We start from the raw sequence: 93509 nt of genomic DNA, 5'->3' as shown, positions 1-93509 counted from the left end.
GAGCTGATACCGGGTCGCAGTTTCCGCTAGCGGGCCCAACCGGAAACTGCGACCCGTTTTTCGACCAGGTAACGGGATGCGCTTTCCGAAAGCCCACTCAATTGCTCAATAATTCGAGTCACCTTTAGCTAACATATGCACAGCCCACCAGCCTCACCAGTGCGTTTCTTAGTAAGCCGTGGCATACTCGGCGAATGGTATGAAGATGCCGGCCAGAGGGTATTGCAAACGGTCGCTCACGTGGTATGTTTTTGCCCGAATCAAACCGGCGCGCATCGCCTGTAGCGTCGGTCAACAGAGAGGAAACTACCATGGCTCATCCCGTAATTGATGCCGACGAGTGCATCGCTTGTGGCGTTTGCGTCGACTCCTGCCCCGCTGGCGTTCTGGAGCTCCAGGACGTCGCTACCGTTGCTGACGAGGACTCCTGCGTCGCCTGTGGCGCTTGCCAGGACGCTTGCCCCGCCGGCGCGATCACCGAGATCGTCGAGGAGTAACAACTCCCCCACTTGCACACTCACAAGTACACCGTGCACAAAAAAGGAGGCCTCCGCATCGCCGCAGAGGCCTCTTTTTTGCGGATAGCTAATTTGGCACCGTCGCAGGTTGAGCATAAGTCAGCGAAAACGCCCCTAAGCGAGCAAGGTGACGTGAAAGAGGAGGGAAGCGTACTTTTGTACGCGACCGACGATTGAACGTCAGATTGCCGCTTAGGGGCGTTTGCAGCATCGGCTACGATAGATCGTCTTCGTAGGGCATCAGGTCTGCCAGATAGCCCTTCTCCTTGAGCATAGCCTCGATCTCGTCGAGGGTTTGCTCATCCTCTGCCGCGATGCGATGGAAGTGATAGCCGCTCGTCACCGTTAGTAGTGGAAAGCTTTTGCCGCTCTCGATATCGTGCAGGTAGCGCTCAACATCGCGACGATTGCGGATGTCCAGGTCGGCCGTGATCTTACCGTACACGCGGTGATTGACGATCACGTTGAGCACGGCGCCTCCGGCGTCGACGATACTCGTGAGCTCATCGCCTGCCTGCTCCATGCTATGGCGAACCTTGACCAGGCGCGTGGGCACGGCGGGGCTGCTGGGGGCCTCCTGCAGCACGTAGCCGCGATTGGTCGCCACGATATCGTGCCCATCGGCGCGCAGCAGGGCGATGTCTTGCACGACAACCTGGCGGCTCACACCCACCTCGCGAGCAAGCGTACTGCCGGAGACGGGGTCTTTGACTCGCTCGAGCACGCCCATGATGGCACGGCGACGCTCGCGGGCGTCCATTATTTACCGTCCAGCAGACGCAGGTGCTTAAGCGAGAGGTCGAGAATCGGCGCAGAGTGCGTCAACGCTCCCGAGCTAATAAAGTCAACGCCCAGGTCGGCAAGCGCACGGATATTGCTGGCATCCACGTTGCCCGAACACTCGGTCTTGGCGCGACCGGCAATAAGCTCAATCGCGGCAGCCATGTCATCGTGGGTCATGTTGTCGAGCATGATGATGTCGGCGCCGGCCTCCACGGCCTCTCGCACCATGTCCAGGTTCTCGCACTCAATCTCGACCGTCGCGGTAAACGATGCATGGGCGCGCGCCATCTCGATCGCACGCGTCACGCCGCCGGCGGCGTCGATGTGGTTGTCCTTGAGCATGACGGCCGTCGACAGATTGTAGCGGTGGTTGCTGCCGCCGCCGATCTCGACCGCGGCCTTCTCGAAGACGCGCATACCCGGCGTGGTCTTGCGCGTGTCGACGAGCACGGTCTTGGTGCCCTCGAGCGCCGCAGCCATCTGGTGCGTATAGGTAGCGATACCGCTCATGCGCTGCAGGTAGTTGAGCGCCACGCGCTCGCCCGAAAGCAGCACGCGCGCATCGCCGCGTACCTGGCCCACATGGTCGCCGGCGTGCACCTCGTCGCCATCGGCAACATCAAACAGCACCGAGCTCTGCGAATCCAGCAGCTCAAAGGTGCGAGCGAACACATCCAGGCCCGCGATGATGCCATCGGCCTTGGCGATGAGCTCCACCGTGGCGGGACGCGCCGTGGGGCACACGCTCGCCGTGCTCACGTCCTCAAACGTAATGTCCTCGCGCAGAGCCTGCAGAATCAGATCATCGACGACGAGCTTCATGGTAATGGGGTTCATGGTCTACTCCTCCACGGCCTGCGTGCCGGCGGCACGGGCCAAATCATCGATTGCCAGGGTGTCGGCGCTCAGGGCGCGATGACGGCCATCGAGCGCGGGCTCGCCCGCCTGCTCCACGGCGAGCGACTCGCCGGTACGCATGTGCCACGCGGCGCGACGACCCCAGACCAGCGCCTCGAGCAGGCTGTTTGATGCAAGGCGGTTCTTGCCGTGAACGCCGTTGCAGGCCGTCTCGCCGGCGGCGTAGAGCTCGGGCATCGAGGTGCGGCCGTCCTTGTCGACCCACACGCCGCCCATAAAGTAGTGCTGCGTGGGTGTGACGGGGATGGGCTCGTCCAAGATGTCGCGGCCGTCCTCCAGGCAGCGTGCGCGAATGTTGGCAAAGTGTCCGGTCACCACGTCGCGCTCAACGGGGGCAAAGCTCAGCCACTCGTGCTCGGTACCATCCTGCTTCATCTGCTCGCGAATAGCGGCGGCGACCACATCGCGCGGCTGCAACTCGTCGGTAAAACGCTCGCCGGCGGCGTTGAGCAAAATCGCGCCCTCGCCGCGGCAGCTCTCGCTGATCAGGAAGGTGCGGCCCGGCTGCGGCGAGAACAGTCCCGTGGGGTGAATCTGCACGTAGTCCAGGTGCTCCATCTTAATGCCGTGCTCCTGGGCGATGTAGCAGGCATCGCCGGTGAGCTGCGGGTAGTTGGTCGAGTGGTCGTATACGCCGCCGATACCGCCTGTCGCCCACAGCGTGTGGCGGGCATGGATCTTAAACGGCTCGCCGGCATGCACGCCCTCGGCGGCATTTGCCAGCTCGTCGGCGGGGCGAACCGAGTTGTCCTCGTCCACGGGAACGGCGACGACGCCGAGGCACGCCGTGGCGCCATCACGCTCGCCCGTCAGAATGTCGGTCATGGCCACGTGCTCCAAAATCTGCACGTTATCCAGCTTGCGAACGGCCTGGAGGAGCTTGGTCGTGATTTCCTTGCCCGTAATGTCGGCATGGAAGGCGATGCGCGGGCGGCTGTGCGCACCCTCGCGGGTAAAGTCGAGGCTGCCGTCGGCCTTGCGCTCAAAGTCCACGCCCATGGCCAGCAGGTCGTTGATGACCGAGCGGCTCGAGCGGATCATGATGTCGACGCTCTCGCGGCGGTTATCGTAGTGGCCGGCGTGCATGGTGTCCTCAAAGAAGGCGTCGTAGTCAGAGCCTTCGGGAAGCACGCAGATACCGCCCTGCGCGAGCATCGAATCGCACTCGTCGACAGCGCCCTTGGAGAGCATGATCACGCGCGTGCTCGTCGGCAGATTGAGGGCCGCGTATAGGCCCGCCACGCCGCAACCGGCAATGACGACGTCGCACTCCATGTCGGGGCATTGTTTGGTTTCCACAGGAATCCTCTCCCTTGTAATGTGCCATAAGGGATGGTCCCTCATGTCACATCGTTCTAGCGAGCCGCGTATTCGAGCATGCGGTCGAGCGTGAGCTTGGCCTGGTCGGCGGCCTCATCCGACACGCCAATCTGCACCTCGCCCTCGCCCGTCTCCAGGCAGCGCACGAGCTTTTCGAGCGTGATGAGATCCATGTTGACGCAGGTGGGCTGCACCGCGGGGAAGTAGAACTTTTTGCCGGTGCCCTGGCAGCGCCGCTCGAGCTCGTAGAGCACGCCGCGGACCGTCACGATGATAAACTCGCTCGCGTCCGACTCCTCGGCATACTTGATAATGCCGGCAGTGGAGCCGATGTAGTCGGCCTCGGCCAGGACGTCGGCCTTGCACTCGGGGTGCGCCAGCACGAGCGCATCGGGGTGCGCCTCCTGTGCGTCGACGATCTGCTCGACGGTGATGATGTGATGGCGCGGGCAGTAGCCGTTGTTGAGGATGACGTGCTTTTGGGGCACCTGCTCGGCCACAAAGCGGCCCAGGTTCTGGTCGGGAATGAACAAGATGTGCTGCTGCGGCAGCTCGGAGACGATCTTGACGGCGTTAGAGCTGGTAACGCACACGTCACTCCAGCTCTTGATCTCGACCGTCGAGTTGACGTAACACACCACGGCCAGGTCGTCGCCATATTCGGCGCGCGCCGCGTCGACCGTCTCGTGCTTGACCATGTGCGCCATGGGACAGTCCGCGCCCGGCTCGGGCAGCAGGACGGTCTTGGTGGGATTGAGTAGCTTGGCGCTCTCGCCCATAAACTCCACGCCGCACAGCACGATAGTCTGCTGCGGCAGGCTCTTGGCAAGCTTTGCCAGGTAGAAGCTGTCGCCGACGTAATCGGCCACAGCTTGAACCTCGGGCGCCACATAATAGTGCGCCAGGATCACTGCGTCACGTTGGGTTTTTAGCTGATGAATGGCCTCGACGAGCTCTGCGGGCACCAGTGCCGCGCGCTCCGTTGCCGTCGTTGCCGATGCCAGGCCGGCCGCGATATCGCGTGCAAGCTCCGATGCATCCATGTTCGCGCTCTGTGCCATCAAGGCCCCTCTCTTTTGGCGAATCTTGGGGCTTTAGTATGACACCTGGCTTTACAGCTGACAAGACAGCTGTAAAGCCAGGTGTAAAGTTGGAATAAGGATTCAATCTTGGGACGGGTCCATTTTCGAACTGGCAAGCTGAGGACAGTCGAAAATGGATCTGCCACACGGTTCGAGCGGCCCGTTTTATCTTGGTCCGAGAGGCGGTGGGCATAAAAGCGGGTCCGGATCGCTCGATCCGGACCCGCTGGGAGCTGGTGCGCGGTTAAGCGCGGCGCTTCATGATGGCCCACGCCAGCAGCAGGACTACCACACCGGCAGCGAGTACGGCACCCGCAATGACATAAGTGCTGTCGCCGGACTCAGGCAACGCCTCCTTGCTAGCCCTCTTCTTAGGCTTGGAAGTCGTAGTCGTGGTGGTCTGGCCAGGAGCGGGCTTGGCGGATTCGGCAACGGTAAAGGTCGTCTCGGCCGTGCCCGTGGTCGAAACCACGCTCAGCTTGTGCTCGCCCACGCCGAGCGTATTCAGGAAGCTCGTCTTGAGCGTCACGATCGTGGAACCCTCGGTGAGCACGTAGTTCTCGGCGGCGACCTCCTTTTCGTCGACCAGCACCTTCTGGAAGTATCTGAGCGGCGCGCTCGAGCGGAAGCTCAGGTCCTTGGCGGCGTCGATCGCCATCGTCTGGCCCTTGCCGTCGATGATCTCGGGTGCCAGAATCGCCTCGGTCTTGCCCTTCTCGCCGCAGGCAGTGCACTCCTGGTGCCACTCGCCCTTGGCCTCGATGGTCGCCGGCTTATCGACGACCCACTCAAAGGTATGCTCGGCCTTGTCGAGAACTTCGCCGCAGCGGCAGATATGCCAGTGGTTCTTGACGTCGTGTGCCCAGCCGGAGCCGTCGGGCTCGTGCTTGAGGATACCCTCGACCGTCACATTCACGTCGCCCTCGACATCCTTGAGCTCATAGGTGCCCTTGGCGGAAAGCTTAACGGACGTGCCGTTGACCTTGACGGCGTAGTCCTTACCCGCAAAATACGCGCTGTCGATGCCCATGGTGAGCGTTGCAGTCCCGTGCCAATCGAGCTCGGTTGCCGTCGAGCTGAGCGCGTAGCCCACCTGATTGCTCGGCAGCGTCACGACCAGCTTGGGACCGGCCGCCACGGTAACCTCGGTGGCGGAAGAAGCGTCGTAGTTGGCCTTGGCCTGGTAGCGCACCTCATACGTGCCGGCGGCAAGACCCGTAAGCTCGGCCGTGCCCTCGTCCACCGCCTGATACTCGTCAGCACCCTTGGCACGCCACTCCATCGTCGCGTCGACGCCCGTGATCTTGCCGTCACGCTTGCCGCTCACGGTCTCGGCCGCAACCTGGACCACCGGCGCGCCCTGCTCGGCGTTCTTGATGGAGAAGTCGCACGTCAGGCCCTCAGTCGGAAGCACGTAGTTGCCCGCGGCCTTGCCCGTCAGTGCGGTGAGGTTCGCCGTGTAAGAAGCGCCGGCCTCGATCTGGGAGCCTTCGACGGTCGCGCCAAGGTCATCCTTGCCGATGACGTTGCCGAGCGTCGCCTCGGGGCAGTGCTCCTTGCCGTCATAGGTGAACTTGGTGGTGCCCCATGCCACAGTGAGCAGACGCTGGTTGATGGTGAACACGCCGTCGACAAACGTGATGTTGTAGTTGGGGTTTGCACCCTCAGGTTGCGTCAGCTGCAGAGCATAGCCGCCATCACGCACGTTGTCGCTATCTTCGCGCTTGATCTCGAGGCCCTGAAGCGTTTCGCCCGCGACGAGTTTGCCAGCAGTGACATCCCACGTAAACACGGGATCAGCCTCGCCGTAGGTCTTGGAGGCGTCCTGCGCCGCGACCGTTATCGCACGCGGTTTGACCTCAAGCGTCACCTTGCCGTCGACCGCCGCGCCGTCGATCGTGACGCGATAGTCGACCGTCACACTGCCGGAATCCTTGATGCTGGGCGCAACGCTCGTCCAACCGCCGTCAGCAGCCTTGTATTCAACGACGGAACCTTCGGGCAGCGCCGAGGCGTCGACAGAGTGGTCCTTGCCGTCATATTTGCCCGAATAGCCCTTAACAGCCAGGGCCGGAATCTCTACCGCACCCGACTCATGGCCGCACACGGAGCACGTTCCATGTTTGGAGCCGGTCTCGGTAACCGTCGGCTGCTTGTCGATCGTCCATTCGTACGCATGTTCGGCGTACATCTTAATTGTGATGGTCTCTTTATTGCCGGCAGTGTCCGTAGCCACGATTACATGCTCAGCACCGGCATCACCTTCAGCGGCCTTAGCCGTGTACTTTCCGTCCTTGCCAGCCGTGAGCTCCTTGCCGTTATCGGTAACCGCCACCGTCTCGTCGCGGTCATCGAACACGTCAAACGAGACGCTCTCGCAGTAGGCCTTATCTACCCAGAGGTCATAAATGGTGGGGGCGTAAGTATCCACGTAGGTATAACGTTCTTCATCCCACCTGCCGTTGCAAACCCTGCAGACCTTTTGACGAACACCATCGGCCTCAGGCGTGGCGGGCGTAACGATCTCATATTTCCACCTGCAGGGCTGGCGCTCCTGAGCCTTCTTGCAATACTCGCAGACCTTAACGTGGCTACCTTCGCCATTCGGCTTCCAAGCTGCATTGTCAGCAACGGCATGAGGACCCTGCTCGATCTTGACCTCGGCATCGGGCGACGCATTGTGGTTGTTATCCTCGGCATAGCGAACGTAGTACGTTCCCGACTTCGCAAGACCGGTCAGTTTATCGTCAGACGTTATCTTCTGGTAGTCTTTGCTGAATTCGTGGCGGTATTCCATTTTCTTGGTCACGCCCGAGATGGAGCCGTCCTCGCTGCTGCACGTGGTCCAATTATTACCCACGAGCCCAGTCGGCGCGTCCTGACCGGCCTTGGAAATATTCACGGTCGCGCTGCCCTTGACGGTCAGGTAGTCAGAAGCCGTCACACGGTAATAGGTCGTGTACTCGGCCGCAGTGCAATAGGTCGGCTTGTCCGTCGTCCAATCACCGCCGTCTTCACGGTACTCAATTTTCATATCCGCCGGAACGGGGTCATTCTTAACGTTGACCGTAATGCCGTGCTCTTTGCCGTCATAGTCGCCCTCAAAGCCAGTAACCTCAAGGTCAAAGCGCGAAACATCAACGATCTCCCACTTGAGCGTCAGAACACTTGTGGTGCCGCCATCGGTCGTGAAGTTGCCCTTACCGATGACAATGCACTCGTATTGCCCTGGCTCGGTCTGCTTCAGTCCGGATTCACTTCGAGCGTTGAGCTCGTAATCCTTGCCCTCAACGAGATCGACCCACTCACCGGCACCGTTTTTGAACTTTGCACTTTCGACGACAGGCTGATGCTCCTTGCCGTCATAGGCATACTTGCCCGCGCCCTTGCCGCCGTCTTTAAGGGTGAACTGGTAGGATTGACCCCTAACCAGGCGACGCGGCGAAATCTCAAAGGCCTTCTTGCCCTCGAGCGTCTGACCAGAGGCAGTCTTAAAGCTCGTGACGACATAGTAGTAGCCAGCGTCCGCCGGAGCATCCTTGAGCTTGGTGCCGTTTTTATATGCCTCGGCGTCCGCCTGGGACTTGCACTGATACCACGTGAATTCATCGCTGGCCGTCACGCCCATCTGCTCTAGATTCCACGCGCCGTCCTTATTCAAAGCAATCTTTACCGGGCAACCGTCATAGACAAGTTCGGTGCCCTGAGAGCTCGTTGCCTTGGACATGGAGAGCTTGTACGTGGCCGTCAGGTACTTTTTGACCTCACCGTTCTCGTCCTTGCCATATTCGCACTCGCTGTTGCGGAACGGGCCCACGCACGATGCACGAACGCCCAAACCATCAGCTTCAACCTTCCACTTGTGCTGGTGGATGGTCTCGCGGAAGGTGAGGTCGCCCTTAAGGTTCACGATCTCGTACTTGTCGGAGTTGTCGTCGTTCTCGGACGAGCCGTCTGGCACAACGCCTTCGATCTCGTTGGATTCGCAGGTGCCAAGGACACGCGACTTTACGCCATTACTGTCCGCGGTCTCCTCAATCGAGATCCAAACATTGTCTCCAAAGCCTCCGCGTACGGAGAAGTCAGACGCGATATGCAGCGCCGGGACGTTGGCATCGACACTCTTTTTCTTCGGGACATACAGGCTCTTGGCGGTTCCCGTAGCTTTATCAGCTTCAGTGTACTTGTCACCATAATTAGTATCGTCGGCGTGGCTGTTCTTCCAGTAGCTCGCGATTTCCGGCGATCCATTGAGGGTAAGGGTCCCGGCGGCGTAAACCACGCACGTATTGCCGCGCGCGCCATAGCGAGAAATTTCGCCACCGTTTATGTTGCAGCGAGCGCTTCGTGCAACATTAAGGGCATCAACCGTCAAAGTATTGTCAGCGGAGCTCGAACGCGTGCTGTGGAAGTTGCTCATCGTGCAGCTGTTGAGGTTGACCGTAGCGTTGGTGACGCCCATCACGCCGGCGACAGCATAAGTATTAAGAATAGAGGAGTTAGCAAAATAACGAGACGCTTCGACCGACTCATAGCTATTGTTCGTCTGCCTGACACCCAGGTTCTCCCCATTGCTGCCACTGAAGCTGCAATTGTTGAACGTCGCTGTCAACTTTGCGACAGCGCTTCCGTCTTTGGGCATCTTGAAGCTGCTGTTGCCATCGACGGAAACAGCACCATTAAAGTCTCCGGACGTATCGTAGAACTCGCAGTCGGCAAAAGTCGCCGTGAAGGGATTGATGTTGCCACCAGTCGTATCCCTGCCCTCACGGAAGAGATGCGCAGGGACGGCATACTCTTGAGCGTTGCCCGCCACTGCGCCCGACCTACCAACATAGCCTTGGATCTTCAGCTTTTCGAACTTGGCGGTCAGCTCGCCCTCGGTGCTTCCCAACGAAATCGCAGGCACCTTTTGGTTGACCCTGCTGCTGTACGAGAGGAAAAAGTTCTGAGAACCATCGCCGAGCTTTAGGCTAACCGAGATGTCACCCGAAGCATTTTTGTAGCCACCGTCGTAATATCGGTCGGTCAAAAACCCGCTTACAGACTGGCTCCCTCCATTCTGATCATGAAAGCTGACGCACGGGTTGTTGATACCGATGAACTCGATATTGCTGCCCTGTTTAATGTTGAACAGCCATCGATTTTGACCTACCGACGAGTTCGTATAGCTGTTCACGTAGACCGTGCCATCAATGTAAATCGTCACGGGGTTATACGAAGTCGAGTTCGGAACGTCGATGACGTAGCCCGAGGAGGGCGTGGTCTGATTCTCGCTTGTCCTGAGCACATAGCAACCAGGCTCGGTGATTTTAACGGGCTCTTTGCCGGCCTGTCCAAGCGACAGCACTTGTGTATTAGCAGGCACCTGCGTCTCGGCGTTTGCCACGGCCGGCGTTGCCACGAGCGCGCATGCCACGGTTGCGATACCCAGCAGACGCGTCAGCGCGGCGCGCATCCCCATCTTCTTCCCCCTCATCACAGCTCCCCTTACCTCTATGCTTTCGCAATGTTCGCTATCGCTTGGCGCCGGCGGTCGGCCTGACTCCCCGTCCGACCGCCGGCATCGATTGACATGTGTATCCATGAAGTATTGTGCGGCCGTCAAAACTGACGCCCCGCCGCTCGGCGCGAGTTGCGCACCGTGGGGCGCAAACGGGGTGTTCCTCCGCGGGCGGCGCGCACCCAATGTGGCAAAATCGAACTACTAAGGGGGCCCGAATGCTCAAGATCATCGCCTGCGACGACGACGTCGCTTTTCTAGATAGACTGCACCGGATGATCGACCGCTGGTCGACCGAGACGGGCACGGCGGTCGACGTTGCACTCGTCACGCGCGGCGAGGACCTGCTGGCCCGCCATGCCGCATCGCGCGCCGACATCATTCTGCTCGACATGATCATGCCGCTCGTCAACGGCATGGACACCGCGCGGGAGTTGCGCCAATCCGATACAGCCGTGCGACTGGTGTTCCTCACCTCATCGCCCGAGTTCGCGCTGGAGTCCTATGAGGTCCGCGCCTTCGACTACCTGCTCAAGCCCGTAACGTACGAACGTCTGGCGCAACTGCTCGACGAGCTTTCGAGCATGCGACCTGACGCGACCGATGAGCTCGTGACCAAAACGTCCTTTGGATACCATGCCCTGCGCCTGTCCGATATCGAATACGCCGAGGCCCGCAACAAGCACGTGGTATTCCACCTGCGCGACGGGCGCGACATCGAAGCGCTCGAGCCGTTCCGCAACATCGAGGACCAGCTGGCCAAAAACGCGAACTTCTTTAAATGTCACCGTAGCTACCAGGTCAACCTGCGCAATATCGACCACTTCAACCGCACGGATATCGTCATGCGCTCGGGCGCTTGCATCCCGCTGGCGCGCAGTTGCAAGCAGGGTTTCCAGGATGCCTACTTTGCGGCACGGTTCGAGAGCGGGAGGCGCTAATGCTCCCCGCGGCCGAGATGGTACTTTGGGCAATCCATCACGCAACGACCCTGCTTTTTGGCGTTTTTGCCTCGGCGGCGCTCTGCGGTATCGAGATCAACCGGCGTCATGCGCTTGAGCTGGTGATGGTCGGCGCCGTAACCGGATGCGCATTCGGCCTCGCCAATGCCGTCGGCGGCGAGCTTTTCGCCCGTCAGGTATATCCGCTCGTCGTGCATCTGCCGCTCGTCATCTACCTGTGCGCGCGCTATCGCCTGAGCCCGCTGCTCGTTATGCTGGGCGTCACCAGTGCTTATCTGAGCTGCCAGTTCAGCAACTGGATGGGCATCGCCGCGCTCGCCGCCACCGACTCGCAAATCGCGTACTACGCGGCACGCATTATCACCACGGCCGTCGTCTTTGCAATCCTGCTGCATTGGGCCAGCGACATCGGTCCGCGCCTGGCGGTTAAAACCCCCACCGAGCTCGAGATTCTGCTCATCCTGCCGCTCGTCTATTACATCTTTGACTACGCCACCAACGTCTACACCACGCTCTTCCACTCGGGCTCCGTGGTGACGGTTGAGTTTTTGGCGTTTGCGCTTTGCGCGTTCTACCTCATGTTTCTTACTGTGTATCTGCGCGAATACGAGGCAAAGGAAATCGCCGAGCGCGAGCGCTGGATGCTCGCGACCCGCGATAGCGCAGCCATCAAGGAGCTCGAGGCCTGGCGCCAATCTGGACGGGAGCTTTCGGTTCTCCGCCACGACATGCGGCACTTCCTGCGCGGCCTTGCAGCTTTGATCGAGGAGGGCCGCATCGACGAGGCGCTCGAGCGCATCGACGAGCTCTGCGAGACAAACGACCGCACCGCTGTGCGCCGCTACTGCGCCAACGACACGGTCAATATCGTGCTTTCGTCATTTAGCTCCGATATCAACCGAAACGGCATCAGCGCCGATTTGCGCGCCGCCGTGCCCGAGAGCGTCCATGTAGCCGACGTCGATCTGTTTAGCGTACTCTCAAACGCCCTGGACAACGCCATCGTCGCCGCAAGCGCCGCTCCCCAGGGCAAGCGATTTATCGATCTGGACCTGCGTTGCGAGGACGGACAACTGCTACTTTTGGTCTCCAACACGTTTGGGCGCCCGCCGCGCATGGTCGACGGCATGCCCGTGGCCGAGCACACCGGACACGGCTTTGGAACCAGGAGCATTAAGCTTGCCGTCGAGCGCATGAACGGCAACTGCCAGTTTCGCATTCACGGCGATCGATTTGAGTTTCGCGCAGTGATGTAAGGGCGCGACAAGTCGGCGCCGCGCTCGACCCATCAGGACCGCCTTGCCGGCGCCAGTCCGCTACAGCGGCGCGGCGGCCGGGGTCAGCTGCTTGATGTAGGCCCACATGCGCTGCTTGGCGGCCTTGTCGGTCAGCGCGGCCTCAAAGCCGTCGAGCGCGAGTACGCGACGACCCTGCACGTGGGCGACCAAGCCGGGCTTGAGCATGGCGGTATCAAAGTCGTCGATCGCCACGAGCATGTCTGCGTAGGTCTCGCGCATGGTATCGGCCGCGCGATCGTCCAACAGCAGGACCGCCTCGGGGTCCAAGGCCTCGAGCGCCTCGCGGAACAGCTCGCACGGCAGGTCCTCGCCTGCCGCAACCGCCCCGTCGCCCGCGCCGGCAACACTTGCCAGCACGCAGAAATCCTCGGGCGCGTAACCGATGGCGCCGAGCGCCTTACGCAACGCGGCGCCGTCTGGACCGGCAGCCAGCTCGCCACCCGCACGCTCGGCATCGTCTAAATCACCTTTTACCAGCACAATCGGCGAGCACGCGTTACCCGCGATACGCACGCCGCGACCCGCGAGCGATGCGAGCTCCTGCTCGGCCGCCTGGGCGATGGCTTCTTTTTTCTGGCTTTGTGACGTGGGCATGCGCTCTCCAATCGTTTGCATGCCCACCATTATATAAAAGAGCCGCCCGCGAGTGGTTGCATTGCGGGCCGTTGGGTATAAGCACGGTCGTACTGAGTTTTACGCGGCCGAGCCGCGTCGCACTATGGAGGTCACTATGGCTGACATTAAGCAGATTACCCCCGAGAATTTCGATTCCGTCGTTAACGGCAGCCTTCCCGTGCTGGTTGATTTTTGGGCACCGTGGTGCGGTCCCTGCCGTTCGCTCTCGCCCATTGTTGACGAAGTGGCCGACGAGCTGGCCGGCAAGATTACCGTCGCCAAATGCAACGTCGACGACAATCAGGACCTGGCCATGAAGTTTGGCGTTATGAGCATCCCCACGCTGGTTGTCTTTAAGAACGGTGAGGAAATCGACCGCTCCGTCGGTGCGCTGCCTAAGGCCAGGCTGCAGGCGCTGCTTGAGAAGCACCTGTAATACGCCGGTCATGTGTTGCCGTCCATGAGTGGTTTTGCGCCGCTCGCCGGAGAGCCGGGTGTTGCGCCCGCGACCACGGATAGTATGGTAATCACAAACAGCCCCCAGTGAACGGGTGCGGGTCAGACGGACTCGCACCCGTTTTCTTATGCGGCGATGCGTAAAGCGGGCGTAGTAGAATCTGAACCACTGGATTGTCCCGAACATAAGGAGATTCCCATGCATGACGTCGGAATGAACATGAGCCAGCTTGCCATGAGCGTCAAGCAGGTCGACGACACCATTGAGCTCGCTCACGAGTGGAGCCATCAGCTGCTGCATGCGACCGAGAACTTTGACATGGAGCGCATTGGCGCCAAGCTCGAGGCCGCCATGGCGGCGCTCCACGAGGCGCACGACGCACTCGAGGGCTACGAGGAGGCCATCGAGGCCGACCATAACTCCGTTGGCTCCGTAAAGCTGGTGTAGCGTGGCCGAGCACGAGCACGCCTGCGAGCACGAGCATCCGCACGGGCCGACCGGCGACGTGGGCTGCCGCCTCAGCGGCTCCGCCTCCGAGCTGGTCCGTTTTTCGGTCACCGCTCCCGACGACCTGTTGCGCCGCTTTGACGAGCAAATCGCGCGCCGCGGCGACGTTGCCAACCGCTCCGAGGCCATGCGGGACCTGATTCGCGCCTCCATTGCCAAGGAGCAGATGCGAACGCCCGACGAGCAGGTCATCGGGTCGCTCACCATGATCTATGACCACCATACCGGCGATCTGACGCGCCGTCTGGACGAGGTGCAGCACGACTACACCGACGAGATTGTCTCGACCATGCACGTGCATCTGGACCACCACAACTGCCTGGAAATTCTGGCGCTCAAGGGTCGCGGCGAGCGTGTCTACGAGCTGGCTGACCGTCTGCTGGGCCTGCGCGGCGTTAAACACGGCGAGCTCACCTGCGCCGCCACCGAGCAGAGCCTGGGGCTGTAGCGGGTCTTTGCGCGGCGCACCTGCCAAAAAGGGACAGGTTTGTTTTGGCAGGTTTAACGTTTTACCTACCAAAATAAACCTGTCCCTTTTTGGCAGGTCTCGATGAAGGAGGGTCGCATGCGACATGCGCATATCCATGTAACGGGCATTGTGCAGGGCGTCGGCATGCGACCGTTTGTGTATCGCGAGGCCATGGCGCACGGCATTTGCGGCTGGGTGCTTAACGCGGGCGATGGCGTGCATATCGAGGCGCACGCTCTAAGCGAGGCGCTCGACGAATTTGTCGCCGCGCTTTCCGAGCATACGCCTGCGGCAGCTCGTGTGGAGCATGTCGAGGTTATGGACCTAGCGCCCGGCGACTGGGACGCCGCCAACGAGCGGGGCTTTCGCATTGTGGCATCGCAGGATCAAACCGCCCACACGACGCTCGTCTCGCCCGACCTCGCCACGTGCGACGACTGCCTGCACGAGCTGTTCGACCCCGCCGACCGACGCTTTCACTATCCCTTTATCAACTGCACCAACTGCGGACCGCGCTTTACCATCATCCGGTCGCTGCCCTATGACCGAGCGGCCACCTCGATGGATTGCTTTCCCATGTGCCCCACCTGTGCCGCAGAGTATGGCGACCCGCTTGACCGGCGGTTTCACGCGCAGCCCGATGCCTGCTTTGATTGCGGGCCGCACATTACGTGGCGCGAGGCCGGCGAAGCCGCCGCGTCGCTGACCGTCGGCACCACGCACGAGGCCAGCGACGCCATTATCGACCGCTGTGTTGAGCTGCTGGCCAACGGCGGTATCGTCGCCATCAAGGGTCTGGGCGGATTTCACTTGGTATGCGACGCCTCCAACGAGAAGACGGTAGCCGAGCTTCGCCGCCGCAAACGCCGCAGCAACAAACCGCTTGCCGTTATGGTGCGCGGCCTTGCCGATACTGAACGCCTGTGCCATGTCAACGACGTTGAGCGCGGCCTGCTGGCCGGCAGCATTCGCCCCATCGTGCTGCTGCGCCGACGTGCCGTTTGCGAGAGCGGCGGCTCCCCCAACGCGCTCGCACCGTCCGTCGCGCACAACCTTCCTGAGCTTGGCGTTATGCTCCCCTATACACCGCTTCAGCATCTGTTGCTTGCCGCGGCAGAAGCCCGCGGTATGCACGCACTCGTCATGACCAGCGGAAACCTGAGCGAAGAACCCATCGAGACCGATGACAACCTTGCATGGGAGCACCTTGTTGCCGCCGGCATCGCTGACGCGCTACTTGGCAACGACCGTGCGATTCTCTCGCGCTACGATGATTCCGTGGTGCGCGTGGTCGGTGGGGTCGCCATGCCCGTTCGCCGCGCTCGCGGATATGCACCCCAGCCGCTGCCGTTGCCGGCGCTCGACGGCGCTCCGTCCTGCGTGCTCGCCTGCGGGCCACAACAAAAGGCCACGATTGCGCTCACGCGTGAAGGGACGAACGGCGAGGCAACCTGTTTTGTGTCGCAGTATATCGGCGATGTTGAAAACGGCGGGGCCTTCGATGCCTGGAACGCCGCGCGCACGCGCTTGGAAGATCTCTTTGACTTGGCGCCCGCCGCCTTGGCCTGCGATCTACACCCCAGCTATCTATCGAGCCAGTGGGCGCGCGAGCAGGCGCGAAAATGCAATCTGCCGCTCGTCGAGGTGCAGCACCATCATGCGCACATCGCGAGCGTAATGGCAGAGGCGATTGCCGCGGGCCAGCTTACAACCGACGCGCGCGTCCTTGGCATCGCCTTTGACGGCACCGGCGCCGGCACCGATGGGACCATTTGGGGCGGCGAGTTTCTTGTTGCCAGCCTTGGCGGCTTTGAGCGCGCCGCGCATTTGCGCACCTGGACGCTCCCCGGCGGGGCGGCCTCCGTGTGCGACGCCCGCCGCAACGCCTTTGCCCTGCTCAGTGAGCTCGGCCTGCTTGAACATCCGGGGGCCGAGCGGCTCTTGGACGGCCTAGACGAGCAAACACGCAGCGTGACGGCAACGATGATCGAGCGGAACATCAACAGCCCACGCACGAGCAGTATGGGGCGTCTCTTTGACGCCGCCGCTGCAGTTTTGGGCATTTGCGGGCAGGCAACCTACGAAGGCGAGCCCGCCATCGAACTCGAAGCCGCCGCCTGGCGCGCGCTCGGCAGCAAAATTACCCATGTTCCCGGCGATAAAGACGGCTGTTCCGCATCTGACCCATTGCGACTGGACAGTTTGTTCAGCTTTGTATTAAAAACGGACCCTCTAACCAACGGTTTTGGCTCAGATTACCCCGAAGAGGGCTCTCCAGGCACCTCATTTGCGGTTAATTCACCCGCCGGATACCCCAAATCAACCCATTCGGGGCCCTCGCAGACGATCTATACCACCCATTACCACTCTAAAAAGTACAAATCTGAACTAACTGTCCAAGCTACCTCGAGCAGGTCTCTCGTCCTGAGCCCCAGCTCACTTTTTGCGGCGCTTTTGGAGGGAACCAGAGCCAGTGTGCCCGCCGACAGGCTCGCACTCGACTTCCATGTCGCCGTCGCGCGCTCCTCGGCACGCATCGCCAGCGAGATCTGCGCGTGCGAGGGCATCGACACCGTCGCGCTCTCGGGCGGCGTGTTCATGAACCGACTTCTGCTCCAGCTCCTCACCCGCGAGCTCAAAAGCGCAGGTCTTACTGTCCTTATCCCCCATACCGTGCCCGTCAATGACGGCTGCATCGCCTACGGTCAGGCGGCGGTCGCAAGCGCTCGTCTTGCGCAGATCGCATCGCAGTAGCTCGCTCTCGCACACCGCTGTGCCCAGCCGTCTCACAGGCGTAACGCGTTTGCCCGCGAACCCCGCGAGCGCTACCATCAACTGATGGATTATCGAGCGCCTATCCAGCGCAAAGCGTCTAAAAGGGGAACAATATGTGCCTTGCCGTCCCCGGTAAAGTAGTCAAACGCGACGACGGCCTCAAGGCTACCGTCGACATGATGGGCATCGAGCGCCCCGTGTCGCTGCGACTCGTGCCAACGGCGCAGGTTGGCGACTATATTCTCGTGCACGCCGGCTTTGGCATCCAGATCGTCGACGAGCAGGAAGCACAAGAAACGCTCGAGCTCGTTAACGCCATGACCGAACTGGCCGAAGAAGACCAACTGGCCAGCAACCCGGCCGAGGCATACTAGTGGCGGCCGAACAGCCGGTGCGCTCCGGTATCGACTTTTCGGCATTTCGCGACCCCAAGCTGGCTCGCGAGCTCATCGAACGCATTCGCGGTCTTGTCGGCGACCGTACCATCAACCTTATGGAAGTCTGCGGCACACACACCGTGAGCATCGGCCGCTATGGCTTTCGCTCCATTATGCCGGCCGGGCTCAAGCTGCTGAGCGGCCCGGGCTGCCCCGTCTGCGTTACCGCCAACCGTGACATCGACCACGCGATCGCGCTCGCCAACATAGACGGCGCCATCATCACCACCTTTGGCGACATGATGCGCGTGCCCGGATCGTCCACCTCGCTCGCTGCGCAAAAGGCGGCAGGGCGCGATATCCGCATCGTCTACTCCCCGCTCGATGCACTCGACATTGCCGAGCAAAACCCCGATCGTCCGGTCATTTTTATGGGCGTGGGCTTTGAGACTACGACGCCCACCATCGCCGCTGCCATCTTGGAGGCCGAGGCGCGCGGGCTTTTGAACTTTTCGGTCTATTGCGCCCACAAGACCACGCTGCCGGCGTTGCGCGCCATCGCCAACGATCCCGAGACCGCCATCGACGGCTTTATCTTGCCGGGCCACGTCGCCACTATCACGGGCTTGGCGCCCTTTAGCTTTTTGGTCGACGAGTTCGATACCCCGGGCGTGGTCACGGGATTTGAACCGGTCGATATCCTGCAAGGCATCTGCATGCTGGTCCAGATGGCTGTCGAGGGCAGGCCCGCGATCGACAACGCCTACCGCCGTGGCGTCAACGCAGACGGCAACCCCGTGGCGCGACAGCTGGTCGAGCAGGTGTTTGAGCCATGCGACACCACATGGCGCGGGCTGGGGCCGATTGCCAACTCGGGCCTTTCCATCCGCCCCGAGTTCTCGCGCTTTGATGCCCGTACCCGCTTTGACGTGCCCGTTGAGGCGACGGTCGAGCCGCGTGGGTGCCGCTGCGGCGACGTGCTGCGCGGGGCCATTACGCCGAGCGGCTGCCCGCTCTTTGGCCGCACCTGCACGCCCGAGCACCCCGTCGGCCCGTGCATGGTGAGCTCCGAAGGCAGCTGCGCGGCGTACTACCGCTACCGCGACTATTAGGTTCCGCCGTTCTAACGAGCGGCGGACTGGTCGACGCTGCGCCTCACCCATATAATTCCACCCACGATTGGAGTTTTGGATATGTCCCATAGCATCACCGATAGCACCGTCCTTTTGGGCCATGGCTCCGGCGGTCAGATGATGAAACGCATCATCGATGAGGTCTTTTTGGATGCCTTTGGGACGCCCGAGTTGCTCGAAGGCAACGACGCCGGCGTCGCCGCGCTGCCCCCGAGCGGGCGCATCGCCATGTCGACCGACAGCTTTGTAGTCTCGCCGCAGTTCTTCCCCGGTGGCAACATCGGCCGTCTCGCCGTGTGCGGAACCGTCAACGATGTCGCGACCTCGGGCGCCAACGTGCGCTACCTATCGTGCGGTTTTATCCTCGAAGAGGGCTATCCCATGGATAAGCTCCGCCAGATTGTGCAGACGATGGCCGAGACGGCGCGCGAGGCGGGCGTAGCGATCATCACCGGCGACACCAAAGTTGTTGAGCGCGGCGGGGCCGACGGCGTCTACATCAATACCGCCGGCGTGGGCGAGGTCCCCACGGGCGTGGCGCTCAGCGGCGCCAACTGCCGCCCCGGCGACGTTATCCTGGTGTCAGGCACACTGGGCGACCACGGGATCGCCATCATGAGCCAACGCGAGGGCCTGGCGTTTTCGAGCACGATCGAAAGCGATGCCGCGCCGCTCAACCACCTGATTGCCGCCGTTTTGGCCGCCGCGCCCGGCACGCGCTGTTTCCGCGACCCCACGCGCGGCGGCCTGGCATCCACACTCAACGAGTTTGCCCAGGCCAGCGGTGTTGCCATGGAGATCGACGAGGATGCCGCGCCCGTGCGCCCCGACGTGCAGGCGGCATGTGAGATGCTCGGCTACGATGTGCTGCAGGTGGCAAACGAGGGCAAGATGGTTGCCGTCGTGCCGGCCGAGCAGGCCGATGCGGCTCTAGCCGCCATGCGCGCCGCCCGCTACGGCGAGAATGCCGCGATCATCGGCCGCGTGCTGCCACTTGCCGAGGGCTCCCGTCCCGCCGTGCGCGTGCGCACCGGCTGGGGCTCGACCCGCATCCTCGACATGCTCGTGGGAGAGCAGCTGCCGAGAATTTGCTAGGGCGGAATCGCACGGTCGGCGTGATGTCACCTGATATCCCTGGAGATGTTCAGATTCCAAGCACACCCAACGCGTAAGCCCAGTATTATGGGGTGCGTTTTGAAACCCAATGACGGGAGCTTTCATGGCAGCAGCTTTTTCCCATGTGATCTTCGATCTGGACGGCACCATCCTCAACACGCTCGAGGACCTGGCAGCCGCCGGCAACCATACCTGCGAGGCGCACGGCTGGCCCACATTTGCCGTTGACGAGTATCGCTACAAGGTGGGAAACGGCATGCTCAAGCTGGTTGAGCGCTTTATGCCCGCCGAGTACGCGGGCGACGGCCGTATGTTTGAGCAGACGCTTGCCGAGTTTAGGGCTTATTACGGCGAGCACAAGGAGGACCACACCGCCCCCTATGCCGGCACGATCGAGATGCTCGACCGCTTGCGTGCCGCGGGTGTGCAGCTTGCCGTGCTCACTAACAAGGACCACGTCTCGGCGGCCCCGCTTATCGAGAAGTATTTTGGTTCCGAGCGCTTTGCGCTGGTACAGGGCCGTGTCGATGCGTTTCCGCCCAAGCCTGAGGCACCCGTCACGCTGCATGTGATGGAAGAGCTGGGCGCCGACCCGGCGACCACGCTCTATGTGGGCGATTCCAATGTCGATATCCTGACCGGCCACAACGCCGGCCTTAAGAGCGCAGGCGTCAGCTGGGGCTTCCGCGGCCGCGCAGAGCTGGAAGCCGCCGGCGCCGACTACGTGGTGGACAGCCAGGCAGAGCTCGCGGCGCTGGTGCTGGGCGAGTAGCGAGCGGGCACCAGAGCGAACAAATTGGCATGAAAAGAGGACGGCATAGACCTTCTGGTCATGCCGTCCTCTTTGAATGACAAGTTGTCGCTCTGGTGCCCACGCAGCGTCGAGCAGTTGCGGCGTTTGGTAAAACGCCGCAACGAACTAGTTCATCATCGCATTCATCATCTCGGTGGTTGCGGAATCGTCGGCAGACCACTCGTTATCCTCGTTGGCGGAATACTTAAAGGTGACCTTGGTGTCCTTGGTCTCAGCGGCCTTGGTCACGTCGACCATCACCTGGCCGGCCATCTTGTACAGCTCGTCCTCGGAAGGCATCGTATCGAGTGCGGCGATTTTCTCCTGATACTGGGTGGCGAAATCTTCGACGATCTTGTTCATGGACTTGCAGGTGATGGTGACCTCGGCGGTCGCGGTGCCCTTGTCCTCATCGACCGTCACATCACCGATCTTGTAATCAAAACCCTCGAGATAGCTCTTGGCATACTCCTTGGGATCGATGCCCAGCTGCTCAAACTCGTCGCCCGAAGCCTCTTCCAGGCCGGAGAGGAAATCATCGCCGCCGTTCTTGATCTCGTCAAACTGACTCGTAAGGTCGTTGGTGATGAGCTCCTCCACCGAAGGCCCTCCGCAGCCGGAAAGCAAAACCACGCACGCGACCAGGGCAGCCATCAGGGGCGCAAGCAGCAGCTTCTTTTTCATGACATTCCTCCAAACAAGCGGCGCTGCGTTTCCCGCGCAGCGCACGTCGTAACAGTAGGTCCATATTAGCGGCTCCGTTCAACCCCCTACGTCGCAAAAGCGTGGGCGGCTCAATTTGACGAGTGAATGGTCCATAAAGCAAGCCCCCTGCAATAAAATGCGCCTACTCGGCCTATTAAAAAAGGGTGGCCGGATAACCCGACCACCCTTGTGCATCTTCTGGATGCCGCAGACTACTTGCGGACGACCTTAACGATGGCGTCACCGGCGGCGACGGCAGACTCGGCCTCGACGGCGAGCTCGACATCGGCAAACTCGGCGGTGTTGGACACGGCCACGACGACGCAGTCCTTGTAACCGGCGGCAGCGATCTTGGTACGGTCGATCTTGAGCAAGGGCTGGCCGGCCTTCACGACGTCGTCGGCCTTGACGAAGCCCTCGAAGCCGTCGCCATTCATGTTGACGGTATCGACGCCAACGTGCACCAGAACCTCGATGCCGCTATCGGACTGCAGGCCCACGGCGTGACCCATGGTGACGGTCACCTTGCCGTCGCAGGGAGCGTAGACCAGGTCGTCCTCGGGCCACACGGCGCAGCCCTTGCCCAAAACCTCGCCAGCAAAGACGGGGTCGGGCACGTCGGCCATCTTGATGACCTTGCCCTTGACGGGCGAACACAGCACGTCGGCGCCGGCAGAAGCAGAAATGGAGGCCGGAGCAGCGGCAGCCACGGGCTCAGCCTTCTTCTTGAACATATCAAACAGACCCATACGTTTTCTCCTCTTGATTAAGCGCAACGTTATGCGCATACCTATGGTGATTATAGTGCCAAATGGCCAAAATGCTAAGGCGAGGGCCCGAATCACAAGCCCTTCCAAGCCCTTCCAAAACCCTTTCCCCAGTGGCACTCATATTGTCGATTAAGCCTCGATAAGCCCCAGGTGAACAAAAGCGTTCCAGATGCCGTCGTCATCGACGTCGGTGGCCACGTAGTCGGCGGCCGGTCCGGCGTTCGGCGGAACGCCGGAGCTCAATTATTCCAAGCCCTCGGTGCCGTTGGACTTGATGATCTTCTGGTATGCGAAGAAGCTGTCCTTGCGGCGGCGCTCGTAGGTACCGGTACCGTCGTCGTACTTATCGACGTGGATGAAGCCGTAGCGCTTGCGCATCTCGCCAGTGCCGGCGGAAACCAGGTCGATGGGACCCCACCAGGTGTAGGCTATCAGGTCAACGCCATCGGCAATGGCCTCGCCCATGGCCTTGATGTGGCTCTGCAGGTAGGCGATGCGATACGGGTCATGGATGGAGCCGTCCTCCTCGACCTCGTCGTAGGCGCCCATGCCGTTCTCGACCACCATCAGCGGAATCTCGTAGCGGGCGTAAATCTCGTTGAGGGCGATACGCAGGCCCAGCGGATCGATCTGCCAGCCCCAGTCGGTGGACTCCAGATAGGGATTCTTACCGCCAAAGGTCATGTTGCCCTCGGTCATCTCGTGATCCTTGTGGGTGCCCACGGTGCCGGACATGTAGTAGCTAAAGGTGTAGAAATCAACCTTGCCGTCGGCGATATCCTGCAGGTCGCCATCCTCCATCACGAGCTCGACATCGTTCTCGGCCCAGAAGCGCTTGGCATAGAACGGGTACTTGCCGCGCACCTGCACGTCGGAGCAGTACCAGTTCATGGTATTCATCTCCTGCTGCGTGGCGAACACGTCGGCCGGATCGCACGTGGCGGCATAGGAAAGGATGAAGCAGTCCATGTTGCCCATCTTAAACTGCGGGTAATGCTCATGGGCATAGCGCACGACGCGGCCGCTGGCGACAAACTGGTGATGCAGCGCCTGCATACGAGCCTGCGGCGTGGTGTGGACCGCCGACGCCGGACCCTCAAAGCCCTGAATCATGCTGGTCTCAAAGAGGTTGCCCATGTCCTGAGTACCGCAGTTGATCTCGTTGAAGGTGAGCCAGAACTTGACCTTGTCCTGATAGCGGTCGAAGACGGTCTGGCAGTACTTCTCAAAGAAGCCGATGAGCTCGCGGCTCGCCCAGCCGTTGTATTTCTCGACCAGGTGATAGGGCATCTCGTAGTGCGAGAGGGTCACGAGCGGCTCGATATTGTGGGCGCGCAGGCAGTCGAAGACGCGGTCGTAGAAGGCGAGGCCGGCCTCGTTGGGCTCAGCGTCGTCGCCGTTGGGGAAGATACGGCTCCAAGAGATGGACATGCGGAACATATTGAAGCCCATCTCGGCGAACAGCGCGATATCCTCCTCGTAGTGGTGGTAGAAATCGATACCGTCATGATTGGGGTAGAAGCGGTTGGGGTCGATGTCGGTCGTAATCTGACGCGGCTCCTTGTAGCTGCCGCCCAAGAAATGGTCGTCGACGGAAGGACCGCGGCCGTCCACGTTCCAAGCGCCCTCAAACTGGTTGGCGGCGGTGGCGCCACCCCAATAGAAACCCTCGGGGAACTTGATGTTTGCCATGAGCATCTCCTTTGCATCGCGGATCGATGAGCTGAGTATCGCCCACGCGCGGGACGGGCAGAAGCGGTCGCACCAAACCCGATACTTCTTTTCGCCCTTGCGCCCCGTCACCGCCCCGCCCCTGACACTTCCTGACACCTGCCAAAAAGGGACAGGTTTATTTTGGCAGGTTTTATCTGGGCAAACGCCGGCGGTAGACGGCCGGCGTGCAGCCATAGCGCTCGGCAAACTTTTTGTAGAAGAAGCTCATGTTGGCGTAGCCTGCCTCGCGCGCCGCGGTTTCGGCAGTGGCGCCGGCGTCGAGCAATGTTGCCGCGCGTGCCAGGCGGCTCTCCTGCACGAGCTGCATAAACGTGCGGCCCGTCTGCCGTTTGAGCAGCGCGCTTGCGTAGTTGGGACTCAGATGCAGGTGGCGAGCTACGTCCTCGAGCGTACAATCGCAGGCATGGCGCTCGATGTAGCTCACGGCGGCCGCGACCTGCGCCGAAGGCAGCGTGGGCATGTCCGCCTGCAGCAGCGATGTCTCATAGCTTTGCATAAGTTCGACCAGCAGCAACTCAAACAGCCTCGACACGATCTGGGGACTCGCCGCCGTCGGCTCCAGAAGTTCGCACAGCATCTCCTGCATATATCGGCGCACGCGGCGGCTGTTGCCCGTGCGGAAATGCACATGACCGCGGTGGTCGGTTTCGTCATTGAGGGCATTAATAAGGAACTGCGAGACGGCGCTTGACGGCGACAGGCTCTGCTCTAGGCTGCGGTGCAACATCACCCGCGAGATGACGATGCTCAGCATAATGTCATGCTCGCCGAGCTCGCCTACGGCATGCGGACAGGCCGCGTCGAGCAAGAGCACCTCGTTTTGGGCAAGCGTGAGCCGTGCGCCGTTGACGACCTGCGGCGCATGCCCTCGATAGACATAGCTGATTTCGACATAATTGTGCACATGCTCCGGCACGGGGTTAAAGCGCGAGTTGCGCACGATTGACAGGCCCTCAGGCATGCCTTCTTGGTGCAGGGCTCGCGTCGGGTCACCGATTTCATGGATATGTTTTTCACCGATATTCTGCTGATGACCCGAGCTGAACGCATCGTTCCAGTCATAGCGGGTGCCTGCGCAGTAAGCGCGCTCGCTGTCGGTCAGCTTGAGCAAAAGATTGTCCAAACGCGCGATATCCATAGCGCCACCATCATTGATTTGGTCATATTCTGCCGTGGTTTTGATATTAGCAGGAGTGTGCGCGCGACGTACTCTGACTTCAATCGATTTAAAAGGTTTGTTTTAGAGGAGTGGATATGGCGGCATACGACAACCATGTGCTTCCGTTCTTGTGGCTCAAGGGCGAGGCGCGCGAGACGATTACCGAATACTTAGAGCAGATTGCCGGGGCGGACATCCACGAGGTCTGCCTCGAATCGCGCACGCATCCCGAGTTTTGTCGCGACGGCTGGTGGTCCGACCTGCGTTTTATCATTGGCGAGTGCAAGCGCCTGGACTTGAAGATCTGGCTGCTCGATGATGCCCACTTTCCCACGGGCTACGCCAACGGCGCGCTTGCAGGCGAGGATGTAGACCCCGCGCTCAAAAAGACCGTGCTTAAGCATCACACGGTAACGGTCGTCGGTCCCCAGCCGTCCACGACCATTAAGCTCGGCAATCTTATGGATCCCACGGAGCGCTTTGTGGGCACGGCGACTTTCGACGCCGCCGGTGCACCGCTCGACCTTGAGCTCGCCGTTGAACAGACCGAGGACGGCACTCCCGTCCGCCTGCGCTTTGACGCTCCTGCCGGCATCACCACCCTCGAGCTCTATGTCACCAGCCAAAAGACCGGCTTTCGCGATGAGTACATCAACATGGTCGACGCCGATTCGTGCCGTATGCTCATCAACGCCGTCTACGAACCCACGTTTGAACATCTGGGCGACGAGTTCGGCAAGACCATTCTGGGCTTCTTTACCGATGAACCGGGCTTTATGAACGAGAAGGGTGCGACCCTCGAAGACGCTTCCACCAGCAGCTTTATTGGACGCGGCGATATGTCACTGCCCTGGTCGGATGAACTTGCCCGCCGCTTGCACGAGGAGTTGAGCGCGAGCTGGCTTGCCGAGCTCCGCGGCCTTTGGACGCGCGACCCCGCCGGCGCTCGGGTCCGCCACACCTACATGGACATCGCCACGCAACTCTACCGCGCGTGCTTTGACGAGCAGATTGGTGACTGGTGCCGCAAGCGCGGCGTCATGCACATCGGACATGTGATTGAGGACAAGAGTTGCCACACGCGCCTGGGCCAGGGCGCCGGACACTACTTCCGCGCGGTCGCCGGGCAGGATATGGCGGGCATCGACGTTGTCATCAACCAGCTTGCCCCCAGCGTCGACCACGGACGTTACAGCTACTTCCACGGCGCGTGGAACATGGAGTTCTTTACCTACGCGCTCGCCAAGTTGGGCTCTTCGGCCGCACGCCTCGACCCCAAAAAGCAGGGGCGCTGCATGGCCGAGGTCTTTGGCGCCTTCGGCTGGCACGAGGGCTTGCGCGAGATGAAATGGATCGCCGACCACATGCTCGTCCGCGGTATTAACTGGTTTACGCCGCACGCGTTTAGCATGGCGCCCTTCCCCGATTGGGACTGCCCGCCGCACTTTTACGCACACGGCAACAATCCGCAATGGCCGCACTTTGGCCAGCTCATGAGCTATATGAACCGTACGGCAACGCTGCTTTCAGGAGGCTATGCCATGCGCCCCGTTGCCATCCTGTACCATGCCGATGCCGAATGGGCCGGCAACGCCATGCCTATCGAGCGCGTGGCGGCAGAGCTCACGCGCGCGCAGATCGACTTTGATTTTGTGCCCGCCGAGGCTTTTGAGGATGAGGACCGTTACGAGGTTTCGATTGCCGACGGATTACTTACCGTAAACGATTGTCGTTACCAGGCGTTTGTTATGCCAGGAGCTTCATTTATTGGCGCTGCGACGGCGGAGGCAGTGAGACGCATGGCGGATGCAGGCGTTATGGTGCTTGCCGTCGACGAGGTGCCCGGCACATTCTACGATACCGATGGCGCGGTCGAGCTGGGAGGGCTCGTCGCAACGCCGCTGGCCGATGTCGCCCGCGCGCTTGCAAGCGCGGGACTGCAGACCGTTGTGCCTGACACACCGCAGCCTTGGCTACGCGCACTTCGCTACGAGCGGGTGGGCGAGACCTACGTTATGCTCGTCAACGAACACCCACGCGAGCGTATCGACTGCACGGTTGCACTTGCGACAGGCGAGCGCCTTTGCGGCACGCGGCTCGACCTGCTAAACGGCGCCGGGCCCGTTGCGTTTGACGGTGCGTTGGAGCTCGCACCCTTCGAGAGCTGCATCGTTGTTTTGGAAACGAGCAGCAAGAATGCGCCTGGAGACGGCGCAATCGACGCTGACACGTCGCTCGGCCTGCGCATCGAAGGCCCATGGACCGTCGCCCTCTCTCCTGCCGGCAGCAATGGCGCCTTTGGTGAATCACAAAAGCTCAAGCACCTGTGCGACCTTACAGCCGATCTGTTCACCGGCACCTGCGGTACCTACCGATATCATGCGTCGTTTGAGCTGGCCAACGATTGCACCGACGCCACAATCGACCTGGGAGACGTCTACGAAACCGCGACGCTCACGCTCGATGGACGCCCGCTCGGCACACGCATCTGCCCGCCCTATCGTTTTGCCGCCGGCGCACTTTCCGCCGGTGCGCATGAGCTCACGATCGACGTCATCAACACGCTCGACCATGCGATCCCCGACATTTTCGCCCTCACCGAGCCCGTCGCCCCCAGCGGCATCCTCGGCCCCGTTACCCTTTGCGGGCAAAACCTGCCAAAATAAACCTGTCCCTTTTTGGCAGGTTTGGCGAGTGTGGGAGTTCGCATGGATATCAAACGCAAGATCACCGAGGCGCAGGGCCTCACCCCCACCGAGCAACAGCTCGGCATTGCAGCCCTTGCCATCGGTCAGGACATCCGCGGACTTTCTATTAAGGAATTTGCCGCGCGCACCAACGTTTCGGTCGCGAGCGTGCATCGTTTTTGCAAAAAGCTCGGCCTCGAGGGCTTCAAGGATCTCAAGGTCGAGCTTATTCGCTTGGCAACCGAGGCGGGAAACCGCCGCGACGTGGACATCAACTTTCCCTTTGATGCTACGTCCAGCCCCGCGCAGGTCATGGAGCGCATGGAGGGGCTCTACCAGACCACGCTGGCCGAAACGCAGGAGCTGCTCGACCCCACGCAGCTCGACCACGCCGCCAAGCTCATCGCGAACGCCCGACAGGTCGACATCTACACGGGCTCGCACAACCTCTATCCAGCGGGAATGTTCCGCGACCGCCTGCTCTCTGCCGGTAAAAGCGCGACGTGCCACAACGGTGTCGAGGCCCAGGTGCGAACGGCGCTCGCCTCGGATCCCGACCATGCGGCAATCGTCATCTCCTACAGCGGCCTTGCCCCCAACCTCAAGGACATCTTGCCGATCCTCAGCAGTCGGCATGTCCCGGTCATCGTCATCGGCACGCCTTATTGCGCTCGCATTCACCCCGGCTTTGCCGCCTACCTTACGGTGAGTGACCACGAGAGCATGACGCATCGCATCACGCAGTTCGCCAGCCACATCGCCGTGCAATACGTGCTCGATTCGCTCTACAGCAGCTACTTCGCCAAAGACTACGCCCGCTGCTCCGAATTCCTGGAGCGTTCGTTCCCCTATACTCGCCTGCCCGGGCTTAAGTAGTCGTTTAAGAACGTCCCCAATGACTACTCTGGCAACGGCAGCGAGCGGGCCGCATCCGGAGCAAGACAGCGCCGCAAGTAGAGGACGGACAGCGAGCGACGTCCAGGGCGAACAAGTTGGCATGAAAAAGGCGAGGCATTGACCTTCTGGTCATGCCTCGCCTTTTGAATGACAAATTGTCGCTCTGGGCAGCGCGCAGCGTCGGTGGGTCCGCCGTTCGGCAGAACGGCGGAACCGATAGGGTTGGTAAACCCACGTAACTACCTACTCCCGAGCTCCGTACTGCTCGTAGTAGGCGTCGATGGCGGTCTTAAGTTCGTCATCGATGACGACCTTGCCATCGATCTCGTGGTTGTAGAGGGTCTCGACGACCTCGGCCATGGAGACGATGCTCGCGACGGGGAAACCGTACTTTGCCTCGATCTCCTTCTGAGCGGTGGTCACGCCACCCTTGCCGACCTCCATGCGGTTGAGAGACACGATCAGGCCCTTGATTTCGACGTCGGCGGCAGCCTTAACCTTGGGATAGGTCTCGTCGATGGACTTGCCGCTGGTGGTAACGTCCTCGACCATGACCACACGGTCGCCGTCCTGGGGCTCATAACCCAGCAGGTTGCCCTTATCGGCACCGTGATCCTTGGCCTCCTTGCGGTCGCAGCAGTACTTGACCTCCTTGCCGTACAGCTCGTGGTAGGCAATTGCGGTCACGACGGCCAGCGGAATACCCTTGTAGGCCGGTCCAAACAGCACATCAAAGTCGTCGCCAAAGTTATCGTGGATGGCCTGGGCGTAATACTCGCCCAGCTTCTTGAGCTGATAGCCTGTCACGTAAGCGCCGGCGTTCATAAAAAACGGGGACTGACGGCCGCTCTTGAGCGTAAAGCTGCCGAACTTAAGAACGTCGGACTCAACCATAAACTTGATGAACTCTTGCTTGTAAGCCTCCATGCGGGCTCCTCTCGTAATCGCGTACGTGCCCTCCAGTTTAGCGCAGGCGAAGCGTCGATGCGGGTGCGCTTTGGAGCCACATCCCCCCGTTAGAGTAAGGAACTGGGCGGCGCCTCATACGCTAGTCCTTGGGTGCCCAGGACCAGAAGAAGTTGATCAGGGCCACACGCGAGGCGGTACCGGTCTTTTTGTTGATCGAGGAAATGTGACGATAGAGCGTGGAGCGCGAAAGGAAAAGCGTTGCGGCAATGTCCTGAACGCTCTGGTCCGAAACGACCAGGGCCTCAAGAATATCGCGCTCGCGCTCTGTAAGCCCAAAGGTGGCGACGAAGGCGTCGAGGCGCTCATCAGGCGTGAGCTCCGCTGCCTCCACGAGCGCGGGGTCGGAACATGCGGGCGCAAGATCTCCACCAAGATTGTCGGCAGCAAGCGCCAGCCCGTCCTGCATCACGGCATCATCGGTTCGTTGCCCCAACTGTCCCAGCAGCGTAATCGCAATACCCACAAACATCACGAGTGCCGCGCCGACTGCAGCCAGCACGTTTTGACTCGAGATAATCGCCACCGCCGGCGCCGTCACGAGCATCGAGCACACGTTATTGACGACGCGACCCATGCACGGCCAAAAATATGACCAGCGCGCATAGAGCGAGATAGCGGCGAATTTTGTGGTAAAGAACACCACAAAGAAGCCCGAGCCCAGATAAAAGATGATCGTGGCAGCAAGCTCGTTACCGCCATTGCCATCGATGATGAGCACAAAGAACGAAAGCGTGGACAGCATGGCGACACATGTCATGCCGATATTCATATACGAACGGCCATGCAGGTCAAATAGGGCGCCGGCAGCCAACGAGCTCGCAACAAGCAGCAGGCGCGGCCAATCGCCCAAATCAACGGCTCCGGTAGCATGCAAGGTCGTGAGGCCCGCGTTAAGAGCGGCGAATACGCCGGAAAGATACGCCGTCGCCACGGTCAGGCGAACTACGGCGCGGCGGAATGCCGCCTTTGCCTCGGGATCGTCATGCCACTTGGCGCCATATTCCAAAGCATCTACCGAAAGCCCGGCAGCACTGGGTTCAAAGTTTGGATCGGACTCGTCGCGCAGCTTGGCGCGTCGGACCCCATGAAGTAACGCCACCTGCGCGATCGCACAAACAACCAGAACAGCCTGCTGAGGAATGCCGACAGGCATCACCATGTGGTTGAGAACCTGCACCAGAACGCCCATGGCGTAAGAAAGTGCGGCGGCGCGCGCCAAGCAGGGCGTCCGCGCAAAGCGCCGCGCAAAGTTTGCATGGGCAGTCGATCCGCAGTAGCCCAGCGCGCAGCACGCCACCAAACCGCCGGCGATTACCACCTCAGTCCGAACCGCCATAATCAACAGCAGGAATGCCGCCACCAGCAAAACACCCGTAACGTCACTCGTTGCATCGATGGCATGGGGACGGCGATAGTACAGAACGGGACGTACAAGAAAGCCAATCACACTCGCGCCGAGGACAAGGCTCTCATAAATAACGACCTCGTTCGGAGACACGAACTCGGCCATGCGCACATCAAAGAGATACTCGCACGCCAAAAACGTGAAGAAGAACAGAGCCAGGCATATAATCTCCTGAATGCCCCGACGCAGACATGCGGTTGTGTCTCCCGTGCCTCTCATGGTTAACCCCCAGCCGCTCAATTGTCTGGAAATCTATTTTAATGCAGAACCAGTCTCAATATCGAAGCCAGGCTCGAAATGCCGCTCATTTCGAGCCCACCGTCCACATCACGCCGCGATTTTGAGCCGCATGGACCAGAAGGGACACGCGAGACCTCTAGCTCGGCTAGGAGCGTCTCCAACTACCACTCATTTAAGTACGTCCCCAATGAGTGCGACGGAATGGCTCCCTTGGCAGCTTAAAGCTGTCATGCACGAACCATTCCGTCGCAACCTCATGAAAGGGACTGGATTGTAAATGTTGGAGAAGAGCCGTTAGCGCCCGGGAGCCAAGATCACCAGTGCGTCGTGCTCAAAGGGATGCTGAGCCACGCGCACGGTACCGTCACCGTTGTCGCGAACGGGCAGCTTGGCGATGCGCTTGTCCTCCATGTCAAGGACCGTCGCCGTCCAGCCGCACGCGCCGTCGAGCTTAAACTTGAGCGCCGTAGTGCGCGGCAGGTACGTGACGACGTGATCGCCAACGCGCGCCACACGAATGGCCTCGCGCGCGTCATCGAGCAGCTCCTGCGCCGGAACCACGGCAAGTGCGTCGTCGCCAGCCGTAGCGCCCAGACCGGCAAGCACATGCTCGATCGCGCCAAAGTCCCAAACGCCCGCAAACTGCAGGCACTCCTGCCAGCGGAACGGCATGTCGAAGCCCTCGCCCAGCACCGAGCCCTGGCTCTTGCTGGTCTGCCAGTTCCAAACGCCGTGCGCGCCATAGGTCACACCCGCGCTCGCACCGGCAAGGATCGACGACCACACGCTCGCGCGGCAGTCCTGCGCGGTGAAGCGCCAGTACACGTTGCGTGACGCGCCCATCTGCTCGTAACAGGGCTCGGAGTTGACCATCGGCTTTTTGGGGTAGTTGGCGATAAAGTCCTGCGGCAAGCGCCAGGCCTCGGGCTGGCCCTCGTAGTTGTGGCCGGGCTGGAACATGTAAAAGTCCAGACGGTCCAGGTACTGTGCCGGAATGGTGCGGTTGCCGCGGTTGATATGCATAGTGCGCAACGCCTCGGGCGCGCGTTTGACGACTTCGTCGAGAGCATCCTCGTAGTAGGCGATCGCCTCGTCGCTGGTAAAGTCGGTATCGCCCGTCACCACGTAGACGGGGTCGAACTCGCCCAGGTTCTCGACGACGCGGGCAACGTGGGCACGGACCTCCTCGCGCGGCATAACCTCGGCACCGCAACGCTCGGCGATCTTAGCGCCCCAGGTACCGGGCACGTAGTTGCACCACATGAGCACGAGCGCCGGACGAATGCCGTGCTCGACGGCAGCGCGGCACATGGCGGCGGCGCGATCCCAATACGCCTGGTTGGGTTGAGACCAATCAAAGCGCACGCCATCCTCGCTGGCATAGGGCCAAATGCCCAGATCGGGGCAGCAGCGATCCCACTGCGGCAGCGTGTTAATCTGCAGCACGTTCATGCCCTGCTCGGCGCGGCGGGTCAGATAGTAGTCCCAGTCGGCCTCGGGGATGCTGGTAAACGCACTCCAGCACGTATCGGCAAACCAAAAGAACGGCTTGCCCTCGCACAAAAAACCGTCCTGACGACCGTTGACGGTCAGTTTTCCCAAACTCATCTGCATGTCCTTTCGCTCGATAAAGGAATTGCGAACCGGCAGAAGCTTTCGCGGTAACCCCTGATGCGAAAGCCCCCGCCGTTTAACAAACCCCTGCGGGCGGACACCACTTGCCCACTCCAGTCTACCTTGCAAGAAGGGCCCCGCCGGGCTTGCGCCTGACGGGGCCCTGTCGTGTAGGTAAGGTCGTATGCGACCGAATGGCTTGGCCTTAGGCCTCCATCTCGGCGAGCTCCTCCTTGGAGAAGCCGGCGACGAAGACGACGGCAGCGGCGATGACAAAGGAGATTGCCATACCGACGATAGCCCAGACGGTGTTCATCTGGCCACCCTGCAGGTAGTTGGTGAAGACCAGGAAGTTGGAGGCACCGCCAGCGAGGTAATAGGTAACGCCCATGAGGCCGGAGAACACAGCGCCGATGGCACCGCCGATGAACATACCGAACATGGTGCGACGGAAGCGCATGAGGATACCGAAGAGTGCGGGCTCGGTGACGCCGCCGGCGATGGCGGAGATGACGTAGCCCAGGGCAAGACCCTTCTCGTCGGGGTTCTTCATCTTGAGGAAGGCACCGAAGGCGCAGCCCCAGACAGCGGCCATAGCGCAGTTGGTGGAAACGAAGACGAAGGGATCGTAGCCGGCAGCGATGATCTGAACCTGAGCGAGCAGGATGACGGGCATGTGCATACCGCAGACCACGAAGAGCTGCCAGAAGGCGCCGAGGACGGCCATGACGAGCAGGATACCGATGCCACCCATGTCAGCGAGACCGAAGAGGGCGTTAGCGATGAGGCTGCCGATCTCGTTGCCGAGCGGGGCGAGGACGATGAAGGCGATGGGGATGGTAACGATCATGGTGCAGAACGGCGTGAAGACCGTGGAGAGCACGTCGGGCATGACCTTCTTAAAGAACTTCTCGACGAAGTAGAGGACAGGCACCGAAAGGATAATCGGCAGGACGGACTGCTGATAGTTGGCAGCGGCGATCTGAATGCCGTAGACGGAGATGATTCCGCCGCCATCCTGGGTCGCGACACTCACGACGGACGGGGCCATGAGGGCGCCGCCGAGGAGCATGCCCAGAACCGGGGAGGCGCCGAGCTTCTTAGCGGCGGCATAGCCCAGGTAGATGGGGATAAAGGTGAACGTGGCCTCGTACAGGGTGGTGTAGAGGAACGTGTAGGTCGGATCGGTGTCAGAGAGAACGCCGAGCATGGTGGGACCGAGGACCGCAGCGATGGTGCGGAACAGACCGCCGGCCATGAGCAGCGGGATCAGCTGGGTCATGGAGCCCGACAGATAGTCGAGGATGATGTTCGGCAGGTTCTTGAGCTCGAACTTCTCCTTGGGAGCATCGAGGTTCTCGTCGACCGCGGCACCCTGCTTGACGCCGGACATGGCAACGAACTCGGCGAGCACCTTGGGCACGTTCTGGCCGATGATGACCTGGAGCTGGCTGCCGGCGAACTGGCAACCCAGAACACCCTTGACCTTCTTGATCTTCTCCACGTCGGCCTTGTTGTTGTCCTTGAGCGTCAGACGCAGACGCGTCATGCAGTTGGTGGCGACGGAAACATTCTCCGCACCGCCCACGAGCTCGAGGACATCGGTGGCAATCTGCTTGTTATCTACTGCCATGGGACCCCTCCCCATATCATCGTGTGCCTACTCGTTTGGGCGTAGGCACGCCTTTGGCTCGGCGACTATAACCCCTTACGGCCACCGAACCCTTGGATACGCTGTCGTAAACAATGTGTTTACTGAACGTTTACGGGCTTTAGTTTACACGGAACGTCTAATTTGTGGCAATTTTGCCGTCTGTAGTCCGGTGAACGGTAGGAAATCGGGGGTGAACGTACTTGAACGGTAAGGGATTGTCTATTTGACGCTCTGCTGCTAAATGCCTATTTACGTGGTCTTTTAATTTGGTAAACACCTCTATTCTTTGTTGACCCATCAACAAAAGCCCTGCTAAATGGTGATAAACGAATGTTTAGTAATTTGTTGAGTGTTCATTTTGACCGTTTACCGAGTTCATCTGCCTGTTCTGTAGCTCTGCATTAAACTAAACATGTTTAAGTTGTATTGCCGCTGATGTTTACCACTCGCGGCGCAGAGGAGGCAGCTCATGGAACTCAAATCGTGCACCTACGCAACCGTCACCACGCTGGGAGACTTTGGCCCCTGGATCAGCAAAGTCGTGCTCGACCTGCCGTGCACCGTTCGCGCCAACGATATCAATGCGCGCACCTTCCATATATATGTAGAGCGCCATGAACGCACGGGCGAGATCCTGATGCGCAAAGAGCGCGGCGCCGACCACGCCGCACCTTCCGTAGGCTATGTCGACGTCCTCGCCGCCTATCCGTGCGATGAGTGCGGACGCAAGCTCGCCTTTGGCACCCATGTGGCGCTCGAGATCGCCGAGCAGCGCCTGACCAAGAAGATCGAGGGCAGCGTGATGGGCTCGCGCTTGCTCGACGACCAGCTGCGCATCACGCAGCTCGCGGCCCTTCCCGGCAATGACGGTGACGATCCAACCTGCGGCCTGGTCTTTGACACCTGCCGCGGCGACATCTGTCCCGCGCTCAAGGGCTGGAGCAATGCCACGCAAAAGACCGCCGTCAACGGCATCGCGCTCGAGTACGGCTTCTTTGAGCCCAGCTTTAAGGCCGAGGACTCCGCCTGCTTCAACCCCTTCGCGCCCGAAACGATAGTCGTGCCCCAGAAGGCCCCGCTCGTGGTGTACCTGCACGGCGCTGGCGAGGGCAAGGGCGCTACGCAAGGCGAGGGCGCCACGCGCGCTTATATCGGCAACCGCGTGACGGCCATCAGCCAGGCGCAGATCCAACGCTACTTTGGCGGCTTTGCCTGGGTTCTCGTGCCGCAGTCGCCCACGTTTTGGATGGACAACGGCACTGAGCAGCTCGGCCACTCCAACCAGAGCATCTACTCCCCCGTCATTAAGGCGCTCATCGACGAGTTTGTCGCCGAGCATGCCGACCGCATCGACACCGACCGCATCGTGGTCGCTGGCCTTTCCAACGGCGGCTTTATGACGCTGCGCCTGTGCGCCGACTACCCCGATTTCTTCGCCGCCGGCCTTCCCTGCTGTGCCCCGTGGTACAACGCCACGGACGAGGACGTAGCCGCGCTCGCCAAGACGCCGCTGTGGTTTACGCACTCCAAGGGCGACGAGCTCGTGTCGCCGCAGCAGACCGTGCTGCCGCTCACGGCACGCCTGCGTGACGCCGGAGCCAACGTGCACCTTACCTACTTTAGCCATGTCGAGGACCTGACCGGTCGCTATCGCGAGGCCGACGGCTCGCCCAAGAAGACGTTCAACCACGGCGTGTGGATCCACCAATTCAACGACCTGTGTTATCAAGACTTCGACGGGGGCAGCGTACTCATCGACGGCGAGCCGGTGGGCTGCTGGGAGTGGTCGGCCAGGGTCAAACGGTAATCCGTCCCGGCGCGGGGACCGGGTCCCGTCTTGCCTTGCGCGTAACTGGCTGAATTGATTTTGATTGGAGCTGCTCCTATGTCCCAAGAGTTAACTCGGGTGATTGTTACTACCGATATGGAAGTCGACGATATGAACTCGCTCGTTCATTTGGCTCTGTATCTTAATGTGCTTGATGTTCAGGCTGTGGTGTATACGGCTTCGCAGTATCACTTTCTTGGGGATGGGGTTCATACGCTGGGCGAGGTGAATTCGCATTGGCGGACCAAAGGGCGTCGCTCTTATGAGTGGGATGTTGTGCCTCATGAACCCGATCCGCTGGCCGGCGAGCTTCGTGAGTATCGTCCGTTTCCCGATCATTGGATTGAGAGTCTCTGGAGTAATGAATACGCCCAGGCTTGGCCGCAGTTGCAGGCGAATGCGGGCGCTGCCGGTGAGCCGCCGTTTCCCACGCCCGCCCAGATGATCGAGCGCACCTTTGTGGGAAATGTTGCCTTTGAGGGTGATGTGACTGAGGAAACTGAGGGATCTCGCGTAATTGCGCAGGCAATCTTGGATGATGATCCGCGTACGTTATGGTTGCTCAGCTGGGGTGGCATGAACACCATCGTTCGCGCCCTCATGAGTATTGCCGAGCGTTATCGCGCCACGCCCGAATGGCCTGCCGTGCAGCAGCGGGTCTATCAGAAGGTGCGCGTGATGGGCGTTGCCGATGGCGTGGGGCAGGACAACTCATGGCTCGACCATGGACGCGAGCTCTTTCCCGAGCTCATCTTTTGGTGTGTGCCCTATATGTATGGCGGCTATGTCGATGCCAAGATGGCTCAACCCGATACGCTGCCGCTGTTTAAGGCACCTTGGCCTGAGCAGAATCTCACGCAGGGCAACGGCCCCCTCATGGCACGCTACATGCTCTATGGCGACGGCAAGGTCTACGAAAATGAGCCCGAGCGCTTTCAGTTTGGCAAGCATGCCCGTCTGGATTGGGGTCTAGAAGGCATGCCCGCGATGCAGTTTGAGCGCGGCGACTTTATGGCCGAAGGCGACAGCATGACCTATATTCCGCTGCTGCCGTTTGGCCTGCGCGGTATCGACGACCGCGGCTTCGACACACTGCTCGGCCGCATGTTTCTTGATGGACATCCCGATACGGACGCACCCGCCGGTTTTGCCGCCATCGGCACGCCCGTAGACGGCAACCCCAATCCCTACCTGCGCGCCTATCAGGAAGACTTTGCCGCCCGCGCGCAATGGTGCGCCCATGATCCGGCAGCCTGCTCGCATCCGGCATATGTTGTCGAGGTCACGGCCGACCGCAGCGCTACAGCCGGCGAGCGCGTCACCCTTGCAGCGACCGTCGTCGACCCCGACGGCAAGGGCTTTGATGCACATTGGGATGTCGCCGTGGACCCGTCGAGCTATGCAGGCACGCAGGATCTTTCGCTGTGGCAGGAATGCACGGTGAGCACCGCTTTTATCGTGCCCGCCGACGCGCAGCCCGGCGACCGCTTCGTGCTCACCCTTACCGTGCAGACGCGCGCCGAGCGCCCCTGCAGCCGCTACGCCCAAGTTGCCGTGACCGTGGCATAGCAGGGACGGCGCCCATATTCGTCAGCCGCCACATTCGGCATGGACTGTCCCCAGCTGCCACTCATTTAAGTACGTCCCCAATGAGTGGCCGAAAATGGGCCATGTGTCCCAGTTGTGGAGACTCCTTGAGCCGTCTGGGTATCGTGAAAGATCGCGCGCTCACCCATCATCAAAAGTGACACACGCTACCTGTTGATGGGAGGCAGCCATGGGCTTCTTTGACAAGATGTTCGAGAAAAAAGAGTGCGCGATTTGCGGTACCGAACTGGGGCTTTTGGGAAAGACCAAAATCAACGAAGGCTACCTGTGCAAAGAGTGCGCAGGCAAGCTCTCCCCCTTCTTTAGTGGTTGGCGCTCCAGCACCGCGGACGATATCCGCGAGCAACTCGCCTACCGCGAGGCCAACGCCGAGCGCCTGGCCTCGTTCAACCCCACGCGCACGCTCTCTGCCGGGCGCACCAACATCATGCTCGATGAGGACGCGGGCCTGCTGATCATCACTTCGCAGAGCCGCTGGCGCGACGCCAATCCCGACATCATCGAGTTCTCACAGGTACTCGGCTGCGATATGGATATCGACGAGCATCGCACCGAGATCTATCGCGAGACCAAGGACGGCGAGCGCAAGAGCTACAACCCGCCGCGCTACGACCTTGATTACGACTTTAACCTGACCATTCACGTCAACACGCCGTACTTTACCGAGATCAACCTGCGCGTGAACGACTCCACCATCGATCAGCGCGGGTCCATCGAGTACCGCGAGGCCAAGCGCCAGGCAACCGAGGTCCGCGATGCACTGGTGCAGCTTCGTCAGGAAACGCGCGACAGCGTCGTGGCCGCCAAGGCCCCCAAGACCGCGGTCACCTGCCCCTTCTGCGGTGCAACCACCATTCCCGATGCCAGTGGACGCTGCGAATACTGCGGCGGCGCCATCGGCGCATAGCCTCCGGCACGGAAAGGACCGATCATGGCCTTCGAGAGTGTCAACTATCAGTGCCCCGCGTGTGGCGGCCCCCTTCACTTTGCCAGTGCCGAACAAAAGCTTGTCTGCGACTACTGCGATTCGCGTTTTGAAGTCGAAGAAGTCGAGGCCCTCTATCGCGAGCGCCAGGACAAGGCAGATGCCAAAGCCGATGCCGCAGCCGCGGCTCGCAAACCTGCTGTCGACGATGCCGTGCAGGATCTGGCCCAAAACGCCGGCTACATCTGCTCGTCGTGCGGCGCCGAGCTGGTCTCGGACGGCACCGTCGCCGTTACCACCTGCCCATACTGCGGCAACTCCGCCGTGGCGCCCGGCCAGCTCTCGGGCGACTTCTCACCCGACCTGGTGATTCCGTTTAAGCTCGGGCGCGATGATGTTATGGCAGCACTCAAAGAGCACTACAAGGGCAAAATCCTGCTGCCCAAGAGCTTTGTCACCGGCAACCACATCGACGAGGTCCAAGGCGTTTACGTGCCGTTTTGGCTCTACGGCGCCCGCGTGGACGGCGAAGTGCACTTTGATGCGACCAACGAGACCGTGACCGAGGAATCCGACCGCACCGTCACGACCACCGACCACTACGACGCCTACCGTAAGGGCAAAATCTCGTTTGAGCGCGTGCCCGTCGACGGATCGTCCAAGATGCCCGACGGCCATATGGACGCCATCGAGCCGTTTGACTACGACGCGCTGCGCCCGTTCTCGGTCGCGTATATGCCCGGCTACATCGCCAACCGCTACGATGAGGATTGCGAGACCTGCAAGGCGCGCGCCGAGCGTCGTATGGAAGAAAGTACGATTTCGGCCCTGCGCGAGACCGTCGTCGACGAATATGACGATGCCACGGTCGAAAGCAAGCAGCTCGACTACACCTGGGAAGACAGCAACTACGCTCTGTTCCCCGTGTGGATGCTTTCCACCTCGTGGAACGGCAAGAGCTACCTGTTTGCCATGAACGGCCAAACCGGCCGCATGGTCGGCGAGCTTCCCTGCTCCAAGCCCAAGCTCGCCATCGCCTCGGTGCTGTTCTTTGTGATCGGGTTTGTCCTCTCCCAGATTCTCTTTATGGGCGAGAACGCCTTCAATCCGGACTACCTCACCTTTGATATCGAGGGCATCCTCATCAACATCGTCGCACCGCTGATCATCGTAATCATCGGAGACGTGCTGCTGGTAGGCCAGCTCAAGACGGCCAACGAGGCCACCCACGCCGATTGCTACTGCGGCGAGCTCGACTTGACCGAGAAGCACGACACCTTCAGCCACACCGAGACCACCGTTGTCATGAAGGACAACAAGGACGATTAGCCATTCTGACCAATACCACCCGGCCTTTGACGAGAAAGGAAGATCACCATGGGACTCTTGAAAGCTGGATTGGGTGCTGCCGGCGGCGTCATGGCCGACCAGTGGAAGGAATATATCTATTGCGAATCGATGCCCGCTGACGTCTTGGCCTGCAAGGGCAGCAAGCGCACCGGCGGCCGCAGCTCCAACACGCGCGGCGAGGACAACGTCATCTCCAACGGCTCCGTCATCGCCGTCAACGACGGCCAGGGCATGCTCGTGGTGCAAAACGGCAAGATCATCGAGGTCGCGCTGGAGCCCGGCGAGTTTGTCTTTGACACCGGCAGCGAGCCGAGCGTCTTTAGCGGCAACCTGGGCGACTCCATCAAGGAGACGTTCGCCAATATCGGCAGCCGTTTTACCTTTGGCGGCGACGCGGGCAAGGACCAGCGTGTCTACTTCATCAACACCAAGGAGATCATCGGCAACAAGTACGGCACCGCCTCGCCCGTGCCCTTCCGCGTGGTCGATAACAACATTGGCCTGGATGTCGACATCTCCGTTCGCTGCAACGGCGAGTATTCGTACCGCATCACCAACCCGCTGCTGTTCTACACCAACGTGTGCGGCAACGTGACCGATAGCTACACGCGCGATAAGATCGACAGCCAGCTTAAGTCCGAGCTGCTCACCGCTCTGCAACCCGCCTTTGCCAAGATCTCGGAGATGGGCATCCGCTACAGCGCTATCCCCGGCCACACCACCGAGCTCGCCCGCGCACTCAACGAGGTTCTCTCCGCCGACTGGCGCGACCTGCGCGGCGTCGAGATCGTGAGCTTTGGCGTCAACTCCATCGCCGCCTCGCAAGAAGACGAGCAAATGATCAAGGACCTGCAGAAGGCCGCGGTCATGCGCGATCCCACCATGGCAGCCGCCAACATCGCCAGCGCCCAGAGCGATGCGATGCGCGCGGCAGCCGCCAACCCCAACGGCGCGATGGCCGGCTTTATGGGCATGGGCATGGCGGGCGGCATGGGCGGCATGAACGCCAGCCAGCTGTTCGCCGCCGGCCAGGCACAGCAGCAGGCCGCCCCACAGCCGGCTCCGGCACCCGCCCCCGCACCGGCTCCTGCCGCTGCCCCCGCGGCCGGCGCATGGACCTGCAGCTGCGGTGCCACCAACACCGGCAAGTTCTGCCCCGAATGCGGCAGTCCCGCACCCGCCCCGGCACCGACCAAGTGGTTCTGCCCCAACTGCGGCAGCGAAAACGGCGGCAAGTTCTGCAGCAACTGCGGAACGCCTAGGCCCTAACCCCTCTATCTGGTAATTGGCGGGGGGTCCGCCACCCCCGCATTTGCTTCTATGGGTTTCGTTCGATAAAGGAGGACACCATGAAGACAACGTTCAAAAAGTCCGTACTCGCATTTCTGACATGCGTCCTGGCGCTCGCCTTTGCCCTGACGGGCTGCAGCGGCGGCGGCAAGGACCCCAAGGCCAACTTCGTCGGCAGCTGGGAACTCTCGGGTGGAACCCTGGAGGGCGAAGATCTCACCGATGAGTACATGGATATGCTCAAGGAGTGGGGCCTCAACTGTATCCTAATCCTCGACGAAGACGGCACGGGCGTCCTCGACATGTTCCTTGAGGTCGCCGACCTGAAATGGGAGGCCAAGGACGCCACCACTGCAACCATCACCGCCGACGGCGATTCGCAGGACATGAAACTCAAGGACGGCAAGCTCGTCCTCGAGGTGGAAGGCGACAAGCTTATCTTTACGAAGTCCGACAAGGATCTTTCCGGTACGCTAAAAAAGGATCGCGAGGCGGCCGAGAAGGAAGAGGAGATCGATGAGGCCGTCGAAGACGACGACGTCCAGAGCGTCGAAATCTCCCCCGCCGTCACCGTCGCCGATGACGATCTGTGCACCATCACCATCACCGAGAAGTTCAAGGACGAATGGGGCGACATCGGCTTTGTCGTCAACATCACCAACAAGAGCGACAAGGACCTGACCTTCTACGCTCCCTCCGGCAAGACCAACGTCAACGGCACCATGAAGGAACCCTGGTTCTCGGCTAACCTGATGCCCGGCACCAACGCCACCGAGGAATTCACATTCTCGAGCGGCGAGCTTGACAGCCTTGACGACCTGGTCAACACGACCATCGGCATCGACGCCTATCTGACCGATTCCTACGAGGACGTCGCCTCCTACACCGCAACCATCGCGTAGCGGCACGTAACATCAGCCGCGGATTGGCGGACGCATCCGCGCACTTGCCAGGCGGGGCCGCAGGAGTTGATCCTGCGGCCCCGTCGTTTTTATGCCGACAGCACAGCCGCACAAGCAGGCCGCCCGTCGTTTTCTGATGCAAAACGGCGGACGGCCTATCTTTACGACGCCGGAACACGGCGAGCGCGTCGATTACGGGCGCTCCATGTTGGGGACGATGCTGCCCTCCGTTACCGCGCGCACGGCAAGACGCATGATGTTGTCGTAGCCGGTCTTGCTCAGAATCTCCGAGATGCGACGCTTGATGGTACCCTCACTCATAAACAGCTCGGCCGCGATCTCGCGGCGGCTTTTGCCCTCGCAGGCAAGGCGCAAAATCGACAGCTCGACATCGTCGAGTGCCGCCGTGCCCGAAAAAATGCTTTCGGGCGGCTTGGGAAACGTGCAATAGCCCGCCAGCGTGGAGCGCATCACGGCGAACAGCTCGTCGATACCAACGTTCTTGTACACAAAGCTATCGACGCCCGCCTCGCGAGCCTGGTCGACAAAGGTGATCTCGGGCATGCCGGTCATGATGATGACGCGGCACTCGGGCAGCTGCTCCTTGATGCGCGCCGCCGCCACGATGCCGTTTGAATCGTGTTCGGTGCACACGTCCATCAGTATCATGTCCGGGCGCTCCTTGAGCGCGATACCCAAGGCCTCGGAGGCATCGGCGATCGCGGCGACGACGGTCATATCGGGCTGGTCGCCAACGGAGCGCGCCAGGCTTTCACGCAGAATGGCCTGATCTTCGACAATTAACACGCGGATCATGAACTTCTCCTTTGGACCGTGGCGTTGGGGCTCAGCGGGATGGACACCGCAAGCGTAAAGGGCTGGGCGGCGTGGACTTCCAGGCCGCCGCCCAAATCTTGCGCGACATGCCTCATACCTGGGATACCCGTTCCCTCGCGATACGATACGGGGGCCGGGGACCCGTCGTTAGAAATCGTCATGCGCGCGACGGCGCCAGCATTCGTCCCCTCCTGCCACAGGCGCACGTGGACCCGATGCGCCTGCGCATGCCTGGTGGCATTGGTCGAGGCCTCGCGGATAATCTGCAAAAATGCGGCGGCGACACGCGCGTCCTCAGGCAGCGCACCCTCAACATCGATCTGCACACTCACCAAGCCAAAGGCGTGGACGATATCGCTCAGCTGCTCTGCAGGCTCGCTGGCACCGCCACTGCGCAAATCGGCGGCGATTGAGCGCAGCAACGGGTCAATCTGCTCGAGCGACTCATCATCCAGACGTCCCTCCTCCAAATAGCGATGAAGAATGGACAGGCGCTGGCCGATCACATCGTGAACGCGGGCACGCATACGTAGGTAGGCCGCATTGTCGGCAACCTTTTTGGCTTCTTCAATCTGGGCCTGGAGCTCTTGGCCAGCACGCTCAAGCAGGTGGTTGGCTTGCGCCAGACGGTCGTAGGCGTGTGCGTATTCCGTCACGTCCAGGCCGACGACGCGCTCGAACGGACGGCTCGAGACCGTAACGGAGTCACGCACGAACAGACGAATCTCGGAAGGAGAGATCTCGACCACGGCGCGATCCCTACCAAAGCGATCAAGGTCGATATGGGCGCGATTGGCGCTGCTTTCGGGCATTTGCATGCTCAGTTTGCGCAGGTCGTTCCATGTGCTGCTCATGTCGCCCAGGTCGGTGGGCATATGGAGCTCTACGAGGTTTTTGCGCATGCAGCGGTTCATGAGCAGCGGACGGCCCCTCGGGTCTAGATACAGGATGCCCACGGGAATCACGTTGATGGTCTCGATCGTCGAGAACAAGGTGATATCCTCTTGGCGGTTACGGACGTCCATCAAGAGCGCCGCGATGGAACGGAACAGGAAGAACGCTCCCTCTGCGATAAGGACAACGGTCCACGCCGAGCCCATGGCAAAAACCACCGGTGGTGTAACGGCGACAACAAGCAACAGCTCGACCAGCATGACGAGGCGACGATAGCGCACCATAAGTACCACGCCATAGGCAAAGATTGCGGCATTGAGCCACAACGCTCCGCCCATTGCCCTGGCGCAAACGTCAAGCGGCGCCACCAGATACGAGCCAGACGACGTGAACAAGATGAGCGCCGAAATCATCAGGTGAAGCACAAGACTCGCCTCGTAGGCGCAAATCACCTTACGGTTATAGGACGAGCGGCGCGATGCGATGAGCGGGACGTGGATCGTCTGCAGACACGCAGCCAGGGCAAAGACAACATCGAGCGCAACGATTTGGGGAAGTATGAGCGAAATCTGCATCGTCACTCACCCGCCCTCGGCATCAAGACGATCATGCGCAGCTGACCGGACTCGCCCTCAAGGCGGTATGCCACGTTGCGCCCTTGCAAAGCGCTTTCGAGCTCTTGCGCAGCGGGCGTCTGCGAAAGATCTTCATCATCGTTGGAAAAAAGTGTGGCGCGCAGCTCGACGCTGCATCGGTCATGGTCGCCCAAGTGATACATAAGTGCCGGATGATCGGTGGTGTAGGCAAAAAACGCAAAGTCATACACGCAGTCGTACAGCGCGCTTACCGTACTGGCGTGCATCGGGCGCCGTATGGCAATAATCGAGGCGCAATCGACATCGATCGTGCGCAGGTCGCTTGCGAGCTCGTTGGCAATGAGCTGAATGCGGTCGCGGTCAAAACCGCTCTCCCCGTGCTGTGCCAACGTGAGCGACCCCTTCCGTTTGCAATAGGCAACGAGCATCTTGGCGCGCTGCAGCATGCGGTAACGCTCGCGCGAAGATTCCTCGTCAGTCAACGGCGGCAGCGAGCTCAACAAGTCGTACATCTCTTCGAGCGCGCGGGCAAGCGCCTGGTCCACGTCTTGGACTAGCAAGGTCTCGGCCTCTTGATCTGCCAAATGTGTCTTAAGGTCGTAGTCGGCGGCAAGCAGCTCGTTTTGGCGTTGCAGCTCCATGCGACGATGTGCCAGTTCGCGATTGAGCTCGTTGAGCTCCGATACGTCTTGGGCAAGCAGGGCCGATCCCCCCAGCAGCGGAAAAGCACGATACATCACATCGGGATCGGACGCCACGGTAAAGGCATGGGCGCGGCCGTGCTCCTGGGTCCGCAGCTCCTCGCGCACGCCTACCGGCATTGGCTTTGACACCGGCGTGGCATAGACCTCCTGCAGGTCGCGCGTTAGAACTTTGAGGTCAAGCGGCAAGGTGTCGAAGATGCCGGCGATATCGTGGTACGACGGAATGACACCGCAATCGAGACAGATTTCCATCGCCACCACGCACAGGATGCAATAGACGAGCGAAAAGTTGAGCCTCCATGCCCAGGGCACGCGCAGAGCATATGAGATGCCAAAGAATGCGCCGCCCAGCAGCACGAGCGCCGCCGTGCCCGAGAAACGTTGGATGCGAAAGGACGAGGACCGACCAACCAGGATAAAAAAGCCACGAAGTTAAAGGCCGTCCACACGAGGAAGGCGAAATAACCCCGGCCGTACGTGTAATCGTTGCTCCAGGTGTCGCTTGTACGGTCAAAGCGGAAGACCTGCTGGTGAAAATCGTTGGTGAGCACAAATCCGATAAGCAGGATGGCCACAATCCACAGCGCAGCACGGTAGCGGCGACCCAGGCGGCGTTGCTCCAGGCCCGCAAGGCGCAGGCCGCAGAGCTGGTAGAGCAGCGGAATGAGCGTCATGGGCACGTAGTACAGGTACCACAGCAAGGTGGCATAGAACGGCGTGTACGACTTGTACTTGAGAATGACCTCGATCATCCACAGGGCACAGATGGTGGCGATGGCAACAAGGCGGCGGCGCAACACATAGTCCAAACAACGCAGATAGACCAACACGCCCCAAATCGAAAATACAATTGCGGCGACAAGCAGCAGGAGAGGGCTCGAATGGGTGAGCCCATCCACGACCTCTTCGGACACCTCGCTATAGGCGGGCACGGCGTTAGAAAGTTTGGGGTCGAAGGCGAACAGCACCGGCAAGATTGCCAAAAGCATGAGGAACAGCGCGGTGATGGCGCCGGCGATAGCAAAGACGCGGTGACGGTACACCTGATGCGTTATGCCAACAAGGAATCGCGGCATGGCGAAGAGCCTGCCGCCCCTGGGATCCGCAACCGGAGCGGTCCGGGCGGCCGCGTGGCCGATATGTCGCTCGCGGGTACTCATAGTCCCTTTAGTGTACCGACAGGCGGGTCCAAAAAGCGGGCCGCATGTCCCAAAATCCGCAGACGGCAAGACGCCCGGCGAGCAATAACTACTCGCCGGGCGCCTTGGTTAGAAGGCTATGAAGTTGAGTGTCTCAGCTTCCTTAGGACAGGTCCTCACCATTAGAAGCAATAACCTTCTTGTACCAGTCGAAGCTCTTCTTTTTGGAACGCTTGAGGGTACCGTTGCCTGCATCGTCGCGGTCCACATAGATAAAGCCGTAGCGCTTGGACATCTCACCCGTGCCGGCAGACACCAGGTCGATCGGGCCCCAGGTGGTGTAGCCCAGCAGGTCAACGCCGTCCTCGGTCACCGCATCGCGCATCGCGGCGATATGCTGGCGCAGGTAGTCGATACGGTAGTCGTCGTTGATGGAGCCATCCTCCTCGACAACATCCTTGGCGCCCAGACCGTTCTCGACCACAAACAGCGGCTTCTGATAACGGTCGTACAGGTCGTTGAGGGTGATGCGGAAGCCCAGCGGATCGATGGCCCAGCCCCACTGGCTCTCCTGCAGGTAGGGGTTCTTGGCGCCGGCGAAGGCGTTACCCTGGGTGCGCTCGACATCGGGGTTATCGGCACCGGCAGAGCAGCGGGTGCTGTAATAGCTAAAGCTGATGAAGTCGACGGTGTTAGCGGCCAGGATCTCGCGGTCCTCGTCCGTCATGCCCACATCGATGCCTAGACGCTCGAGCTTCTTGACGGCATATGCCGGGTAGTAGCCGCGGCTCTGGACGTCGACGAAGAAGTAGTTGTCCTGGTTATCGAGCTGCGCCTGGCGCACGTCGCCCGGACGGCAGCTGTAGGGGTAGTAGCTACCCGCGGCGAGCATGCAGCCGATCTTGATCTCGGGGTCGATCTCGTGGGCGATCTTGGTTGCCCAAGCGCTGGCGACGAGCTCGTTGTGAGCGGCCAGGTACTCGACGGCCTTCTTGTTCTCGCCCTCCTCAAAGACCAGACCGGCACCCATAAACGGCAGGTGCAAGATCATATTGATCTCGTTGAAGGTGAGCCAGTACTTCACCAGCCCCTTGTAGCGGGTAAAGATCGTGGTCGCGAGGTTCTTGTAGAAGTCGATGAGCTTGCGGTTTCGCCAGCCGCCGTACTCCTTGATGAGGTGAATCGGGCAATCGAAGTGCGTGATGGTCACGAGCGGCTCGATGCCGTGCGCCTGACACTCGCGGAATACGTCCTCGTAGAAGGCCAGTCCAGCCTCGTTGGGCTCGGTCTCGTCGCCGTTGGGGAAGATGCGGGTCCAAGCCAGGCTCATACGGAAGGTCTTAAAGCCCATCTCGGCAAAGAGAGCGATGTCCTCTTTGTAGTGGTGATAGAAATCGATGCCGGTCTGCGCGGGATAGTAATAGCCGTCCTCGAAGTCGAGCATTTTACGCTGGCCGGAGACCACCGCATAGCGCTCGGGGCCGTGCGGAGCCACGTCCACGTTGGCCAGGCCGCGGCCGTCCACGTCGTAGGCACCCTCGCACTGGTTGGCAGCCGTTGCGCCGCCCCACAGGAAGTCATTACGGAAAGCCATGTATCAATCCTTTCGCACGCTGTTGTCATAGGCTCAGTATCTCTATAAACGGCACGTCGCTCAACGGCAACGGCGCAGGTCGACACTTCTTTTCGCTCCCGCATATCGGCAGACGGTGCGCTCCTGACACTTTTTGATACCTCGCGTGCACGAAAAAGCACCCGCCCACACGCCGCGAACGTCAAGTGAGTAGACTTTTTGGCAAAACTCAACCAGACCCGCCTTTGACGCCATCAAAACCGCAGGTAGCTTACCTGGCATGTTCCGGCGTGGTCAGACTAAGCCAAAAAGTCTACTCGCTTGCAAAAAAGGGCGCCTCCACAACAGCGAAGGCGCCCTCGGGTGGCAGACCATTTGACTGAATAGGAAAGAAAGGAAAAAATAGGAAAAAAAGGAAAGGAGACTTATGACTGAAACCATCTTCTCCCCCTCATTTGGAAATCGCCCGTCCTATCTGGTGGGACGCGGGAGCGTGATTTCGACATTCATCTCCGGCCTTGAGCAGGAGCCGGGCAATCGAGACCGAGCCATACTCATGCTCGGCCAGCGAGGCAGCGGCAAAACGGTTCTGTTGTGGGAACTTGCCGATCGCGCCCGCAAGCTCGGCTTTGTTGTCGCCACGCCCACCGTAGCCTCCGAGGATATGCTCGAGCGCATTGTTGAGAAAATCCAGGAAGCGGGCGAGCCTTACGCCAACAAGCATCGTCTCCCCAAACTTACAGGTGGCAGTTTGAGCGTCTTCGGTTTCTCAGCCGGCCTCGAGTTTACGCGCGACGTACAGGAAACTAAGAGTTTCCAGTTCAAACTCACGCAGTTGGCACGCAAGTTAACCGAGCAGGGACACGGCATCCTCATCCTCATCGACGAGCTCCAGGCAAATTCACCCGAGATCAGACAGCTCGTCACCGCCTATCAAGAGCTGGTCGGCGAGGGACTCAACGTCGCGCTCGTCATGGCGGGCCTCCCGGGAGCAGTCTCCGCGACACTCAACGACCGCGTACTGACATTTCTCAACCGCGCACGCAAAGACACGCTCGAACCGCTTTCAGTCGGAGATGTCGATGCCTATTATCAGCGGGCTTTCGAAGAGCTCGACCTTGATATTCCAGGCGATCTTCGCCTCCGTGCCGCTCGTGCAACCCAAGGATCGCCCTATATGCTGCAGCTCATCGGCTACAACATCGCCAATCGCTGCCAGGCAGGAGAATACGTAACGCCAGAGCAAGTCGACGGAGCTATCGAAGCGTCAAAGGCCGATTTCGAAAACGATGTTTGTGAAACGACGCTCGCCGCGCTATCGGACCAAGACGTCGCGTTTCTCGACGCAATGACTGATGACAAAGACGGCGTGTCGCGCATTTCTGATGTTGCGAAGCGCATGTCAGTCACACCCGACTATGCGCAAAAGTATCGCCGGCGCCTCATCGACGCCGGCGTTATCGAGCAGGCGCGCCGCGGCTACGTGCGCTTCGCCGTCCCCTATATGGCCGATTACCTGCGCAGCCAGCTCTAGGCAACCACCGCAAAGGGGACAGGCACCTTTGTGGTGGGTTGGGCCCGCTTGTCTCGATCTGTAACAGTTAGGCCGTCAAAACCGGGCTTGGCGTTACAGATTGAGATTGTTCGGGCGGCCCCCGTGGTTCGTCTTGATCTGTAACAGATAGAGACGATTTAGCGCGCCAACTGTTACAGATTGAGACGGAAGACCCTAGTCACAGGCGATGTCGAGGTTTTTGCCGATGAGACCTACGTAGCCGCCTTCGGCTGCCTTGGGGCTGTCAGCATGGCAGAGAACCCACTTGTCGGCCTTCCAGTAGCAGTAGCTGTCGCCGGCAGCAGGCATATCGGCTGCAGCCTCGGGACGCGGACCGTTGGTGCCGGCGGGCAGCGCAACCATCACCTGGAAGCCACCGTCGTCGACCATGCACGGCGTGTAGTGCAACGTGGTGGCGTAGACCTCGACGAGCGTGCCGGCGGGCGCGCGGAACGCCTTGACCTGCGCGGTGTCGAGCTTGCCGTCGACAATCTGCTCACGCTTGGCGAGCAGCAGAATAAAGTCGCGAGCACCCAGGTTGAACTCGCTCGCGCGGTGATACTCCAAGCAGTTGAGCTTCGTGTTGTGGCCGTTGCACCAGCCCAGCTGGAACGGACGGCCGCCATACATGAGCAGGCCGAGCGCATCGGCGCCCTCGACCTGCTCCAGCTCAGGCGCGGAGGCCACGTACTTGCTGCCCTCGGGGATGGGCGTTGCGGAGAGCGCCTCGACGAGCGGGGCGGTCAGGCTGGACGGGACGTCATCCCACACGCGGCCATAGGGTTTGAATTCGGGGTCGGTAACAGAGTAGATATGCATGTTCGCTCCTGTTCGTTTGTGTGATATTACGAACATTCTAGAACAATCACGCGCGGTTTTAAACGTCCGCCATGTCCGCTCAACAAAAAGGCACCCCCGCATAAGCGAAGGCGCCCAGTGAACTCATTTTGAGCGACGAAACCTTTACGCCTGCTGATAGTGCAGGTGTGCCTCATCGATATCGATCAGATCGCGGTCGAGATAGCGACGCGCGAGCCAATTTGCCATAGGGAGATTCTGGTCCAGGTAGTTACCGCACTCTTCGGGAGCGGCACCGGGGACATCGCCCTCGAAGCCAGCAACAAACTCGAACAACTCGCGCACGAGCGGCAAGATCTCCTCACTCGTCACCTCGCCAAACACAACCAGGTAAAAGCCCGTGCGGCAGCCCATAGGGCCAAAGTAGACAATACGGCTCGACCACTCGGCATGGTTGCGAAGGAACGTCGCGCCCAGATGCTCGATGGTGTGGCACTCGGCCGTGTTCATAACCGGTTCTTTGTTGGGCGTGGTCAAGCGCAGGTCAAAGGTGGTGACGGCGGCACCGGTCGCCGGATCGCGGTCGACGCGGCTCACATACACGCCGGGCTCAAGCAGCAGATGGTCAACGGAAAAACTCGCGATGCGCTCCATGGCAGATCCTCTCGGTAGTCAATTTGGGACAGGGCTCTTTTAGCTGGTTCGAATGGTCGCACCAATCATACCAGTCAAAAAAGCCCCGTCCCAAATGAGCTGCCCGAGACGGGGATCAATGAGTTTTTAATCCCGTCCCAAAAAATCATGCTAGGCAGTGTATGCAATTGTTGATTTGACAGCGTGGCGCCAGCCGGCGATCTTTTTGGCGCGTTCGTCAGTGGGCATCGACGGCTCCACGATGCCGCGGGCGCCGTAGACATCGACGACATCGCGCGTGTACATGCCCAGCGCGATGCCGCAGGCCCAGGCCGCACCCAGGCCGCTCATCTCGTCGTTGCTCGCGATGCGGATGGGCGAGCCAACCAAGTCGCTCTCAAACTGCATCAGGTACGCGTCGCGCGTGGGACCGCCGTCAACACGAAGCTCGGCCAACGTTGCACCCGAATCCTCAACCATCGCATCGATCACGTCAAAGATCTGATAGGCGATCGACTCGTCGGCGGCCTTCACGAACTCCGCGCGACCCGTGGTGCGCGTCATGCCAAAGACGCAGCCCTCGGCGTCACTCGCCCAGTGCGGCGCGCCCAAACCGGTAAACGCCGGCACAAAGTAGACGCGGCTCGCCGGATTGGCGGCGTAGCACAGGTCGGTGACCTCCTCGGGGTTGTTGATGAGTTCCAGATCGTCGCGCAGCCAGGTCTTGACGGCGCCGGCGTAGCTCACGTTGCCCTCGAGTACATACTCGGTCACGCCATCCATACGCCACGCAAGCGAGCTCGAAAGCCCGTGCGAGCTGGCGACAAACTCGTTGCCGACGTTCATCATGACCGAGCTACCGGTGCCATAGGTCGCTTTGGCCATGCCGCGGCTGTGGCAACCCTGCGCAAACAGGGCCGCATGGCTGTCGCCCAGCACGCCGTGTACCGGCACGGGTGCGGGCAAAAAGCCATCCAGGTCCGTTGTGCCAAACAGACCGTCGGAATCGGTCACCTGCGGCAGGCAGGCCGGATCGATGCCAAAGGCCTCGCACACCGGCTCGCTCCAGCAGCCACGGCGCAGGTCGAAGAGCTGCGTGCGGCTGGCATTGGACCAGTCACAGCGAAACTCCGCGCCGCCCGTGAGCGTCCAGACCACCCAGGCATCGATGGTGCCCAGACACAGCTCACCCGACGCCGCGGCCTCGGCAGCCGCCGGAACGTTCGCGAGAATCCAAGCCATCTTGCCCGCCGGATAGTAGGGCGAGAGCACCAGGCCCGTTGTGTCACGCACCAGCTCTGCCACGCCTTCGCGCGCCGCAAGCTCGTCACACAGCTCGCGGGCGCGGGCACACTGCCACACCACGGCGTCGCACAGCGGCTCGCCCGTCGTGCGGTTCCAGGCAACGGTGGTCTCGCGCTGGTTGGAGATGCCAATACCAGCAATGTCGGCCGGATTGACCCCGGTCTCCTCCACCACGGCACGCGCCACGGCCAACACGTTGGCGGCGATCTCGACCGGATCATGGCTCACCCAGCCGGCATCATTGACAATCTGGCGATGCGAGCGGTCGGCACGATGAATCAGATGGCCGCCCTCGTCCACCAGCAGCGCCTTCGTGCCCTGCGTGGATTGATCGATTCCGATGATGTATTTGCTCATGTACTCTCCCATTCCTTCCGCCAAATCAAAGACGACTGGCGGACAAGGAGCGAGCGGCCGTCAAGTGCCGCAGATTGCCGTGAAAGAAGAGCGCCGCGTACTTTGCGTACGCAAGCGACGGTTTGAACGGCAAGGTGCGGTGCTTGGCGGCCGCGCAGCGTCTGTATCTACTAGTTGCCGAGGAACTCGGCGACGGTCTGCGCGATTCCGGCACCCGTCAGGCCGTAGTGTGTGAAGACCTCGGGGCTCGTGCCGGTGATGACCGGTGCGTCGGGCAGGGAGAGGCACTTGACCGGACGCGGGCAATGCTCGCCCACCACCTGCGCGACCATAGAACCCAGGCCGCCGAAGGGGCTGTGCTCCTCGACCGTCACGACGGCGCGCGTGGCACCGGCAGCCTCAATCACGGCCTCGGCGTCAAGCGGCTTGACGCAATACATGTCGAGCACCGTTGCCGAGATGCCCTGCTCGGCCAGCAGGTCGGCAGCGTCCACGGCATGGCGGACCATCTCGCCGGTGGCGACGAGCGTCACATCGGTGCCGCGACGCACCCAGGTGGCGCGATCCATCTGGAACGGGCACTCGTCCTCGGTGTACACGTCCTCGACCGGGTTGCGGCCCACGCGAATGTAGGCCGGCTTGTTGTCGGCGACCAGGGCCCGCACGAGCTCGGCGGTCTGGAAGCGGTCGCTCGGCAGATACACGCGCATGTTGGGAATCGCACTCATGGCGGCGATATCCTGCGCGGAGTGATGGCTCATGCCCAAGGCGCCATAGGACACGCCGCCCGAGATGCCGATGAGCTTGACGTTGGTGTTGGAGTACGAGACGTCGACCTTGCACTGCTCATACGAGCGCGTGGTCACAAAGGACGCCGGCGAGGCGGCCCAGGCCTTCTTGCCGCACGAAGCCATGCCGGCGGCGATGCTCACCAGGTCCTGCTCGGCAATGCCGACCTCGACGGACTGTTGGGGATACTGATCAAAGAACGGCATGAGCGATGCGGAGCCGCGGGAGTCGGAGCATAGGACGACGATGTCCTTATCGGTCTTCGCGGCCTCGAGCAGCGTGTCGCAGATAACCTTGCGATTGGCGATCTTGTTAGCCATTGACGGCCTCCTTATGGGCAGCGAAATCGGCGATGATCTGGGCATATTCCTCATCGTTGGGCAGGTGATGGTGCCAGGCGGCCTTGTCCTCCATGACGGGCGAGCCATAGCCCTTCACCGTATTGAGGATGATGACCGTGGGCTTGCCGCAGGTCTCGGCCGCAAGCGTCAGCGCGGCGTCGATGGCCCGGACGTCGTTGCCCGGAATGGAGAGCACGTTCCAACCGAAGGCGGCCCAGCGCTCCTCCTGCGAGTCCTGCTTCATAACATCCTCGGTACTGCCGCTGATCTGCAGGCGGTTGCGGTCCACGAGTGCGCACAGGTTATCGAGCTGGTAGTTGCCGCCGCTCATGGCGCCCTCCCAGACCGATCCCTCGGCAAGTTCCCCGTCGCCCATGATGGTGTAGACGCGGTAGTCGCGGCCGTCCATCTTGCCGGCGAGCGCCATGCCCACGGCCACGGGCAGGCCGTGACCCAGCGAGCCCGAGTTCATCTCGATGCCCTTGAGCTTGTTGTTGGGGTGGCCGATGTAGGGGCTGCCGAACTTGGAGAAGCGGGCCTTGACGTCATCGAGGTCAAGATAGCCCTCGTGGCAGAGCACCGCGTAGTAGGCTTCCATGGCGTGGCCCTTGGAGAGCACGAAGCGGTCGCGGTTGGGATCGTCGACGGTCTCGGGCGAAATGTTGAGGTGGTTGGCGTAGAGGGTCATGAGGGCGTCGATCACCGACATGTCACCGCCGATGTGGCCGCCAGCGCCAGCCATGATGATATCGACGCAATCGCGGCGAAGGTCCCAACGCAGGGACTCAAGCTCTTCGATAGTTGCCATTTCTACTCTCCTCGCAGGTAGGCTTTAACGTCTTCTTCGATGGGGTCGTACAGGTCGGGGGCAATACCGAGGTACTTGCACGCCTCGTAGAGCACCGGCACCACGTTGGCGTGAATAGCGACGCAGTGGTGGATGTAGGGACCCTCGACGATTTTGGCCTCGAGGCGCTTGAGGTTGTCGACCTCGACCCACAGATAGGTGCCCATGCCAGCCGGGCCGTCGATGCCGCGAGCGTTGCCCAGCAGCAGCGAGTACTCGCCGTTGTCGCCGTCAAAGCGGGCAAGGGTGAGATCGCCGTGCTTGGCCTCGGCCGTCAGCGCACCGGGGTGATCGAAAGCCAGCGGGTAGGTGAGCTTGGGCTTGACGGCCGCGCAGCTGCAGGGCCAGGGGCCACAATGCTGCAGCAGCTCGCCGTTCTCATTGTCGGGATGGCGCACGGTCCAGTCGGCGAACATGCCGCGGTGACGGCCCAGGTCGGCGGCCTCGACCATCAGCGCGGTGATGGCGCCGTGGATATCGGTCTCGCATACGATAGGAATGCCCATCTCGTTGAGGATGGCGTTGGCAGCGCAGGGCATAATGCCCAGCTCGTCCTGCAGAGCGTTCCAGCACTGAATGGCGCCGGCGTTGCAACCGTACTTCTCGACCAGGCGCTTCATGGCGATGGCAAGACCGGCGACCGCGGGAACCTTATCCTCGGGGATGCAGATCTCAAAGCTGTCGTTGATGTGGGCAAGCATGGTAGCCATGGCCTGCTCGTCGGCCTGGGCGTCGCGCACGGCCTGGACAAGCTCGGTCATGGGAATGGGCGAAAGCTGGATGTTGAACTTCTCGAGCAGCTCGCCCTCGTTGCACATGGTCGACCAGAAGTCGAACGGACGGGTGGCCATCTGCAGGATGCGGGTGTGCTTGAAGGTCTTGACCACGTTGCACACGGCCAAGAAGTCCCAAACGCCGCGCTCGAACTCGGGATCGGTCAGGCGGCAGTTGGTCATGTAGGTGAAGGGAACCTGGAAGCGGCGCAATACTTTGCCGGTGGCGAACAGGCCGCACTGGCTATCGCGCAGGCGGGTGCCGTCGGGCTCGGGGCGCTCGTCGCGCGGGCCCCACAGCAGCACGGGTAGGCCGAGCTCGCGGGCAAGGCGAGCGCAAACGTACTCGGTGCCAAAGTTGGCGTGGCACAGCATAATGCCATCGACGCCCTCGGCGCGGAACTTCTTGACGATAGGCTCAATGTGGCTGTCGTCGAACAGCAGGCCCTCGTCATTGATGTCGTCGATATCCACGATGTCGACGCCGATCTCACGCAGGCGATCAGCCGTCAGGCCGCGATACTTGATTGCGTCCGGCGCGCTAAAGATACTGCGGCGCGTGGGCACAAAACCGAGCTTGATCTTGTCCATGTACGTCCTCCCCTAATCACATGTTCAGTAAACAGACGCATGTTTCGTTTTGTTCTGTTTACTAAATTTTTACTCCAGTGTTTAGAAGTTTAACGCGAAATACTCGTGGGCGGTAGAGAAATCAGCCTAAACGGTATGTAAACAAACTGAACATACAAGGGCAACAAAAAGAGGGCCCCGAAGGACCCCTTTTGGATGACGTTATTTTTCTGCCTTAGCGAGCTTTGCCGCCCTGCGGCCCGGCGTTGCCTTTGCCTAGATCTCACGCACGCTCTGACGCTCGACAAAATAGGTCGATACGGCTGTCTTGCAGGTATAGCTCTTGGGATTGCGGATGTTGCCCACCAGGCGGCGCACCGCGATCTCGCCCACCTCGTGCTTGGGAACGTGCACCGTGGTGAGCGGCGGGTTGGAGAAGGCGCCCAAAGACAGATCGTCAAAGCCGATGATCGAGACATCCTCGGGCACGCGAATACCGTGCTCGTTGAGCGCGCGCATGGCACCCACGGCGAGCACGTCGTTTTCGGCAAAGAAAGCCGTCGGCAGGTCGTCGCGCGAGACGCTGTCGAGCCATGCGCCCATGTCGCGATAGGCGCCCTCGAGCGTGGTGCCCAGCGTAACGCGCCATGTCGGGTTGGCCTCAAGGTCTGCGTCCTCAAGCGCTTGGCGATAGCCGCGCTCGCGATCCTTAAAGTTGCGGATGCGAAGGTCGCCTGCCAGATAGCCGATTTGCTTGTGACCCTTCTCGATAAGGTAATCCACGGCGCGCAGCACCGAGTCGGTGTTGGCAATGACCACGGCATCGAAGTACTGACGATCGCTCCAGCCATCGAGCACGATCAGGTGGGCGGCAGCGTTGGCAAACAGGGCGTAGTCTTCCTCGCCCAGCTCGGTACCCATCAGCACGATAGCGGCGGACGGATCGGCGATCAGGCCCTCGACCTGCGGACGCACGGCGTCCAAGTCGCTAAAGTCGAGCGAGACAAAGCTCGTGCTCATGCCGTGACGACGCGCCTGGCGCTCCACGCCCTCGATGACCGCGGGATGGAAGGTGCTCTCGTCCAGAATGGCGCCCGTCTTGCGCGCGAGCACAAACTGAATGCTCTCGAGCTGCGTCGACTGCTGATAGCCAAGCGATTGCGCGCACTCCAGGATGACCTTGGCGGTCTCTTCACTCACGCTGCGCTTGCGGTTGAGCGCGTTGGACACGGTCGCAGGCGAAAAACCGGTGATGCGGCTGATCTCGCGAACACTTGCTTTGGCCATTGTTCCCCCTAGCAACGGCCGTGGCGGAGCATCGCAACTTGATGACTCGACAACTAAACGACCGCAAATTCAATCTAAACAGAATAGTAAATGTTTATGAGCTAGTTTAGCCTGTTGTCAAGCGAAGTGGCACGACTATTCCCCCAACGGGCACATTTACTCGGTAGCTATTCGCAAAGGCGCATGGCTTCTTGCACGGCACCATACAGGTTAGCATCGTTACCGAGCTCGGCCGCCCTGACCTGCGGCGCAGGGATGCCGGCAAGAAAGCCCTCATAGCCCGCAAGAGCTGCGGGCATCTGATCGCGAAGCGCATCGATGAGCTCGGGGTGGCAAGAAATGCCGCCCGCGATCACAAACACCTCGGGGTCGAGCACCGCCTGAAGGTTTACGAGCATGGCATCGAACGTGCGCGCATAGCAGTCAAGCGCGCACTGCGCCGCCGTATCGCCGGCCTCGATCCACTCAAAAACGCGACGGCCGTCCACCGTTCCATCGGCGGGCAGACCTTTCTCGGCCACGACGAGATCGCGCAGCGCACGCCAGCCGCCTGTGCCGGCAAACATCCTGCCGCCCGACGCAGGCTGCGTCACATCGTTGCGCAGGAAGCTAAACTCGCCCGCAAAGCCATGTGCGCCGCGAAGCACGTGTCCGTTGATGACAATACCGCCGCCAATACCGGTACCGATAGCAAGCACGACGCCAATGCGGCATCCACGGAGGGCGCCCGCCGCGTACTCGCCGAGCGCACAGCATTTTCCGTCGTTGTTAACAGACACCGGCATGTCAAACCGCTCGCGCAGCAGCTTTCCCAGCGGACAGCCGTCCATGTAGGTGAGCGCGCCGCCGCGATGGATGGTGCCGTCTGCGTCATCCTCATAGATGCCGCCGGGCGCACTTACGCCCACGGCGGACACGCGGTCACGATACGGCTCGACAAGACCGGCCAAGGCCTCGACCGCTTCGTCTGCCGTAGCAAAATCAGTCGGCAGGCTTCCCCGCTCGCGAATGGAAAAATCCTCGCCCAGCACAGCCCACTTAACTGCCGTGCCGCCCACGTCAATGCCAAAATACTCTTTCATGCTGCCTCCGATTCTGCACCGATACGTCAATATCGGCAGACCATCCCGTCCATGCAAACACAGACAATTCCAGACAAGGCCAAGTATTTGGTTAACGGTCGCTTTTAGGCTGTAAACGGTGTTTAATCCGTTTACAGCAGCTAGTTCTATATATTACGCAATTATGCGCTCATTTGGGGCGGGGCTTTTAGCAACTTTTAGCTCCCCAAGTAGTTAAAAAAGCCCCGTCCCAAAAAGACTACTTAGCCCAAAACGTGAGCCATGCGCGTCTTGAACTCGGACAGGAAGCGCGGGGCATCCACGGTCAGCGCCACAAGCGCGCTCTTGTCCGGATCGGACAGGCGATGCTCGTCGCAAATGGTGCGGCCGCGATACTCGCCCAGCAGATCAACACGCAGATTGCAGCCGAGCGCACCCACGAGCGTGGGGTCGATCGCCACGGCGACGGCCAGCGGATCGTGCAGCGCACAACCACCCAGGTAGGGTGCGTTCATCTCGTACGAGCCAATGTAGTGCTCGACCATGCTCGCAAACGCACAGCCCGCCATGGTGCCCGAGCCCGTCCATCCGGCAATGTCGCGACGCGTGAGCACCACGCGATGCGTCACGTCCAGGCCCACCATAGTGAGCTTGCGGCCCGAGCGCAGCACAGCATCGGCCGCCTCGGGATCGCTTGCCATGTTGGCCTCGGCACCCGCGCTCACGTTGCCGGGCACGGTCAGGGCGCCGCCCATCACCACCACGCGGCCGATAGACATCACCGCCGTCGCATCGCGCTCCAGGGCAAGCGCCAGGTTGGAGAGCGGGCCGGTCGCTACGTAGACCAGATCGGGACCATAGGTGCGCGCGGCATCGATCAGATAATCGACTGCAGCGTTGCCATCGGCCGACGTCGCCCCCACCGGCTCGTAGGGCGACGCGGGCACGCTCGCGCCGCCGATGCCATTCTTGCCGTGAATGAGTACGGTGGACGCCGGCGGCGTATAGGGCTCAGCCGCCTGCAGAGGACGGTCGGCACCCAGGTACACCGGCACCTCGGGACGGCCCAACAGGTCAAGCACCGCCAGGCAGTTGCGCGCCGACTGGTCGACGCGCACGTTGCCAAAACACGTGGTAATGCCCACAAGCTCAACCTCGGGGCTCGCGATGGCATAGGCAAGCGCCATCGCATCGTCCACACCCATATCCAGATCAAGGATCAGCTTCTTGGTTGCCATTGTTCTACTCCGCTTCTCCGTCTTGTACTAAATCGTCTAAATCAAACACGCGCTCAACTTCGGCACGCGTGGGAATCGACTGCTGCGCGCCCAGGCGCGACACCGTCACTGCCGAGGCGCGAGCACCCGCGGCCATGCACTCAAAGAGTGGCAAGCCCTCCAAACGAGCCGCGGCAAGCGCACCGATAAATGTATCGCCCGCAGCCGTCGTATCGACCACCGAGCTCGAAAGCGCCGGCATGCGCAGCAGCTCGCCGTCGTCGCCGAGCGTAACCGAGCCGGCGCCGCCCAGCGTGATGACCGCGGCGCCGGCACCCTTGGCGAGCAAGGCGTTGATCGCCGCGACGCAGCTCGCATCGTCTGCAGGCAAGATGCCCGTCAGTACCTGGCACTCAGTCTCGTTGGGACAAACCAGGTCGACTGCAGGCCAGACCTCCGCAGGCAACTCGCAGGCTGGCGCTGGATTAAAGACCGTATAAAACCCCTGCTCGTGAGCGCAGAAAAGCGCCTCGACAGTCGCCACAAGGTCACATTCGCCCTGGGCGATAAAGACGCTTCCGGCAGCCGGGGCAATCTCGCTGGCGTCGCCGTCGAGCTCATCGGCCACCAGGCGCCTCAGCGCGCGGGCAACGTCCTCGCCCGCAAGTGCATGGTTGGCGCCCGGCGACAGCACGATGCGGTTATCGCCCTCACAGCGAATGATGGTCGCCGTTCCCGTCTCCACATCGTCGCGACACGCCACAAAGTCACAGTCCACGCCAGCATCTTGGAGCCCCGCCACGAGCGACGAGCCAAACGCGTCGCGGCCGACCGCGCCGATCATGCGCGTGCGCGCGCCCATGCGCGCAGCTGCTACGGCCTGATTGGCGCCCTTGCCGCCGGCGTTGGTGATAAACCCGCTGCCGCCGACGGTCTCGCCCGCACGCGGCATGCGCTCGCACGCCACCGAAAGGTCCATGTTCATGCTGCCAAACACCGCAACGATGCCGCAATCTGCCATGAAAACCTCCTCGTCCGCGGGCCCCGCACCCGCTGTCGGCCGTCAATCGTGCGCTCTCGCACCTCTATAACTTTAGTTCACTTTGATGTGGACGCGCGCTTGAGCTTACGCCAGCAGCAAGCATTCACAGGAGTAGGCGGCTACAATGAAAGCGTGCTGATTATTCTCGTCATTGGATGATGTTTTATGGATCAATTCCCGCAATCGAGCTCGCGCAGCTCACGCCATGCGAGCGATCAACAAGCGCCGCACGAACGTTCGCGCACTAACCGCCAAACCACCGAGCCGCGCCGCGCTGCAGGCTCCCATCGCTCGCCCGCCAACAAGGGCGCCCGCACCGACAGCGCCGCAAAAGAACAGGCGCCCACGCGTCCCAAATCTCGCTACATCCCCGCCCTCGACGGCCTTCGCACGCTCGCCGTTGTCGCGGTGGTGCTCTATCACCTCAACCTCACGTGGGCTCAGGGCGGCCTGCTCGGCGTCACGATCTTCTTTGTGCTCTCGGGATACTTGATCACGCGCCTGCTCCTCAACGAAATCGCAAAGACCGGTCGTATCGATCTCAAGAGCTTCTGGATCCGCCGCATCCGTCGCCTGTTCCCCGCCGTGGTAACCGTCGTGGTGGTGACCTGCGCACTGTGCACTGTCTTTAACCATGTGATGCTCACCAAGATGCGCCCCGACATCCTGCCGTCGCTGCTGTTCTTTAATAACTGGTGGCAGATCATGCAGGACGTTTCGTACTTTAACGCCTTGGGCGACCCCTCGCCGCTCACGCACTTTTGGTCGCTTGCCATCGAGGAACAGTTCTATCTTATTTGGCCGCCGCTGCTGCTCGCCATGGTGTCGGTGCACATGAGCAAGCCCAACACGCGCCGCGTGGTTCTGGGCCTCGCCGCCGTCTCCGCCGTCGCCATGATGGTGCTCTACAACCCCGCCACCGACCCCAGCCGCGTGTACTACGGCACCGACACCCGCGTGTTCTCGTTGCTGCTGGGCGCCTGGATGGCCTTTATCCCCGACCGCGACCTGGCGCCTGCGCGCCTTGTCCGCCATCTGGGGCTCGACCGACTGGCCGGCGCCGCCAAGCACGGCAAGTCAAAGAGCGACACCGCCGAGGCCGCCACGACAAAGCCAAGTGAGCTCGCACGCTTTTGGTCCTCCCCCGCATCCATCGATTTGATGGGCGTCGTTGGCCTGGTCGGACTCGCCGCCATGGTCGCGCTCACCAACGGCTATACCGCGTTTCAGTATCGCGGAGGCACGCTGCTGTGCTCCATCCTCACACTGATGGTTATCGCGGCATGCGTGCAGCCCCAGGGCATGGTCGCACGGGCCTTGGCCGCCGAGCCGCTCGTATGGATCGGCAAGCGCTCCTACAGCATCTACCTGTGGCATTATCCGCTGCTGCTGCTTATGAACCCGGTCGCCAACATTAACGACACGCCCTGGTGGCACTACATTTTGCAGGTGTTGTTGGTGGTCGCCGTGGCCGAGTGCTCCTATCGCTTTATCGAAACGCCGTTTAGGAAGGGCGCTTTTGGGCGCACTGTTTCCGAGCTCCGCGACGGCACCACCACGCCCGCCGGCTGGGTGCGCGCACATGTCCCCACCTGCGCCGTTTGCGCCGTCGTGCTTGTTGTGGCGCTGGGCGGCCTGGTCTTTGTGCCCGACACATCCGCGCTGAGCGGCGAGGGCGCCGAAATCCTAAACAAGGAGGCCAAAAATGCAAAGCCTCAAGATCAGCAGGCGGCCGACGACTCCGACAAAGACGACGACGGCTTCCCCGACGGAGCCTACGACCTGCTAATGATTGGCGACTCCGTGTCCCTGCGCGCCGTCGATGCCTTTGACGGCGTGTTCCCGCACAGCCACATCGATGCCGAAAAGGGCCGCCAGTTTGACGCAGGCCGCGCGACATTTGAGGGCTATATCCAGCAGAACCTTGCCGGCAAGATCGTGGTCTTTGCCCTGGGCACCAACGGTTTGGTAACGGACGCCCAGGTCGACGCGATTATGGCCGACGCCGGTGATCAGCGTATTGTCGTGTTTGTAAACACGCGTAGCCCGCAGCCGTGGGTCGGGTCCACGAACCAAGCCATTGCCAACGCCGCCAAGCGCTATAAAAACGTGCGTGTTATCGACTGGTACGGATACAGCACAAATCGCAACGACCTGTTCGATGGCGACGGCACGCACCTGTCGACTACCGGCGTGACCGAGTACCTTAAGCTCATCCACGATGCCGTCAAGAAGGACCTACCCGTGCACCCCGAGGACCACGTTAACGATCCGCAGCCGGCGGCTGTCAAATCCGCTGCCGAGGCACTCGTCAACGCCCTCGCCTACAAACCACACAAGCTAGGCACCGACAAGTAACGCACCGCCAAATCTGCTTACAATCCGGCACTTGGGACCACTTCCGCGACTTACAAAGCCGCCTCTGGGCTGTTAATTCACCCCAGAGGCGGCTTTATAGCTGCATATCGGTATATAACTAGCACCCTATAGCAGACAAAAACAGGCCGCAGCCCATGGCGGCGGCCTGTTTAGAGTCCAAGAGAGGTGCTACGCGCTGTAGCCCATCGCTTGCAGAACAAACATGACGACCGTCAGCACCGTAATAACGCCGATAGTCGCCCAAGTGAGCACATTCCACACACGGCCGTTGCGGTTGGCGCCCATAATGTGTCGATCGGCGGCAATAACCACCTGGAACACCAGAACCACGGGCAGCAACACGCCGTTGATGACCTGCGAGGTCATCATAATCTGGAACAGGTCGACGCCGGGCATGAGCACCAGCACGGCAGAAATGCCAATGATTGCCGTAATGATGCCGCGATAGACCGGGGCCTCGTCCCAGCTGCGATCGGCACCGCGTTCCCAGCCAAACGCCTCGCAGATAGCGCTGGACGTAACGCCCGGCAGCACACAGGCGGCCAAGAAGCTCGCCGCGACCAGGCCCGAGGCAAACAGCACCGTGGACCACTGGCCCGCAATGGGCTCCAGCGCGCGGGCAGCGTCTGCAGCGTCGCTAATCTGAATGCCCGCGGGGAACAATACCGTACCGGTCGTGATGATAATAAAACCGGCAATGACATCGGCGGCAATCGAGCCGCTCACGGTATCGATGCGCTGCAACACGATATCGTCCTCGCCCGCATTCTTATCGACCACGTTGTTCTGTGCCAGGAAAATCATCCAGGGCGCGATGGTGGTACCGATCGTCGCGACCACAAGCGACACGTAGCTGGGGTCATTTTGAATGTTGGGTACAACCAGATCGACCGCCACCTCGCCCCAACTGGGACCAGCCATAATTGCAGCGACAATGTAGGTCACAAACACGCAGCTCACCAGCAACAGAATCTTCTCGATGCGCTGGAAGCTACCCGACATGGTAAGCATCCAAACCATCAGCGCCACAAGCGGCACCGAGATGCTCGCCGGCACGCCAAAGAGGGCAAGGCCGCTCGCGATACCCGCAAACTCCGAAATGGTCACGGCTGTGTTGGCAATCAGCAGCGCCGCCATGGCCAGCACGCTCTTGCGCACGCCAAAGCGCTCGCGAATGAGCGAGGCCAGGCCCTTGCCCGTCACGCAGCCGCAACGCGCCGCGGTCTCCTGCGTCACGATGAGCAGCACGGTCATGACGGGAAGCATCCAGAGCATCTTGTAACCATAGCTGGCACCGGCGCTGGAATACGTGGCGATGCCGCCGGCGTCATTGCCCGAAAGCGCCGCCAGAAGGCCAGGACCCATGGCACCAAAGATGGCCGCGATGGTCAGCTTTTGCTTGGTGCCCTGCTTTTGCTTGCTATTTTGCACGCGACCACCTAACCCATGACCGACATGGTGTGCAGCACCGCAGCGGCACAGTACGCCACGCACGAGATCATGACGGCAATGACGTTCATGGCGGTACCCGACGTATTGAGATCGTGCTCGTCGCGCCAGAACAGCACCATCAGGTAAATCACAGCGCTCATGTTGCCAATCAGGCAGACGATGGCCGCGATGTTAAAGCAGCCGGTAAAGAGCTGCTCCTCAAGCATGGGCGCGTCGGGGAACGCCGTGGTGCGCACCAGCTGAGCGCACAGGTAGGTCACGAGCGACAGGATCAGGCCCATGCCCGTGCTCTGGAAGAAGAATCCCAGATACGGCTTGGGTTCATCGTCATGGCCGTCGTACTCCAGGAAGTAGTTCTTGACGAACGACACCATACGCGAGGCAGCCAGCAGCACGAGCGGCATGGCGCACATGGGGAACACCACCAGATGTGCGGAGCCCAGCGCCGTCCCCAGCACTGCCGCCATGATGCACGAGGCAATGCCCCACACGACAACCCAGTACTGGCGATGCACAAACCAGCTGAGCACATTCGTCGAGTCGTCGGACGCGCTATCGCCCGAGCCGACGCCTGCGATCTGCAGGTCCTCCTGGTACTCCTCGGCGATAACGTCCATGGCGTCGTCGAAGGTCACAATGCCCAAGATGTGGCGGTTCTCATCGCAGACGGGGATGGCGACCAGGTCGTACTTGGTCATCTCGTCCGTTACGTCTTCCTGGTCCTCGTCGGGCGACACATAAACCAGGTCGCGGTAGGCCAGCTGGCCCAGCGTGGCGTCGCGGTCGGCCACGATCAGCGTGCGCAGCGAGAGCACGCCGGTCAGCATACCGCTCGGGTCCTCGGTATAGACGTAGTAGACGCTTTCGAAATCCTCGTCGAGCTTGCGGATCGCCTCGATGGCGTCACCGACCGTCGCCGTGGCAGGCAGGGAGACAAACTCCGAGGTCATAATGCGGCCGGCAGTGTTTTCCTCATAGCCCAGCAGGTTACGAATCGCCTTCTCCTCCTGAACGCCCATCAGGCGCAGGAGCTTCTCGGCCTTCTCGTAATCGAGCTCGTCGATCAGGTCGGCGGCGTCGTCCGGGTCCATCATGGCCAGCATCGACGACGCATCCGTGTCGGACAGGCCCTCGAGCATCTCGGTCATGAGCTCGTCGTCATCGAACTCCGAGATGGCCTCGGCGGCCTGGGCGGTGTCGAGCTGCGCGAACACCTGCGCGCGCAGGCGAGGATCGAGCTGCTCGATAATGTCGGCAATGTCGGCAGGATGCAGCTCGCCGAGCGTCTTATGCGACACCGACAGCTGGATGTTCTTAGTCGAGCGATCGAGCAGGTCCATGTAGGACCAGGCGATGATGTCCTCGCCGAGCGGTTTGCCCAGGTGCTTCATAAAGCCCTCGACGACATGTTCAAGAGCGGGGCTGATTGCGCGCAGCAGACCGCGGGCACCGACTTCGGCACCCAGCAGGCGCAGCTGATTTTCGCCTGACATGGAAAACTTGATGTCGTTTACGCGCACGACCTTCATGCCCTGCGTGTCGACGATTTGTTTGTTGAGCACGTCGCGCGCGAGCAAAAGTTCGGTCGGCTGCAGGTACGAAAAACGGATTTCGGTAGCCGACGTCTTAAGGTATACGCCCGTCTCGTCGATACGGTCGACCCATTTTCGCCAGCTGATCATAAACGGCGTCTTGCCGGGACCGCGGAACGCGAGCGACGTCACGTGCGGAAAAACTTCGCCGGTAGCAATGCCAAAATCGTTCACAACGCCGAGCTTTTCGCCATCGACGTCCAAGACCGGCAGCTTGAGCATCTCACTCAGATAATTCACTGGTGCTCCCCATCATTATTCCCTCGGACCGTGGCCATGCCGGCGCGCCATCCGTGGACTTTTAGATATGTATACGCATGCGCGGGCGGCACACCGCTCGGCGCTCACACCCCGTGCATGCGCAAGAAGCACCTGCAAGGGGTCATCGACTGTATGGTCGAGGTTTGGATTTCACCTGCAACCTTTCTCTTGACCCTTGTTATCCGCAGTAACTATAGCATCAGCATCGCGCCGTGACGCCAAATTTATGCTCCAAACATCGCAGGCATACCAAACGCTGACGCATCCGTGACATAGTCGTTTAAGAACGTCCCCCATGACTAGTCTGTGGTGTCGTTATCTTCGGCGAGCTGGGGAAACACGGCGTTCTTGGGCATAGAAGTCTTCGTTAGCGAGGTGAGTTTTTTGCTCAGCGACGTATCCGTCTTAACCAAATCACTCAGCGTCACGATCTTGTAGCCCTTGGCGACAAGGCCATCGATGATCTGCGGCAGCGCTTCGAGCGTCTGTTCGGAGCACTCGTCGCTATCGGTGAACAAAACAATGTTGCCCGGAGTCACCGATTCGAGCACGGTCGAAACCTGTTCGTCGGCGCCGTTGAGCAGCCAGTCGCCCGAATCGACATTCCACGAGACCACGGCAGACACCAGGTCCATCGCATCGATCCAGTTTTGCTCGTCAAACGCGGCGTAGGGAGCACGCAGCAACATCGTCTCGACGCCGGTCGCCGACTTAATCGCCTCGGTACCCTTCGTGATCTGCTTGCGCACCGCCTCGCGATCCTTGCCCTTGAGCGAATCATCGCTGTAGCTGTTGGAGCCGATCTCGCATCCGGCATCGACAATCGCTTTGGCAGTAGCGGGCGAGGCTTCCGCAGCATCGCCCGAAAGGAAGAACGTCGCCGTGACGCCCTTTTCCTTAAGCACCTGCAAGACCTGCTTGGTCGCGCCGCTCGGACCCTCGTCAAATGTCAGGGCCACGTACTTTTCGTTGCCCTTGGGCGCTACGCTCGCGCACTCGACTACACAGTCGGTGGCGGGCACGACCTCGCCGCGGTCCTGCGTCTTGCCCGACTGCTCGCCGACCCATACCTCGGAGCGGCCCCGAACGCCCCAGGTTTTAACGTATTCGATAGCGCCCGTGCCCTCGACCTTCAACTTGGGCTCAATGGTCGTGACCTGGACCTCGTGCTTCTCGTACGTGTCGCGGCCGTCTTTGACCGTCACTTTCTCGCCGCCCGTTAGCTCGCGGCTATTCCAATTGCGCTGCTTCACCCGTTTGCCGTCCACCTTCACCGACAGCTTTTCGCCGCCACGGCGGGTAAGCACGCTATCGTCGACAGCCAACAAGTCGCCGGCATCGTAGGTGTCGATCAGGCCTTGATCATCGATAAGGTTCTGCAGCGTGGAGCCCACGCGCACCGAAGCCTGCTCCCCATTGAGCACAATGTCCACGCTGCGATTGACATAGCCCACGACGGCAGCGATAAACAGCACGAGCGCACAGCCGACAGCGATGAGCGCATAGGGCAGGCGGGACGGTCGGCGCGGTGAGCGCCCGTTGCCGATGCGCGCGCTGCGATCGCTAAACCCACGGCTATGGTTGAGGTACATCGCGCCGGGTTTACGGCGACGTCGACGCTGACCGCTGGGCAGCTGCCCCAGGTCGCGTCGCGCCGTCGGACGCGCACCCGAGCGCCCGTTTAAGTTAGATCCGTTTTGGCGCATGTGCCCTCCCCCATAAACACAGCGAGCCGGAGCAACATGTCTCCGGCTCGCCTCCCATCATTTGGTACGTCGCTATTTGCTAGCTTTTGACGAGCCCCCGCTCGCCTTTTGATATTCGTCCTTAAAGGCCTTGAACATACCGCGCGTCTTGCCGAGCTGCTTGCCCAGTGCGCGACTGCCCTTGTCCACGGCGGCCGATCCCTTGTCATCGAGCACCTTGGCGCCCTTCTTGACCTTATCGCCCACCACGACACTGGCCTCGGCAGCCTTGGCGGCCGCGCCGCCCGAATACCCGAGCGACTTGACCTCGTCCGAGACAATCATCGCGCCGTTCTCGTAGCCGCGCAGCATCGTCGGCGGCATCTGTGTGTCGCCCACCAGCACACTCGAGGCAGTGCCGGCGGTCACGTAGAACGTCTGCACGATACCCGAACGCGGCTTGAACTCAACGTCCGAGCAGTAGCCCACGATATCGCCCGATTCCGTGCGCACGTCCATGCCAACCCAGATGATGCAATCGTCCAGGTTGATATCGAGGCGCTTGGCCGCGGCGGCATCGTAGGTGCCCTTGACGTCGTCGACCACGACAGCACCCTCATAGACGCCGATGGCATCGAGTGCCACAAATCGATCGGGGCGCTCGATCATGCCCGCGATATCGGACTGGCGAACCATAAAGCCCACCACGCGCGTACCGCCCGGGGTAAAAACCGGAAAGTGAATCTTGCCGAGCTTTTTGGGGCTGCGCGGCGTGCCGTCCTTTTTGGTGCGCTTGTCTTCGGCAGGCTTACGATAAACCTTGACGCCAACAAAATCCCCTGCGCGCATTATGCCTCGGTCGAGGGCTCCGTGGCCTCGGTGCCGGCCTCAGTGACGTTCTCGACCACGACGTCGGCAGCGGGCGTCACGTTGCCGCCCGAGATGGCGTCGTTGAGCTGCTCGCGAAGCTGGTCCATGCGCTCGCGGGCCAGGTCGACCTTGGCGCGCAGGTCATCGGTCTTGGCGTCGACCATCGGACCAAAGTCGTTGACCGCGGCACGAGCCTCCTCGGCACCGTGCTCGTAGGTGTCGCGCATGTTGTCCCAGGCATCGTTGGCGATATCGGCGGCCATGGCACGGGTCTCGGCACCCGAGCGCGGGGCCAGAGCAACGCCGATGATAGCGCCGGCGGCAGCGCCAAGGAGCGCACCGGAAACAAAGCTGAAAGTCTTTCCCATGATCATTCCTCTCCTGCGGGCACCTCGATGCCCACCGTTTGAATGCTGTCCATTATACCCGCAGCGCAACACTTGCCGTCGCGCTCATCTGCGTACGGTAAAAGCGCAGGTACATGATGGTGATAAGCGAGTGAGCCTACTCCTGCGGCATGGCAGGCATGGCCACCGTGGCCGCCGGGTCCTCGCCGGCGCCATCAACGAGCGGAAGCGCACCTTCCTGTGCGGGACCTGCCGGAACCGTCGCCGCGCCACCGTAGACGGCAGCGGGGGCCTCGTGGCTCTCGGCGGTCGCGCCCTCGGTATCGATTGCCTCCTGCAGCTCATCGTCAAAGCTCGGGACACCCTGGGGCTCCGCGGGCTCGGACTCGACAGCTTCCTCAGCAGCTGCCTCGACGCCGGGTTCGGAATCGGCAGGAGCCTCGCCTTCGGCCCCGTCCTCGGCGTTTGCGGCGGCGATGGCCTCGTGCGGATCCTTGCCCTCGGCCTCGGCGCGCATACCCAGCACCAGGTTGCGCAGGCCCGCGACCGTGCCCTCCACGTCAGGAGCAGGCTGGTCGGCGTGCAGATAGGCCCAGTCCATCATAAAGGTCGCCGAAGACAGCGCGCCGATGGCCAGCGCGTCATCGGGGCATGAAAGCTCAACCTCAAAGACACGCTCATCGTGCTCGCTTACGCGGGTACGGCCGCACGAAATGCTGCCGGCGAGACCGGTCTCGTTCATGAGCTCCACTGTCACGTGCTCCAGCAGATGGCAAAGCTCGGTCTGGCCCATGCAGTCCTGGAATTCACGACCGGAATCGCCTAGGCACAGGTGCTTGGCAATCGCGGGCACCAGGTAGTACACGCGCGCCGTGGCCTCGATGTCCTCCGAGGTCATGAGCGGCATGCCGGGGTTCACCAGCACATGCGCGCAGATCTTGTCCTCGCTGACGGTGACCTTAAGGATGTTGAACAGGCCTGCCATAACTCTCCCCTACTCTTCCTTGCCCTACTCGTCGCCGTCGTGCGGTCCCGCAGAGCCCGCGCCCGGCGTCGCCGGCTTATCTGCCGAGGACTCGGAATCCTTCTTATCGGTTTCGGCCGGAGCGATCACGCGAATAAGCGAGATGCGCTGGCCACGCATCGACTGCACCTTGAACTTGTACCCTGCAACCTCAAACACCTCTCCGATGTCGGGCACCGAGTCGCAAAGTTCCAAAATCCAGCCGGCGATGGTCTCATAATCATCGCTTTCCTCGAGCGGCCAACCAAGCTCAATCGCATCATCGCACGAAAAACGCCCATCGACGAGCCACTCACGGCGCGAAAGACGCGTGAGGTACTTGTTGTCGGGGTCGAACTCGTCCTCGATCTCGCCCACGATCTCCTCGACGATGTCCTCGATGGTAATGATGCCAGCCGTGCCGCCGTACTCGTCCACGACCACCACGATCTGGTCGTGCGAAGTCTGCATCTCGGACAGCAGCGGCAGGATGTCCTTGGTGTCGGGCACAAAGGTGGCGTCGCGCAAATAACCGGCGATGGGCCGGTCGCCCTCGCCGTCGAGCGAGGGCTGAATCAGGTCCTTGATGTGCGCGATGCCCGCCACGTTGTCGGGATCTTCGTGATAGACGGGGATGCGGCTAAAGCCGGTCTGGCGCATAGTGGACAGCACGTCGGCGACCGTCTCGTCGTCCTCGCACATGGTGGTGTCCACGCGCGGCACCATAACCTCGCGGGCAACGGTATCGCCCAGGTCGAAGATCTCGTGGATCATACGCTTTTCCTCGTCGAGCAGGTCGTCCTGCTCCGAGACCATGTACTTAATCTCTTCCTCCGAGACGTTTTGGCGATCGTCGGCGCTCTTGATGCGCAGGATGCGGGCCAGGCCATCGGAGCAAGCGCCAGTCAGCCACACGAGCGGACGGGCGATCTTTTGGAAAAACGACAACGTCCCCACGACCTGCTTGGACACGCCTTCGGCATTGGCCAGACCAATGCGCTTGGGCACAAGCTCGCCAATCACGATGGACACGAAGGCGACCGCAACGGTGATGATGACCGGCGCCAGCCCGCGCGCGATGGCAGAGAGCGGCGCGATGCCAAAGCTCATGAGCCACGTGGCGAGCGGGTCGGACAAGCTCGTCGAGGCGACGGCGGACGAGGCAAAGCCCACGAGCGTGATGGCGACCTGGATGGTGGCGAGCAGCTGGTCGGAGTCGGCAGCCAGCTTAACGGCGCGCTCGGCGCGTTTGTCGCCTTCCTCGGCCTCGTGCTCCAGCACGGCGCGCTTGGCCGTGGTGAGCGCCATCTCGGACATAGAGAAGTAGCCGTTGATGAGGGTCAAAACGAGGGTGGTGATAAGGGAGATGGTTATGTCCATCGGGAGTTTCTCGAACCTCCAAGATTCGGGACGTTAGGTAGTAAGCGTAGATAACGGATAGGGCAGTTGCGTCCGGCGGCCGCTTGGATGGGTCCGCAGGCACAGACGTGATCGCTAGATTACGAAGAGGATCACCGCCATGAACTGGAAGATACTGCCGGCGAGCACCCACAAGTGAAACACGCTGTGCAGGTAGCGCACGTTTTTAGCGATGTAGAACGGCACGCCCACGGTGTAGCACACGCCGCCGACAGCGAGCAGGGCAAGTGCCACGGGGTTGAGCAGCGACACGAGCTCGGGCAGCTTAAAGACGACGAGCCAGCCCATCAGCAGGTAGACCAGGCCGCTTACCCAGTGCGGTTGACGCTCGCGCATAAAGCACTCGAGGGCGATGCCGATAATGGCGATGGCCCATACGGCAAAGAACAGCATAGGGCCGCCGTCGTTTGCGAGCGTGATGAGGCAAAACGGCGTATAGCTGCCGGCTATGAGCAGGTAGATGCAGCTGTGGTCGATGATGCGAAACACGCGCTTGGCGCGTGCGGGCTGAATCGCGTGGTAGAGCGTAGAGGCTAGGTATTCGAGGATAATGCTGACGCCATAGACAATCGCCGCGGCCATGTGAGCCGGGCCTCCGCCGCGAAGAGCGGCAAATACGATCAGGAGCACCAGGCCCGCGATGCCCAGCAGGCAACCGACACCATGGGTGACGGAGTTCATGATCTCCTCACCCACCGTGTAGTGTGGAACGGCCGCGGTCTTGGGTCGCGGCTTAGAACTGTCGCTCGAATCGGACATGCCGGTTACATCCTCCAACGTAAAGAGTTCTCAACACTATATCAAAGCGTCTGGGTACGTGCGAAATTTGCACCATACGTGACCCCTTGTTTACCCATTCTTTTCTTGTTGACGCATCAACGGCGAACATCCATAATGCGCTTGTTTTAAGTGTTGACGTATCAACATCTTTAAGAAGAACCGTAAATGTCTCAAAGCGCACACCCCCATCGAAAGCTTAAGATAACCGTCGTTGTTGCGCTGGCGCTCGTTGTCACGTTGCTCGGATTTGCCGGCAACTTTTTGTTTGACTTTGCCCTGAACCCCCAAGCGCCGTACACCATGAAGATGATGCAGGATGGCAAAGACGACAAAAAAGGTGAGCAGCCGGATGCCGAGGAAACCGAGGCGCGGGCGTGGTTTAAAGAGAATCGCGAGAGCAGCAGCCTCACCGCAGATGACGGAACCGAGCTCGCCGCCTGGCATTTTGCTGCGTCGGAGAGCACGCACGACTACGCCGTCTGCCTGCATGGCCATACCAATGAGCCCATCGGTATGGCCCGATACGCCAAACGATTCCATGACCGCGGCATGAACGTGCTCGCGCCTGCCCAGCTTTCCTTGCTCGATGTAGCAAACTTGGTGTGCAACGTGCGCGCAGGCTACGACTTTCATAAGGCAAGCAGTGTGGAGCAACTCAAACACGCGACGGCTTCCATGTTGTTTATCCACGGTGCCGCTCACGCCAAGAGTGCGCAAGTTGACCCCGAGCTCTACTGGAACACGGTCAACAACTTCCTCGACGAGTATTTTTAGGCAACAAGCAACGTCTGGGTTTTGTTGCCAAAAACGCCTTGTGGTCGGCGGTATTCGACTTTTCCCCGCACTTCCGAAAAGCCGCCCGTGAGCGCTGTGCTCGCGAGCGGCTTTTGCTCGAATTACGCCACAAAGGCGCTTATATTGTCCAATAGCTAGGCGCTATTTGACCTCGATAAGCTCGTACTTGCTCGTGCCCAGGCCGATCTTCTCGGCGTGCGCGATGCACGCGCGCCAGTCGGTGTCGGGATGCGTGATGCAGAAGGGGTCACGCGCCTGCTCGCCCTCCAGATGCTCGTGGTTATGCTCCATCTTGGCCGCGCTATCGGTGAGCTCGGTGTTGGGCAGCGGCTCGGACGCCATGACGGCATCGGCACAGGCCTGGTCGATGGCGACCGGGTCGAAGCTCGCGAACATGCCGATATCGTTGACGATAGGCGTATCGTTTTCGGGATGGCAATCGCAGTTGGGGCTGATATCCATGGCAAGCGAGATGTGGAAGCTCGGGCGGCCGTCGACGACGGCCTTGGTGTACTCGGCGATCTTGCAGTTGAGCACGTCGGCCGCGGCGTCATAGACGGGCTTGATGGCGTCCTGGTTGCACACGCCGATGCAGCGTCCGCAGCCCACGCAGCGATCGTGGTCGATGGCGGCCACGTGCACCGTACGAGTAGCGCCGCTGGCAAGCTCGCGCTCGCGGGTGTCGTCGAACGAGATAGCGTTGTGCGCGCAGATCTTTTCGCAGGCACGGCAGCCAATGCAGTGCTCGGTCGCGACGTTCGGCTTGCCGGCGGCATGCTGCTCCATCTTGCCGGCACGGCTGCCGCCTCCCATGCCCAGGTTCTTCATGGCGCCGCCAAAACCGGCCTGCTCATGGCCCTTAAAGTGGGTGAGGCTAATCACGATATCGGCATCCATGAGCGCCTGGCCGATCTTGGCCTCGCGCACGTACTCGCCGCCCTCGACCGGGACGAGCGCCTCGTCGGTGCCCTTGAGGCCGTCGGCGATGATGACCTGGCAGCCCGTGGCATACGGGGTAAAGCCGTTCTGATAAGCGGTGTCGATGTGCTCGAGCGCGTTTTTGCGGCTACCGACATAGAGCGTGTTGCAGTCGGTGAGGAAAGGCTTGCCGCCCAGCTCCTTCACGACATCCGCGACGGCGCGGGCGTAGTTGGGGCGCAAAAAGCTCAGGTTGCCCAGCTCGCCAAAGTGAATCTTGATAGCGACGAACTTGTTCTCAAAGTCGATCTGCTCAATACCGGCGCGGCGGATGAGGCGCTTGAGTTTGTCGAGCTGGCTCTCGCGAGCATGCGTACGCAAGTTGGTGAAGTACACCTTAGCGGGTGCTGCGGGTGAAGTTGCGGTCATAGATCTATCCCCTCGGTCTATATGGCGTTACAGACATAGAGGATGGTACCCGTTAAAGCGGGGTCAAAGTCAAGTACGGCGCCTAGTCATTGGGGACAGACTTAAATGACTGAAACCACTCATTGGGGACGGACTTAAATGAGTGCCTCGCCACCCGGCAGTTAGGGACGTTCCTTTCCTGCCGGCAGCTGGGGACAGTCCTTGGCAACCCTGCCGGCGAGCCGGCGAATCGGCAAAGACTGTCCCCGATGACTAGTCGTTTAAGTCTGTCCCCAATGAGCACTCTTGGTCGTTTAAGTCTGTCCCCAATGAGCACCCAATGACTAGGTAGCTAGGCGTGGGATTTGGCGCGTGCGAGGGCTAGGCCTACGGCGGCGATGGCCATGGCAAAGAGCACCGTGACGCCCAGATCGCAGACGATGTCGCCCAGCACGGCGGACGTCAGGTCCGCGGCGAGCGCCTTGCCGATCGCGTCGTTCACCCAATACGTCGGCACAAAGTGCGCCACCGTCTGAACGGCCGGGCCCATCAGCGACAGCGGCATCCAGGCGCCGCCCAAAAACGTCATGAGCATGCCGAGCAGGTTGCCCACACCGTTGAGCAGCTCCTCGCGCGCGCCCAGGCTCGACAACGCAAAGCCAACGGCCAGCGGCGTGCACGCCAGGGCAAACGTTGACGCCAGTGCCAGGCATACACGACCCACGCCGACCTCGGCGACCGCGCCGGCAAAGCCCACGACGCCCATCATGCTCGACACAAACCAGATGCAGACGGCGAGCACGGCGGCGGCCGCAAACACGGCAAGCGAGCGCTGACGCTCGGAGACCGGACTGGCCTCCATGCGGCGCACGCGCTCGGGCTCGTTCATGCCCGAGAACACCAGCCCCACCGATACGATGACCGACGAGATAATCGCGTACGTGCCAAAGTTGAAGTACGACTCAAGCGTGGCGGCGGCTGTCGAGTCGACCTTGACCTGCTCAATCTCGACCTCCGCGCGCTTGACGGCGGCATGCTCGGCGGCCTTGGCGACGTCACCGTCGGAGGCAGTAGGATCAAGTGCGGCCGCAGCGCCCGCGAGCGAGATCCAGCGCGAGGCCTCGGCAGACGAAAGCGCCGCCGCCATGGTGCCGGCACCGTAGGTCACATCGAGCTTGGGCAGGGGCTCCCCCGCTCGGGCCGCTGCAACGAGGTCGTCCTCAAACCCCTCCGGGATAAAGAACACGCAGTCGGCGCTGCCCTTGGCGCTGTTGCTCTTGGAGAGCGCGTCCGCAAGGTCATAGGTGTCCTCGCCGATACCCGTGACCAGATCAAAGCGCGAGCCCAGGTGCTTGGTAAGCGCACGCGAAAGGTCGCTGTCGTCGCGGTCGACCACGATCACGTTGGTGTCGTAGGGCTCGTACTCGGTGAGCTGCGACGAGTTCCAGCTCACCGATGCCGCGATGAATACGCCCATGAGTGAGATGAACACCGTATAGATGAGCAGGTAGAACGGGTGCGCCAGCGCCATGCGAAGCGCGGTCTTAAAGGTGCTCATAGCGGCTCCTTCCAAAGATCAGCGTGGCGGCGGCAACGAACAGCAACGCCATAAGGGCCAGCGCGCCAGCGCGAACGGCAAAGGGGCCCAGGTCCTCAAAGAAATACAAGCGGTTGAACATGTCGCAGATGAGCTTGACGGGATTGAGCCAACTCTCGGCCGGGCAGGCGCGGGCGACGTCGTCGGCAAGCGCCATCGCCGGCTCGCCATAAAGCCCGGCGAACAGGGCACACGTGGTGGCAAAGCCTGTGAGGATGCCCGACTTGGACGCCTTGCCGCCCTTAACGGGAAGCGTGCCCACAAAAAGGCCCAGACCCGTGGCGGCAAGCGCGGACACGGCGCCGCCCACCAGGCAGAGCCCCTCGCGCCCGCCAAAGTCGACCCCCACGACCAGGCGCACGTAGCCGATCGCGATCGTCATCGAGGCAAAGGAAACCAACCACGCGCCCACAAAGATGCCGGCCAGCGACGCCGTCTTGGAAAGGCCACCCACGCAGCGACGCGCACCAAGGCCAGACAGATTGGGCTGCAGGTCGACGACGCTCAAGGCGGCAAACTCGGCAGACATCATCGCGACCAGGCCAAAGAGCGCGTAGTAGTAGATGACCGTGCCATCGGGCGTGGCACGCGTCAGGCTCACACGGCGAGTGCCGCCCTCGAGCGACAGGGCGCGCGCAACCGCCTCCGGGTCGGCGAGCGCCGCCGGGTTGTCCTGGGCAATCTGGCGCATGAGCTCGGCATTTTGCGTATACGAGCTTGCCACCGTCTCCAGGATGCTGCGGTCGGTGAGCACCGACGTCGCACGCGAGCCGTCATAGCTCGAAAGCAACGTGAGTTTGGGCGTGCCCGCGGCATCGACCGCATAGATGCCCGCGACCTCGCCGGCCTTAAGAGCACGGTTCGCATCGACCGCATCGTCGCACTCGTGGATCTCGAGCAGTTGGTCGTCGCCTTCCTTGGCAAGCGACGTCGCCACGTCCTTAAAGGTCGAGGCGCTCCAGGCCTCATCCGCCACGACGGCCACCGGCACCGGATCGACCGTGCCGTCGGAGCTCAGATTCGCAAACATAAACATGAACATCGTGGAAAGCGCGACGGGAAAGATCGCGCCCCAAACCCACGTGCTCGGCCGACGCAGCAGCGTCTTGACCGTAATGATAATGGTGTTGAACATGGCCGCCCCCTAGTCGCGCAGCTCGCGGCCGGTGATCTCGAGGAATACGTCGTTGAGGGTCGGCGGCTCGCTCCACACGCGGCCGAGCGCCACATCGGCGGCGCGCAGTGTGTCGAGGATGTCAACCAGGTTGTGCGGGCTCGCTTCGCAGGTGCAGACGAGCTCGCCGCCGGAAAGCTCAACCGAAAGCACGTGCTCGAGGGCGCGCAGCCGCTCGACCGTGGCGAGCTCGACGGCGCTGACCTCGACGGTCACGCGCTCGCCCATCTGAATCATGCGCTTGAGCTCGTCGTTGGTGCCCTGCGCCAGCACGCGCCCGCCGTCCATGATCATGATGCGGCTGCAGATCTGCTCGACTTCCTCCATGTAATGGCTGGTATACACCACCGTGGCGCCTTCGTCGCGCAGGCGGCAGATGCCCTCCAGGATGGCATTGCGGCTCTGCGGGTCGACGGCCACCGTGGGTTCGTCGAAGAAGATGAGCTCGGGCTTGTGCGCGATGCCGCAGGCGATGTTGAGGCGACGCGCCAGACCGCCCGAGAGCTTGCCGGGGCGAAACTTGGCAAAGTCGCCCAGCCCGACAAAGTCGATGGCCTCGTCAACCAGCTCGCGACGGCGCTTGCGGTCGTTGACGTAGAGGCTGCAGAAATAGTCGATGTTCTCGCGCACCGTGAGCTCGTCGAACACCGCCACCTGCTGCGGCACCACGCCGATGCGGCGCTTGAGGTCGTAGCGGGCGGGCGTCATGGGCTCGCCGAACAACTCGATGGTGCCTTTGTCGTAGGCGAGCAGCTGCAGAATGCAGTTGATGGACGTAGTCTTGCCCGAGCCGTTAGGGCCCAGCAGGCCAAAGATCTCGCCGGGGGCGATGCTCAGGTTAAAGTGGTCGAGCGCGATAAGATCGTCGTAGCGCTTGACGAGGTTTTCGACGTGGACGATGTCTGTCATGAGGCGGCCCTTCTGTTGATTTCGGCCCGGTACGATTGCATCATCGCAGGAGCCGCCGGCGCGCACCAGTGAGCTTTGTCACGAGTGCGGCGGGGGCGGGCGGGAGGAATGTCACGGTTGCGGCACCTGAGCAATCGTCGCGCGCACCATCGCGTACAATACCCGTATGAACAGGCTATTCGACAAATCGATCATGCTGGCGTGCTGTATCGCGGCCGCTCTGGGCCTTGCTGTGGATGCTTGCTTGGTCGCGGCGTTTTGTCTTGGCGTCGCAGTCGCCTCGCTTACGGAAATTGCGCAAGGCGAACGTGCCCGCCGCGCCGGTGAGGCCGCGAGCTACGCTTACATTATGGTGACCGTCTTTGTGCCGCCGTTTGTGCCGTTTGCGCCCCTCGCCCTCTATGACATCGCGCGACGCGTGCGCCGTGAACACGTTTGGGTCGCGCTGGGCGCCGGCGCCATCTTTGTCTGCGCACTCGTCGCATATGCCCACGCCGGCGCGCTTCCCACCCGTGCGCTGCTGTTGACCGCCATCCTTTCAGTCGCCGCCACCTTGCTGTCTCTGCGCACCGCTCAGCTGGAGCGCGAGCAGGAGCGCATGCGTCGCACCCGCGACGAGCTGCAGGAGCGAGCCCTCGCGCTCGAGGCGCGCAACCGCGACCTTGCCGACCGCCAGGACTACGAGGTCGAGCTCGCAACGCTCGCCGAGCGCGCCCGCATCGCACGCGAGATTCACGATAACGTGGGGCACCAGCTCACGCGCGCCTCGCTGCAAACCGAGGCCCTACGCGTGGTCCACGCCAACGAGCCCGGCGTCGCCGCCGACTTCGCTGACGTCAAGCGCACCGTGGACGAAGCGCTTCAGCTCGTGCGCTCGAGCGTCCACGCGCTCAACGACAACGCGGCAAATCTCTCCGTACAGCTCGAGCGCATCGTGGAGGGCGCGCGCTCAGATGGCGGGCCGCAGATTGAACTTGAGGTTTTGACCGAGCATGCGCCCGCAAATGTCGCCAACTGCTTTACGGCGGTCCTGCGCGAGGCGCTCTCCAACACCATGCGCCACGCTTGCGCCCAGACCGTCACCGTACGATGCATGGAGCATCCGTCGTTTTACCAGCTCATCGTTACCGACGATGGCGCGGGCGGGGTCCAAGCAAGCAGCCGCGGCACCGCAGAGGGCATGGGGCTCGGCTCCATGCGCGAGCGCGTCGAGGCGCTTGGCGGCACCTTCACCGCCGGCCCGCGCGCCGGCGCCGGCGGCTGGCGTGTGTTTGCCACCGTTCCCAAACAGCAAGGAGATGAGGGCCGATGAGGCTCATCGTTGTCGACGACGACCGCCTAGTGGTCGATTCGCTCAAGATTATCCTGGGCGCCCAGCCGCAGATCGAGGTGGTGGGTACCGGCGCCGACGGCAACGACGCAGTGGCTCTTTATGCCGAACACGCACCCGATATTGCGCTGCTCGACATTCAGATGCCGGGGCGCGACGGGCTTTCGGCGGCCCGCGAGATCCTTGAGCGCAACCCTGCGGCGCGCGTGGTATTTCTGACGACATTCTCGGATGACGAGTACATTGTGTCGGCGCTCAAACTGGGTGCCCGCGGCTACCTGATCAAAACCGATGTCGCCGCCATCCCGCCGGCGTTGGCCCAGGTCATGGACGGTAAACGTGTGCTCGAGGGTAAGGCGATCGAGGATATCAACTTTGATGGGGCGGGCGTCGAGGTGGGCACGACCCGCCGGCCCGCGGCCTTCGTCAGCCTGACCGACCGCGAGTTCGAGGTCGCCGAGCTCATTGCCCGCGGCCTCGATAACAAGGAGATTGCCGCCACCGCCTATATGGGCGAAGGCACCGTGCGAAACCACATCAGCTCAATCCTGGCCAAAATGGGCCTGCGCAACCGCACGCAGATCGCCATCGCCTACCTGCGAGGGTAGTTGCCCGAAGACCGACCGCCCCGACATAACAAAATGTCTGCTACCGGTTTAATGCCATTTCAAAACTATGCCGGTTTACGGGGCCAAACTCAGGACCCCCATCCATACCCGCGTTTTCTGTAAAATGACGGCTCGTCTACCTGCGGTTTTATTTTCACGAATATCAGCATGGTTGGGGACTCGTGACTCAGCCCCGTAAACCGGCCTAGTTTTGTCCGAGCGGCCACGTCAAGTGTCTCCGCAAGCCGCTTCAAGCCAAAAATGATCCGTTTTCCTCCGTCCCCAAGGGATCAGCCGGAACCGCTCCACGAAATCGGCCCATCTACTACGTTTAACTCGATACCCCTGACCATACCTTCGTTTTGAGCAAAACCGCAGGCGTTCTACCTGCGGTTTTGTTTTCGCGTTTTTTGACATGGTTGGGGGTAAGGGACTAAACGTAGTAGATGGGCCGGTTTCGTGGCGAGCCCTCCTCGCCTACGCACAAAAGCGCCGCCACGGAGGAGGGAGATACCTCCGTGGCGGCTGGGGGTGGGGGGGGTGGGGCTATGTTCTGGCTCCCCGCCGGCCGCCCGGGGCCTTTTGGCCCCGGGCGCCGCCAGCGTGCCTAGCGTTTACGGATACCCCAGACCAGGGCTCCGAAGCCGGCCATGGCGATAACAAATGCCATGAGCAGTGCGGCGGTCTGCTGGTCACCCGTGGTGGGCAGGAAACCCTTGACCGTCTTGACGATGTTCGTCACGGTCTTGGGCGTGCCGGGATCGGGCGTCGGCACGGGCGTCTCGGGCTTCTTGTACGTGTTGTTGAACACGATGCCCTCGACGCTCTTGTCGCCCTTGGTAAAGGCGACATTCGCCTTGAGGTTGCCCTCGCCGTCATCGGCCACGTTGACGGTCGCGGTAAAGACGGACTTGTCATAGGTCATACCGGCCTCGTCGCCCTTGACCTCGCTGATGGTGTAGACGTACGTACCGGGCTCGTCGTACTCGAACTTGTCGAAGTTGATCTTGCCGTCGGCATCGTTGGTGACAGTGGACTCGATGTCCTCGCCAACGAGCTTAAAGCTAAACTCGTCCTTCTTGAGCTCGCGTCCCTCGAGCACCTTGATGGCACCGATGGAGACCTGCGTGGGCATGGCGTGGTACTTGTTGGTAAAGCCAGCCGACTCGGTAGTTCCCTCGAGCTTGTGCGTCGCGGTCAGTGTGCCGTCACCATTGTCGGAGACGGTGGTCACGACGGTGTAGGTCGTACTGTCATAGGTGACGCCCTTGTACAGGCCGAGCGCGTTGGGGCAAGCCTCGCGCAGCGTGTACGTGTGCGTGCCGGGCGCCTCGTAGCTGATCGGGCTCAGCGCAACGTTGCCGTTGGCGTCGTTGGTACCGCTGGCGACAACCACGCCGTCCTCGAGTAGCTCAAACGTGAACTCGCCGGCTGCAAGGTCGCGGCCGGTCAGACGCTTGACCGTCTTGACCTGATCGGTCACCACAGAATCGGTAGGCGTCACGCTGTAGGTGTTGGTGAACGTGAAGGCAGCGCCGTCGTCACCCTCGCGCACGACCTTCAGATGTCCGTCACCGTCGTCAGTCACGGTGTAGGAAACCTTACGCGTGGCGTTGGCGTCGTTGGTCACGCCAGGGGCGCTACCGGACTCGGTCACCGTGTAGGTAAAGGTGTGCGAACGCGGGGCGGTGGGGGCTGCGGGCTCGGACTCGCCGCCGGACTCGTCGGCATTGGCATCAGCGTCGACGTCGGCCTCTTCAGCCTCTGCCTCGTCGGCCTCGGCTTCGTCAGCTTCGTCTGCCTCGGCCTTATCGGTCGCATCATCCGTCACGCCCAAGGCGCGGTTGAGGTCCTCGAGCGTAAAGTGGATCTTGCCAAAGTCCACGTTGCCGGCCGCGTCGTTGGTTGCGGCCGTGCGCTCGGGCATCGGGGCGCCCGCCTCATCGGCGGTCACGGTAAAGGTGAACTTACCCGTGATATCGGCCGGGGTCAGGCCCTCGGCAGCCTGGAGCTTCTTGGCGCCGGCAAGTGCGGCATCGACGGCCTCGGCGCCATAGACGTTCTCGAACACGGGCTCGGTGCCACCGTAGTCAGGCTTCGCCGTCAGAGTGCCGTCGCCGTTGTCGACGACGATGACCTTAAAGCTAAAGCTCGACTTCGCGGCAGTAATACCCTTTGCTGCGAGCGGGGACGTGTACTCAAACGCCGTGTAGTTGATAGTCCACGCAAGCTTGGCATCCGCGTCGGTGCGGATGGCGCGTTTGGCGTTTACCAGGTCGGCAAGCATCTCGGTCGTGTAATGCAGCGTGCCAAAGCTCACCTGGCCGTTAACGTTCCACGCCGTAGTGCCGTTGATGGCTTCCGTCTCACCTGCATAGGCAATACCGAAGCAGAACTCGCCGTCGGCCATCGGACGACCGGTCAGGGTCTTGGTTGCGACAACCTGAGCAGCGGTGCCCGGGTTATCGGTCGATGCGTGGTAGCTGTTGGCGAACGGGACCACGGCGCTCTCGACCTTGTTCTCGCCGCTCTTGTGGACCGTCGCATGCGTGCCCTCGGGTCCGCCGGAAACGATCGTCGTAGCGGTGAGCGTACCAGCGCCATCGTCGGCGATAGCGATCGTCACGGTGCGCACGGCCTCGTCGTAGGTGTAACCGGGCTGGCCATCGTTCTTCTCGGCAACGGTGTATGTAAAGGTCTTGCCCGCGTCAGCCTGCGTAAACTTGACCTCATGGCCAGCCAGGATGTCGATCAGGCCAACCGTTGCCTCTGCCGTTGCAGGGGACTTGTACACGTTGGTGCCCTCGTGCAGGCCGAGCGCGATGGCCGAAGCCTCGTCGGCAGGCGTCACGGTAAAGGTGAACTGACCCTCGGTCATGGGACGTCCGGAGAGGGTCTTGCTGAGCTTAAGGCCGCCGGCCGCGGTGTAGTTGAGCTCAGTGTGGTACTTGTTGGTAAAGCGGCCGCTTTCCTTCTTGGTGACGTTGGCGATCAGGACGCCCTTGCCGTTATCAGTCACGGTTACTTCGGCGGTTGCGACATGCGCGTCATACGTCATACCGGCCGCGCTGCCCGCGTTCTCGCGGATCTCGTACTTGTAGGTTCCGGCAGCCGTGTAGTGGATCTTGCCGAACTTTATGGCGGCGATGCCATCCTTCGCGTCCTTCTTGCTCACAGTTACGGTTGCGGAGTCGGGCAGCGGGGTGCCCTCGGGAGCAGCGATGGTAAAGCTGAACTTGTCGGAGTCCGTCCAGTCGCGACCGTCGATGGCCTTGCTCAGGCCAAAGTCGAGCTCTGCGTCGAGCGGGGTCACGCTGTAGGTGTTCTTGAACTCGGCAACCTTGACGTCTTTCAGAACATGCGTGGCGCTGAGCGTACCGTCGCCGTTGTCCGTGATGGTGGTCTCGATGGTGAACTTGGCATCGCTGTAGGTGATACCGCCGGCGTTGCCCTTGACCTCGCGCAGCGTATAGGCGTGCGTTCCGGCCTTGTCGTACTTCACGGCGTTCATCGTGATCTTGCCTTCGGCATTGTTGGTGCCGGTGGCGACGACCTTGGCGTCCTCGCCCTCGCCCTCGACGAGCTCGAATCTGAACTCGCCAGCCTTGAGGCCGCGGCCGTCCAGGACCTTGGTCGCGGTAATCTGGTCGGTGACGCTTTTCTCGACGGGCGTCACGCTATAGGTATTGGTGAACGTAAATGCCGCATCGCCGTCCGGCTTGCGGGACACCCTCAGATTGCCCTCGCCGTCATCAGTCACGGTGAAGGAAACCGTACGCGAAGTCTCGGCGTCGTTGGTCACGCCAGCGACCTCACCGGACTCGGTCACGGTGTAGGTAAAGGTGTGCTCGCGCTTCTCGGGCTTCTCGCCCAGAGCCTTGTTAAGGTCGTCGAGCGTAAAGGTGATCTTGCCAAAGTCGACCTTGCCCTTGGCATCATTGGTCACGCTCGCGTTCGCGGGCATGGGTGCGCCCTCTTCACCGGTCACGGTAAAGGTGAACTTGCCGGCAATGTCAGCCGGGGTCAAGCCATCAGGAACCTGCAGATTCTTCTTGCCCACAAGCGATGCCTCGACAGGCGCGGCAGTGTAGGTGTTCACAAACTCGTTGCCGGCATCGCCGTAGACAGCCGTCGCCGTCAGGGTACCATCGCCGTTGTCGACAACGGTTACACATGCGTCAATTGCCGACACGGTGGCGCTCACGCCCGCAGGCAGCTTTCCGGTCTGCTCGGCAGCAATGTAGCGAATGGTCCACGTGGGCTTGTCGGAGCTAGCATCAACCGACGCCTTGCCCTCCTCGACCAGCTTGGCAAGCGACTCGGTCGTGTACGTCAGCGGCCCGAACTCAACCTTGCCACCCTTGTTGGTTGCATCCAGCAGCACCTCGTCGTGCCCCGCATAGCTCAGCGCAAACTTAAATTCGTCATCGGCCATCGGGCGCCCCGTGAGCGTCTTGGTTGCCTCAAGAGTCAGCGGGGTTTCCGTCTTGGCGCTATAGGTGTTCTTGAACTCGGTCTTGCCCGAGATCTTTTCAACGTCAGCCTTAAGCCCACCCGTGGCCTTAACCGCCACGGTCACCTTGAACGCGGCAACGTTCTCGCTGTAGGTGATGCCACCGGCGCCGCCCTTGACCTCGCGGACCTCATAGGTGTACTCGCCCGGCTTGTTGCAGGTGATCTCGCCGAAGTCGATAGCTGCCTTGCCATTGTCGTCCAAGTCGTCATTGGTCACGGTCGCGGTCGCGTGTGCGGGCATCGGGGCGTCATTCTCAGACGTTGCGGAGAGTTCAAACTTAAACTCGTCCGCATCCGTCCAGCTGCGGCCCTCGAGCACCTTGGTCAGGCCAAAGCTGGCCTTGGTATCCACCGTTGTCGGCGTCACGTTAAAGCTGATCTTGCCGTTGTTGCCCAGGTAGGAATTGACATGCGTCGCGGTCGCCTTGGCGGACACGTTGTTCCACTTGGGGTTAAGAACGTCGGTCGCGGTACCAGTGTTGTTGCCGCCCACACTCTCCTTGGTGGTGTGGAGCTCGTCGATAAAGGCTAGGCGCGCGGTTCCCACGCTAAACGAAAGGCTGCCGTCCTCGTCAGCAACAATAGCGCCGTCAAACTTCGCAGCGTCGCCGCCGATAAACTCGATGACGGCAGAGGCGGGCTTGGCCTCATCGTTTTCGCCCTGCTCCTCAAACTCATCCTTGTAGTAATAGGTGCCGGTATCTGCCAGCGAATTCTTTGCAGGCTGCGTGCAGTCCTTGTCCGTGTAAATTGGGGTCTGTTTCTGGAAGTAGTAGTAGCGGTTGGTGTCGGCCGGCTCAAAGGTCGCAACCGTATTACCCAACGCGCCGGTCTCCCACTTGTTCGCGTAGAAGTTCACGGTCTTGGTGCCATCGTCGGCAACGGTCGTATTCTTTTCGATGTAAGCCTTGAGCCCCGTGACCTCCTCAGGCGTAAATAGGTTGTCGAGCGCAACACTCTTCACGCTCGAAGCATACTTCACCTGGATGGGCTTAACGTTGTCGACCGAAAGCTTGCCGTCTACGGTCTTAAAGTGACTCAGCGGAATCAACGACGCAGGAATGTTAACCGTTACGATATCGCCCTTCTGGGGATTGTCATCACCGGCACGCTGCACGGTAATGAGCAGGTCTTTTGCCTTGCCGGTGAACTCGTAGGTGTCGGTATTGGTTTCTTTATTGACCGTCTTGCTCGCCTTGGTAAACGGCGTGCCGTTAATGACGACTTCGGTAAATCCATCAACCTGCATAAAGTCGCCCAGCTCGTCGGTAAACGTGATGTAGCCGGACTTGGTCTCGTCGTAGCCCTTATGGATTTCGGTCGGATAAGGCGCCTCCGATGTGATGGCCTGCGAGATGTCGTCGAAGACCTTCTTGAGCTCTTCGGCATTGGTCGCCGACTTGTAGTAGTCGAAGTTTTCCGCACGCGTTCCGTGAGAATTCCATTTCGTGGCATTGGGGTAGTTGCTCGAAACGGCCTGCATGAACTTGTTCTCTTGGCTTGTCTTCGAATCCTGGACGCTGGCTTTGGGATCCGCGCCATCAAAGATGCCGATAGTATAAACGGTAGCCTTGCTGTCCTTCATGCTCTTGGCGGCCGTTACGGCAGCGTTAGCGACATCCGGATTGAACTCGCTGAAGCTTGTCGGCGTGCCGTCGGTAAAGAACACAACAATCTTCTTGGCGTCCACGCGACCAGAAGTGATGCCCTCTGCCAACTGCAGGCCATTGTCGGCGCGCGTTGCACCAGCGGGTGTAATCTGGGCAATCCTATCCTTAAGAGCTTTCACGTTGCCGCCGGAGCAATCGGTCAGGCCTTTCATTACCTGCGTGTAATTGTAGGTGTGTTCTCCGTCACGATACGTCCCGTTGCCGATATTGTCGGACTTCTTGCCCGCGAACTTAACGATTGCAACCTTATGCTGCCTATCCACGCCCTCGATACCCTCGTTTTGTTTGGCAATGGTGTCGATGAAGCTGCTGGCAGCGCTCTCCAGTGCATCGATACGCTTGGTGGAATCTCCACCGCCCATCTCACCATCCATCGAGCCAGAGGCATCCAGCACCATCACGATGTCGAGCGGCGTAGTAACCGTCACGGTTGAATTGGACGTCGAGGACATGGCCGAAAGCGTAGTCAGAAAATCCGACTCCTCGTTTTTCTCGGTTGCCTTGACCGTCTTGTCGGTCCAGATTCGGCCGACGTGTTGGGTCGATACTTTATTGCCGCTATGGCCAGCCGCCCAGATTTCCCAGCGGCCGCTGGTATCGGGATCGACGACCTTTCCGGTCATTGTCGGTCCATCCATTCCGGTGCTGGACCTGGCGTTGGCCTCGGGCAGCATGGCAAATGCCGCAGCCGGCAATACCAGCACTACGGCCAGCATCACCGCCAAGAGACCCCTCGTGTACTTACCCATCGCGTCTCCCTTCTCGCAGACTCAGGCCTTGCATCAGCCTCAAGTTACGGAATGAGACACAATTTGAGCAGGTGACACACGTTCCAGATTCGGTTTTGAGCGTGAGACAAATGTCTCACCATAGTTGAGACACGAGCGTTTTCGCAGGAAAACGGGTGCGACTCAAGATGGACGGGGCAAAAGAACCCGTTTTCCTCCGTCCTCGGGGGATCAATTGGTGGTGCTCGCCACGAAACTGGCCTATCTACTATGTTTAACCCGATGCCCCTGACCACAACCGCGTTTCATGAAAAACCGCAGGCGTTCTACCTGCGGTTTCGTTTTCGCGCTTTTTGGCATGGTTGAGGGTAGCGGCTTAAACGTAGTAGATGGGCCCATTTCGTGGCAGACGGGTCGCGCGGCAGCCCTCGCAAGGCCAAAATGATCCGTTTTCCTTCGTCCGCGGGAGATCAAGCGCTGTTACTGATATGGTGGCATTTCAAAACTATGCCAGATTACGGAGCTAAAGTCGGGGCCCTCATCCATACCCTCTATTTTTGAAAAAAGCGAGCTGTCTACCTGCGGTTTTATCTTCGTGGTTTTCGATATGGTTGGGGATTCGCAATTCAGCCCCGTAATCCGGCATAGTTTTTGTTCGCAGAGGCTTAGCCGCGCGTTCACGCGCGGGGCCGGCGGGGCATTTTTGCCCCGCCGGCCCCTATTCCAGCTCTATTCCAGTGCTACTCCGGCTTGGTTTCTACCGTGGGAGTCTTGTCCGCCGCAACCGGGGTACGGGTGGTGTCCATACTCAGACAGTGCTTAGGGCAGCTTTCGATGCACTCGCCGCACACCACACAAGCATACGGATCGATCGACCAGGTACCACCCTTGCGATCGACCGCAAGCGCGCCCGCCGGGCAGCGACGCGCGCACATACCGCAGCAGATGCACACGTCCATATCGTTGACGATATGCCCGCGCAGGCGCTCGGGCACCGTCAGCTCCTCCTGCGGATAGCACACCGTGACCGGTTGCTTGACCATAGAGCCCAAGGCCGTCTTGGCAAATGTCAGCAAACTCATGCCGCGCCTACCTTTCCGTGCAACTAATGCAGGGGTCGATGGTCAGGATAATCATGGGCACGTTGGCAATGAGCACGCCCTGCAGTGCATGCGTCAGGCCCGCCAGGTTTTGCGACGTCGGCGTGCGCACACGGAAACGGTCCAAATTCTTGGTGCCGTTACCGCGCACATAGTAGTACGCCTCGCCGCGCGGCTGCTCAATCACAACCTCGCCGCGTGCGCCGTCGGCCGGCGTAAGCTTGGTGCGCCCACCGATGCCGTCGTGCGGAATCTTGCCCACAAGCTCCTTAATGATGTCCATGGCCTGCGTGACCTCGGCGCAACGCACCTGGCAGCGGGCATAGCAGTCGCCATCGGTAGCAACGACGGGCTCAAACGCAGCCAGGTCCGCATAGGCACCGTCGCCAAACATGCGCACGTCGTAGTCCACGCCCGAGGCGCGCCCAAACGGACCGACCATCGAAAGCTCCAGCGCGTCTTTCTTGCTGATCACGCCCACGCCATGCAGGCGCTCGCCACAGCTGTTGTCGTCCAAAAACGTATGCACCAGGGCCTCGTAGTCGGGGCGCATGGCATCGAGCGTCTGAACAATACCCGCCAGCTCGGAGTCCTCGATATCGTGCTTAAGGCCGCCGATCTCGTTAATCGACAGAATCACGCGACCGCCACACGTGCTCTCAAAGATCTTGAGAATCTGCTCGCGCAGGGTCCACGAACGATAGAACAGCGCCTCGAAGCCAAAGGCATCGGCGAGCAGGCCCAGCCACAGCAGGTGCGAGTGAATGCGCGAAAGCTCGTGCAAAATGGTACGGATATACTGCACGCGGCCGGGCACCTCGATATCGAGCATGCGCTCGCAGGCGCTGGCATAGCCGCAGCTGTGACCCACGGCGCAAATGCCGCAGATGCGCTCGGCGATGTAGCCAAACTGGTGCATGTCACGCTTTTCGGTGAGCTTCTCGAGTCCGCGGTGCACAAAGCCGATCTGCGGAATTGCCTCGATAACGCGGTCGTCCTCGAGCACCAGGTCCAGGTGAAGCGGCTCGGGCAGCACCGGGTGCTGCGGGCCAAACGGAATAACGGAGCGATGTGCCATGGACCTTACGCCTCCTTTTTCTGCTTATCGCGGGCGGCTTTGGCGGCAAGCGCCGCGCGAACCTTGGCCGCTTTCTCGGGATCCATGGCGGCGAGCTTTGCCTCCATCTCGGCAGCCTTGAGCGCGGCCTTGGCGGCAGCCTCGTCATGCTGAGCATCGGAGCCGGCAGCCGCAGCGGGCTGAGCGACGGCAGCGCCCGCAGCATCGCCGACGCTCGCAGCGCCCTCCCCTGCAGCAGCAGCGGCGGCCTTCTCGGCCGCGGCCTTGCGCGCCTTGGCCTCGGCAGCGGCACGGACCTTCATGGCCTTCTCGCGCGCGGTTTTCACCTCGGGCGTGATGACGCTCATGGGCTCGGCAGTCGAGACCTGGTAGAAAAAGCCCTTAAAGTCAATCTGCATGTCGGTAATGGCAAGCCCAAACAGGTCGTGTGCCTCATTTTCAAACGGGAACACCGCAGGGTAATACGAGCTGATGGACGGAATCTCCTGGTACTGGTCGATGCCCTCAACCACCAGGTTCTCAATCGCATAGCTGCCGTCCTGCGCGATCTGCTCCTGGGCAACACGAACGTTGATGAACGTATAGACCAAGCGATACGTGCCGTCGTCCACGTTGCGCTCGGCGTGCATCTGTACAAAGCGGGCACCAGCACCCTTGAGCGCCTGGACATGCGACAGCAGCGCATCGAGCTCGACGGTGGTATAGATTGCCTTTTGCATTACTCGGCCCCCCTTGCAGCGGCGGACGCGGCGGGCGTCCCAGCAGGTGCGTCGCCAGCGGCGGGCGCGTCGCCGGCCTCAGCCGGGGCCACAAATCCGTCCTCGCCCAGCTCAACACCACCATCCCAGGTAGCGGCACCGCCCACGGTAAGCGGGTCGCCGCCGGCGCGCATCACGGCCTCCTTCTGGTCCAGGATGCCGCACGCCTCCACAATGGCGTCGATCACCGTCTCGGGACGAATGGCGCATCCGGGCGCGTACACGTCCACGGGAATTGCGCGGTCCACGCCACCGATCACGTTGTACGCATCGCGGAACACGCCGCCCGAGCACGCGCAGATGCCGCACGCCACCACGCACTTGGGCTCGAGCATCTGGTTGTAGATCTGGCGCACGACGGGCAAGTTCTGGGCGTTGACCGACCCCGTCACCAAAAAGATGTCCGCATGTTTGGGGTTGCCGGTGTTGACCACGCCAAAGCGCTCCGCATCGAACAGCGGCGTGAGCGAGGCCAGCACCTCGATATCGCATCCGTTGCAGCTCGAGCCGTCGTAATGAATAACCCACGGCGAGCGCGACATTTTATGATCCATGGATGCCGCCTCCTAAATAAACACGTCGACGAGGATGGGCATAAGGTTGAGCAGGCCAAACACCAGCGCCACACCCCAGCCGAGCTTAAAGCAGCTGCGCCAGGTGCTACGGGCGAAGGTGTTATCGATCAGTACCTCGACAAAATACGTCATGACCATAACGACCAGGGCGACGACCCAGCTCACCGGGTTGTCCCAAACAAAGAACATGCCCACCCACATCAAAAACAGCACGGTCTCGCACCAGTGCATAAGGGTCATCTTGGCCAGCGTGCCGCCGCTCATCTCGGTGGCGACGCCCTGGACGATCTCCTGATGCGCGTGATGCGAGTACGAAAGATCGAACGGTGACTTGCGCAGTTTGATGGTAAGCACCGCGAGCAGCGCGAGGAAAATGGGCGCGCTGTACACGATGATGGGGGCCGACTGCCCCGTCACGGCGATGGAATCGAAGCTGTCGGTGGCAAGGTACAGGCCCACACTCATCAGCAAAACGGCGGGCTCGTAACTCATGACCTGCAGCAGCTCGCGGTCGGCTCCGACCTGGGCAAACGGGCTTTGCGTCGAGGCGGACGCCAGCACCACAAAGATCGCAGCGAGGGTAACCATAAAGGCGCATAACAGTGTGTTGGAACCCGACACAAAGATGCCGCCGCCCACCACGGTAAAGATGAGCGCGCACGCCATGTAGGTATCGTCCACGGTGTTTACGCTGGCAGGGGCTTTGCGCAGGAGCTTGGCTACATCGTAGAACGGTTGCAGCAGACGCGGTCCCACGCGGCCCTGCATGCGGGCGGACAGCTTGCGGTCGATGCCGTCGATCAGGCCACCAACCAAAGGCGCCAGCAGGGCAAACGCCACGGTGCCTATAAAGATGCCCACGACGCCCGAGCCTTCGAAATACTTGCCGCGCAGCACCGAGGGCTCGCCCATGGCGAGCGTATCGGGACCAATCCATACGCAGCATAGCAGCGCGAACAGGATGATGCTGCAGCACACGATGCTGCCCGCGGGGCCAATACGCTTCTCGCCAAGGGCGTCCTCCAGGTACCAATTGCGCTTTTCGGCCTTCACCTCGTGTCCCATCGAGCCGCGGAAATGACGGTAATTGTCGGTTCCCACGCCCGAAAGATATACGTTTACGTGCGGTTTGTTGCTCACGCGGAATGAAGTTAGCAGCACCACGGCGATAAAAGCCACGATAACCACCATTAGATACATGGCATCCTTGCCAATAACATACGGCACGCGGCCAAACACCATGGCCAAGTAAGGCGACACCAGACCGCTCGAGATAATCGGGAACGCTACACAGCACAGAATCAGCAGCGCGGCGATAGTGTTGAGCGCTATCCATTCGGTCTTATGGACATTGCCCTCCACGTTTTCGGCCGTAGAATCCACGCCCGAGAGCTTGGCGAGCCACTTGCCCCAGAAGAAGAACGTCGCGGCCGAGCCAAAGGCCAGCACCATGATCATGAGCACATTGCCGGTCTGCGCAAACGCCACCAGGGCGCCCCACTTAGACACGAGCATGCCAAACGGCGCCACGAACATGCCCATGATGCCCAGCATCATCAGGCGCGTCAGGTGCGGCATGCGGCTGAACATGCCGTCCATGTCCTCGATATTGCGGCTGCCGATATGATGCTCGGCCGTGCCCACGCACAGGAACAGCAGCGACTTTGCCACCGTATGGAACAAGATCAAGAAGATGGCGGCCCACACGGCCTCGGGCGCGCCGACACCCAGGCAGGCACTGATGAGGCCCAGGTTGGAAATGGTGGAGTACGCGAGCACGCGCTTGGCATTGCTCTGCGAGATGGCCATGAGGGCGGCGAGCAAAAACGTGATGGCGCCCACGCTCGTGACCATAAAGCCGGTCACGGGATAGGTGGCGTACAGCGGGCTCAGCTTGACCATCAAAAACACGCCGGCCTTGACCATGGTGGACGAGTGCAGCAGGGCGCTCGTGGGCGTGGGGGCGACCATGGCGCCGAGCAGCCAGGTGTGGAACGGCATCTGTGCGGCCTTGGTAAGCGCGGCGATCGACAGCAAGACGACCGGCAGCACCAGCAGCGCGGATTGCGCGGTTCCGGCGCCGGAAAGCTCGATCATGCCCGAGATGGTCAGCGGCACGCCGTTGACGTGCAGGAACATAAGGCCCGCCAAAAACGCGATGCCGCCCAGCATGTTGAGGATGATCTGGGTAAAGGCGTTTTTGATGGCCTCGGGCGTGCGCGTATAGCCAATCATAAGAAACGAGCACACGGTGGTGATTTCCCAGCCGCAGAACAGCCACTCCAGGTTGTCGCTCGTCACGATGACGAACATGGCCGAAAGGAACAGGAACATAAGCGCCAGGAACTGCGGGCGTCGGTCGGGCGCGGTCTGCCCACGCAGCGCGGCCTCGTGCTCATCGTGCGCCTGGAAGTCCTTCATGTAGCCCAGGGCATACACGCAGATCAGGCTGCCGACAATGCCAACGGCGAGCACCATGATCACGCTCATATAGTCCAGGTAGAGCGGCGTGGCGGTGACGACCTCGGCCGTGGGCAGCGTCATGGCAGCGAAGGCAACCGAACCCACCAGCTGCACCACGCCGAGCACACCGGTAAGCGCGTTCCTATATTTGAACGCGTTGTACAGGATGACGGCGCACAGAATTACGTCGACGACGGAGCTGATGATCGAGAGCACATGCGAGGTGCCGGGGGCAACCTCAAAGCCCTGCGGACCCGTGCCAAAAAATAAGACGGCAACTACAACGGTCACCGCCATAATAATGCCGGAGCCTACAAGCCCTACCGCATCGCGGGCTCGGTCACTGCGCGCGAGCAGCATGCCCATCGCCGGTACCAGCGGAAACAGGGTAAGGAAATACAGTAGCGTCATACC

At 61.1% G+C, this 93509-nt stretch carries 71 protein-coding genes; 24 read left to right on the top strand and 47 right to left on the bottom strand.

Going from position 1 to position 93509, the window contains the following annotated elements; translation table 11 throughout:
- Nucleotides 1-245: 245 nt before the first annotated feature.
- Entirely contained in the window at nucleotides 246-497 is a 252-nt protein-coding gene (locus ACQRAJ_RS02590; RefSeq protein WP_158564522.1) for an indolepyruvate ferredoxin oxidoreductase subunit alpha, read from the top strand.
- Nucleotides 498-732: 235 nt separating this feature from the next.
- Here the strand turns inward: ACQRAJ_RS02590 and ACQRAJ_RS02585 are convergent, their stop codons facing one another.
- From ACQRAJ_RS02585 to ACQRAJ_RS02565, 5 genes are all read right to left on the bottom strand, one after another.
- Nucleotides 733-1278: a transcription repressor NadR gene (locus ACQRAJ_RS02585; protein WP_427727345.1), complete on the bottom strand. Its 546-nt coding sequence runs from the start codon at nucleotides 1276-1278 to the stop codon at nucleotides 733-735.
- Nucleotides 1278-2138: a carboxylating nicotinate-nucleotide diphosphorylase gene (gene nadC, locus ACQRAJ_RS02580; RefSeq protein WP_427719300.1), complete on the bottom strand. Its 861-nt coding sequence runs from the start codon at nucleotides 2136-2138 to the stop codon at nucleotides 1278-1280. Before nadC ends, ACQRAJ_RS02585 begins: the two co-directional genes overlap by 1 nt.
- A gap of 3 nt (nucleotides 2139-2141) precedes the next feature.
- Nucleotides 2142-3518, bottom strand: a complete 1377-nt coding sequence (locus ACQRAJ_RS02575) for an L-aspartate oxidase (RefSeq protein WP_427727339.1) — start codon at nucleotides 3516-3518, stop codon at nucleotides 2142-2144.
- Between the two features lie 56 nt (nucleotides 3519-3574).
- Nucleotides 3575-4600, bottom strand: coding sequence for a quinolinate synthase NadA (gene nadA, locus ACQRAJ_RS02570; protein WP_427747652.1), 1026 nt, complete (start codon nucleotides 4598-4600; stop codon nucleotides 3575-3577).
- 265 nt (nucleotides 4601-4865) lie between these two features.
- On the bottom strand, nucleotides 4866-10100 hold the full coding sequence (locus tag ACQRAJ_RS02565) for an MBG domain-containing protein (RefSeq protein ID WP_427747651.1): 5235 nt from the start codon (nucleotides 10098-10100) through the stop codon (nucleotides 4866-4868).
- Nucleotides 10101-10342: 242 nt separating this feature from the next.
- Here ACQRAJ_RS02565 and ACQRAJ_RS02560 point away from each other — a divergent pair, with 242 nt between their 5' ends.
- A complete protein-coding gene (locus ACQRAJ_RS02560) occupies nucleotides 10343-11065 on the top strand; it encodes a LytR/AlgR family response regulator transcription factor (protein ID WP_427727330.1) in 723 nt (240 codons plus the stop codon).
- On the top strand, nucleotides 11065-12342 hold the full coding sequence (locus tag ACQRAJ_RS02555; protein ID WP_427727327.1) for a sensor histidine kinase: 1278 nt from the start codon (nucleotides 11065-11067) through the stop codon (nucleotides 12340-12342). The genes ACQRAJ_RS02560 and ACQRAJ_RS02555 overlap by 1 nt, the downstream gene beginning before the upstream one ends.
- 60 nt (nucleotides 12343-12402) lie before the next feature.
- Here the strand turns inward: ACQRAJ_RS02555 and ACQRAJ_RS02550 are convergent, their stop codons facing one another.
- The gene (locus ACQRAJ_RS02550) at nucleotides 12403-12978 is read right to left on the bottom strand and encodes a hypothetical protein (RefSeq protein WP_427719297.1); all 576 of its coding nucleotides are present in this window, start codon (nucleotides 12976-12978) and stop codon (nucleotides 12403-12405) included.
- Between the two features lie 136 nt (nucleotides 12979-13114).
- On the opposite strand from ACQRAJ_RS02550, the gene trxA reads away from it, so the two are divergent.
- The 8 genes from trxA to ACQRAJ_RS02510 all read left to right on the top strand — a co-directional run bounded on the left by trxA (nucleotide 13115) and on the right by ACQRAJ_RS02510 (nucleotide 20605).
- Nucleotides 13115-13435: a thioredoxin gene (gene trxA / locus ACQRAJ_RS02545; protein ID WP_154518161.1), complete on the top strand. Its 321-nt coding sequence runs from the start codon at nucleotides 13115-13117 to the stop codon at nucleotides 13433-13435.
- A gap of 219 nt (nucleotides 13436-13654) precedes the next feature.
- Entirely contained in the window at nucleotides 13655-13903 is a 249-nt protein-coding gene (locus tag ACQRAJ_RS02540; RefSeq protein ID WP_006235225.1) for a hypothetical protein, read from the top strand.
- A gap of 1 nt (nucleotide 13904) precedes the next feature.
- Nucleotides 13905-14411, top strand: a complete 507-nt coding sequence (gene nikR, locus ACQRAJ_RS02535) for a nickel-responsive transcriptional regulator NikR (protein WP_427747650.1) — start codon at nucleotides 13905-13907, stop codon at nucleotides 14409-14411.
- Between the two features lie 117 nt (nucleotides 14412-14528).
- Complete coding sequence (gene hypF, locus ACQRAJ_RS02530; RefSeq protein ID WP_427747649.1) at nucleotides 14529-17186, top strand: carbamoyltransferase HypF; 2658 nt, start codon at nucleotides 14529-14531, stop codon at nucleotides 17184-17186.
- 134 nt (nucleotides 17187-17320) lie between these two features.
- Nucleotides 17321-17581 (top strand): HypC/HybG/HupF family hydrogenase formation chaperone, encoded by a 261-nt coding sequence (locus tag ACQRAJ_RS02525; protein WP_154518167.1) that lies wholly within the window; start codon nucleotides 17321-17323, stop codon nucleotides 17579-17581.
- A complete protein-coding gene (gene hypD / locus ACQRAJ_RS02520; protein ID WP_427747648.1) occupies nucleotides 17581-18696 on the top strand; it encodes a hydrogenase formation protein HypD in 1116 nt (371 codons plus the stop codon). Before ACQRAJ_RS02525 ends, hypD begins: the two co-directional genes overlap by 1 nt.
- Nucleotides 18697-18777: 81 nt before the next feature.
- Entirely contained in the window at nucleotides 18778-19812 is a 1035-nt protein-coding gene (gene hypE, locus ACQRAJ_RS02515; RefSeq protein WP_427747647.1) for a hydrogenase expression/formation protein HypE, read from the top strand.
- 124 nt (nucleotides 19813-19936) lie between these two features.
- A complete protein-coding gene (locus tag ACQRAJ_RS02510) occupies nucleotides 19937-20605 on the top strand; it encodes an HAD family hydrolase (RefSeq protein ID WP_229770728.1) in 669 nt (222 codons plus the stop codon).
- 147 nt (nucleotides 20606-20752) lie between these two features.
- On the opposite strand, the gene ACQRAJ_RS02505 is transcribed toward ACQRAJ_RS02510, so the two are convergent.
- The 4 genes from ACQRAJ_RS02505 to ACQRAJ_RS02490 all read right to left on the bottom strand — a co-directional run bounded on the left by ACQRAJ_RS02505 (nucleotide 20753) and on the right by ACQRAJ_RS02490 (nucleotide 24973).
- Nucleotides 20753-21310, bottom strand: coding sequence for a hypothetical protein (locus tag ACQRAJ_RS02505; protein WP_427727307.1), 558 nt, complete (start codon nucleotides 21308-21310; stop codon nucleotides 20753-20755).
- Nucleotides 21311-21543: 233 nt separating this feature from the next.
- Nucleotides 21544-22080, bottom strand: a complete 537-nt coding sequence (locus ACQRAJ_RS02500; protein ID WP_427747646.1) for a PTS sugar transporter subunit IIA — start codon at nucleotides 22078-22080, stop codon at nucleotides 21544-21546.
- A 264-nt stretch (nucleotides 22081-22344) separates the two neighbouring features.
- On the bottom strand, nucleotides 22345-23793 hold the full coding sequence (locus ACQRAJ_RS02495) for a glycoside hydrolase family 1 protein (RefSeq protein ID WP_427747645.1): 1449 nt from the start codon (nucleotides 23791-23793) through the stop codon (nucleotides 22345-22347).
- Between the two features lie 172 nt (nucleotides 23794-23965).
- A complete protein-coding gene (locus ACQRAJ_RS02490; protein ID WP_427747644.1) occupies nucleotides 23966-24973 on the bottom strand; it encodes an AraC family transcriptional regulator in 1008 nt (335 codons plus the stop codon).
- Between the two features lie 116 nt (nucleotides 24974-25089).
- Between ACQRAJ_RS02490 and ACQRAJ_RS02485 the strand changes: the two genes are divergently transcribed.
- Both ACQRAJ_RS02485 and ACQRAJ_RS02480 read left to right on the top strand, forming a co-directional pair.
- A complete protein-coding gene (locus tag ACQRAJ_RS02485) occupies nucleotides 25090-27660 on the top strand; it encodes a glycosyl hydrolase (RefSeq protein ID WP_427747643.1) in 2571 nt (856 codons plus the stop codon).
- A 42-nt stretch (nucleotides 27661-27702) separates the two neighbouring features.
- Nucleotides 27703-28557: a MurR/RpiR family transcriptional regulator gene (locus tag ACQRAJ_RS02480; RefSeq protein ID WP_427719831.1), complete on the top strand. Its 855-nt coding sequence runs from the start codon at nucleotides 27703-27705 to the stop codon at nucleotides 28555-28557.
- 264 nt (nucleotides 28558-28821) lie between these two features.
- Here ACQRAJ_RS02480 and pyrE read toward each other — a convergent pair whose 3' ends face one another.
- The 4 genes from pyrE to ACQRAJ_RS02460 all read right to left on the bottom strand — a co-directional run bounded on the left by pyrE (nucleotide 28822) and on the right by ACQRAJ_RS02460 (nucleotide 34439).
- On the bottom strand, nucleotides 28822-29505 hold the full coding sequence (gene pyrE, locus ACQRAJ_RS02475) for an orotate phosphoribosyltransferase (protein ID WP_006236284.1): 684 nt from the start codon (nucleotides 29503-29505) through the stop codon (nucleotides 28822-28824).
- Nucleotides 29506-29626: 121 nt separating this feature from the next.
- Nucleotides 29627-31171 (bottom strand): LuxR C-terminal-related transcriptional regulator, encoded by a 1545-nt coding sequence (locus ACQRAJ_RS02470; protein WP_427747642.1) that lies wholly within the window; start codon nucleotides 31169-31171, stop codon nucleotides 29627-29629.
- 315 nt (nucleotides 31172-31486) lie between these two features.
- On the bottom strand, nucleotides 31487-32800 hold the full coding sequence (locus tag ACQRAJ_RS02465) for a DUF4038 domain-containing protein (RefSeq protein WP_427747641.1): 1314 nt from the start codon (nucleotides 32798-32800) through the stop codon (nucleotides 31487-31489).
- A 211-nt stretch (nucleotides 32801-33011) separates the two neighbouring features.
- Complete coding sequence (locus ACQRAJ_RS02460; RefSeq protein ID WP_418825681.1) at nucleotides 33012-34439, bottom strand: PTS transporter subunit EIIC; 1428 nt, start codon at nucleotides 34437-34439, stop codon at nucleotides 33012-33014.
- Between the two features lie 490 nt (nucleotides 34440-34929).
- Between ACQRAJ_RS02460 and ACQRAJ_RS02455 the strand changes: the two genes are divergently transcribed.
- The 6 genes from ACQRAJ_RS02455 to ACQRAJ_RS02430 all read left to right on the top strand — a co-directional run bounded on the left by ACQRAJ_RS02455 (nucleotide 34930) and on the right by ACQRAJ_RS02430 (nucleotide 42363).
- Nucleotides 34930-36267 carry a prolyl oligopeptidase family serine peptidase gene (locus ACQRAJ_RS02455; RefSeq protein ID WP_427747640.1) on the top strand — a complete coding sequence of 446 codons (1338 nt, stop codon included), beginning with the start codon at nucleotides 34930-34932 and terminating at the stop codon, nucleotides 36265-36267.
- Between the two features lie 78 nt (nucleotides 36268-36345).
- On the top strand, nucleotides 36346-37857 hold the full coding sequence (locus tag ACQRAJ_RS02450) for a nucleoside hydrolase-like domain-containing protein (RefSeq protein ID WP_427747639.1): 1512 nt from the start codon (nucleotides 36346-36348) through the stop codon (nucleotides 37855-37857).
- A 208-nt stretch (nucleotides 37858-38065) separates the two neighbouring features.
- On the top strand, nucleotides 38066-38803 hold the full coding sequence (locus ACQRAJ_RS02445; protein WP_427747638.1) for a DUF4428 domain-containing protein: 738 nt from the start codon (nucleotides 38066-38068) through the stop codon (nucleotides 38801-38803).
- A gap of 24 nt (nucleotides 38804-38827) precedes the next feature.
- The gene (locus ACQRAJ_RS02440) at nucleotides 38828-40150 is read left to right on the top strand and encodes a hypothetical protein (protein ID WP_427747637.1); all 1323 of its coding nucleotides are present in this window, start codon (nucleotides 38828-38830) and stop codon (nucleotides 40148-40150) included.
- A gap of 48 nt (nucleotides 40151-40198) precedes the next feature.
- Nucleotides 40199-41440, top strand: coding sequence for an SPFH domain-containing protein (locus ACQRAJ_RS02435; protein WP_427747636.1), 1242 nt, complete (start codon nucleotides 40199-40201; stop codon nucleotides 41438-41440).
- 80 nt (nucleotides 41441-41520) lie between these two features.
- Complete coding sequence (locus ACQRAJ_RS02430; RefSeq protein WP_427747635.1) at nucleotides 41521-42363, top strand: hypothetical protein; 843 nt, start codon at nucleotides 41521-41523, stop codon at nucleotides 42361-42363.
- A gap of 192 nt (nucleotides 42364-42555) precedes the next feature.
- Here ACQRAJ_RS02430 and ACQRAJ_RS02425 read toward each other — a convergent pair whose 3' ends face one another.
- The 5 genes from ACQRAJ_RS02425 to ACQRAJ_RS02405 all read right to left on the bottom strand — a co-directional run bounded on the left by ACQRAJ_RS02425 (nucleotide 42556) and on the right by ACQRAJ_RS02405 (nucleotide 48127).
- Nucleotides 42556-43179 (bottom strand): response regulator transcription factor, encoded by a 624-nt coding sequence (locus ACQRAJ_RS02425; RefSeq protein ID WP_427747634.1) that lies wholly within the window; start codon nucleotides 43177-43179, stop codon nucleotides 42556-42558.
- Complete coding sequence (locus ACQRAJ_RS02420) at nucleotides 43176-44675, bottom strand: sensor histidine kinase (RefSeq protein ID WP_427747633.1); 1500 nt, start codon at nucleotides 44673-44675, stop codon at nucleotides 43176-43178. The genes ACQRAJ_RS02425 and ACQRAJ_RS02420 overlap by 4 nt, the downstream gene beginning before the upstream one ends.
- Nucleotides 44672-45646: a hypothetical protein gene (locus ACQRAJ_RS02415; protein ID WP_427747632.1), complete on the bottom strand. Its 975-nt coding sequence runs from the start codon at nucleotides 45644-45646 to the stop codon at nucleotides 44672-44674. The genes ACQRAJ_RS02420 and ACQRAJ_RS02415 overlap by 4 nt, the downstream gene beginning before the upstream one ends.
- Nucleotides 45556-46470 carry a histidine kinase N-terminal 7TM domain-containing protein gene (locus ACQRAJ_RS02410; protein WP_427747631.1) on the bottom strand — a complete coding sequence of 305 codons (915 nt, stop codon included), beginning with the start codon at nucleotides 46468-46470 and terminating at the stop codon, nucleotides 45556-45558. The genes ACQRAJ_RS02415 and ACQRAJ_RS02410 overlap by 91 nt, the downstream gene beginning before the upstream one ends.
- A 226-nt stretch (nucleotides 46471-46696) precedes the next feature.
- Nucleotides 46697-48127 (bottom strand): 6-phospho-beta-glucosidase, encoded by a 1431-nt coding sequence (locus ACQRAJ_RS02405; protein ID WP_427727282.1) that lies wholly within the window; start codon nucleotides 48125-48127, stop codon nucleotides 46697-46699.
- A 406-nt stretch (nucleotides 48128-48533) separates the two neighbouring features.
- On the opposite strand from ACQRAJ_RS02405, the gene ACQRAJ_RS02400 reads away from it, so the two are divergent.
- Nucleotides 48534-49640 carry an ATP-binding protein gene (locus ACQRAJ_RS02400; protein ID WP_427747630.1) on the top strand — a complete coding sequence of 369 codons (1107 nt, stop codon included), beginning with the start codon at nucleotides 48534-48536 and terminating at the stop codon, nucleotides 49638-49640.
- Nucleotides 49641-49835: 195 nt separating this feature from the next.
- On the opposite strand, the gene ACQRAJ_RS02395 is transcribed toward ACQRAJ_RS02400, so the two are convergent.
- From ACQRAJ_RS02395 to ACQRAJ_RS02350, 10 genes are all read right to left on the bottom strand, one after another.
- Nucleotides 49836-50480 (bottom strand): DUF4867 family protein, encoded by a 645-nt coding sequence (locus ACQRAJ_RS02395; protein WP_427747629.1) that lies wholly within the window; start codon nucleotides 50478-50480, stop codon nucleotides 49836-49838.
- A 144-nt stretch (nucleotides 50481-50624) separates the two neighbouring features.
- A complete protein-coding gene (locus ACQRAJ_RS02390) occupies nucleotides 50625-51113 on the bottom strand; it encodes an S-ribosylhomocysteine lyase (protein WP_118652431.1) in 489 nt (162 codons plus the stop codon).
- A 150-nt stretch (nucleotides 51114-51263) separates the two neighbouring features.
- Nucleotides 51264-52754, bottom strand: coding sequence for an FGGY family carbohydrate kinase (locus tag ACQRAJ_RS02385; protein ID WP_427747628.1), 1491 nt, complete (start codon nucleotides 52752-52754; stop codon nucleotides 51264-51266).
- 170 nt (nucleotides 52755-52924) lie between these two features.
- Entirely contained in the window at nucleotides 52925-53863 is a 939-nt protein-coding gene (locus ACQRAJ_RS02380) for a transketolase family protein (protein ID WP_427747627.1), read from the bottom strand.
- Nucleotides 53856-54692 (bottom strand): transketolase, encoded by an 837-nt coding sequence (locus ACQRAJ_RS02375; RefSeq protein WP_427718096.1) that lies wholly within the window; start codon nucleotides 54690-54692, stop codon nucleotides 53856-53858. The genes ACQRAJ_RS02380 and ACQRAJ_RS02375 overlap by 8 nt, the downstream gene beginning before the upstream one ends.
- A gap of 2 nt (nucleotides 54693-54694) precedes the next feature.
- On the bottom strand, nucleotides 54695-56095 hold the full coding sequence (locus ACQRAJ_RS02370) for an L-fucose/L-arabinose isomerase family protein (RefSeq protein WP_427747626.1): 1401 nt from the start codon (nucleotides 56093-56095) through the stop codon (nucleotides 54695-54697).
- 255 nt (nucleotides 56096-56350) lie between these two features.
- Complete coding sequence (locus tag ACQRAJ_RS02365) at nucleotides 56351-57361, bottom strand: LacI family DNA-binding transcriptional regulator (protein WP_055252157.1); 1011 nt, start codon at nucleotides 57359-57361, stop codon at nucleotides 56351-56353.
- Between the two features lie 167 nt (nucleotides 57362-57528).
- Nucleotides 57529-58443, bottom strand: a complete 915-nt coding sequence (locus tag ACQRAJ_RS02360; RefSeq protein WP_427747625.1) for an ROK family protein — start codon at nucleotides 58441-58443, stop codon at nucleotides 57529-57531.
- A 242-nt stretch (nucleotides 58444-58685) separates the two neighbouring features.
- Complete coding sequence (locus tag ACQRAJ_RS02355) at nucleotides 58686-59660, bottom strand: nucleoside hydrolase (protein ID WP_427747624.1); 975 nt, start codon at nucleotides 59658-59660, stop codon at nucleotides 58686-58688.
- A 4-nt stretch (nucleotides 59661-59664) separates the two neighbouring features.
- Entirely contained in the window at nucleotides 59665-60660 is a 996-nt protein-coding gene (locus ACQRAJ_RS02350) for a ribokinase (protein WP_427747623.1), read from the bottom strand.
- Between the two features lie 186 nt (nucleotides 60661-60846).
- Here ACQRAJ_RS02350 and ACQRAJ_RS02345 point away from each other — a divergent pair, with 186 nt between their 5' ends.
- Nucleotides 60847-63039, top strand: a complete 2193-nt coding sequence (locus tag ACQRAJ_RS02345) for an acyltransferase family protein (RefSeq protein ID WP_427747622.1) — start codon at nucleotides 60847-60849, stop codon at nucleotides 63037-63039.
- A 189-nt stretch (nucleotides 63040-63228) separates the two neighbouring features.
- Here ACQRAJ_RS02345 and ACQRAJ_RS02340 read toward each other — a convergent pair whose 3' ends face one another.
- The 8 genes from ACQRAJ_RS02340 to trhA form a co-directional block, all read right to left on the bottom strand.
- Nucleotides 63229-64425, bottom strand: a complete 1197-nt coding sequence (locus tag ACQRAJ_RS02340; protein WP_427747655.1) for an Nramp family divalent metal transporter — start codon at nucleotides 64423-64425, stop codon at nucleotides 63229-63231.
- Nucleotides 64426-64499: 74 nt separating this feature from the next.
- Nucleotides 64500-66344: a magnesium transporter gene (locus ACQRAJ_RS02335; RefSeq protein ID WP_427727258.1), complete on the bottom strand. Its 1845-nt coding sequence runs from the start codon at nucleotides 66342-66344 to the stop codon at nucleotides 64500-64502.
- Between the two features lie 320 nt (nucleotides 66345-66664).
- Nucleotides 66665-68071 (bottom strand): polysaccharide deacetylase family protein, encoded by a 1407-nt coding sequence (locus ACQRAJ_RS02330; RefSeq protein WP_427747621.1) that lies wholly within the window; start codon nucleotides 68069-68071, stop codon nucleotides 66665-66667.
- 72 nt (nucleotides 68072-68143) lie between these two features.
- On the bottom strand, nucleotides 68144-68899 hold the full coding sequence (locus ACQRAJ_RS02325; RefSeq protein WP_427727252.1) for a PRC-barrel domain containing protein: 756 nt from the start codon (nucleotides 68897-68899) through the stop codon (nucleotides 68144-68146).
- Nucleotides 68899-69288, bottom strand: coding sequence for a YtxH domain-containing protein (locus tag ACQRAJ_RS02320; protein WP_427747620.1), 390 nt, complete (start codon nucleotides 69286-69288; stop codon nucleotides 68899-68901). The genes ACQRAJ_RS02325 and ACQRAJ_RS02320 overlap by 1 nt, the downstream gene beginning before the upstream one ends.
- Nucleotides 69289-69424: 136 nt before the next feature.
- Nucleotides 69425-70252 carry a cyanophycin synthetase family protein gene (locus tag ACQRAJ_RS02315; protein ID WP_427747619.1) on the bottom strand — a complete coding sequence of 276 codons (828 nt, stop codon included), beginning with the start codon at nucleotides 70250-70252 and terminating at the stop codon, nucleotides 69425-69427.
- Nucleotides 70253-70276: 24 nt separating this feature from the next.
- Complete coding sequence (locus ACQRAJ_RS02310; RefSeq protein ID WP_427747618.1) at nucleotides 70277-71650, bottom strand: hemolysin family protein; 1374 nt, start codon at nucleotides 71648-71650, stop codon at nucleotides 70277-70279.
- Between the two features lie 114 nt (nucleotides 71651-71764).
- Entirely contained in the window at nucleotides 71765-72448 is a 684-nt protein-coding gene (gene trhA, locus ACQRAJ_RS02305; protein ID WP_427747617.1) for a PAQR family membrane homeostasis protein TrhA, read from the bottom strand.
- Between the two features lie 186 nt (nucleotides 72449-72634).
- Here trhA and ACQRAJ_RS02300 point away from each other — a divergent pair, with 186 nt between their 5' ends.
- The gene (locus ACQRAJ_RS02300; RefSeq protein WP_427747616.1) at nucleotides 72635-73243 is read left to right on the top strand and encodes a hypothetical protein; all 609 of its coding nucleotides are present in this window, start codon (nucleotides 72635-72637) and stop codon (nucleotides 73241-73243) included.
- A 162-nt stretch (nucleotides 73244-73405) separates the two neighbouring features.
- Here ACQRAJ_RS02300 and ACQRAJ_RS02295 read toward each other — a convergent pair whose 3' ends face one another.
- From ACQRAJ_RS02295 to ACQRAJ_RS02280, 4 genes are all read right to left on the bottom strand, one after another.
- Nucleotides 73406-74611, bottom strand: a complete 1206-nt coding sequence (locus tag ACQRAJ_RS02295; protein ID WP_427747615.1) for a DUF362 domain-containing protein — start codon at nucleotides 74609-74611, stop codon at nucleotides 73406-73408.
- 331 nt (nucleotides 74612-74942) lie between these two features.
- Complete coding sequence (locus tag ACQRAJ_RS02290; protein ID WP_427747614.1) at nucleotides 74943-76148, bottom strand: ABC transporter permease; 1206 nt, start codon at nucleotides 76146-76148, stop codon at nucleotides 74943-74945.
- On the bottom strand, nucleotides 76135-77322 hold the full coding sequence (locus tag ACQRAJ_RS02285) for an ABC transporter permease (RefSeq protein ID WP_427727231.1): 1188 nt from the start codon (nucleotides 77320-77322) through the stop codon (nucleotides 76135-76137). Before ACQRAJ_RS02285 ends, ACQRAJ_RS02290 begins: the two co-directional genes overlap by 14 nt.
- A gap of 9 nt (nucleotides 77323-77331) precedes the next feature.
- Nucleotides 77332-78270 (bottom strand): ATP-binding cassette domain-containing protein, encoded by a 939-nt coding sequence (locus ACQRAJ_RS02280; RefSeq protein ID WP_427747613.1) that lies wholly within the window; start codon nucleotides 78268-78270, stop codon nucleotides 77332-77334.
- Between the two features lie 166 nt (nucleotides 78271-78436).
- Between ACQRAJ_RS02280 and ACQRAJ_RS02275 the strand changes: the two genes are divergently transcribed.
- Together ACQRAJ_RS02275 and ACQRAJ_RS02270 are read left to right on the top strand one after the other, a co-directional pair.
- A complete protein-coding gene (locus tag ACQRAJ_RS02275; protein WP_427747612.1) occupies nucleotides 78437-79582 on the top strand; it encodes a sensor histidine kinase in 1146 nt (381 codons plus the stop codon).
- Nucleotides 79579-80208, top strand: coding sequence for a response regulator (locus ACQRAJ_RS02270; RefSeq protein WP_427727222.1), 630 nt, complete (start codon nucleotides 79579-79581; stop codon nucleotides 80206-80208). Before ACQRAJ_RS02275 ends, ACQRAJ_RS02270 begins: the two co-directional genes overlap by 4 nt.
- Nucleotides 80209-80815: 607 nt before the next feature.
- On the opposite strand, the gene ACQRAJ_RS02265 is transcribed toward ACQRAJ_RS02270, so the two are convergent.
- From ACQRAJ_RS02265 to ACQRAJ_RS02240, 6 genes are all read right to left on the bottom strand, one after another.
- Nucleotides 80816-87142 (bottom strand): Spy0128 family protein, encoded by a 6327-nt coding sequence (locus ACQRAJ_RS02265; RefSeq protein WP_427747611.1) that lies wholly within the window; start codon nucleotides 87140-87142, stop codon nucleotides 80816-80818.
- Nucleotides 87143-87861: 719 nt separating this feature from the next.
- On the bottom strand, nucleotides 87862-88203 hold the full coding sequence (locus tag ACQRAJ_RS02260) for a 4Fe-4S dicluster domain-containing protein (protein ID WP_427747610.1): 342 nt from the start codon (nucleotides 88201-88203) through the stop codon (nucleotides 87862-87864).
- Nucleotides 88204-88210: 7 nt separating this feature from the next.
- A complete protein-coding gene (locus ACQRAJ_RS02255) occupies nucleotides 88211-89299 on the bottom strand; it encodes a nickel-dependent hydrogenase large subunit (protein ID WP_427747609.1) in 1089 nt (362 codons plus the stop codon).
- A 5-nt stretch (nucleotides 89300-89304) separates the two neighbouring features.
- Complete coding sequence (locus ACQRAJ_RS02250) at nucleotides 89305-90018, bottom strand: NADH-quinone oxidoreductase subunit C (RefSeq protein WP_427747608.1); 714 nt, start codon at nucleotides 90016-90018, stop codon at nucleotides 89305-89307.
- Nucleotides 90018-90611: an NADH-quinone oxidoreductase subunit B family protein gene (locus tag ACQRAJ_RS02245; protein WP_154516632.1), complete on the bottom strand. Its 594-nt coding sequence runs from the start codon at nucleotides 90609-90611 to the stop codon at nucleotides 90018-90020. Before ACQRAJ_RS02245 ends, ACQRAJ_RS02250 begins: the two co-directional genes overlap by 1 nt.
- Before the next feature lie 12 nt (nucleotides 90612-90623).
- On the bottom strand, nucleotides 90624-93506 hold the full coding sequence (locus ACQRAJ_RS02240) for a proton-conducting transporter membrane subunit (protein ID WP_427747607.1): 2883 nt from the start codon (nucleotides 93504-93506) through the stop codon (nucleotides 90624-90626).
- Between the last annotated feature and the right edge of the window lie 3 nt (nucleotides 93507-93509).

Origin of the sequence: Collinsella sp. SGI.184 (genome assembly GCF_050313415.1) — a bacterium.
Taxonomy (GTDB): domain Bacteria; phylum Actinomycetota; class Coriobacteriia; order Coriobacteriales; family Coriobacteriaceae; genus Collinsella.
Note: the sequence above shows the minus strand (reverse complement) of the source record. Positions and strands in the feature narration are given on the sequence as shown.

Coding starts and splice junctions, on each gene's coding strand:
- ACQRAJ_RS02590 (WP_158564522.1), top strand. CDS start 246: ATGTTTTTGCCCGAATCAAACCGGCGCGCATCGCCTGTAGCGTCGGTC.
- ACQRAJ_RS02585 (WP_427727345.1), bottom strand. CDS start 1,278: ATGGACGCCCGCGAGCGTCGCCGTGCCATCATGGGCGTGCTCGAGCGA.
- nadC (WP_427719300.1), bottom strand. CDS start 2,138: ATGAACCCCATTACCATGAAGCTCGTCGTCGATGATCTGATTCTGCAG.
- nadA (WP_427747652.1), bottom strand. CDS start 4,600: ATGGCACAGAGCGCGAACATGGATGCATCGGAGCTTGCACGCGATATC.
- ACQRAJ_RS02565 (WP_427747651.1), bottom strand. CDS start 10,100: ATGAGGGGGAAGAAGATGGGGATGCGCGCCGCGCTGACGCGTCTGCTG.
- ACQRAJ_RS02560 (WP_427727330.1), top strand. CDS start 10,343: ATGCTCAAGATCATCGCCTGCGACGACGACGTCGCTTTTCTAGATAGA.
- ACQRAJ_RS02555 (WP_427727327.1), top strand. CDS start 11,065: ATGCTCCCCGCGGCCGAGATGGTACTTTGGGCAATCCATCACGCAACG.
- ACQRAJ_RS02550 (WP_427719297.1), bottom strand. CDS start 12,978: ATGCCCACGTCACAAAGCCAGAAAAAAGAAGCCATCGCCCAGGCGGCC.
- trxA (WP_154518161.1), top strand. CDS start 13,115: ATGGCTGACATTAAGCAGATTACCCCCGAGAATTTCGATTCCGTCGTT.
- ACQRAJ_RS02540 (WP_006235225.1), top strand. CDS start 13,655: ATGCATGACGTCGGAATGAACATGAGCCAGCTTGCCATGAGCGTCAAG.
- hypF (WP_427747649.1), top strand. CDS start 14,529: ATGCGACATGCGCATATCCATGTAACGGGCATTGTGCAGGGCGTCGGC.
- ACQRAJ_RS02525 (WP_154518167.1), top strand. CDS start 17,321: ATGTGCCTTGCCGTCCCCGGTAAAGTAGTCAAACGCGACGACGGCCTC.
- hypE (WP_427747647.1), top strand. CDS start 18,778: ATGTCCCATAGCATCACCGATAGCACCGTCCTTTTGGGCCATGGCTCC.
- ACQRAJ_RS02510 (WP_229770728.1), top strand. CDS start 19,937: ATGGCAGCAGCTTTTTCCCATGTGATCTTCGATCTGGACGGCACCATC.
- ACQRAJ_RS02505 (WP_427727307.1), bottom strand. CDS start 21,310: ATGAAAAAGAAGCTGCTGCTTGCGCCCCTGATGGCTGCCCTGGTCGCG.
- ACQRAJ_RS02500 (WP_427747646.1), bottom strand. CDS start 22,080: ATGGGTCTGTTTGATATGTTCAAGAAGAAGGCTGAGCCCGTGGCTGCC.
- ACQRAJ_RS02495 (WP_427747645.1), bottom strand. CDS start 23,793: ATGGCAAACATCAAGTTCCCCGAGGGTTTCTATTGGGGTGGCGCCACC.
- ACQRAJ_RS02490 (WP_427747644.1), bottom strand. CDS start 24,973: ATGGATATCGCGCGTTTGGACAATCTTTTGCTCAAGCTGACCGACAGC.
- ACQRAJ_RS02485 (WP_427747643.1), top strand. CDS start 25,090: ATGGCGGCATACGACAACCATGTGCTTCCGTTCTTGTGGCTCAAGGGC.
- ACQRAJ_RS02480 (WP_427719831.1), top strand. CDS start 27,703: ATGGATATCAAACGCAAGATCACCGAGGCGCAGGGCCTCACCCCCACC.
- pyrE (WP_006236284.1), bottom strand. CDS start 29,505: ATGGAGGCTTACAAGCAAGAGTTCATCAAGTTTATGGTTGAGTCCGAC.
- ACQRAJ_RS02470 (WP_427747642.1), bottom strand. CDS start 31,171: ATGAGAGGCACGGGAGACACAACCGCATGTCTGCGTCGGGGCATTCAG.
- ACQRAJ_RS02465 (WP_427747641.1), bottom strand. CDS start 32,800: ATGAGTTTGGGAAAACTGACCGTCAACGGTCGTCAGGACGGTTTTTTG.
- ACQRAJ_RS02460 (WP_418825681.1), bottom strand. CDS start 34,439: ATGGCAGTAGATAACAAGCAGATTGCCACCGATGTCCTCGAGCTCGTG.
- ACQRAJ_RS02455 (WP_427747640.1), top strand. CDS start 34,930: ATGGAACTCAAATCGTGCACCTACGCAACCGTCACCACGCTGGGAGAC.
- ACQRAJ_RS02450 (WP_427747639.1), top strand. CDS start 36,346: ATGTCCCAAGAGTTAACTCGGGTGATTGTTACTACCGATATGGAAGTC.
- ACQRAJ_RS02445 (WP_427747638.1), top strand. CDS start 38,066: ATGGGCTTCTTTGACAAGATGTTCGAGAAAAAAGAGTGCGCGATTTGC.
- ACQRAJ_RS02440 (WP_427747637.1), top strand. CDS start 38,828: ATGGCCTTCGAGAGTGTCAACTATCAGTGCCCCGCGTGTGGCGGCCCC.
- ACQRAJ_RS02435 (WP_427747636.1), top strand. CDS start 40,199: ATGGGACTCTTGAAAGCTGGATTGGGTGCTGCCGGCGGCGTCATGGCC.
- ACQRAJ_RS02430 (WP_427747635.1), top strand. CDS start 41,521: ATGAAGACAACGTTCAAAAAGTCCGTACTCGCATTTCTGACATGCGTC.
- ACQRAJ_RS02425 (WP_427747634.1), bottom strand. CDS start 43,179: ATGATCCGCGTGTTAATTGTCGAAGATCAGGCCATTCTGCGTGAAAGC.
- ACQRAJ_RS02415 (WP_427747632.1), bottom strand. CDS start 45,646: ATGGAAATCTGTCTCGATTGCGGTGTCATTCCGTCGTACCACGATATC.
- ACQRAJ_RS02410 (WP_427747631.1), bottom strand. CDS start 46,470: ATGCCGCGATTCCTTGTTGGCATAACGCATCAGGTGTACCGTCACCGC.
- ACQRAJ_RS02405 (WP_427727282.1), bottom strand. CDS start 48,127: ATGGCTTTCCGTAATGACTTCCTGTGGGGCGGCGCAACGGCTGCCAAC.
- ACQRAJ_RS02400 (WP_427747630.1), top strand. CDS start 48,534: ATGACTGAAACCATCTTCTCCCCCTCATTTGGAAATCGCCCGTCCTAT.
- ACQRAJ_RS02395 (WP_427747629.1), bottom strand. CDS start 50,480: ATGCATATCTACTCTGTTACCGACCCCGAATTCAAACCCTATGGCCGC.
- ACQRAJ_RS02390 (WP_118652431.1), bottom strand. CDS start 51,113: ATGGAGCGCATCGCGAGTTTTTCCGTTGACCATCTGCTGCTTGAGCCC.
- ACQRAJ_RS02385 (WP_427747628.1), bottom strand. CDS start 52,754: ATGAGCAAATACATCATCGGAATCGATCAATCCACGCAGGGCACGAAG.
- ACQRAJ_RS02380 (WP_427747627.1), bottom strand. CDS start 53,863: ATGGCTAACAAGATCGCCAATCGCAAGGTTATCTGCGACACGCTGCTC.
- ACQRAJ_RS02375 (WP_427718096.1), bottom strand. CDS start 54,692: ATGGCAACTATCGAAGAGCTTGAGTCCCTGCGTTGGGACCTTCGCCGC.
- ACQRAJ_RS02370 (WP_427747626.1), bottom strand. CDS start 56,095: ATGGACAAGATCAAGCTCGGTTTTGTGCCCACGCGCCGCAGTATCTTT.
- ACQRAJ_RS02365 (WP_055252157.1), bottom strand. CDS start 57,361: ATGGCCAAAGCAAGTGTTCGCGAGATCAGCCGCATCACCGGTTTTTCG.
- ACQRAJ_RS02360 (WP_427747625.1), bottom strand. CDS start 58,443: ATGAAAGAGTATTTTGGCATTGACGTGGGCGGCACGGCAGTTAAGTGG.
- ACQRAJ_RS02355 (WP_427747624.1), bottom strand. CDS start 59,660: ATGGCAACCAAGAAGCTGATCCTTGATCTGGATATGGGTGTGGACGAT.
- ACQRAJ_RS02350 (WP_427747623.1), bottom strand. CDS start 60,660: ATGGCAGATTGCGGCATCGTTGCGGTGTTTGGCAGCATGAACATGGAC.
- ACQRAJ_RS02345 (WP_427747622.1), top strand. CDS start 60,847: ATGGATCAATTCCCGCAATCGAGCTCGCGCAGCTCACGCCATGCGAGC.
- ACQRAJ_RS02340 (WP_427747655.1), bottom strand. CDS start 64,425: ATGGGTCCTGGCCTTCTGGCGGCGCTTTCGGGCAATGACGCCGGCGGC.
- ACQRAJ_RS02330 (WP_427747621.1), bottom strand. CDS start 68,071: ATGCGCCAAAACGGATCTAACTTAAACGGGCGCTCGGGTGCGCGTCCG.
- ACQRAJ_RS02325 (WP_427727252.1), bottom strand. CDS start 68,899: ATGCGCGCAGGGGATTTTGTTGGCGTCAAGGTTTATCGTAAGCCTGCC.
- ACQRAJ_RS02320 (WP_427747620.1), bottom strand. CDS start 69,288: ATGGGAAAGACTTTCAGCTTTGTTTCCGGTGCGCTCCTTGGCGCTGCC.
- ACQRAJ_RS02315 (WP_427747619.1), bottom strand. CDS start 70,252: ATGGCAGGCCTGTTCAACATCCTTAAGGTCACCGTCAGCGAGGACAAG.
- ACQRAJ_RS02310 (WP_427747618.1), bottom strand. CDS start 71,650: ATGGACATAACCATCTCCCTTATCACCACCCTCGTTTTGACCCTCATC.
- trhA (WP_427747617.1), bottom strand. CDS start 72,448: ATGTCCGATTCGAGCGACAGTTCTAAGCCGCGACCCAAGACCGCGGCC.
- ACQRAJ_RS02300 (WP_427747616.1), top strand. CDS start 72,635: ATGTCTCAAAGCGCACACCCCCATCGAAAGCTTAAGATAACCGTCGTT.
- ACQRAJ_RS02295 (WP_427747615.1), bottom strand. CDS start 74,611: ATGACCGCAACTTCACCCGCAGCACCCGCTAAGGTGTACTTCACCAAC.
- ACQRAJ_RS02290 (WP_427747614.1), bottom strand. CDS start 76,148: ATGAGCACCTTTAAGACCGCGCTTCGCATGGCGCTGGCGCACCCGTTC.
- ACQRAJ_RS02285 (WP_427727231.1), bottom strand. CDS start 77,322: ATGTTCAACACCATTATCATTACGGTCAAGACGCTGCTGCGTCGGCCG.
- ACQRAJ_RS02280 (WP_427747613.1), bottom strand. CDS start 78,270: ATGACAGACATCGTCCACGTCGAAAACCTCGTCAAGCGCTACGACGAT.
- ACQRAJ_RS02275 (WP_427747612.1), top strand. CDS start 78,437: ATGAACAGGCTATTCGACAAATCGATCATGCTGGCGTGCTGTATCGCG.
- ACQRAJ_RS02270 (WP_427727222.1), top strand. CDS start 79,579: ATGAGGCTCATCGTTGTCGACGACGACCGCCTAGTGGTCGATTCGCTC.
- ACQRAJ_RS02265 (WP_427747611.1), bottom strand. CDS start 87,142: ATGGGTAAGTACACGAGGGGTCTCTTGGCGGTGATGCTGGCCGTAGTG.
- ACQRAJ_RS02260 (WP_427747610.1), bottom strand. CDS start 88,203: ATGAGTTTGCTGACATTTGCCAAGACGGCCTTGGGCTCTATGGTCAAG.
- ACQRAJ_RS02255 (WP_427747609.1), bottom strand. CDS start 89,299: ATGGCACATCGCTCCGTTATTCCGTTTGGCCCGCAGCACCCGGTGCTG.
- ACQRAJ_RS02250 (WP_427747608.1), bottom strand. CDS start 90,018: ATGCAAAAGGCAATCTATACCACCGTCGAGCTCGATGCGCTGCTGTCG.
- ACQRAJ_RS02245 (WP_154516632.1), bottom strand. CDS start 90,611: ATGGATCATAAAATGTCGCGCTCGCCGTGGGTTATTCATTACGACGGC.
- ACQRAJ_RS02240 (WP_427747607.1), bottom strand. CDS start 93,506: ATGACGCTACTGTATTTCCTTACCCTGTTTCCGCTGGTACCGGCGATG.